This is a genomic window from Streptomyces sp. AC1-42W (genome assembly GCF_003248355.1).
Lineage (GTDB): Bacteria > Actinomycetota > Actinomycetes > Streptomycetales > Streptomycetaceae > Streptomyces.
In genome coordinates, this window is sequence record NZ_QKWY01000002.1 from 2,853,484 (window position 1) to 2,968,826 (window position 115,343).

At 72.2% G+C, this 115,343-nt stretch carries 80 protein-coding genes and 6 pseudogenes (1 of these 86 running past the window's edge); 46 read left to right on the top strand and 40 right to left on the bottom strand.

From position 1 onward, the window contains the following. The 3 genes and pseudogenes from DNK56_RS30695 to DNK56_RS30705 all read left to right on the top strand — a co-directional run. Positions 1-762: pseudogene (locus DNK56_RS30695) on the top strand (replication initiator) (it extends 584 nt beyond the left edge of the window). Then, entirely contained in the window at positions 755-940 is a 186-nt protein-coding gene (locus DNK56_RS30700) for a helix-turn-helix domain-containing protein (RefSeq protein WP_111339028.1), read from the top strand. Before DNK56_RS30695 ends, DNK56_RS30700 begins: the two are co-directional and overlap by 8 nt. Beyond that, on the top strand, positions 937-2,205 hold the full coding sequence (locus DNK56_RS30705; protein ID WP_111339029.1) for a tyrosine-type recombinase/integrase: 1,269 nt from the start codon (positions 937-939) through the stop codon (positions 2,203-2,205). The genes DNK56_RS30700 and DNK56_RS30705 overlap by 4 nt, the downstream gene beginning before the upstream one ends. Before the next feature lie 132 nt (positions 2,206-2,337). Here DNK56_RS30705 and DNK56_RS34835 read toward each other — a convergent pair whose 3' ends face one another. Both DNK56_RS34835 and DNK56_RS30710 read right to left on the bottom strand, forming a co-directional pair. Then, on the bottom strand, positions 2,338-2,766 hold the full coding sequence (locus tag DNK56_RS34835; protein ID WP_146610411.1) for a hypothetical protein: 429 nt from the start codon (positions 2,764-2,766) through the stop codon (positions 2,338-2,340). A 131-nt stretch (positions 2,767-2,897) separates the two neighbouring features. Beyond that, a complete protein-coding gene (locus tag DNK56_RS30710) occupies positions 2,898-10,841 on the bottom strand; it encodes a polymorphic toxin-type HINT domain-containing protein (protein ID WP_146610410.1) in 7,944 nt (2,647 codons plus the stop codon). A gap of 481 nt (positions 10,842-11,322) precedes the next feature. Between DNK56_RS30710 and DNK56_RS30715 the strand changes: the two genes are divergently transcribed. The 11 genes from DNK56_RS30715 (at position 11,323) to DNK56_RS30765 (ending at position 24,174) form a co-directional block, all read left to right on the top strand. Beyond that, positions 11,323-14,694: a VCBS repeat-containing protein gene (locus DNK56_RS30715; protein WP_111339031.1), complete on the top strand. Its 3,372-nt coding sequence runs from the start codon at positions 11,323-11,325 to the stop codon at positions 14,692-14,694. A gap of 33 nt (positions 14,695-14,727) precedes the next feature. Further along, on the top strand, positions 14,728-15,072 hold the full coding sequence (locus tag DNK56_RS30720; protein WP_111339032.1) for a hypothetical protein: 345 nt from the start codon (positions 14,728-14,730) through the stop codon (positions 15,070-15,072). A gap of 558 nt (positions 15,073-15,630) precedes the next feature. Next, positions 15,631-16,806 (top strand): cytochrome P450 family protein, encoded by a 1,176-nt coding sequence (locus DNK56_RS30725; protein WP_111339033.1) that lies wholly within the window; start codon positions 15,631-15,633, stop codon positions 16,804-16,806. A gap of 122 nt (positions 16,807-16,928) precedes the next feature. Then, positions 16,929-17,942, top strand: coding sequence for a sugar ABC transporter substrate-binding protein (locus DNK56_RS30730; RefSeq protein ID WP_446750388.1), 1,014 nt, complete (start codon positions 16,929-16,931; stop codon positions 17,940-17,942). Beyond that, positions 17,939-18,985 carry an ABC transporter permease gene (locus DNK56_RS30735; protein ID WP_111339035.1) on the top strand — a complete coding sequence of 349 codons (1,047 nt, stop codon included), beginning with the start codon at positions 17,939-17,941 and terminating at the stop codon, positions 18,983-18,985. The genes DNK56_RS30730 and DNK56_RS30735 overlap by 4 nt, the downstream gene beginning before the upstream one ends. After that, the gene (locus tag DNK56_RS30740) at positions 18,982-19,791 is read left to right on the top strand and encodes an ATP-binding cassette domain-containing protein (RefSeq protein WP_446750387.1); all 810 of its coding nucleotides are present in this window, start codon (positions 18,982-18,984) and stop codon (positions 19,789-19,791) included. The genes DNK56_RS30735 and DNK56_RS30740 overlap by 4 nt, the downstream gene beginning before the upstream one ends. A 121-nt stretch (positions 19,792-19,912) precedes the next feature. After that, positions 19,913-21,076 (top strand): ROK family glucokinase, encoded by a 1,164-nt coding sequence (locus DNK56_RS30745; RefSeq protein ID WP_111339037.1) that lies wholly within the window; start codon positions 19,913-19,915, stop codon positions 21,074-21,076. Positions 21,077-21,139: 63 nt separating this feature from the next. Continuing rightward, positions 21,140-22,036, top strand: a complete 897-nt coding sequence (locus tag DNK56_RS30750) for an IS982 family transposase (RefSeq protein WP_111330452.1) — start codon at positions 21,140-21,142, stop codon at positions 22,034-22,036. A gap of 37 nt (positions 22,037-22,073) precedes the next feature. Then, positions 22,074-22,670 (top strand): hypothetical protein, encoded by a 597-nt coding sequence (locus DNK56_RS30755; protein ID WP_111339038.1) that lies wholly within the window; start codon positions 22,074-22,076, stop codon positions 22,668-22,670. Positions 22,671-22,853: 183 nt separating this feature from the next. Then, complete coding sequence (locus tag DNK56_RS30760) at positions 22,854-23,519, top strand: hypothetical protein (protein ID WP_111339039.1); 666 nt, start codon at positions 22,854-22,856, stop codon at positions 23,517-23,519. 49 nt (positions 23,520-23,568) lie between these two features. Continuing rightward, a complete protein-coding gene (locus tag DNK56_RS30765) occupies positions 23,569-24,174 on the top strand; it encodes a class F sortase (protein WP_111339040.1) in 606 nt (201 codons plus the stop codon). A 37-nt stretch (positions 24,175-24,211) separates the two neighbouring features. On the opposite strand, the gene DNK56_RS30770 is transcribed toward DNK56_RS30765, so the two are convergent. The 14 genes from DNK56_RS30770 to DNK56_RS30835 form a co-directional block, all read right to left on the bottom strand. After that, on the bottom strand, positions 24,212-24,976 hold the full coding sequence (locus DNK56_RS30770; protein ID WP_111339041.1) for a 4'-phosphopantetheinyl transferase family protein: 765 nt from the start codon (positions 24,974-24,976) through the stop codon (positions 24,212-24,214). A 7-nt stretch (positions 24,977-24,983) separates the two neighbouring features. Next, positions 24,984-26,273: an MFS transporter gene (locus DNK56_RS30775; RefSeq protein WP_111339042.1), complete on the bottom strand. Its 1,290-nt coding sequence runs from the start codon at positions 26,271-26,273 to the stop codon at positions 24,984-24,986. A gap of 75 nt (positions 26,274-26,348) precedes the next feature. Then, positions 26,349-26,732, bottom strand: coding sequence for a hypothetical protein (locus tag DNK56_RS30780; RefSeq protein WP_241990138.1), 384 nt, complete (start codon positions 26,730-26,732; stop codon positions 26,349-26,351). Then, a complete protein-coding gene (locus tag DNK56_RS30785; RefSeq protein WP_111339043.1) occupies positions 26,729-28,006 on the bottom strand; it encodes a glutamate synthase-related protein in 1,278 nt (425 codons plus the stop codon). Before DNK56_RS30785 ends, DNK56_RS30780 begins: the two co-directional genes overlap by 4 nt. Further along, positions 28,003-30,387, bottom strand: a complete 2,385-nt coding sequence (locus tag DNK56_RS36615; RefSeq protein ID WP_111339044.1) for an amino acid--tRNA ligase-related protein — start codon at positions 30,385-30,387, stop codon at positions 28,003-28,005. The genes DNK56_RS30785 and DNK56_RS36615 overlap by 4 nt, the downstream gene beginning before the upstream one ends. Continuing rightward, entirely contained in the window at positions 30,384-30,794 is a 411-nt protein-coding gene (locus DNK56_RS30795) for a cobalamin B12-binding domain-containing protein (protein ID WP_111339045.1), read from the bottom strand. The genes DNK56_RS36615 and DNK56_RS30795 overlap by 4 nt, the downstream gene beginning before the upstream one ends. Before the next feature lie 153 nt (positions 30,795-30,947). Further along, positions 30,948-31,163: an MbtH family protein gene (locus tag DNK56_RS30800; RefSeq protein ID WP_111339046.1), complete on the bottom strand. Its 216-nt coding sequence runs from the start codon at positions 31,161-31,163 to the stop codon at positions 30,948-30,950. Beyond that, positions 31,160-38,305, bottom strand: coding sequence for a non-ribosomal peptide synthetase (locus tag DNK56_RS30805; protein WP_111339047.1), 7,146 nt, complete (start codon positions 38,303-38,305; stop codon positions 31,160-31,162). The genes DNK56_RS30800 and DNK56_RS30805 overlap by 4 nt, the downstream gene beginning before the upstream one ends. Positions 38,306-38,500: 195 nt before the next feature. Beyond that, on the bottom strand, positions 38,501-42,325 hold the full coding sequence (locus tag DNK56_RS30810; RefSeq protein ID WP_111339048.1) for a condensation domain-containing protein: 3,825 nt from the start codon (positions 42,323-42,325) through the stop codon (positions 38,501-38,503). Between the two features lie 59 nt (positions 42,326-42,384). After that, positions 42,385-44,214, bottom strand: coding sequence for a non-ribosomal peptide synthetase (locus DNK56_RS30815; RefSeq protein WP_111339049.1), 1,830 nt, complete (start codon positions 44,212-44,214; stop codon positions 42,385-42,387). A gap of 8 nt (positions 44,215-44,222) precedes the next feature. Beyond that, positions 44,223-45,254, bottom strand: coding sequence for a TauD/TfdA family dioxygenase (locus DNK56_RS30820; RefSeq protein WP_111339050.1), 1,032 nt, complete (start codon positions 45,252-45,254; stop codon positions 44,223-44,225). Between the two features lie 53 nt (positions 45,255-45,307). Then, entirely contained in the window at positions 45,308-46,090 is a 783-nt protein-coding gene (locus DNK56_RS30825) for a thioesterase II family protein (protein ID WP_111339051.1), read from the bottom strand. After that, positions 46,087-58,749, bottom strand: a complete 12,663-nt coding sequence (locus DNK56_RS30830) for a non-ribosomal peptide synthetase (RefSeq protein WP_158558460.1) — start codon at positions 58,747-58,749, stop codon at positions 46,087-46,089. The genes DNK56_RS30825 and DNK56_RS30830 overlap by 4 nt, the downstream gene beginning before the upstream one ends. 167 nt (positions 58,750-58,916) lie before the next feature. After that, a complete protein-coding gene (locus DNK56_RS30835; protein WP_111339053.1) occupies positions 58,917-60,275 on the bottom strand; it encodes a helix-turn-helix domain-containing protein in 1,359 nt (452 codons plus the stop codon). Positions 60,276-60,622: 347 nt separating this feature from the next. Between DNK56_RS30835 and DNK56_RS30840 the strand changes: the two genes are divergently transcribed. Continuing rightward, positions 60,623-60,823, top strand: coding sequence for a hypothetical protein (locus tag DNK56_RS30840; RefSeq protein WP_111339054.1), 201 nt, complete (start codon positions 60,623-60,625; stop codon positions 60,821-60,823). A 30-nt stretch (positions 60,824-60,853) separates the two neighbouring features. Here the strand turns inward: DNK56_RS30840 and DNK56_RS30845 are convergent, their stop codons facing one another. Continuing rightward, positions 60,854-63,886, bottom strand: a complete 3,033-nt coding sequence (locus tag DNK56_RS30845; protein WP_111339055.1) for an AfsR/SARP family transcriptional regulator — start codon at positions 63,884-63,886, stop codon at positions 60,854-60,856. Between the two features lie 242 nt (positions 63,887-64,128). Between DNK56_RS30845 and DNK56_RS30850 the strand changes: the two genes are divergently transcribed. Next, complete coding sequence (locus tag DNK56_RS30850; RefSeq protein WP_111339056.1) at positions 64,129-64,545, top strand: nuclear transport factor 2 family protein; 417 nt, start codon at positions 64,129-64,131, stop codon at positions 64,543-64,545. Between the two features lie 25 nt (positions 64,546-64,570). Here DNK56_RS30850 and DNK56_RS30855 read toward each other — a convergent pair whose 3' ends face one another. The 9 genes from DNK56_RS30855 to DNK56_RS30895 form a co-directional block, all read right to left on the bottom strand. After that, a complete protein-coding gene (locus DNK56_RS30855; protein WP_111339057.1) occupies positions 64,571-65,782 on the bottom strand; it encodes a metallophosphoesterase in 1,212 nt (403 codons plus the stop codon). 132 nt (positions 65,783-65,914) lie between these two features. After that, on the bottom strand, positions 65,915-66,379 hold the full coding sequence (locus DNK56_RS30860; protein WP_111339058.1) for a hypothetical protein: 465 nt from the start codon (positions 66,377-66,379) through the stop codon (positions 65,915-65,917). 18 nt (positions 66,380-66,397) lie between these two features. Then, on the bottom strand, positions 66,398-66,610 hold the full coding sequence (locus tag DNK56_RS30865) for a hypothetical protein (protein ID WP_111339059.1): 213 nt from the start codon (positions 66,608-66,610) through the stop codon (positions 66,398-66,400). Positions 66,611-66,781: 171 nt separating this feature from the next. Next, entirely contained in the window at positions 66,782-68,491 is a 1,710-nt protein-coding gene (locus DNK56_RS30870; RefSeq protein ID WP_111339060.1) for an amidohydrolase, read from the bottom strand. A 67-nt stretch (positions 68,492-68,558) separates the two neighbouring features. After that, positions 68,559-69,536, bottom strand: a complete 978-nt coding sequence (locus DNK56_RS30875) for an alpha/beta hydrolase (RefSeq protein WP_111339061.1) — start codon at positions 69,534-69,536, stop codon at positions 68,559-68,561. A gap of 44 nt (positions 69,537-69,580) precedes the next feature. Next, a complete protein-coding gene (locus DNK56_RS30880; RefSeq protein WP_111339062.1) occupies positions 69,581-70,651 on the bottom strand; it encodes a phosphotriesterase family protein in 1,071 nt (356 codons plus the stop codon). Next, positions 70,648-71,784, bottom strand: a complete 1,137-nt coding sequence (locus DNK56_RS30885; protein WP_111339063.1) for a phosphotriesterase family protein — start codon at positions 71,782-71,784, stop codon at positions 70,648-70,650. The genes DNK56_RS30880 and DNK56_RS30885 overlap by 4 nt, the downstream gene beginning before the upstream one ends. A gap of 92 nt (positions 71,785-71,876) precedes the next feature. Then, complete coding sequence (locus DNK56_RS30890) at positions 71,877-72,551, bottom strand: GntR family transcriptional regulator (protein WP_111339064.1); 675 nt, start codon at positions 72,549-72,551, stop codon at positions 71,877-71,879. A gap of 61 nt (positions 72,552-72,612) precedes the next feature. Continuing rightward, positions 72,613-73,362, bottom strand: a complete 750-nt coding sequence (locus DNK56_RS30895) for an alpha/beta fold hydrolase (RefSeq protein ID WP_241990139.1) — start codon at positions 73,360-73,362, stop codon at positions 72,613-72,615. 242 nt (positions 73,363-73,604) lie between these two features. Here DNK56_RS30895 and DNK56_RS30900 point away from each other — a divergent pair. The 4 genes and pseudogenes from DNK56_RS30900 to hpaD form a co-directional block, all read left to right on the top strand. Next, a pseudogene (locus tag DNK56_RS30900) lies at positions 73,605-75,044 on the top strand (fumarylacetoacetate hydrolase family protein); the annotation flags it as partial. A gap of 63 nt (positions 75,045-75,107) precedes the next feature. Further along, positions 75,108-76,028, top strand: coding sequence for a 4-hydroxy-tetrahydrodipicolinate synthase (gene dapA, locus DNK56_RS30905; protein ID WP_111339066.1), 921 nt, complete (start codon positions 75,108-75,110; stop codon positions 76,026-76,028). Between the two features lie 26 nt (positions 76,029-76,054). Then, the gene (gene hpaE, locus DNK56_RS30910; RefSeq protein WP_111339067.1) at positions 76,055-77,554 is read left to right on the top strand and encodes a 5-carboxymethyl-2-hydroxymuconate semialdehyde dehydrogenase; all 1,500 of its coding nucleotides are present in this window, start codon (positions 76,055-76,057) and stop codon (positions 77,552-77,554) included. Between the two features lie 19 nt (positions 77,555-77,573). Next, positions 77,574-78,599, top strand: a complete 1,026-nt coding sequence (hpaD, locus tag DNK56_RS30915) for a 3,4-dihydroxyphenylacetate 2,3-dioxygenase (RefSeq protein WP_111339068.1) — start codon at positions 77,574-77,576, stop codon at positions 78,597-78,599. 114 nt (positions 78,600-78,713) lie between these two features. Here the strand turns inward: hpaD and DNK56_RS30920 are convergent, their stop codons facing one another. From DNK56_RS30920 to DNK56_RS30935, 4 genes are read right to left on the bottom strand one after another with little or no spacing between them, the layout of a single operon-like run. Further along, positions 78,714-79,925, bottom strand: a complete 1,212-nt coding sequence (locus DNK56_RS30920; protein WP_241990140.1) for a multidrug effflux MFS transporter — start codon at positions 79,923-79,925, stop codon at positions 78,714-78,716. Next, positions 79,922-80,941, bottom strand: a complete 1,020-nt coding sequence (locus DNK56_RS30925) for an alpha/beta hydrolase fold domain-containing protein (RefSeq protein ID WP_111339069.1) — start codon at positions 80,939-80,941, stop codon at positions 79,922-79,924. Before DNK56_RS30925 ends, DNK56_RS30920 begins: the two co-directional genes overlap by 4 nt. 2 nt (positions 80,942-80,943) lie before the next feature. Continuing rightward, the gene (locus DNK56_RS30930; RefSeq protein ID WP_111339070.1) at positions 80,944-81,906 is read right to left on the bottom strand and encodes an aldo/keto reductase; all 963 of its coding nucleotides are present in this window, start codon (positions 81,904-81,906) and stop codon (positions 80,944-80,946) included. Between the two features lie 26 nt (positions 81,907-81,932). After that, positions 81,933-83,042 carry a zinc-binding dehydrogenase gene (locus tag DNK56_RS30935; RefSeq protein WP_199563572.1) on the bottom strand — a complete coding sequence of 370 codons (1,110 nt, stop codon included), beginning with the start codon at positions 83,040-83,042 and terminating at the stop codon, positions 81,933-81,935. A 100-nt stretch (positions 83,043-83,142) separates the two neighbouring features. Here DNK56_RS30935 and DNK56_RS30940 point away from each other — a divergent pair, with 100 nt between their 5' ends. Then, positions 83,143-84,534, top strand: coding sequence for an amidohydrolase (locus DNK56_RS30940; RefSeq protein WP_199563571.1), 1,392 nt, complete (start codon positions 83,143-83,145; stop codon positions 84,532-84,534). Positions 84,535-84,601: 67 nt separating this feature from the next. On the opposite strand, the gene DNK56_RS30945 is transcribed toward DNK56_RS30940, so the two are convergent. Beyond that, positions 84,602-85,342: an SDR family NAD(P)-dependent oxidoreductase gene (locus DNK56_RS30945; RefSeq protein WP_111339071.1), complete on the bottom strand. Its 741-nt coding sequence runs from the start codon at positions 85,340-85,342 to the stop codon at positions 84,602-84,604. Positions 85,343-85,495: 153 nt separating this feature from the next. Between DNK56_RS30945 and DNK56_RS30950 the strand changes: the two genes are divergently transcribed. From DNK56_RS30950 to DNK56_RS30990, 9 genes are all read left to right on the top strand, one after another. After that, a complete protein-coding gene (locus tag DNK56_RS30950) occupies positions 85,496-86,410 on the top strand; it encodes an aldo/keto reductase (RefSeq protein WP_241990141.1) in 915 nt (304 codons plus the stop codon). A 76-nt stretch (positions 86,411-86,486) separates the two neighbouring features. Then, positions 86,487-87,476, top strand: a complete 990-nt coding sequence (locus tag DNK56_RS30955) for a methyltransferase (protein WP_111339073.1) — start codon at positions 86,487-86,489, stop codon at positions 87,474-87,476. Positions 87,477-87,725: 249 nt separating this feature from the next. Further along, entirely contained in the window at positions 87,726-89,237 is a 1,512-nt protein-coding gene (locus tag DNK56_RS30960; protein ID WP_111339074.1) for an ABC transporter substrate-binding protein, read from the top strand. A 59-nt stretch (positions 89,238-89,296) separates the two neighbouring features. Beyond that, on the top strand, positions 89,297-90,238 hold the full coding sequence (locus DNK56_RS30965) for an ABC transporter permease (RefSeq protein WP_111339075.1): 942 nt from the start codon (positions 89,297-89,299) through the stop codon (positions 90,236-90,238). Beyond that, on the top strand, positions 90,235-92,034 hold the full coding sequence (locus DNK56_RS30970; protein ID WP_111339076.1) for a dipeptide/oligopeptide/nickel ABC transporter permease/ATP-binding protein: 1,800 nt from the start codon (positions 90,235-90,237) through the stop codon (positions 92,032-92,034). Before DNK56_RS30965 ends, DNK56_RS30970 begins: the two co-directional genes overlap by 4 nt. Then, positions 92,031-92,933 (top strand): ATP-binding cassette domain-containing protein, encoded by a 903-nt coding sequence (locus DNK56_RS30975; RefSeq protein ID WP_446750386.1) that lies wholly within the window; start codon positions 92,031-92,033, stop codon positions 92,931-92,933. The genes DNK56_RS30970 and DNK56_RS30975 overlap by 4 nt, the downstream gene beginning before the upstream one ends. A gap of 8 nt (positions 92,934-92,941) precedes the next feature. Beyond that, positions 92,942-93,532, top strand: a complete 591-nt coding sequence (locus DNK56_RS30980; protein WP_111339077.1) for a TetR/AcrR family transcriptional regulator — start codon at positions 92,942-92,944, stop codon at positions 93,530-93,532. A 64-nt stretch (positions 93,533-93,596) separates the two neighbouring features. Next, positions 93,597-95,045 carry an aldehyde dehydrogenase family protein gene (locus tag DNK56_RS30985; protein ID WP_199563570.1) on the top strand — a complete coding sequence of 483 codons (1,449 nt, stop codon included), beginning with the start codon at positions 93,597-93,599 and terminating at the stop codon, positions 95,043-95,045. Continuing rightward, positions 95,038-95,448, top strand: coding sequence for a nuclear transport factor 2 family protein (locus DNK56_RS30990; protein WP_111339078.1), 411 nt, complete (start codon positions 95,038-95,040; stop codon positions 95,446-95,448). Before DNK56_RS30985 ends, DNK56_RS30990 begins: the two co-directional genes overlap by 8 nt. 74 nt (positions 95,449-95,522) lie before the next feature. On the opposite strand, the gene DNK56_RS30995 is transcribed toward DNK56_RS30990, so the two are convergent. Beyond that, a complete protein-coding gene (locus DNK56_RS30995) occupies positions 95,523-96,923 on the bottom strand; it encodes a glutamine synthetase family protein (RefSeq protein ID WP_111339079.1) in 1,401 nt (466 codons plus the stop codon). Between the two features lie 399 nt (positions 96,924-97,322). Here DNK56_RS30995 and DNK56_RS31000 point away from each other — a divergent pair, with 399 nt between their 5' ends. The 7 genes from DNK56_RS31000 to DNK56_RS31030 are packed head-to-tail and all read left to right on the top strand — an operon-like array spanning position 97,323 to position 104,530. After that, complete coding sequence (locus DNK56_RS31000) at positions 97,323-98,129, top strand: acetoacetate decarboxylase family protein (protein WP_111339080.1); 807 nt, start codon at positions 97,323-97,325, stop codon at positions 98,127-98,129. Positions 98,130-98,158: 29 nt separating this feature from the next. Next, positions 98,159-99,811, top strand: coding sequence for an aldehyde dehydrogenase (locus DNK56_RS31005; protein ID WP_241990142.1), 1,653 nt, complete (start codon positions 98,159-98,161; stop codon positions 99,809-99,811). After that, complete coding sequence (locus tag DNK56_RS31010) at positions 99,804-100,724, top strand: 3,4-dihydroxyphenylacetate 2,3-dioxygenase (protein WP_111339081.1); 921 nt, start codon at positions 99,804-99,806, stop codon at positions 100,722-100,724. Before DNK56_RS31005 ends, DNK56_RS31010 begins: the two co-directional genes overlap by 8 nt. A gap of 20 nt (positions 100,725-100,744) precedes the next feature. Beyond that, positions 100,745-101,590, top strand: a complete 846-nt coding sequence (locus tag DNK56_RS31015; protein ID WP_111339082.1) for a fumarylacetoacetate hydrolase family protein — start codon at positions 100,745-100,747, stop codon at positions 101,588-101,590. Between the two features lie 28 nt (positions 101,591-101,618). After that, positions 101,619-102,263 (top strand): TetR/AcrR family transcriptional regulator, encoded by a 645-nt coding sequence (locus DNK56_RS31020; RefSeq protein ID WP_111339083.1) that lies wholly within the window; start codon positions 101,619-101,621, stop codon positions 102,261-102,263. A gap of 18 nt (positions 102,264-102,281) precedes the next feature. After that, positions 102,282-103,766 (top strand): aldehyde dehydrogenase, encoded by a 1,485-nt coding sequence (locus DNK56_RS31025; RefSeq protein ID WP_111339084.1) that lies wholly within the window; start codon positions 102,282-102,284, stop codon positions 103,764-103,766. Further along, on the top strand, positions 103,763-104,530 hold the full coding sequence (locus DNK56_RS31030) for a gamma-glutamyl-gamma-aminobutyrate hydrolase family protein (RefSeq protein ID WP_111339085.1): 768 nt from the start codon (positions 103,763-103,765) through the stop codon (positions 104,528-104,530). The genes DNK56_RS31025 and DNK56_RS31030 overlap by 4 nt, the downstream gene beginning before the upstream one ends. 14 nt (positions 104,531-104,544) lie before the next feature. Here the strand turns inward: DNK56_RS31030 and DNK56_RS31035 are convergent, their stop codons facing one another. Then, a complete protein-coding gene (locus DNK56_RS31035; protein WP_199563569.1) occupies positions 104,545-104,916 on the bottom strand; it encodes a hypothetical protein in 372 nt (123 codons plus the stop codon). Positions 104,917-105,323: 407 nt separating this feature from the next. Between DNK56_RS31035 and thrS the strand changes: the two genes are divergently transcribed. Further along, positions 105,324-106,550, top strand: coding sequence for a threonine--tRNA ligase (thrS, locus tag DNK56_RS31040; RefSeq protein ID WP_111339692.1), 1,227 nt, complete (start codon positions 105,324-105,326; stop codon positions 106,548-106,550). Positions 106,551-106,562: 12 nt separating this feature from the next. Here thrS and DNK56_RS36875 read toward each other — a convergent pair. The 3 genes and pseudogenes from DNK56_RS36875 to DNK56_RS31055 form a co-directional block, all read right to left on the bottom strand. Then, positions 106,563-106,667, bottom strand: a pseudogene (locus DNK56_RS36875) (site-specific integrase); the annotation flags it as partial. Positions 106,668-106,683: 16 nt separating this feature from the next. Continuing rightward, positions 106,684-107,268: a GNAT family N-acetyltransferase gene (locus DNK56_RS31050; protein ID WP_111339693.1), complete on the bottom strand. Its 585-nt coding sequence runs from the start codon at positions 107,266-107,268 to the stop codon at positions 106,684-106,686. 607 nt (positions 107,269-107,875) lie between these two features. Continuing rightward, positions 107,876-108,871, bottom strand: coding sequence for an RNA polymerase subunit sigma-70 (locus tag DNK56_RS31055; RefSeq protein WP_111339086.1), 996 nt, complete (start codon positions 108,869-108,871; stop codon positions 107,876-107,878). Positions 108,872-109,366: 495 nt separating this feature from the next. Here DNK56_RS31055 and DNK56_RS36315 point away from each other — a divergent pair. The 6 genes and pseudogenes from DNK56_RS36315 to DNK56_RS31075 all read left to right on the top strand — a co-directional run. Then, positions 109,367-109,615, top strand: a pseudogene (locus DNK56_RS36315) (DUF317 domain-containing protein); the annotation flags it as partial. A gap of 101 nt (positions 109,616-109,716) precedes the next feature. Next, entirely contained in the window at positions 109,717-110,007 is a 291-nt protein-coding gene (locus DNK56_RS31065) for a hypothetical protein (RefSeq protein WP_111339087.1), read from the top strand. Between the two features lie 12 nt (positions 110,008-110,019). After that, a pseudogene (locus tag DNK56_RS36880) lies at positions 110,020-110,211 on the top strand (DUF317 domain-containing protein); the annotation flags it as partial. Positions 110,212-110,330: 119 nt separating this feature from the next. Continuing rightward, complete coding sequence (locus tag DNK56_RS35605; RefSeq protein WP_199563728.1) at positions 110,331-110,495, top strand: DUF6892 domain-containing protein; 165 nt, start codon at positions 110,331-110,333, stop codon at positions 110,493-110,495. A 226-nt stretch (positions 110,496-110,721) separates the two neighbouring features. Further along, positions 110,722-111,012 (top strand): hypothetical protein, encoded by a 291-nt coding sequence (locus DNK56_RS31070; RefSeq protein ID WP_241990143.1) that lies wholly within the window; start codon positions 110,722-110,724, stop codon positions 111,010-111,012. Between the two features lie 229 nt (positions 111,013-111,241). Next, the gene (locus DNK56_RS31075) at positions 111,242-111,811 is read left to right on the top strand and encodes a hypothetical protein (RefSeq protein WP_111339088.1); all 570 of its coding nucleotides are present in this window, start codon (positions 111,242-111,244) and stop codon (positions 111,809-111,811) included. Positions 111,812-111,817: 6 nt separating this feature from the next. On the opposite strand, the gene DNK56_RS36885 is transcribed toward DNK56_RS31075, so the two are convergent. The 3 genes from DNK56_RS36885 to DNK56_RS31090 form a co-directional block, all read right to left on the bottom strand. Then, a complete protein-coding gene (locus DNK56_RS36885; RefSeq protein ID WP_111339089.1) occupies positions 111,818-112,021 on the bottom strand; it encodes a hypothetical protein in 204 nt (67 codons plus the stop codon). Positions 112,022-112,079: 58 nt separating this feature from the next. Continuing rightward, positions 112,080-112,415 carry a hypothetical protein gene (locus DNK56_RS31085; RefSeq protein ID WP_111339090.1) on the bottom strand — a complete coding sequence of 112 codons (336 nt, stop codon included), beginning with the start codon at positions 112,413-112,415 and terminating at the stop codon, positions 112,080-112,082. A 67-nt stretch (positions 112,416-112,482) separates the two neighbouring features. Further along, a complete protein-coding gene (locus DNK56_RS31090; RefSeq protein ID WP_274543549.1) occupies positions 112,483-112,662 on the bottom strand; it encodes a hypothetical protein in 180 nt (59 codons plus the stop codon). Between the two features lie 91 nt (positions 112,663-112,753). Between DNK56_RS31090 and DNK56_RS31095 the strand changes: the two genes are divergently transcribed. Then, on the top strand, positions 112,754-113,053 hold the full coding sequence (locus tag DNK56_RS31095; protein ID WP_111339091.1) for a hypothetical protein: 300 nt from the start codon (positions 112,754-112,756) through the stop codon (positions 113,051-113,053). Here DNK56_RS31095 and DNK56_RS36320 read toward each other — a convergent pair. After that, positions 112,964-113,338 (bottom strand): annotated as a pseudogene (locus DNK56_RS36320) (hypothetical protein); the annotation flags it as partial. The gene DNK56_RS31095 and the pseudogene DNK56_RS36320 overlap by 90 nt on opposite strands. 724 nt (positions 113,339-114,062) lie before the next feature. On the opposite strand from DNK56_RS36320, the gene pcaDC reads away from it, so the two are divergent. Next, on the top strand, positions 114,063-115,334 hold the full coding sequence (gene pcaDC, locus DNK56_RS31100) for a bifunctional 3-oxoadipate enol-lactonase/4-carboxymuconolactone decarboxylase PcaDC (protein WP_111339092.1): 1,272 nt from the start codon (positions 114,063-114,065) through the stop codon (positions 115,332-115,334). Positions 115,335-115,343 lie beyond the last annotated feature (9 nt).

The window sequence follows — 115,343 nt, forward strand, 5'->3', positions numbered from 1 at the left end:
GCCGCCGTTGCCGGTGTCCCGCAGCGGCTGCTCTCCAAGGTCGTCCGGGTCTCGTACGCCAAGGTCGCCGAGTACCAGCAGCGCGGGCTGATCCACTTCCACGCTGTCATCCGCCTCGACGGCCCCGCAGGGCCCTACACCCCGCCACCCGCCTGGGCCACCCCCGACCTCTTGGCCGACGCCATCCGGGTCGCGGCCACCCGCGCCCACATCGACGGGCCCGAGGTCAACGGCCGCGCCCGCGCCTTCGTCTTCGGCGAGCAGATCGACACCAGGATCATCCGGTCCTCGGCCTTCCAGGGCGGGACCACGATCACCGAGGGCAAGGTCGCCGGATACGTCGCCAAGTACGCCACCAAGGGCACCGAAGCCGCGACCGGCACCCTCGACCACCGGCTGAAGAAGATCACCGACCTCTGGTTCGAGTCCGTAACCGAGCACGCCGCCCGCATGATCCGCACCGCCTGGGCCCTCGGTACCCGCGACGACCTCAAGCACCTGAACCTGCGCAAGTGGGCCCACATGCTCGGCTTCCGCGGCCACTTCTCCACCAAGACCCGCGCCTACTCCAGCACCCTCGGCGCCCTCCGGGCCGCCCGAGCCGCCTGGCACCGCCGCCACACCCCTCCGCCCTCCCCGACCACCCTCGTCCTCGCCCACTGGGCCTACGACGGCACCGGCCTCACCCCCGACCTCGAACGCCTCACCGCACTCATCGGAGGTGGCCCGACGGGCGAACAGGAGGTAGCGACTCGTGCGTGACGACGAACTCCTCACCGTCCCCGAGGCGATGGCTCGCCTCAAGATCGGCCGCTCCGCCCTCTACGACCTGATGCGCACCCGCCGCCTGGCCTCGCTGACCATCGGCCGCGCCCGCCGCATCCCCGCTCACGCCCTCGCTGACTACGTTCAGCGCCACCTGGAAGAGGCCGCCCGATGACCGCCCCCAAGCGCAAGAAGGCCCGCGCCAACGGCGGCGGAACCGTCTACCAGCGCAAGGACGGCCGCTGGGAAGCCGCCGGCTACGTCCTCGCCGCCAACGGCACGCGCAAACGCGTCCGCGTCTACGGCAGCACGCGGAGGGAAGCCGCCGACAAACTCGCCGAGAAGATCGCTGATAGCAACCGCGGACTGCCCGTCGCCACCGCCGACAGCGCCGTCGGCGACTACCTCACCTACTGGCTCGGCAGCGTCGCCATCCACCGGCTCCGCGAGAACACCCACACCCGATACGCCACCTGCGTCCGCCTCCACCTCGTCCCCGGCCTCGGCACCAAGAAGATCGCCCGGCTCACCGCCAAAGACGTCCGCACCTTCCTCGACCGGCTCCGCACCACCTGTCAGTGCTGCACCCAGGGCCTGGACACCGAACGAAAGAGGTGCTGCACGGTCGGCGAGTGCTGCCAGAAACGGCTGTCCGCCTTGACCGTGACCTACGTGCACTCGGTACTCAAGTCGGAACTGGAACATGCTGTCCGCGAAGACGAGCTGCCCCGCAACGTCGCCCGCAACGTCAAGACCACCACGCACCAGCCCAGGCGCTTCCGTCCGCTCACCGCGGCAGAGGCCCGTCAGTTCCTCGACGCGGCCCGCACCGACCGGCTCCACGCGCTGTATGAACTCGCGCTGCGCACCGGACTCCGCAAGGGCGAACTCCTCGGCCTCCACTGGGACGACCTCGACCTCACCACCGGAACGGCCAGCATCCGGCACTCACTCCAGCGCACCCGCACCAGCGGCCTCACCCACCTGCCCACCAAGACCCGGGCGTCCGAGCGACGTCTCGCGCTCCCGACCGAATGCATCCACTCCCTCAAGAAGCACCAGGAACGCCAGGACAAGGAGCGAGAGACAGCAGGATCGGACTGGAGCGACAGCGGGCTCGTCTTCACCACGCCGACTGGCCAGCCTCTCGACCCTACCAACCTCACCCGCCGCTTCCGCAGCTTCCTCAACCGGGCCGGACTCCGACGCATCCGCTTCCACGACCTACGGCATTCGACCGCGACACTGCTCCTGGAACAGGGCGTCGACCTCGTCGTGATCAAGGAACTCCTCGGCCACGCCCACATCGGCGTCACCGCCAGCGTCTACGCCCACGTAAGGCTCCGCCTCCAACGCCAGGCCATCGACACCCTCGGCAACGCCCTCAGCCCCACCGACGATGACCCCGACGATCCGCCTACCGTAGTCGTCGTCCGCTGACGTTGCCGTCACCGTTGCCGTCAAACAGCCCAGGAGCCCCACCGAGGACATGCCTCGGTGGGGCTCCTGAATTACTTACCCGCTCAGCAAGCCGGTCGCGCCAGAATCATCTTCTAGAGACTTCGACTATTTTCAGCTGGCCCAGCAATACACACGCTGGCCCGGCTCCCGTTCCTCGCGAATCAAATCAACGAGACTCTTCAAGATGAGCGAGGCGGCAGGCAACTCGATCTCGATTCCGTCAGCTGATTTCTCAGCCACCCACCAAAGAGCCAACTCGTTCACTTCGGAATCCGAAGCGGTAGCGAGGGAATTCAAAAGGCCATCAGAGAACAAGAATACCGATGCTCCCGCATCGTCTTCAGCGATCACTTCGGGAAAGTCTCCGTCCACCAGGGACTCGAATGAAGCCCCTGCGAGATGCGCCTCCCAATCCAGAAGAGCCTCTTCTGCGTCAAAATTGCCAAAGGAGAGAGTGCGAAATGAAGAATCAGGGCCGAGAGTAAGGGCGTCAACAGCACCTTCCCTTGCCGCCACGAAGAACTTAACAATGCTACTCACGGACTTTGCACCTCGTCGCTCCAGTTGGAAGATTGGATCCACCAGAAACGGCTAGGCCACCCGGTTGCGGAGTGGCCTAGCCGGCGTCGCCCTATCGCAGGATCATTACGATCCGGCAAGGACCTTTCACGTCACTGCCAAAGAATTCCGACGCCTGGCCCATATCTCGGGCCGTAATCGAACACGTGCTGACCCCACATGCGCTGGGTCGTGAGATCGTACCAGCCAACCCCTGGAACGCTTGCGCCCGTATTGATCCAATCCGGGCCGGGCATGCCACTGGGGGTAGAGAAGAGTTCGCGAAGCGCCGGATCGCCATCGGCTAGCGACTTCACGCGAGCATCAAGGATATTCCCCTTGATCGTATTGGCCCGACTGGGCCTCCGCGCGATTCTCGTAAGATCCTTTGCCGAATACCCGATAGTGCCGGCCTTCCATTCAGACAATGCTGTATTCGTGTGCTCAAGGAGACGCGAAGCCAGCGCATCTGGATTTGCGATGTCGTTTCCGTGCATGTCGACGACGCGAGCACCGCAATTGTGAACCAGGACCGGCGCAGCCCCCGCCAGCACATAGTACGTGTGCGCGTCGGCGACAGTGAGGTTGTGGACCGTCGCGCCCGTGGAGGTCGAGCGTTCGATCGCCGTGAGCTGGACGTAGGTGCCCGCACTGGTGCGGAGCCACTGGCCCGGCTTCAGGTCGGACGCGTCGATCCACTTGTGGAGGGCCGGGACCCAGAAGGGGTGGCCGTCCGTGGCCGTGAGTTCGGAGGTCGCCGTGCCGGTCGGGCCGTCGGTGTCGATGGTGAGTTTGACGAGGTGTTTGAGGCCCTCGCCCTTGATCTCGGCGGTGACGGTTTCGACGCGGGTGGCGCCGGTTGTCTCGTCGGTGGCGATGACCTCATCGCCGGCTTCGACCTGTTCGATCGGCTTGGTGGTGCCGTCGGCCATCAGGACCTTCGTGCCGGGTACGAAGCTGTTGGTGACGGGGCAGGAGCCGCCGCCGCTGGTGCCGCCGTCGGAGCGGGAGGAGGCTCCGGTGGAGCCGCCCTTCTTGCCCGACGAGCCGCCGGAGGGCTTCTTCCTGCCCGCGCCGGAGGACGCGGCCGCCGACGAGCGGGGCGCTGCGGAGGCCTGGGCGTCCTTCTGTTTGCCGTTGCCGGTCTTGCGGGCTTTCTGGGAGGCCTGGTTGCTGGTGGTCCGACGCTTCTCGGCGGCCTTCTTGGCCTTGGCCTGGGCGGCCTTCTTACGCTGCTCCTCGCGCTTCCGCTTGGCCTCCTTCGCCTTCGCGATGGCCGCGTCGGCCCTGGCGATGACGCGCTTGGCCTTGGCTTTGGTCGTGCGCCAGGCGCTGACCGCAGAGAACACCTTCTTCACCGCTTTGCCGATCTTGAACGCCTTGTAGATCTGGCCCCATGGCAGGAAGGAGATGATTGCTTCCGCGCAGGCCAATGCCGAGCCGTCGAGGCAGCCCATGACGGGGTCGATGTAGTCCTGCAGGATCGCCCCGGCCGCGGAGATGACGACGGAGGAGAGGGACCGGTTCAGGTCACCGTGCGCCGCGGCGACCACTGCCGCGGAGAGCCCGGCGCCCTCCAGGGCCAGGTTGATCTCCTTGGCGGACAGGGAGACGGACAGGCCGGTCGGGTCGCTGAAGGTGGCCGGGTTGTTGTGCGCGTAGGCGTATCCGCCGCGCTGCATCGGATCGGCCAGGTCGAGGACAGGGTCGGCCGACAGGAAGCGGCCCGCCAGCGGGTCGTACAGGCGCGCACCGAGCATGGTGTAGCCGGTGGCGTCGTCGCGGGTGGCGCCCAGGAAGCCCTGGTGCGTCTGCATCCGCTGCGCGGTCGTGCCGGCGGAGCGTTCGCCGCCGAACGGATCCGTCTTGCGGACACGGGTCTCCATGCCCGCCTCGAGCGCCACCTCCGCGTAGGGCGTGCCTTGGTGGTCGTACGTGATCGCGGCAAGACGCGAGGATCCCGCCGAGTGGCTGCCGTACGCGGAGCGCAGAATGCTGCCGCCCGGAACCGCGTACGTGCGCTGCACGTCGATCATCGCGCCGCCGGCCTTGACCGACAGCTCCGCCTCACCGAGGTGCAGCGTGGCCTGGTCGCCCTGGAGGGTGAGGAGGCGGGCGCCGCCGGGTGCGTAGATGTAGCGGGATTCGGTCTGTGGCACGAAAACCTGGGCCGTCGAGGCCGGATCGCATGCGGCGAGGACCAGGTCCGTGCCGGAGGCCGTCGCACCGCCCTTGACCGCGAGGCACAGACCCGTGGCGGCGTGCTCGAAATGACCTGCCGCGTCGCGTACGAGCTTCTGGTCCGCGCCGCCCGCGCACGGGCGGACACCGACCGCCGCACCGGCGGTCGTACCGGCCGGGGTGGCGCACCAGTCGCCGAGCACCCGCAGGCTGCCGGTGTCCGTGTCGGCCGTCGGGTCGTCGGGGGCGAAGGTGAACTTCTGGGCGGCAGTGTTGTTGCAGGGGTAGATCTGCAGCGGCTGGTCGGTCTTCGCCCAGCCGCTGCTCAGGTTCAGGCAACTGCCCGACGGCGTGACGTACGCCGCCTTGCCGCCCGTGCCCTGCCCGGAGACCGTCTCGGGTAGCCCGTCGTAGGTCCAGGTCAGGGTCTGCGGGTCGCCGGAGTCCCCGGCCGCCGAGACGGTGTTGCCGCTCTGATCGTACGTACGCTCCAGGACCTGCCTGACCTGCGCGCCCGCCTCAGTGGTGTATTCGCGCACCAGCGACGTCAGGGCGTGCGGCCCGGCTTCACCCGCACCGTACGTGTAGGTGGTCGTGGCGTCCTTCGCGGTGTTGCCGGTCAGGTCGTGTTCGACCATCGAGGTGCGTTCCGCGGACAGTCCCGCGTACGCGAAGTCGGTCCAGTACCCGCTGCCGTCCTCGCCCGCGGACACGTCCGCCGCGGTGGCCGCGCTGCCTGCGGTGCAGGCGGTCTGGTCGGCGGACGTCCAGGCCTCGTTGAGGCGGCCGACGGCGTCGTAGCGGAAGCACTGGCGTTCTCGGATGCCCTCGGCGCCCTGCCGGACGGAGCGTACGTTGCCGGCGCCGTCGTAGGTGTACGAGGTGTCGGAGACCTTGTTCCCGGTCACCGCGGCGCTCTCGCCCGCGTCCTCGCGCCAGGTCTGCAGACCGGTCAGCGCGCCGGAGGCCTCGTTGTACGAGGCGGTCGACCACACCCGGTACGGGTTGTCGCCCAGCGTGGAGCGGAGCAGCTGCCCGTACGGCGAGTACAGGGTCTGCGAGCCGTACCAGTCGTGTCCGGAGACCGACTCGGCCAGGCCCTCCTCGTTGTAGCGGGTGATGACCTCCTCGGCGGGCAGCGTGCCCACCGCGGGCAGTCGGGTGGAGTGCGCCAGACCGGTGTCGGTGTACGTCTGGGTGTACGTGTAGCGGTGTTCGAGCCCGTACTGGTCGGCCAGGTCCTTCGGCAGCGCGATGGAGGTGACCGTCGGCTGGTAGGCGCTGTTGTAGGCGCCCACCAGTGTCTGCGCGGCCTCGCCGCTGTCGGTGTAGCGCAGCGCCGAGTACGGCATGCCGATGCCGCCGCCGGCCTGGTCGTAGGAGTACGCGCCGAGCAGCCGGCCCGTGGCGGAGTCCTCGCGGGTCAGGACCGGGCGGGACAGGATGTCGTAGCCCGTCCAGACCGTCTCGCCGCGGGAGTCCGTGGTGGTGACCGGGCGGTTGAGGTCGTCGTACGTGGTTCTGCTGGTGCCCGTGTCGGGGTCGGTGGCCTCCACGACGCGGCCGATGGTGTCGTACTTCCACGTCCAGGCCGTGCCGTCGTCCTGCTGCGCCTTCGCGAGCCGGCCGCGCGTGTCGTAGCTGAAGCGGATCGACTCGTACGCGGTGCGCGTGGTGTCCGTGAAGGTGTCGACGCGGCTGGTGCGGCCGAGCGTGTCGGTCCAGGTCCGGTGGGACGCCGTGCCGAACGGGTTGATGACCGTGGAGTGGTCGAGGCCGTACGTGTAGACGGTGCGGCGGTCCTCGGCGTCCGTGCCGTCGAGGACGGGCGTCTCCGTCAGGACGCGGCCCATGCCGTCGTACGTGTAGCGGGTCGCGTTGGGGACCGCGCCGGAGGTCTCGGGGAAGAACAGGACGGGCGCGGGTTCGCCCGCGGCGAGGTAGGCGTTGTTGGTCTTCCACACCTCGCCCGAGGCGTTGTACAGCGTGTCGGTGATCAGCCGGCCTCCGCCGGTGGCCTCCTCCTGGGTCTGACGGACCCGGCCCAGGCCGTCGTAGAGGACGACACCGGTCTCCACGCTGTCCTCGTGGCCGCGGGTGCGGGAGATCACCGCGGCGGGCTCGCCCTGCCGCAGGCGGTACCCGACCTCGAGGTCGGGCACGGTGTCGGTGGCGGGACCTCGGCCCGGGCCCCATGCCTGCAGGAGCCGACCCAGTTCGTCGTAGACGGCGCGGCTGACGTGGCCGTTGGCGTCCTTGGCGGTGAGGGTGGTGCCGCGGCCCGGTTCCACCGTCTGGACGGAGGTGTGGCCGAGTTCGTTGGTCTCGGTCACCTTGAACGGCATGCCGACGGCCGGTTCGTACGTGGTGGTGGCGGACGCCGTTTGGCCGGGCTGAGTGGTCTCTACCGTGCGGCCGAGCGCGTCGTAGCCGGTGGTGCCGCCCGAGGTGAAGCCGGAGCCGTCGCCGTTGAGCGTCCACGTCGCGGTCGGCAGGCCGCGGGTGGGCGCCTCGCCGTAGGCGCCGCCGTCGTAGGCGACGCGGGCGGCGCCGGTCAGTGAGCTGAGCGTGCCGAACGTGGCGGCCGCGCAGGTCGTGGGCGAGGTGAGGATCTGCTTGGTCAGACCGGAGATCCCCTTGGCCGGGTTGGCGAGGTACTCCGTCCGGGTGCAGGTCTCGTCACCGCTCCTGCCGAGATCACCCAGCATCTCCACCTGGGTGGGCAGCCCGTCCGCGTTGTACTCGGTGTTCGAGCCGATCTCGCGCAGCGTGCGCTTGTCGTCGCCGGTGCCGGAGGACTTCGTCCAGGAGTGGTCGGATGTCTCGACGACCCGCCAGGCGATCAGGTCCTTCAGGCCGTCGCCGAGCGAGCGGCGCGCGAGTTCGGTCGCGGACAGCCTGGAGGTGCTGCGGCTGATCCAGCCGGTGACCGGGGCGGCGTCGGCCGACGGGTAGTCGACCTGCTCGGCGATCCGGCCCGCGAACGCCTCGTGGTCGGGCCCGATCGCGGCGCCGGTGACGTCCTTGACGGTGACGCCGGTGCCCAGGCCCCGGTAGAAGCGGGTCATGGACTTGGAGCGCTTGGCCGAGGTGGCCGCGTCGTCGGTTCCGGTGTACGTGGTCACCGTGTCGAAACCGGCGAACTTCGCCCACGTACGACGTGACTTCTTGGAGAACTCCGACTCGGCGAGCTGCCAGGCGGCCGTGCCGTACTCGTACGAGGTGGAGGTGGACGCGGCCCCGGAGACCGCGGGCAGCTCCTCGACCTGGGTGACGACGTATTTGTGGAACCAGTCGATCTCGTCGTCGACCGACGGATCCGGATGCCAGGCCACCGGATAGCACAGGAGCGTGTTCGCGGTCTGCGTCGGCAGGCCCTCACCGGTCGCGCAGGCGCCGGTCGGCCGGGAGTACGTGATGACGCTCTCGCCGCCGTACTCGTTGACGATCCGGCCGATGCGCTGACGGGCGAAACCGGGGCGCGGGTCGTCGGCGCCGCGCAGCACGCGGTTGGGCATGTAGACGGGCGAGGCCTGGAAGGCGACCGGGGGCAGCGACTTGTACTTGCCGCCCGCGATGCCGCCGGGACCGTAGCCGGTGCGCTGGATCGACTCGAGCCACAGGGCGGTGTTGGCGCCCGTGGACATGGTCGGGAAGGACTGCTTCAGCTGGTAGACGTCGACCGTGGCGCGGCCCGCGCCCGCCGTGCGCTGGGCGGTGAGGGAGATCTTGTCGAGGCGCTTGCGGGTGAAGAACGACGGCGCCGCGTTCCAGCAGTCACCGGTCGCCTCGCACTGCAGCGATACGGGGGTGTCGTACCAGATGCGGTAGTCGCCGGGGTCCTTCGAGGTGAAGTTGGCCTCCGTGCAGGCCAGCGAGCCCTCGGCGAAGCAGCGCTCCTCGACGGTGAAGGTGACGCGTGCGGGTGCCTCGGCGAACAGGTCGCCGGAGCGCAGACCGTAGTCGATGTGGCGCAGATAGCCGCCGCGCTCGTACGAGACGGGCTTCTTGAACTGCCAGTCCTTCGCGTACCGGTTGGTCTCCGCCTGCCACCACAGGGTCATGGCGTTGCCGGAGGGGTCCACGACGTAGTCGAGGTTCCACTGCCAGGCCTGGTTGCAGAAGGAGTTCTTGAAGTCGCCTGCCTTGTAGCAGGGTTCGCCCGCGTGGTTGCCGAAGACGGGCACGGTGAAGACCGAGCCGGTCTCCGGCTTGCCCTCGGCCCAGCCGGGCAGGCGGTTGCGGCCGAAGAAGTACTGGGTGCCGTCGCGGGTGGTGATCTTCCAGTACTCGCCGTCCGCGTCGCCGTTGCCGAGCGCGGTGTCCTTGAGCAGTTCGACCTTCGAGCCGTCACCGGAGGACGTGGTCCAGCCCTTGCCGGATTCCCAGACGAGGCTGACCGTCTGGCCGCCGAGGGTCATGACGGCGTTGTTCGAGCCGTAGCACAGGTCGTGGGTGGGGTGCTTGGCGTTGTTGGCGCCGGAGTTGGATTTGGCGTCCTGCTTGCAGTTCACATAGCGGCGGGTGATCGAACCCGGGTTGTAGTCCCAGCCGTCGCCGATCCAGGAGGCCTGGTTGTTGCTCGCGCTGGTGCGCCCGTCCACGACCTGCGAGGAGTACCCCAGGCTCACCTTCGGCATCAGGCCACCGGGCACCTCCGGTACCTGGATGCCGTACGAGTAGGTGAAGGCGCCGGACGACGAGCCCGCGGCCCAGTCACCGGAGGACGACAGGGGCGTGGTGGTGAAGTCGCCGCTCTGCGAGGCGCCCATGTCGAGAGCCCCGAGAACACCGGCGGAGGCACCGGCGAGGGGTTCGGCGGCAGCGGAGGTGACGAACGACGCGGGCCGTACGGTGCCGGAGGCCGAGGCGGAGGCCGAGGGCCGTGGGGTGCTGGGGCCCGCGGGGGCCGGTGCCTCCTCGGGCTTCTGTGTCCCCTCGGGCGTCTGTGTTTCCTCGGCCGTCTTCGGGTCCCCGGACGCCTCCCGCGGCAAGGGGGACGCGGTCGGCCGCCCGTCGTCGACGGCATCGGTGAGCAGGGAGACCGGCACCACGCCGGTCAGCCGCCGTTTCCCTTCCTTCGCGCCGGCCTTTGTCGTACGGGCGCCCTTGGTCGGGCGCTTGACCTCGACGCTCGACGGGAGTTCGACGATCTCGGCGCCGGGGTCCTCGTCGGCGGAGACGGTCATGGTGGTGAGGCCGTCGTCGGCGGGGCAGTCGAGGGTGGAGGTGTCCGGAAGCGTGCAGCCTTCCAGGAGGGTGAGCCGGAAGCGGTCGGCGGCCTGCGTGCCGAAGAGGTCGGCGAACTCGGTGTGGTCCACCTCCACGGCCACCGAAGCGGCCGGGTCCACGCCGGCCGGCGGGGTGACGGACATCAGCATGCCCGGCACGTTGGCCTGCGTGGAGGCGGTGACCGAGGCGAGGTCGACCTGCCAGGTGCCCGCGAGTGCCGCCGGGTCCTGGCCCTCGGGAACGCCGAGCCGTACCGGTGTGTCGCCGACCGGAACCGTCTGGCCCTCGGCGACTCCGGTGAGGTCCGCCGTCTGGTCTGCTGCGGCCTGCCACGGCGTCACATGCTTGGGGACGAACTCCTCGACGGGCACGTCGGCGGGCCGGGACAGGGAGGTCGGCTCCTCCGCGTCGAGACCGACCACGGATGCCTTGTCCGGCTCGGGCAGATCCACGTTCGCGTTCGACGTGCGGTCCAAGTCAGGACCGGGGATCGCGACGGCCGTACCGGTCAGCGAGGTGATGGTCAGCACGGACGACAGCAGGACGACCAGGGCCGTCCGCCGACGCCGACGGCTCGCGCGTATCGCTGCCGTATCGGCCAGCCGACCCTGTCCCGACCAGGACAGCCCCACCTGACGACGCATCTCGTAACTCCCCCACCCCACGCCCCATCTTGGGCGCGCCGGCGCAAACGGAACGGATCCGGCACGGGACAAGGCGTCCACGCACCGAGCACGGGAGCCTTCACCAGTTCCCCCTGGAAGTCACAGCTGACGCACAGTGATGAATCACAGGCTGGACACGGTTTACTGCCCGATTTTCCATGCTCTGGAGCCACAAACCCCTGCATGTCTTCGGTAGGAGACAATCCGCGAGAACGGGCCAAGATCCACTCCTCATACAGATCAGGCGGCAGCGAAGAGTCGCAAAACGGTCGTCACCGTCCGTGAGGAGAGGGTCGTTGATCACGAGTTGATTCCAAGGCTCCAGCTCGACAACGACCGCCCGCGCCTCATAGCTTGCGCGCACTCATGCCCTAGGACGCCGCAGGTCAGCGAGGTGATCACCGCTGCCCGGCGGGTCCTTGGCGTCCAGCCAGCAGTGTTCCCCGGGGAGCCTTCCGCCGTGTCCGCTCAACCATCCGCGTTCTTCCGCTTCGCCGCAGGCAAGCGCGCCCGGTTCGCCGCCTTCGCCGCACTGCTCTGTGCGGCCCTGGTGGCCGGGCTGCTGGCCTGGACACCGTGGGAGCGCGGGCCCGAGGCTCCGCAAGCGAAGGACTCCGGCGGGCCGTTGACGGCCGCGGAGGCGCTGGAGAAGGCGCGGGAGCAGAAGCGCGAGGTCGCCGTCGAGGCGGAGACCACGCCGACCTCCCGCACGTTCGCGCGTCCGGACGGCACGTGGCGCTCCGAGATCCACGCCGTTCCCGTACGCGCACGGCGTTCCGACGGCAGCTGGGCGAAGCTCGACGCCGACCTGCGGCGCAGCGCGGACGGTACGCGGCTGCGGCCGGCGAACACGCCGGGTGAGGTCGAGTTCGCGGCGGGTGCCGCAGCGGGCGGTCCGGATGGTACGGGCGGTTCGGATGGTTTGGCTCGCCCGGCCGGCTCCGACTCCGCTTCCGGCTCCGGCTCCGGTGGTTCGGTGCGCCCCGCCGTATGGCGTCCGGCCGACCGCCGACCCTTCGTACGTACGACGGCGCCGAGCACGGCCCGGCAGGAGACGTTCCTGGCCTCGGTCACCTACGGCGGCCACACCGTCACGTACACCTGGCCGGGCGCGCTGCCCGATCCGGTCGTCGAGGGCAACCGGGCGCTGTACCGCGAGGTGCTGCCCGGCGTCGACCTGCTGCTCGTGGCGCGCGAGGAGGGCGGCTTCGGCCAACTGCTCATCGTCAAGAACGAGAAGGCCGCACGCCGGCAGGCCCTCAGGAAGGTGGCGTACGGACTCCGTTCCGAAACTGCCGAGTTCGCCCTCGACGCCACCACGGGCGGCGTGCGGATCACCGACGCGGCCGACGGCAAGCAGATCGGCGTGATCCCGACGCCGCTGGCCTGGGACTCCGCCGGCGTGGAGAATCCCGAGGACCCCGCTGCCGAGCCCTACACCGACACCACCACCGCCAGAACGACCCTCGCGCTGACCGGCCTGACTGGTCCCGAGCCGGGCACGTCGAGCGCGGTCCTGCCCACCGCGCTCGACGGCGCCGGTACGGGACGGGCCAGGCTCACCCTCGACGCGGCGGCGACCGGCCTGCTCACCGGCGAGAAGGTGGACGCCGGCAAGGTCCGCTTCCCCGTGTTCATCGACCCCACGGTCGAACTGGGCGAGAAGGGCTGGACCATGGCGTACCGGCCCTACCCCAACACCAACTACTACAACGGCACGAACTACTCCGGGGGCACCAGCGAGGCCCGCGTCGGATACGAGGCCCAGGGCGGCGGACTCGCCCGCTCCTTCTGGAAGATGAGCTTCCCCAGCTCGGCCCACGGCTCGACCGTGCTCTCCGCGAGCTGGAAGATCAAGAACACCCACTCGTGGTCCTGTGAGGCGCGGCAGATCGAGATCTGGCTGACCGGATCGATCTCCACGTCCACCACCTGGAACAACCAGCCCTCCTGGAAGCGGCAGCTGGACGCGAAGTCCTACGCCCACGGCTACAGCAGTTCCTGCCCCGACGACTACGTCTCGTACAACGTGAAGTCCGGGGCGGCGGACGCCGCGAAGAACAGGTGGGGCTCGCTCACGCTCGGACTGCGCGCCAACACCGAGACCTCCACGTACACCTGGCGCAAGTACCGTGCGAGCAGTGCCGTGCTGACCGTCAAGTACAACCGGCCGCCCTACCAGCCGACCGACGGCGACATCACGCCCGGGGTGTGCGACACCGTCATCGGTGAGGAGGTCATCGGTCTCACGGACGTCGTGTTCAGGGCGAAGGCCACCGACCGGGACGGCAACCTCAAGGGGATGCGCTTCCGCCTGTGGGAGACGGGGACCAGCAACGAACTGCTCGACAAGGTCGTCACCGGCACGGGCGGCTCCACCAACCAGACCGCCTCCGTCACGGTGCCCTCGACGAAACTGGCCGACGGCAAGACGTACTCCTGGGACGTACGCGCGGAGGACACCGAGGGCGCCGTCTCCAGCTACTTCCCGAACGGCTCCGAACCCTGCCGCTTCACCGTGGACGACACCGCGCCCGCGGCACCGACCATGACCTCCGCGGACTACCCGCAGATCAACGCGGCCGGAACCAACTGGGCCGTCGACGCTCCGCACGGCACCGCCGGCACGGTGACCCTCGACTCGGGCCCGTCCACCACGCACTACGCCATCGGCTTCAACGCCATCAACTACACGCACATCTACCTGGACGACACGGCATCGGGCCAGACCTTCCGCATCGACCGCGACGACGTGCGGGGGCATCTGATCGAATCGGTCACCCGGGCCGCCACCGGCGGAGCGGTGACGATCACGCTCAAGGCGCCCACGGCCGGGCCCATGTATCTGCACGCCTACGCGTACGACGCGGTCGGCAACCGCTCGGACCGCTCGGCCATCCGCACCTTCGTCCCCTCCGGCCGCTCCGCCGACGCGCCCGGCGACGTCACCGGCGACACCTATCCCGACCTGGTCGTCATCCTCGGCGACGGCACGCTCTACAGCTATCCCGGTGAGGACGGCGGCGAGGTCTACGGCGGCCTGGTCGCCTCGTACAACGGCAAGGGCGAGCTGACCCCGCCCGGCCACTGGTACGACCCGGACGCCACCGCCACGAGCAAGAAGCACGCCCTGATCTCCAAATGGGGCGACTACTACCCGGGCGACGGGCTCACCGACCTCCTGGCCCGCACCCCTGACGGCGGCCTGTGGATCTACCAGGGCGACGGCTACGGCAGCGTCAACGTCGACGAGCGCGTACGGGTGCTGCTGCCCGACAACGCCCCGGACCCGGCGACCTGGGACGAGATGCGCACCGCCGCGGACGTCACGGGCGACGGCGAGCCCGATCTGATGGTCGTCACCGACGGCGGCCAGCTGTGGTTCCTCGGCGGCTACACCGCCGGTGCCTTCAGCGACGCGGTGCTGCTCCTCGACGGCAGCACTTGGGCGGGCCGGGACCTGATCTCCCTCGCCGACATCGACCTCGACGGCACCGCCGACCTGCTCTGGCGCAACCCCGGCAGCGGCAACATGTACATCCGCCACGGCAAGCCCAACAGCGCCGGAACCGGCCTCGACCCGATGTCCGTCGCGGTCGCCGTCAACTCCCGCGAAGGCGTCGACACGGTCTACGGCACGGGCTGGACGGCCGCCGCACTCGACCAGGTCATCTCGCTGCCGGACACGAGCGGGGACGGCATCCCCGACCTGTGGGCCCGCGAGACCACGACGGGCCAGATCCGGCTCTACCACCCCAGCAAGACCAACACGAACAGCATGGTGAAGGTGGTCGTGAGCGCCGACTGGAGCTCCTACTTCGCCCTCACCTGACCACCGGGGCCAGCCGGGAAAGGAGCCCACCCCATGCACACCATGAAGCGCCTCGTCGGCACCCACCCGAAACCGGTCGCCGCCGCGGCGGCCGCGCTGATCACGGCGATCGTCCTCGCGGCCTGCCTCCTCACGGGCACGGACCCCGTCCGCCCCGACGCCGGCAAATGTCGCGAGGAGTCGACGGCCCAGGTCGAGGCCGCGGTCGCCGACGGCACCGAACTCACCACGAGCCTCCCACCGTACTGCCAGGGCCTCCCGATGAAGGAACGCGACCGCATCTTCGCCGAGAGCGCGGACGACGCGATCGCGGACGAGATGGAGAAGGCGCGGGAGGAGATGGAACGGGTCGCGGGGGACACGGGTTACGAGAAGTAGCAAGACTCCTCCGGCGGACCCGAACAGATGAAGGCCATGGACGACGAGACTGAGCGACGGGGCCTTCCGGCTGCCGAATCTGCTGATGCGAACCCGGTGCGGTGGACCCCCTTCGACAGGGCGGCACTTGAATCGCTGGGTCTGAGAGACGAGGAGGTACACCTTCTGTCGTCTCACGGACTGCCGAACGACTCGAACCGCATGCGAAGACGGAGTCAACAGATACTGGCTGTCCGTGCGGTCTGGGGCTGCACTGGTGGTGCGGTGATACTGGGTTGAGGCGAGCCCGGGGCCCTCCGTCGGGCTGATCAACTCATCACGCACGTCCTTCCAGGAGATCCTGCGGATCTGGGAGGCTTTCGTCTTCTCCGGAGTGCACGAAGAAGCCGATGACTACGAGGCTCTGGTGGATCGCCCTCCTGGTCCACGACGCAGGTCTGCTCGACGACGAGAACCGATCGAGTCCCGGCTGAACCCCTCGTCCCCGGCAGACCGCGCGGCATACGCTGGACGGGCCGGTCAGGCGGGCCGGGACGATGCGACCGGGAGGGGCGGCCCATGTCCGAAGTCGACTTGGATCTGCGGGGGTTGACGGAGTTCACCGCGAACCCGTATCCGTACTACGAGCGCCTGCGCGCGACCGGTCCCGTACACACCATCCGCACCGACGACTTCGACCGCGTCTGGCTGGTCGTCGGCTACGAGGAGGGCCGCGCCGCCCTCGCCGACCCGCGCTTCGGCAAGGACTGGCGGGCGCTGCCCGGCGACATGGGCGGCGACCCGATCAACGCCAACATGCTGGAGATGGACGCCCCCGACCACACCCGGCTGCGCAAGCTCGTCGCCCGCGCCTTCACCGCGCGCCGCATCGAGTCGCTGCGCCCCAGGGTCCAGGAGATCACCGACGAACTGCTCGACGTGATGCTCCCGGAAGGCCGCGCCGACCTGGTGGACGCGTTCGCCTTCCCGCTCCCGATGACCGTCATCTGCGAACTGATCGGCGTGCCCGACCTGGACCGGTCCGCCTTCCGCAAGCTCTCCAACGGAGTCGTCGCCCCGGCCGACCCGGCCGAGGAGGGCGAGGCGGTCCGCGCCATGGGCGGCTACCTCGCCGAGCTGATCCGGGACAAGCGCCGCTCGCCCGGCGACGACCTGCTCAGCGCCCTGATCGCCGCCCGCGACGAGGACGACGACGCCCTCTCGCCCGACGAGCTGGTCGGCATGGCCTTCCTGCTGCTCGTCGCCGGACACGAGACGACGGTCAACCTGATCTCCAACGGGGTCCGCGCCCTCCTCGACCACCCCGACCAGCTCGCCGCGCTCCGCGCCGACCCGGCACTGCTCGACGGCGCGGTCGAGGAGATGCTGCGCTACGACGGACCGGTGGAGACGGCCACCTTCCGGTTCGCCCGGGAACGGGTCGCGATCGGCTCCCGGACCATCGAGACCGGCGACGCTGTCCTCATCTCCCTCGCGAGCTCCGACCGCGACCCGGCCCGCTACCCGGAACCCGACCGCTTCGACATCCGCCGCGACACCCGCGGCCACCTCGCCTTCGGACACGGCATCCACTTCTGCATGGGCGCGCCGCTGGCCCGGATGGAGGGCCGCATCGCCATCCGTACCCTGCTGGACCGCTGCCCCGGTCTGGCCGCCGACCCGGACGCCGCTCCCTTCGACTGGCTGCCCGGCACACTCATCCGCGGGGCGCGCCGGCTGCCCGTACGCTGGTGAGCGGCGCGCGCCCCTGCGCGTGACGGCGGCTCGGGCTCGGGGATACTTGCCCAGCCGGACCGGGACCACGGGCCCCGGTACCACCGGCAGCACAGCGAGCAGCACAAGAAGGGCACGGCGTCGTGGCAAGGGTTCGGACAGGGGTACGTGCGATGGGCGCCGTGCTTGCGGCGGTGCTGGGGGTGTCCCTCATGGGATGCAGCAGCACCGGCGGCAAGCGGGCGGAGGAGCGTGCGGCCAAGGCCGCGGCCGAAGGCCGGGCCGCGGTGAACACGCCCCGCTGGACCTTCGCCATGGTCACCCACTCGGGCGACGGCGACACCTTCTGGGACATCGTCCAGAAGGGCGCCGAGACGGCGGCCGAGAAGGACAACATCAACTTCCTGTACACGCACGACGCCGAGGGCCAGCAGCAGGCCCAGCTCGTCCAGGCGGCCATCGACAAGAAGGTCGACGGGCTGATCGTCACCCTCGCCAAGCCCGGCGCCATGAAGGACGTCGTCGCCAAGGCCGTCCGCGCCGGCATCCCCGTGATCACCGTCAACTCCGGCTCCGCCGAGTCCAAGGAGTTCGGCGCGCTCACCCACATCGGCCAGGACGAGACCATCGCCGGTGAGGCCGTCGGCGAGGAACTGAACCGGCGGGGCCGAAAGAAGGCCCTGTGCATCCTGCACGAACAGGGCAACGTGGGGCACGAGCAGCGCTGCGCCGGAGCCGGGAAGACCTTCGACGGGAAGATGCAGAACCTGTACGTGGAGGGCACCAACATGCCCGACGTCCAGGCGTCCATCGAGGCCAAGCTCCAGTCCGACCAGGACATCGACGCGGTCGTCACCCTCGGCGCCCCCTTCGCGGACGCCGCCGTCAAGGCCAAGAAGACCGCGGGCAGCAAGGCCGAGATCGACACCTTCGACCTGAACCCCGCCGTCGCCGCCGCCCTCCAGGCCGAGACCCTCGGCTTCGCCGTCGACCAGCAGCCCTACCTCCAGGGCTACGAGGCCGTGGACCTGCTCTGGCTCTACCGCTACAACCGCAACGTCCTCGGCGGCGGCCGCCCGGTCCTCACCGGCCCGCAGATCGTCACCTCGAAGGACGCCGCCCAGCTCGCCGAGTACGCCGACCGGGGCACCCGATGACCGCCGGGGCCGGATCGTCCGCCGTCGTGGACGAACGGCTGCTGCGCACCTCGCCGCTGCGCAAGCTGCTCGGCCGCCCCGAGCTGGGCTCGGTCGTCGGCGCGCTCGCCGTCTTCCTCTTCTTCGCGATCGTCGCCGACAGCTTCCTGCGCGCCACCAGCTTCGGAACCGTGCTGTACGCGGCCTCCACCATCGGGATCATGGCGGCACCGGTCGCCCTGCTGATGATCGGCGGCGAGTTCGACCTGTCCGCCGGCGTGATGGTCACCACGTCCGCGCTGGTCTCCTCGATGTTCAGCTACCAGATGACCGCCAACGTCTGGGTCGGCGTCTTCGTGTCGCTGCTGGTCACGCTCGCCATCGGCGCGTTCAACGGCTTCATGCTGACCCGTACGAAACTGCCCAGCTTCATCATCACGCTGGGCACGTTCCTGATGCTGACCGGCCTGAACCTGGGCTTCACCAAGCTGATCAGCGGCACCGTCTCGACCAAGACCATCGGCAACATGGAGGGCTTCCCCTCCGCGCGCAAGCTCTTCGCCTCCTACTGGACCGTCGGCGGCGTCGAGCTCAAGGTGACCCTGCTGTGGTGGGCGGTCCTGGTCGCCGTCGCCACCTGGATTCTGCTCCGCACCCGCTTCGGCAACTGGATCTTCGCCGTGGGCGGCGGCGCCGACGCGGCCCGCGCGGTCGGCGTCCCCGTCGTCCGTACCAAGATCGGGCTCTACCTCGGCGTCGCCTTCGCCGCCTGGGTCTCCGGCCAGCACCTGCTGTTCAGCTACGACATGGTGCAGTCCGGCGAGGGCGTCGGCAACGAGCTGATCTACATCATCGCCGCCGTCATCGGCGGCTGCCTGATCACCGGCGGCTACGGCTCCGCGATCGGCTCCGCGGTCGGCGCCTTCATCTTCGGCATGACCAGCAAGGGCATCGTGTACGCGGAGTGGAACCCCGACTGGTTCAAGTTCTTCCTGGGAGCGATGCTGCTCCTGGCCACCCTGCTCAACGCATGGGTACGCAAGCGCGCGGAGGCGACGACATGACGGCCCCCAAGGCCCTCGTCGAACTGGACGGCGTGGCCAAGTACTACGGCAACATCAAGGCCCTCGAAGGAGTGTCGCTGGAGGTGTACGCGGGCGAGATCTCCTGCGTGCTCGGCGACAACGGGGCCGGCAAGTCCACCCTCATCAAGATCATCGCCGGGCTGCACCGGCACGACGCCGGACGGTTCCTCGTGGACGGCGAGGAGACCACCCTCGCCAACCCGCGCGACGCCCTGGACCGGGGCATCGCCACCGTCTACCAGGACCTCGCCGTCGTCCCCCTGATGCCGGTCTGGCGCAACTTCTTCCTCGGCTCCGAGCCGACGACGGGCGCCGGCCCCTTCAAGCGGCTCGACGTCGGGCTGATGCGCGAGACGACCCGCTCGGCGCTGCTCCGCATGGGCATCGACCTGCGCGACGTGGACCAGCCCATCGGCACCCTGTCCGGCGGCGAACGCCAGTGCGTCGCCATCGCGCGCGCCGTCCACTTCGGGGCGAAAGTCCTCGTCCTGGACGAGCCGACGGCCGCGCTGGGCGTCAAGCAGTCCGGGGTCGTCCTGAAGTACATCGCGGCCGCCCGCGACGCCGGCCTCGGCGTGGTCCTCATCACGCACAACCCGCACCACGCGTATCTCGTCGGCGACCGGTTCGTCCTGCTCAAGCGCGGCGCGATGGCCGGCAGCCACACCAAGGAGAGCATCGACCTGGACGAACTGACCCGGCAGATGGCGGGCGGCAGCGACCTGGAGGAGCTGAGCCACGAGCTGCGCCGCACGTCCGGACCGGGCCCCGCCGATACGCCGTAGCGGGCCCGCCCGCCGCCCCGGACGACGGCCCCGCCCTCCCGGCAATGGCAGAATCGGGACGGACGGGCGCCGTCCGCCACCGGGACACCCCCTCCCGGTCACACCGATCCATCCGGGGACGATGAGCACGTACCGCGACTTCGCACACCGCGGCTCCGCCCGCGCGACCGTCCTGCGTACCGTGGGAACCCGCGAAAGACGCTCCCACCTCACGGCGCCCCGCGTCCCCACGGTCGGCATCGACATCGGCGGGACCAAGGTGATGGCCGGCGTCGTGGACGCCGACGGCACGATCCTGGAGACCGTGCGCACCGAGACCCCGGACAAGTCCAAGAGCCCCAAGGTCGTCGAGGACACCATCGTCGAACTGGTCCTGGACCTCTCCGACCGGCACGACGTGCACGCCGTGGGCATCGGCGCGGCCGGCTGGGTGGACGCGGACCGCTCCAAGGTGCTGTTCGCCCCGCACCTGGCCTGGCGCGACGAACCCCTGCGCGACTCCCTGGCCTCCAGGCTCGTCGTCCCCGTCATGGTGGACAACGACGCCAACACCGCGGCCTGGGCCGAGTGGCGCTTCGGCGCCGGGCGCGGCGAGGACCACCTCGTGATGATCACGCTGGGCACCGGCATCGGCGGTGCCATCCTGGAGGACGGCCGGGTCAAGCGCGGCAAGTACGGCGTCGCCGGTGAGTTCGGCCATATGCAGGTCGTGCCCGGCGGCCACCGCTGCCCGTGCGGCAACCGCGGCTGCTGGGAGCAGTACAGCTCCGGCAACGCCCTAGTCCGCGAGGCGCGGGAGCTGGCCGCCGCCGACTCGCCGGTGGCCCACCAGATCATCGAGCGGGTCCAGGGCCACGTCCCCGACATCACCGGACCGCTCATCACCGAACTGGCCCGCGAGGGCGACGCGATGTGCGTCGAGCTGCTCCAGGACATCGGCCAGTGGCTCGGCGTCGGGCTGGCCAATCTGGCCGCTGCCCTGGACCCCTCCTGCTTCGTCATCGGCGGCGGTGTCAGCGCGGCCGACGATCTGCTGATCGGGCCGGCCAGGGACGCCTTCAAGCGCCACCTCACCGGGCGCGGCTACCGCCCCGAGGCCACGATCGCCAAGGCCCAGCTGGGCCCGGAGGCCGGTATGGTCGGCGCGGCGGACCTCGCCCGGCTGGTCGCCCGCCGCTTCCGCCGCACCAACCGCCGCCGCGTCGAGCGGTACGAGCGGTACGCGCAGATCTACGACCAGGCGGCGAGCACCCTCCGCAGCAACCGCAGCACCCGCACCTCCTAGACGAGTAGTTCCGAATGTTGATGGTCCGCCCGGAGACATGGCGAGGGCGCCCAAGATCGTTTTGTGACGAACGAAGACTTGGACGCCCTCATCACCGGACTGTACGTGAAGATCGACGACGAGATCGGAGGGGCCCGATGCCTGGGCAGGCCACCGCAGTTGAGTGATTCCGAGCTGGTCTGTCTGGCCGTCGCGCAGTCCCTGCTGGGCTTCGCCTCGGAAGCCCGCTGGCTGCGTTTCGCTCACGGCAACCTGAGTGCGATGTTCCCGTACCTGCCCAAGCGGCCGGGATACAACAAGCGGCTGCGTGCGGCGCTGCCGCTGGTGAAGAAGGCAATACGGATGCTCGCGGTGGACACGGACTTCTGGTTCGACAACCAGTGGATCGTGGACTCCACGCCCGTGCCGTGCGGCATGTCCCGCCCGACGGTGAAGCGGTCGGACATGGCCGGCTGGGCCGGATACGGGTACTGCGCTTCGCACTCCCGCTTCTACTGGGGCCTGCGGCTCTTCCTGGTCTGCACGCCGACCGGCATGCCCATCACCTGGGCCCTGGCCAGCCCGAAGATCGACGAACGCGAGGTCCTGGCCGCGATGCTGGACCGCGAACCAGACCTGACCGCCGACCGGCCCGGTCTGCTCGTCATCGCGGACAAGGGCTTCGCCTCCAAGGAGTTCGAGACCGATCTCGCCTTCCGCGGCGCCCAGTTGCTCCGCCCGTCGTTCAAGCGGGAGAAGCGCCGCAAGGGCGAGTCGCTGCTCAAGTCGGTGCGGCAGCTGATCGAGTCGGTCAACGACACCTTGAAAGGCCAGCTCGACCTGGAGCAGCACGGCGGACGCACCTTCGAGGGCGTCGCCGTCCGTGTCGCCCAGCGCATCCTCGCGATGGCCGCCGCGATCTGGCACAACCACAAGACCGGAGCCCCGGTCCTGCGGTCGCTGACCGCATTCGATCACTGAACACATCGGAACTACTCGTCTAGGGACGCCCACACCGATGACCGCAGCCGAGCACCCCGTCCTGCCGCGCCAGTCCACGCCGCCGGACGAGGGCGGCGGACCGCAGCCCGAGACCCGCCGCCATCTGATCCGCCGCCGTCTGATCACGGCGACGATCATCGTGCTGCTGATCGGCATCCCGGCCGGTTATCTGCTGATCTCAGCGGGCCAGAGCCGCCGCTCCGGCCAGGACAAGGCCGCCGAGGCAGCCGCCCAGGGGCTGCGGCCCGGCTGGCCCTCGCGGATGCTGCGCCGCATCTTCGAGGTGCCGATCCCCGGTTACGCGACCGAGGTGGAGTACTACGAGACGAACAACTGGAAGGTCAGCCGGATGTACGTGCGTTTCCGCACGACGTCCAACGGCCTGGACGCCTTCCTGACCGATCTGGGCTCCGGCCGTGCCGCCCTGGAGCAGGGCAAGGTCACCATCGGCGAGCGCGACACCCGGATCGCCGGCTGGTACTTCGGCGAGGGCGTCTCCTGGGCGGGCACCACCCACACCAACGAGGACCCGCGCCCCACACAGGACATCACGGTGGACATGACGGACCCGAGTTCCCCCGTCGTCTACGTGGTCTCCGCCGCGACACCCTGACCCCGGCCGGGCGCCCTTCGCAGCCGCTCCGCGAGGGAACTCCGGGCCGGAGCGCTATCGGCTGATCAGGGTACTTATCGCACTTTTCCAGAGTGTTACGCCGCGTTTATCCCCAGAGCCATGGCATTTCTTAGGCGATCGATTGATCAGTACGACAATCATCCCGGCTCGAAGGAGTTCAGCATGCGCATGTCCGCTTCCCTCCGTTCCCGCAGTGCCCGCGCGGGCGCTGTCGCGGCCGCCGCTGTCGCCCTCGCCGCGGCCACGGTGGCCGGGGCGTCCTCCGCCTACGCGCTCCCCGGCGACAGCGGCAACATCGACATCCGTCCGGGCGGCTGGGCGGCCCGCGGCGGCGACGGCGACGAGGTCTGCAAGTTCGTCCTCCAGGCCAGCAACTTCGGCGAGCTGCCGGCCGTGACGTGGACCATCACCGCGCAGCCGCCGACCATCCCGCCGGGCGACACCCTGGCCAGCACCCTGCCCCTGGTCAACGGCTCGGCCCGCAGCCAGGAGTACCTGCTCCCCGAGGGCACGTACCAGCTGGTGTGGATCGTTCCGTCCGGCCCGAAGAACAAGGCGTTCAAGGTCGACTGCACCAAGCCGGCCACCAACAACGGCTCGCAGAACAACGAGCGCGGCTCGTCCGCCGAAGGCGCCGAGACCGACTACCGGCAGCCGTCCGGCGGGGTGCCGGCCGGTGGCGGCGGCGTCCCGGACATGGAGAGCGTCAGCTCCGAGAGCGACTCCAACATCGGCACCACCGCCGCCCTCGCGGCCGGGGCCGCCGGAGCCGCCGGGCTGATCATGGTCCGCCGAGCCGCACGCCGCCGTGCCCGCAACGAGGCATAACCCGCGCAGAAGACGCCGACGGGGCCCGAGCCGGGCGTGTCGTCTCACGATGACACTGTGTGTGACCTTCTCGCTGGTGAGCGGCATCGTCTGGGCGAGTTCCGACTCGCCCGACGATGCGGTCGCCGCCGCCCACGGCAACGACGCCGCGGGCGGCGGCGACCGGCCGGTCTCGCACGCCCCGCTGTCCCCGTCGCGGCCGGTGAAGATCGCGGTGCCCGCCATCTTCATCGAGGCCCCGGTCACCGGCCTCGGGCTCGACAAGAAGGGACGCCTCGGCGCCCCGCCGATGAGCAGGCCCCGCGAGGTGGGCTGGTACCGCGACGGGCCCTCGCCCGGCGAGAAGGGCACCTCCCTGATCGTCGGCCACCGCGACACGGAGACCGGCCCCGCGATCTTCCTCAACCTGAACGCCCTGCACCGGGGCGACAAGGTCAAGGTCACCCGCGCCGACCGGCAGACCGCCGTCTTCACGGTCGACGCGGTCGAGACGTACAAGAAGGACACGTTCCCCGACGACAAGGTGTACGGCACCACCGGCCGCCCCGAGCTCAGGCTGATGACCTGCGGCGGGCGCTTCGACAAGAAGAACGGCTACTCCGCCAACGTCGTCGTCTTCGCCCATCTCACCTCCCTGAAGAAGCAGAAGGTCTGACGCGCCCGCGCCCGCGCCCGCCCGGCCGGGCCGCCGCTCAGTCCGGGCCCGCCCCGACGCCACCGATCCGCCGGACCGCCACCGCCGCCCGGTGGCCGGGCGGGGCGGCGATGTCCGCGAGCAGCCAGCCGGCCGGGGCGGCCGGTACCGGGCCCGCGCCCACGTACTCCGTGGACGGATCGGCGCCCAGGCCGATGCCGAGGCCCTTCAGATACGCCTCCTTCCGCGTCCACACCCGGGCGAACGCGGCCGGCCGGGCCTCGGGCGCCAGCGCGGCCAGCTCCGCCGCCTCCAGCGGATGGACCACATCGGCGGCCTCGGTCAGCGTCTGCGCGCCCGGCACCGGCTCGACGTCCACGCCGACCGGCGCGGCGGCGACCGCGATCAGGCTCAGCCCCTCGCAGTGCGACAGCGAGAAGTGCAGCGGCTCGCCCGGCAGCACGGGCCGCCCGTGCGGCTCCCCGCAGCACGGACAGGGGGCCCGGACCACCGAGACCGTACGGGGCGCGACGCCCAGATGACTGCCGAGGACCCGGCGCAGCCCGACATGGGCGCACAGATACGTGGCGCGGTCGGTGGGGCGGCGGAACTCCTCGGCGCGCGCCAGCTCCGCCGGAGCCAGGACGAGCGGGGCGTAGCGGGCGGCGCTCTCCTCGTGCGCGGCGGTGGCCACCAGCCACAGGCGCGGACCGCCGGGCCCCGGCTCCGCCGGCGGCGGCAGCGCGGCGGGCAGCGGGGGGAGCGCGGTGGGCAGGAGCAGGGAGTCGAGAGCGGGTGACGGACTGGGTTCCAGCAGGGACATGTCTGCCTCACACGGCGGTTGCGGTGGGCTCGGGGGCGGCGGACGCCCCCGTCGCGGCGGGGGCCTTCCGCGTGATGGGCGCGCGCAGGGCGAGCGTCGCGGCGACGGGCGAGAACAGCGCGACACCCGCGCACAGCAGCCAGGTGCCGGTCACGCCCAGCGGGGCGGACAGCGAACTGAAGACGGCCAGGGACAGCGGCGCGGCTCCGATGCTGGAGAGCGAGAACGTCGACATCGCGGCGCCGAGCTTCCCCTCCGGCACGGCCTGCTGGTACGCGGTGACCAGGGCCGGGCCGTTCATCCCCGAGCAGAGGCCGACCGCGCCCGCCGTGACCGCGAGGACGGGCGGCGACGGCATCAGCGCCATGGCGCCCAGGCCCACCGCCAGCCCGGTGCCGGTGACGACGAGCTTCACCGGGACCGGTATGCGGTGCGCGAGCGCGGCCCCGGCCGCCGCCGACACCAGGGCCCCGACACTGAACGCGGACAGTGCCGCCGCGACCGCCCCGATGCCCCAGCCCTCGCCGGAGGCACGCAGCGGCAGCGCGACCTCGGCCGGCCACAGGAACGCGAAGTCCATGCAGAAGCAGGCGATGAACATCCAGCGCAGCCGGGGATGGCCGCCCAGCAGCAGGAGCCCGTCACCGGAGCGCCGGAACAGCGACGGGCCGGGACCGTCGCCGCGTTCGGGCCGGCCCATGCCGCGCGTCACATGGAACGCGCAGACCAGCCAGACGGCGCAGCCGGCCGCCGACACCAGCATGGCCCCGGACAGTCCGCCCGCCACGACCAGCCAGGCTCCCAGCGGTGATCCGGCGATCGGCGCCAGCCGCATCACCATGGCGAACAGCGAGTTGGCGCGGCCCAGATGCTCCTGCGGCGCCAGCCGGGTGAGCAGCACGCCCGACGCCGGTCCGGTCAGGCCGAGGAGCGAGCCCTCGACCACGGCGACCGCGACCAGTGGCCAGAGGCTGTCGGCGCCCGCCGTGATCAGGGCGCCGACGGCCAGGACGGCGAGCCGGGTCGCGGTCGCCCGGAGCACGACCGCGCGCGGGCCGAGGGTGTCGGCGAGCGCGCCGCCGAACAGCAGCATCAGGGCGCGCGGCAGCGTGGAGGCGAGGATCACGCAGGTGACCGCGGATCGGCCGCCCAACTGCACGGCGGTCCAGTTCATGGCGATGATCAGGGCGAAGCTGCCGCACTGCACGGCGGCCTGCCCGGTGACGAAACTGCCGATGCGCCGCCAGTCGGGCGCCGGCCCCGCCTCGGGCGACGGAGCGGTGGAATGCGTAGTCATGGGACTCGACTTCCTGGGGGAGTGGGCTCGAAGTGGTGGGAAGGGCTTCCTGCGGGCGGGGCTCTTGGACACCCCCTAGCGGTGGCGCCCCGCCGGGACGTGTACGGCGGTGGTCTCGCCGCGCAGTGCCGCCGCGACGGCCAGTGCGGCGGCGCGCACCACCGCCCGGCGCAGGGCCCGCCCGGCGCGCTCGCCGCGGACGCGGCCCTGGGTACGCAGTTCCAGGCAGCCGCCGAGATAGCCCCGGCCCGCCTCGGCGAGGGCCCGTTGGGCGCCCAGCCGGGCGGCGTCCGCGAGCGGGCCCCGGCCCTCCGCGCCGGGCGGACCCGCGCCCGGGGACGTGACGGTGACACCGGGCGCCTCCCGGACCAGGAAGCGGGCCCGTACGGCATCGCGCCGCAGCCCGTCCCGGACCGGGGCGCCCGCGGCCGCGCGGCCACGGCGCGGGCGGGCGTTCACGGGGTGGCTCCCACCGCGGCCGGGCCCGCCGGCAGCGGGGCCGCGTCGGGCCACCACAGGTCGTCCGGGGCCAGCGCCGCCACCGCGTACTTGCCCAACGCGCTGATCAGCAGCCGCAGTTCGAGGGCGATGCTGTCGGCGAGGCGGATCAGACCGTGCTCCGGGTCCTCGTCCACCGCGATCAGGGCGGCCCTGCCGAGACCGGCCGCCCCGGCCCCCAGCGCGAGGGCACGCAGCACACGTCCGCCCTCCCACATCCGGCCACTGGCGAGCAGACAGCCCTCGGGCCGGCCCACACGGCGCAGACACTCCGCGAGCGGCAGGCCGACCTGGTCGAGGAAGACGCGGGGCGCCCAGCCGGTGCCGCCCTCCGCGCCGTCCACCGTGACGGCGTCCGCCCCCGCGCCCCACGCGGTGCGCGCGGCGTCCCCGATGTCACGGCCCGGATGGAACTTCACCCACGTACGGGCCCTGGGGAAGTTGTTCCGCATGAACCGCAGTTGCTGGCGCAGGATCTCGTCCGTGAACGTGCCGGGCGTGGCACAGCGCAGCCGCCGGCCGTCGCCCTCGCCGAACACCTCGGTGACCGTGAACCGGGCCGCCAGCTGCTCCGCCTCCTCGCCGGAGACGACGGTCATGCCGCCGAGGCCGGGTTTCGCGCCCTGACCGGTCTTCAACTCGAAGCCCAGGCGCCCCGATTCGAGGAGCGGCCGGGTGGCGGGGTCGCTGTAGAGGAGGTTCCAGACCTCCGAGTCGGCGTCCTCGGTGGACTGCTGGACGACGATGCCGCCGACCCCCTCGGGCGCCGCTTCGAGATACGCGTCGATACGGGCCAGGAGCGCGGAGCGGGCGGTGTCGCCGCCGCGCCGGTAGCCGTGGACGGGGACCATGTTCTCGCCGATGACCATCGGGATGCCGAGGCGGCCGGCCTGCCGGGACGCCTGGACGGCGAGGTCGCCGCTGCCCGCCCGGGTCGAGCCGAAGGCCGACAGGTACAGCGGGAGCGCGGCGGTGAACCCGCCGACCCGGGCCGTCAGGTCCACATCGCCGGACTCGGGCTCGCGGGCCAGGTCGATGAGCTTCTCCAGCCGCTCCGGCATGAAGACCGGCGGCACGATCCTGGCCCGGTCCAGCGCGTCGCCGCCCGCCGCACCACCGGGGCCGAACAGTTCGGCACCGTACGAGCCGGGGTCGGGGAACACTTCGGCGGTGCCGCGCCGGGCGCGGGCGCGGATCTCGCGCTCGGGGAAGCCGGCCGCGCCGAGGGCGCTCACGGGGCCACCACGCCGGGGAGCTTCGGGTAGGCGCTGACCTGCCACAGGGCGTCGAGCCCGGTGAGGAAGCGGACGAGCCGCTGGAGGCCCATGCCGAAGCCGGCGCTGGCCGGGATGCCCTCGCGGGCCTCCTTGAGGTACCAGGCGTACTTGGCCGGGTTCTCGCCGCTCTCCCGCATCCGGGTGACGATGGTCGCGTAGTCGGACTCGCGCTCGCTGCCGGAGACCAGCTCGCCGTAGCCGTGCGGGGCGATGAGGTCGAAGTTGCGCAGCACGCCGGGGCGTTCGGGGTCCTCGCGGTCGTAGAAGCCGCGCGAGCCCTTGGGGTAGTCGTTGATGAAGAACGGCCGGTCGCTCTCCAGCGAGAGGATGCGCTCACCGGTCCAGTCGATCTCGCTGCCGGGGTTCTGCGGATGCCCGGCGGCCTGCAGCCGGGCGACGGCCTCCTGATGGGTGCACACGTCGTACTTGCCGCCGCGCACATCCGCGAAGTCGGCCTCCTGGCGGCCCAGTCCGGTGAGCAGATCGGGCACGGCGCTCCACACGTGCTCGGCGACGCGCGTGAGCAGCCCGGCGGCGACCTCCTGGGCGTCCTCGCGGCTCGCGCCGGCGATCTCGACGTCGATCTGGTGGAACTCGACGAGATGGCGCCCGGTGGTGGCGGTCTCCTCCGGCTCCACCCGGACGTTGGGCGCGATGTAGAACAGCTTCGGAAAGCCGTGCAGCGACGCCTGCTTGTAGAGGATGGCGCTGGTCATCAGCTTGTACGGGCGCCCGTAGTAGTCGACGTCCAGGGCCTTGGCGCCCCGGCCGCCCGGATCGGTGACGGGCCCCACCAGCGGGGGCAGCAGCTCGACGAAGCCGGACTCCCGCAGATGGTCGCGGGCCGCCCGCAGCGCCTCCTGCTGGACGAGCATGGCGGCGCGCAGCTGCGGGGAGCGCAGGTGCTCACCGAGCGGGGGCGGCAGCGCGGGGCCTGCGGGCTGCGGGGCGTGATCCATGACGGGCTCCTGTTCGTGGTGGCGGTGCGGCGGGACGGCGGGGGCGGACGGCCGGTGGACGGGTACGGGGTCGGGCGGTGGTCTGTCGTAGCGGTCGGCCATGTGGTGCAGGGCGGTGAGCAGGCCGTTGGCGGTGAGCGGCGCGGCTCCGGACGGGGCGTCGGGGTGGATCGGCATCGCGCCCGTGTCCGACCAGCGCAGCCGCCCGTCCGCGCCGATGACGCTGCGGGAGCGGCCGGCGTTGTCGGGGTGCAGGCAGAACGGCACGTCCAGCAGCCCGCGTGCGAAGGCGGCGGGCAGCGCGCGGGCCAGCTCGGGGCACACCCCGAGGACGGCCTCCACCAGCGTCCGGGCCTCGATGTAGACCTCCGAGTCGTCCGGGCCGCCCGGCTCCGGCGGACCGGCGAGCGCGGCGGCCGCGGCGGCGGTCTCCAGGGCGCGGACGTTCTCCCCGACGGTCGGGATACGACGGGACTCGGCGGTCGTCTTCACGAGGAGCCGGTCCGCCCCGGCCCGGACCGCCAGCCGCGCGGACGCTTCGAGCAGCCGGGTCGCGCCGCGTTCGGTGCGCGGGTAGACGCCCATGTAGGTGTAGAGGACGACATGGTGGTCCACACCCGGGGGCAGGAACTCGGCGGCCAGCCGGCGCAGCGCCCGTATCGCCTCCTCGTCCTGGCCCGGATCGGTCTGCTGCGCGTAGCTCAGCGAAACGCTGCGCAGGCCGTGCTGGGCGAAGAACAGGCACTCCAGCAGGCTCGTCGCGACGAGTAGACCGGGCGGGCAGAGCTGGCCGAGCAGACAGCCGCCGAAGCTCTCCAGATGCGGGACGGAACCGGGGCGCGCGCTCGCGGCCAGCAGTTCGCACCCCTGCGCCCAGGCGGCGACGGACTCGCGCAGCGGGGTGCGGCCGTAGGGCAGGCAGTAGGACACCGGCCCGCCCTCGGTGGCGTCCAGGCCGGCGGCGACCAGGGCCCGGATGATGGCCTGCGGCCGGGCGGAGCCGTGCCGGACCTGGACGGGGAAGCCGGCGTCGTGGACGCCGTCGAGCAGGGCGCGGGTGACGGCGAGCGGGTGCGCGGCGATCGGGTAGCCGTTGAGCCCGGCCCCCTCCGCGAGCGCGGCCCGGGCTCCGGCGAGGTCACCGACGCGGGTGTAGCTGTCGATGGTGAGGGTGCCCGCGGTGGTCGCGGTGGCGTTTCTGGTCCGCTCCAGTCCGGCGCGCATGGTACGCGGGTCGGCGAAGCCCATACGGGGCTGGACGACCAGCCGTCCGGAGGCGGCGGCGTCCGCGACGAACGCGCCGAAGGGGCGGGGGGCACCGGCGGTGAGAATGCGGGGAGCGCCGACGGCTGCGGGGCGGGGGGTGTCGGCGGGGGTCATGCCACCACCCGGTGCGCGGCGAGGAAGACGCACAGGGCCTCCAGATCGGCGGCCCCGTCGCCCAGGACGGCGTCGCAGCCCGCCGCGCGCAGCCGGTCCGCCTCCGCCTCGCCGGAGCAGTCGGCGGTGCCCAGCTTGCCGCCGACCGCCACCGGCAGCGCGGCCAGCTCCGGTTCGGCGCGCAGCGCGCGCACGGCGGCGAGGGCGTCGCGGTGGCCGTGGCCGTTGACGCTGCTGAGCACGACCGCGTCGGGGGCATGCCGGCGACAGGCGGCCGTGAGCAGCCGGGGACTCACACAGGGGCCCAGCGCGACGACGTCGTGCCCCCGCTCCTCCAGGAACAGCCCGAGATAGACGAGATTCCAGGTGTGGGAGTCCGAAGCGGTTCCGCTCAGGAGTATCTTCATGCCTTCGATGCTATGTATGGAAATGTTTTCCCGGCGGAAGTCGAGCGGCAGTAACCGGCGGCAGTTTCCGGTCCCGGAATTTCCTACGGGAGGGCGCGCGAAAAGGCCGCGCCCCGCAGGATGTGCGGGGCGCGGCCTTGACGGGAATTCCGGTCAGGCGTACTGCTCGACCAGGCTGCGGGGGCGGATGTCGGTCCAGTTCGCGGTGATGTACTCCAGGGCGGCGGCCCGGTCACCGGCCCCCCAGACGCTGTTCCAGCCCGCCGGGATGTCGGCGAAGGCCGGCCAGAGGGAATGCTGGCCCTCGTCGTTCACCACGACGTGGAAGGAGCCCTCGGCGTCGTCGAAAGGGTTCACGATGTCGCTCATGAATAACTCCTCGTTTCGTTTTCCCGCAGGGTTTCTTCCTGCAGTGCGGAGAGTTTCTCCGCGATGACTTTCCCGATGTGTGCGAGAGGTTCTTCCTCGGTCATCCGGAGATGTCCGCATTCCACGGTGTGGTTCTCCGCCGTCCCGGTCAGGAACGGATTCCAGGTGGCGGCCAGCGCGCCTTCCGGTTCGCCGGGCCTGCGGGCCGTGAAGAAGACCGCGCCGGTGTCGGCGACCCCGGGGACGTGCCGGGACATGAGCGTCGCGTGGGTCTCCGAGGCGCGCAGCACGGCCCGGATCTCGCCGGCGCTGAACCCGCCCAGGACCGGGTCCTCGCGGCGCACCCGCTCCACCGCCGCCGGCAGCTCCTCCTCGCCCAGCGGCACGGCCGACTCCAGCTCCTCGGGCGGCAGCACGGACACACTGCCCGGCCCCGTCTGGTGGACGTCCATCAGCGCGAGCAGCTCGACCCGCTGACCGGCCGCGCGCAGCCGGACGGCCATGGTGTGCGCGACGATCCCGCCGAAGGACCAGCCGAGCAGCCGGTACGGGCCCCAGGGCTGGACCTGCCGGATGCGCTCCAGATAGTCGTCGGCCATCTCCTCGACCGTGCGCGGCCGGTGACCGGGCTCGCTCAGCGCGCGGGCCTGGAGGGCGTACAGCGGCTGGTCGTCCCCGAGATGGCGGGCCAGGCCCGCGTACGACCAGCCGACCCCGGTCCCCGGATGCACGCAGAACAGCGGGCGGCGGCTGCCCCGGACGTTCAGCGGCAGCAGCACCCCCATGGCGCCGGCCGTGCCGTCCGGGTCCTGCGCGCCGAGCAGCCCGGCCGGGGTCGGCGCACGGAACAGGTCCCGCACCCCGCGGTCCACGCCCAGCACCGACCGCACCCGGCTCACCAGGCGCACACCGAGCAGCGAATGCCCGCCCAGGGCGAAGAAGTTGTCGTCGAGGCCGACCTTCGGCACGCCCAGGATCTCGGCGAACAGCCCGCACAGCACCTCCTCGCGTGCGTTGCGCGGCGCCCGGTGCGCGGCGGCCGGCCGGTCCGGCGCGGGCAGCGCCCGGCGGTCCGGCTTGCCGTTGACCGTCAGCGGCAGGGCGTCCAGGACGACGACCGCCGAGGGCACCAGATGGGCGGGCAGCGCGGTACGGGCCAGGGCCAGCAGTTCCGCCCCGGTGACGGTGCGGCCGGCGCGCGGCACCGCGTAGCCGACGAGGCTCCGCTCGCCCGGCCGGTCCTCGCGGACCACGGCGAGCGCCTGGCCGACCTCCGGATGGGCGGCGAGCGCGTGCTCGACCTCTCCGGGCTCGATCCGTACCCCGCGCAGCTTGACCTGGCCGTCCGCCCGCCCCAGGAACCGCAGTTCGCCGTCCGGCGTCCACACCACCCGGTCGCCGGTGCGGTACATCCGGCTGCCGTCCGCCTCGAACGGGTCGGGCACGAAGCGTTCGGCGGTCAGGTCGGGGCGCCCGGTGTAGCCGCGCGCCACATGCGTACCGGCGATGTACAGCTCGCCGGGCACCCCCGGCGGCACGGGCCGCAGCGCGCCGTCCAGGACGTGGCTGCGGGTGTTGTCCATCGGCCGGCCCAGATGCAGCCCGGCCGCGCCGAGCGAGCCCCGGCCGCCGGTGAGCCACTGGTTGTGCGAGGCGAACGTCGTCTCGGTGGGCCCGTAGGAGTGCACCAGGACGGTGTCCGGACAGTGCGTCAGCACCCGCTGCACGGCGGCCGGCGACGCGACGTCACCGCCCGTCCACACCTCGCGCAGCAGCCGCAGCGTGTCCAGCGCCTCGTCGGCCATCACATGGAACAGGCCCACGGTGAAGTAGGCGGCGGTGACGCCGTGGTCCCGGACGGCACGCCCGGTCTCCGCGAGGTCGGTGCCGTCGCCCGGCACGATCACCAGAGCGCCGCCGTTGATCAGCGGCACCCACATCTCGAAGACCGAGGCGTCGAACCCGGTCGCGGAGTGCACCAGCATCCGCCGGGGGCCGCCCGCCAGGACGTCGCGGTCGACGGCGAGTTCGGTGACGTTGCGATGGGTGACGCCGACGCCCTTGGGGCGGCCCGTCGAGCCGGAGGTGAACATCACGTACATCAGGTCGTCCCCGGCGACCGCCGCGGCCTCGAACGGCGCCGGTGCGCCGTCCCCGGCCGGTGCGTCGACCGTCAGCAGCGGTACGGAGACCTCAGCGGGCACCGTGCCCGTGTGCGCGGTGTCGGTCGCGACGAGGCGGAGGCCGGCGTCCTGGACCATGAGCGCGATCCGCGCCTCGGGCAGGGCCGGGTCCAGCGGGACGTAGGCGGCGCCGCACTTGAGGACGGCGAGCGCGGTCACCACCAGCGGTACCCCGCGTTCGAGGAGCACCCCCACACTGTCGCCCCGGCGCACCCCGGCCGCGCGCAGCCGGGCGGCCAGCGCGCCGGCGCGGGCGTCCAGTTCGCCGTAGCCGACCGTCTCCGCGTCGGTGATCAGGGCGGGGCGGTCCGGCGTGAGTACGCCCCGGCGGGCGATCAGCTCGTGCACCGCGGCCCGGTCGCGGGTCGGGGTCGCGGTGTCGTTGTACTCGTGGACCAGCCGGAACCGCTCATCGGCGGTGAGCAGGTCCACCGCGCCGATCCGCGTCCCGGCGTCGGCGGCGACGGTGCGCAGCAGCCGCCCGATGTGCGCGGCGAGCAGCGCGGCCGTGTCGGCGCCGAACAGGTCCGTGGCGTATTCGAGGCCGCCCGCGAGACCGGCCGGCCGGCCCTCCTCGTCCTTGCGCTCCCACAGCGCGAGCGTCAGGTCGAACTTGGTGGACAGCTCCTCCAGCGGCGCCGGCTCGGGCCGCAGCAGCGGGGTCCCGGTGTCGGTTCCGGTGTCCGTGTAGTCGTGGTGGAGCTGTACGACGTACTGGGTGAGCGGGTGGTGGGCGGTGGAGCGGGCCGGGTTGAGGTGCTCCACGATCCGGTCGAACGGCAGCCGCTGATGGGCGTAGGCGGCCAGGTCGGTGTCGCGTACCCGCTCCAGCAGTTCGGTGAACGCGGGGTCGCCCGAGGTGTCGGTGCGCAGGACGAGCGTGTTGACGAAGAAGCCGACCAGATCGCTCAGCGCCTCGTCGTCCCGCCCGGCCGTCATCGTGGCCAGCGGCAGATCGGTGCCGGCGCCGTGCCGGGTGAGGACCGCCGCGAGGGCGGCCTGCACCACCATGAACAGCGTCGCGCCGTGGCGCCGGGCCAGCTCCTCCAGGGCCTCGTGCGTGGCGGCGTCCACGGTGAGCGGCGCGTGGCCGCCCCGGTGGGTCGCCTCCGCCGGACGCGGCCGGGCGGCGGGCAGTTCGAGGACGGGCGGCGCGCCGTCGAGCGCGCGTTCCCAGAAGGCGAGGTGGTCCCGCGCGCCGGGCCCGTCCAGGAGTTCCCGCTGCCACAGGGTGTAGTCGGCGTACTGGACGGGAAGCGGCTCCTGCTCGGGCGCGCGGCCCTCGGCGCGGGCGGTGTACGCGGTGGCCAGGTCCGCGAGCAGCGGCCCGGTGGACCATCCGTCGGCGGCGATGTGGTGCACCAGCAGCACCAGCAGCTGCCCGCCGCCGTCGTCCGGGGTCAGGAGCGCGGCCCGCAGCGGGATCTCCTCGGCGAGGTCGAACACATGCCCGGCCGCGGCCGCGACGGCGGCCCGGAACCGCCCGGCCGGCACCGTACGCACATCGAGCACGGGCCGCACGCCGGCCAGGATCTCCTGGTGCGGCTCCCCGTCGACCGACCGGTAGCGGGTGCGCAGCACCTCGTGCCGCGCGGCCACATCGGTCAGCGCCGAGGCCAGAACCCCGGCGTCCAGCGGCTCCTGCGGACGCAGCACCAGCGGAATGTTGTACGAGGCGCTGGGCCCCTCCAGCGTGTCGATGAACCAGAGCCGGCGCTGGGCGCGCGACAGCGGCAGCCGGTCCGGACGGTCCGTGCGCCGGGTCAGCGCCGGGCCCGCCCCTTCGGAGACCGGCCGGGCGGCGGCGATGCGCCGGGCCAGGGCGGCCGGGGTCGGTGCCAGCAGCAGATCCCGTACATGGACGTCGACGTTCAGCCGGGCGCGCATCCGGTTGGCGAGCCGCACCCCGCTCATGGAGTGGCCGCCGATGGTGAAGAACCCGTCGTCCGGGCCGACCTCGTCCAGACCCAGGATCTCCGCGAACATCGCCCGCAGCGTGTCCACGTACTCCGCCTCCGGCGCCCCGCCCGTCCGCGCGGCGGCCGCGGCCTCGGCGGCCCGCTGTGCGCGGAGCGCGGCGACCCGGGTCCGGCGGGCGGCCAGGGACCAGCGGTCGTCGGCGCCGAGCAGCTCCGTATCGGTGACGGGCGTTCCGGGGCGCTCGGCCGCCGTACGCAGGGCCCGTTCCAGGGCGTCCAGGAGGAGGCGGGCGGTGCCCTCGTCCAGGACGTCGCGGGCGTACTCCAGGCCGAGTTCCAGACCGGCGGGCGCGCCGTCGGCGCCGCGGTGCTCCACGCAGGCGGCGGTCAGGTCGAACTTGGTGGTCGCGGGGCCGTCCGCCCGGAAGCGGCCGGTCAGCCCGCCGAACGCGAACGGGGCGTCGTCCGGCGCGGCGGTGCGCAGGGTCAGCATCGTCTGGAAGAGCGGGTGCACGCCCGGTGTGCGCGGCGGGTTCAGCCGCTCGACCAGCAGGTCGAACGGGACGCCCTGGTGCGCGTAGGCGGCCAGGCTCGTGTCGCGTACCCGTTCCAGCAGTTCGCCGAACGCCGGATCACCCGAGGTGTCGGCCGGCATGACCAGCGTGTTGACGAAGAAGCCCACCAGCGCCCCGAGCGCCTCGTCGTCGCGGCCCGCGACCGGCGTGCCCACGGCGACCCGCTCCCCGCACCCCGCCGCGCGCAGGGCGAGGGCGAGCGCGGCCTGCAGGACCATCAGCATGCTCGCGCCGTGCGCGTCGGCCAGCCGGACGAGCCGGGTGTGCGCGGCCGGTTCGAGCCGGGCGGTGACCAGGCCGCCCCGGTGGTCCGGCACGTCGGGCCGGGGCCGGTCCAGCGGCAGATCGGTGACGGCGGGCAGCCCGTCGAGCGCGGCCCGCCAGTGGGCGAGCCCGCGCGAGACGGCCGCGTCCGGGTCGTCGGGCGAGCCGAGGACGTCGTGCTGCCAGAGGGTGTAGTCGGCGTACTGGACGGGAAGCGGCTCCTGTTCGGGCGCGCGGCCCTCCAGCCGGGCCGCGTAGGCGGTCGCCAGGTCGTTCATCAGCGGCGCCAGCGACCAGCCGTCGCCCGCGACATGGTGCAGCAGCACGGCCAGCACCGCCGCGGGCCCGTCCCCGGCCCCGTCCTCCGGTACGAACAGCGCGACCCGCAACGGCAGTTCCCGCGACAGGTCGAAGGACTCGGAGACGAAACCGGTGACCCGGCCGCGCAGTTCGGCCGCCGGGCACTCCACCGTGCGGGCACGGACCACGGACGCGGCGAGCACATGCTGATACGGCTCGTCCTCCGGGGCGAGGAACACCGTGCGCAGCACCTCGTGGCGCTCCACCAGATCGTGCACGGCCGCCGCCAGCGCCGTACGGTCGGGTATCCCGTCCAGCTCCAGCACGATGGGCATGTTGTACGCGCACGACGGGCCGTCGAGCTGGTCGAGCAGCCAGAGCCGGCGCTGCGCGTGCGACAGCGGCACCCGGTCCCCGGCGGGCAGCGGCTCCTCGTGGACGACGCAGAGCCGGGGGTCCGTGGTCCGCAGCACCTTGCGGTTGATCTTGCCCGAACTGGTACGCGGCAGCGCGGCGACGATGCCCACGGAGGCCGGTACGGCGGCGGCGGGCATCCGCTCGCGCACCAGGGCGCGCAGCTCCTCGGCCCCGACGCCGCCCTCGGTGACGACGAAGGCGACGAGCCGCTTCACCCCGTCCGCGTCCTGCTGGGCGACGACGGCCGCCTCCCGGACCTTGGGATGCGCCGAGAGGACGGAGTCCACGGCGGCCGGGTCGATGCGCTGCCCGCCGATCTTCACCTCGTCGTCGAGGCGCCCGTGGTACAGGATCTGCCGGTCCTCGCCGATCGTGACGAGGTCCCCGGTGCGGTAGGCGCGCTCCCCGTCCAGCTCGGTGAAGCGGCGGGCGTTCAGCTCCGGGTTGCCCAGGTAGCCGCGCGACAACCCGCCGCCGAGCAGCCAGAGTTCACCCGAGACGACGGCGGCCCGGACGCCGGGCAGCGGGCGCCCGATCGGCACCGGTCCCGCGCCGTGCCGGGTCAGGTCGGCGACGGTGGCGGCCACCGTGGTCTCGGTCGGCCCGTACGCGTTCAGCAGCCGCCCCCGTTCACCGGTCAGCTCCCGCCACTGGGCGACCCGCTCCGGCAGCGCGGCCTCGCCGTAGATGATCACCGTCTCCAGGCAGTCCGGCAGCCGCACCGCACCCGTGGTCAGCACATGCACCAGCTCGTGCCAGTACGCGGCCGGCAGGTCGAGCAGGGTGATCCCGTGGCGGGCGCAGCCGGCGAGCAGATCGCGTACGTCCAGCATGTCGTCGGTACGCAGCACCAGGGTGCCGCCCGCGCCCAGGGTCGTGAACACCTCCTGCACGCTGGCGTCGAAGTGCAGCGGCGAGAACTGCAGGACCCGGGAGTCCGGCCCGATGCCGTACGCGGGCAGGGCGCCCGCGATGAAATGCGCCAGCGAGTCGTGGGCGACGACGACCCCGTTGGGCGTACCGGTCGACCCGGACGTGAAGATCACGTACGCGGCGTCCTCCGGCGCGCCGGGCCCCGGCAGGACCAGCTCACCGGCGGCGGCCACCTCGGCGGGCGTCGGCGCGGGGTCTCCGCAGCCGGCCGCCAGAATGGCCGCGTTGCGGGCGTCGGGGGCCTGGATGTCGAGCGGCAGATAGGCGGCGCCGGTGCTGAGGACGGCGAGCAGGCCGACGACGGCGTCGACGCCGCGCGGCCGGTGCAGCGCGACCAGCCGGCCGGGGCCCGCGCCCTCGGCGGCCAGCGCCCGCGCCCGGTCCGCGACGGCGTCGGCGAGCTGTGCGTAGGTGAGCCGGACGGTGTCATGGACCAGGGCCACGGCCTCGGGCCGGGTGCGCGCCTGCCGGGCGATGAGATCGAGCACCGGCGGGGCGGGCGCGGGAGAGGGGCCGCCGTCGAGCAGGTCTTCCGTTCTGATGGGGGGCATCCTGGGGTTTCCTCCGCTTGGGGCCGAGAGACCGGGGCGGGCGATCGGTTCCTCTCGCCTCCGTGCTCCCACGCTAGGGGCCCGGGACCGCCCCTCTCGGCAGTCCGCCCGGCAGCTCCGAGCGGCAGAAAGCGGGGGCCGGGAGCTGCCGCTCCCCACCGCCGCTGCCCGCCCCGGCTGCCCGCCTCTACGGGCTCATCCGCGCCGGGCGCCCGCCCGCGTACGGCGGCGCAGCGCCGGGGCCGCGGCGGCCGGGCCGGCGCCCTCCGGCTCGACCGCGTCCGCCACCGCTCCCAGCAGCCGCCCGGACAGCGTGGCCGCCGTCGGATTGCGGAACACATCGCGCAGCGTCAGATCCTGGCCGAACTCGGCGCGGATACGGTTCAGCAGCCGCACCGCCAGCAGCGAGTGCCCGCCGGACTTGAAGAAGTTGTCGTCCGGGCCGATCTCCCGCCCGTCCAGCACCTCCCGGAAGATCCCCAGCAGCCGCCCGTCCGCACCCCCACCGGCCCCGGCCCCGGCCCCGGCTCCGGGCGCGGGCGCCTCCTCCTCCGGCAGCGCGGCCGGGTCCTCACCCGGCTCGGGCAGCCGCGCCGCCCGCACCACCCGGTCCGGCGCCAGGTACTCCGGCAGCCGCTCGGCCGCCCAGGCACGCACCGCGTCCCCGGCGGGCGGCGTGCCCGGCGCGCAGGTCACCACGGCCAGCAGCCGCCCGTCGCGGACCAGGGCCCGCGCCCCCGTCACCGCCGGATGCCCGGTCAGCACGCCCTCGATCTCGCCCGGCTCCACCGGATACCCGTTCACCGTGTGCACGGCCACCGGCCGCAGCGCCCCGCCCGCGTCCCGGTACGCCCGCCGCCCCGTGGCCCGCAGCCCGCCACCGGGCGCCGCCTCGTGGACCTCGCCCGGCACCCGGACCGGGACCCGGCGCCCCCGCGCGTCGAGCACCACCTCCGGACCGCCCGGCCAGGGCTCCTCCCCGCCCAGCGCGGACAGCGGCGCGCCCGGCTCGGCGGCGCACGCGTCCAGCAGCTCCGCCAGCCGTTTCACCAGCAGCCGGGCGGTGTCCGCGTCGTACAGCGCGGTCGCGTACTCCAGGACACCCCGCAGCCCGGCCGGAGCCCCGTCCCGGCCCACCGTCTCGGTCAGCGCGAACGTCAGGTCGGACTTGGCCCCGGCACCCCGGAACGCCACCGGCTCCCCGTCCAGCGAGGACCCGGCCGCCGAAGCGTCCCCGGCCCCCGCCGCGTGTACCTGGAGCATCACCTGCACCAGCGGTGCGTGCGCGGACGAACGGTGCGGGCTCAGATGCTCGACCAGCCGGTCGAACGGCAGGTCCTGATTGCTGTACGCGCCGAGACCCGCCTCCCGGACCCGGCGCACCAGCTCCGTGAACGCCGGGTCGCCCGAGGTGTCCGTCCGCAGCACCAGCGTGTTCACGAAGAACCCGACGAGCGGGTGCAGCGCCTCGTCGCCCCGGCCGGCCACGGTCGTCCCGATCGCCAGGTCCTCGCCCGCCCCGTGCCGCGTCAGCAGCGCCGCGAGCGCCGCCTGCACCACCATGAACAGCGTCGCGCCGTGCTGCCGGGCGCACCGCAGCAGCGCCCGGTGCGTGTCGGCGCCCACCTCGAACGGGGCGAGGGCGCCCCGGCCGTCCGGCTCGGGCCGCCGGGGCCGGTCCGTGGGCAGCGCAAGGAGCGGCGGCAGCCCGTCCAGCGCGGTGCGCCAGTACGCGAGCTGCTCGCCGGCCACCCCGTGCTCGCCGTCCAGCAACGCGTGCTGCCACAGCGTGTAGTCGGCGTACTGGACGGGCAGCGGCTCCCAGTCCGGCGCCCCGCCCGCGCACCGCGCCCGGTAGGCGCGGTCCAGGTCGGCGAGCAGGCAGCCGGTGGACCAGCCGTCCCCGGCGATGTGGTGCACCAGCAGCACCAGCACCTGGCCCCCGTCCGCCTCCTCGATCAGCCACGCCCGGAACGGGATCTCGGCCGCCAGGTCGAACACGTACCCGGCGGCGGCGTCCACGGCCGCCCGCAGCTCCCGCGCACCGTCCGCCCGTACGACGTCGAGCACCGGCTCGGCGTGCTCCAGCACCTCCTGGTACGGCTCGCCGTCCGCCGACCGGTGCACCGTCCGCAGCACCTCGTGCCGCCGTGCGACATCGGTGAGCGCGGCGGCGAACGCGGCCCGGCCGACCGGGCGGCGCAGCCGCGTCACCACGGGAATGTTGTACGTGGCGCACGGCCCCTCCAACTGGTCGGTGAACCAAAGCCGTTGCTGCGCGGCGGACAGCGGGAGGCGGGCGGGTCGCAGCGCGGCCGGCACCGGGCGCAGCGGCGGCCGGACCGGCCCGTCGCCCTGCTCGGCGAGCCGGCGCAGCAGCCGGGCCGGGGTGGGCGCCAGGAACACGTCGCGGATGGCGGCCTGGACACCGAGCGCCTTGCGGATGCGGTTGGTGAGCTTCCCGGCGAGCAGCGAGTGCCCGCCCAGCTTGAAGAAGCTGTCGTCGGGCCCCACCTCGTCGCGGCCCAGCACCTCCGCGAACAGGCCGCGCAGGATCTCCTCGCGCGGGTCGGCGCCCGCGCCGCGCCGGCCGCCGCCGTCGCGCGGCTCGCCCGGCGCTTCGGCGGCCTGCCGCGCGGCCCGGTCCAGCGCCTCGTGACGGCGGTCGATCGCCGCGCGCTCCGGGGCGGTGAGCAGCCCGGCCCGGCTGAGGGGTGTGCCGGCCGGCTGTTCGGCGTACGCGGTCAGCGCCCGGTCGAACAGGGAGAGGAGCAGCCGCGCCGTCTCCTCGTCGTACAGATCGGTCGCGTAGCTCAGGCCGAGCAGCACTCCGTCGGGTTCGCCGTCCGGTCGGTACGTCTCGGCACAGTTGAAGCTCAGGTCGAACTTGGCGGTGGCCAGGTCCGCGGCGTCGAGGGTGCCGGATACGGCCCCCAGGGCGCAGTGGGTGTCCTGCGCGGTCTGCGTGGTCAGCATGACCTGGAAGAACGGGTGCAGGCCGAGGGAGCGCTCCGGGTTGAGGTCCTCGACGAGCAGGTCGAACGGCAGGTCCTCGTGGGCCATGGCGGCCAGGTCCCGTTCGCGGACCCGGTCGAGCAGCGTGCCGAGGTCCGGGTCGTCGGACAGGTCGGCGCGCAGGGCGAGCGAGTTGACGAAGAAGCCGACGAGGTCGTGCAGATCCTCCTCGGGCCGGCCCGCCACCGGAGTCCCCACGACCACGTCCGGTCCCGCCCCGGCCGCCGCCAGCGCGGCGCACAGGGCGGCCCGTGCGGTCATGAAGAACGTCGCGCGATGGGCGCGGGCGGTGGCGGCGAGCGCCTTGTGGGCGGTGGCGGAGAGGCGGGCGGTGACCAGCGCTCCCCGGTGGCTCGGTTCGGCGGGGCGGGGACGGTCGGCGGGCAGCCGGGTCGCGGCCGGGGCGCCGTCCAGCTCCGCGCGCCAGTGGGCGAGTTGTTCGTACGCCAGGCTGTCGGGGTCGGCGGGGTCGCCGAGCATGTCCCGCTGCCACAGCGCGTAGTCCGCGTACTGCACGGGCAGGGGTTCCCACCCGGGTGCGCGGCCCTCGCGCCGGGCCGTGTAGGCACGGTCGAGGTCCTTGAGCAGACAGCCGACGGACCAGCCGTCCGTCGCGATGTGATGGACGAGCAGCACCAGCACCGAACCGCCGCCGTGCACGGTGAACAGCCGGGCCCGCAGCGGCAGATCACGGGTCACGTCGAACGGCAGCCGCGCGAAGGCGGTGACCCGCGCGTCCACGTCGTCACCCGGCCCGCACGCGTGCACCTCCAGCCGCACGCCGGGATCGCCGACGATGTGCTGGTACGGCTCCCCGTCCACGGCCCGGTACACCGTGCGGAGCACTTCGTGGCGCTCCACCACGTCCCGCACCGCCGCCTCCAGGGACTGCCGGTCGGGCACCCCGTCAAGGCGCAGCACCACGGGCGCGTTGTACGCGGACGACGGACCTTCGAGACGGTTCAGGAACCACAGCCGGTGCTGCGCGTACGAGAGGGGGATCACGGTTGCTGCTCCTCGGGAAGGGCGGGGGCGGGCGGGGGAACGGGCCGGGACGCGGGCGGTCAGCCATGCGCGGCGGCCGACAACTCCTCGATGTGGGCGGCGAGATCGCGCAGCCTCGGGTGGGCGTAGACGGCCTTCACCGGCAGCGCGACGGACAGCTCGGCACGGACCCGCGAGACCAGCTTGATGGCGAGCAGCGAGTGGCCGCCGAGCTTGAAGAAGTTGTCGTCCGGGCCGATCGACGAGGCGCCCAGCACCTGCGCCCACACCCGCCCGATCAGCTCCTCGGCCCGCCCGTCGAGACCCGCGCCCGGCGCCGGGGCCCCGGCGGGCGCCGCCGCCTCGATCCGGGCCGGCAGCGCCGCCCGGTCCAGCTTGCCGCTGGGCGTCGTCGCGAACCGGTCCACGGCGACGAACGCGGACGGCACCATGTACGCGGGCAGCGCCGCCGCCACCGCAGTACGCAGCGCCTCGCTGTCCCCGCCCCGGTGGTAGGCGATCAGACACGGGCTGCCCCCGGCGTCCTCGCCGAGCACCACCGCGGCCTCGGCGGCACCGGCCAGGCCGAGCGCGGCCTCGATCTCCTGCACCTCGATCCGGTGCCCGCGCAGCTTCACCTGCCCGTCGAGCCGCCCCAGGTGCACCAGGCGCCCGTCCGGCAGCAGCCGGCAGCGGTCCCCGGTCCGGTACATGCGCTCACCCGGCGCGCCGAACGGGTCGGCGACGAACCGCTGCGCGGACAGGTGCGGGCTGCGGCGGTAGCCCCGCGCGATCCGGGGACCGGCCAGATACAGCTCCCCGGACCCGCCCGGCCCGACCGGCGCCAGGCGCTCGTCCAGCAGCCGCATCCGCAGCCCGGGGAGCACGGCGCCGATGTGCGGCTCGCCCGGCTCCTCGATCCAGCCGGCCGTCGTGTCGACCGTGCACTCGGTGGGCCCGTACACGTTCACCGCGCGCAGCAGCCCCGCCCGCCGGGCCTCCACCAGCCGGTCCCACAGCGCGGGGCCGATCGCCTCGCCGCCGACGAGCAGCGTCAGCGGGCGCGGGCCCCCGTCCGGGGTGAGCAGATCGAGCAGCGGCTCGGCGTGCGACGGCGTGATGTCGAGATCCGTGAGCCCCCGGTCGTCCACGAACGCGGCCAGCAGCGCCGGGTCGCGCCGGGTCTCCTCGTCGATCATCACCAGCGTGTCCCCGCGCGACAGACGCACCCACTGCTGCACCGACGCGTCGAACGACGGCGAGGCGTTCCAGCCGACGCGCCGGCCCTCGCCGCTTGCCGCGCCCTCGTCCTCCAGCTCCCGCAGCAGCAGCGACGCCGAACCCCGCGCGATCTCCACACCCTTGGGCCGGCCCGTCGAGCCGGAGGTGTAGATGACGTACGCGAGTGCCCCCGGCCCCACCGGAACCGGCGCGAACGCCGCACCCCGGCCGGCGGCCAGCTCCCCGACCGTGACCGTACGCGGGCCGGCCGGCACCGCGCCGGACCGGTCGGTGACCACCAGGTCGGCGCCGGAGTCCGTCAGGAGCAGCCGCCGCCGCTCCTCGGGCAGCGCCGGGTCCACCGGCAGGTAGGCGGCGCCCGCCGTCAGCGTGCCGATGATCGCGGTGACCAGGTCGGCGCCGCGCGGCAGGCACAGCGCCACGACGCTCTCCGGACCGACGCCGAGACCGGCCAGGCCGGACGCGAACGCGGCGGCCCGCTCCCGCAGTTCGTCGAAGGACAGCTCCAGGTCGCCGGCGACCACGGCGGTGCGGTCACCGGGCACGGCGGCCAGCCGGGCCATCAGGTCGGCCGCGCCCGTCCCGGCGGCGGCACAGGTCTCGCAGGGGCAGCCGGCCGGGTGCGCGGCGGTGGTGGTGGTCGGGCGCTCGGGGAGTACGGCGGTCATGGCTGCGCTCACTTTCCGTACAGGGTGGTGGAGGGGGCGGAGGCGGGCGAGCAGTCGGACAGCGGCACCGGCTCACCCATGGCGACGAGGATCTTCCGGTCCCCGCTGAACGCCTCGCGGCCGTGCGCGCAGAGGATGTTGTCGACGAGCATCACGTCACCGGCCTGCCAGCTCTCCCGTACGGTGACCGCCTGGTACGCGTCGTTGATGGCGTCCACCTCCGCGTCGGTCAGGGCGGTGCCGTCGCCGAGGTAGGTGTTGAACGGCAGCCCGTCGGCGCCGAACGTCTCGACCAGCACCTCACGGACGTCCTCGTCCAGGCTGCGGGCGTTCCAGAACGCGAAGTGGTTGAACCAGACGCGCTCGCCGGTCACCGGGTGCGTGATGATCGCCGACCGCCGCTGCCGGGTGCGCAGGCTGTCCTCGTCCAGCCACTCGTAGCCGATGGCGTGCGCGTCGCAGTACTCCCGCACCCCGGCCGGCTCCTCCGAGGAGAACGCCTTGCGCCACGGCATCCCCGCCAGTTCCGAGTAGTTGCGCACCAGCAGCCAGCCGGCCTCCGCGAACCGCGCGGTCAGCTCCGGCGGCAGCAGGGCCAGCGCGGCCCGCATGTCCCCGACGGTGGTGGCGCCGCCGGTCTCGGGCGCGGTGACACAGCCGAAGAGCAGCACACCGGGGAAGTCCAGCGTGTAGCTGTTCTCGTTGTGCAGCCGGATCGGCTGGACGGCCGGCAGGTCCGTGGAGGAGAACACGCCCTCACCGAAGTCCGTGCGCGGGGTCGCCTTCTCCTTGTACCCGGCCCGCTCCGCGACCAGCGCGTCCCGCGCCTCGGCGAACGTGGCCGCGTCCCGGACCGGAAGCCCGCGCAGCATCACCGCACCGGACCGGTGCAACTCCGCCTGGATCGCGGCCCGCTGGGCGTTCAGCCACGCGGTGGCCTCCGCCATGGAGCCGAACTCCGGCGTATGGACGATCACCGGCTTGCCGGGCTCCCGGACGGGAGCGATACCGGTGGCGGGCGGCTGGGCGAGAGCGGTCACGGTGAATTCCTCTTTCTCGGCTTGCTGGGGCGGGGTCGGAAGGGGGGGAGGGGTTACGCGGACGCGGCGGCGGAGTCGCGCAGGGCGTCCAGGACCGGATTCAGCCGGGCGAAGAAGCCGGCCAGGTCCTGCTGGAAGTAGAAGTGGTCACCGGGCAGCACCTGCGGCACGACCTCGTGGCCCGTCACCAGCGACCAGCCGGCGAGCATCTCGGCCGGCACGATCGGGTCCGCGTCCCCGCCGAACACGGCGACCGGGCAGTCCAGCCGGGCGTCCGGGGCGGTGCACCGGTAGGCGTCGTCGATCGCGAAGTCCGCGCGGATCGACGGCAGGACGATCTCCCGCAGCTCCGGATCGTCCAGGATGCCGTCGTCGGTGCCGCCGCGCTCCTTGATAGCGGCGACCAACTGGTCGTCGTCCAGCAGCTCCGGGTGCACGGGGCACTGGTTCGGCAGCACCGGGGCCCGGCACGCGGAGGCGACCAGCAGCCGCGGGCTGCGGCCGGCGGCCCGCAGGGCGCGTACCACCTCGAACGCGACCAGCGACCCCATGCTGTGCCCCAGCACCACCAGCTCACCGGTGTCGGCGGGCAGCGAATCCACCACGGGCTGCGCCAGGTCGTCCACCGACAGGGGCAGCTCCTCGCAGTAGCGGGCGCCACGGCCCGGATACTGGCCGATCAGCAGCCGCACATCGGCCGGCAGGTGCTCGCGCCAGCCGCCGTACGCGTGGGCGTTGCCCCCGGCGTGGGGCAGCACCAGCAGCGACAGCCGGTGCGGGCCGTCACCGGGAAGGTCCCAGACGACGTCTTCGGGTGCGGGGGATGCGGAGGTCATGAGCTGATCCGTTCTGTCTCGGTACGACGGCGGAGTGCGGGCCGGGCCTTCTTGGCCCCGGCGGCCGGGGCGGACTTCAACGCGGTGATGTGCTCGGCGAGCCGGGCCGGTGTCGGGTGCTCGAAGACGTCGCGGACGGTGAGCCGGACGTCGAGCGAGACGGCGATGTGGTTGGTGAGGCGGGCGCCCAGGAGCGAGTGGCCGCCGTGGTGGAAGAAGTCGTCGTCGATGCTCAGCGCGTTCTCGGCACCCAGCGTCCGGGCGAAGAGACCGACCAGGGTCTCTTCCAGCGGGTTACGGGGCGCGCGCCCCTGGGAGACGACGGCCGCCGGTTCGGGCAGGGCGCGCCGGTCGATCTTCCCGTTGGGCGTGAGCGGGAGCCGGTCGAGGACGGTGAGATAGGTGGGCACCATGTGCTCGGGCAACCGCTCGACGAGGTGCCGGCGGATCTCCTCGGTCGTCACCGCGTCCGCACCGGTCACCACGTACGCGGAGAGCTGGCGGCGGTGTGTGGTGACGGTGGCTTGGGTGATGTCCGGGTGGGTGAGGAGCGCGGCCTCGACTTCGGCGGGTTCGATGCGGAAGCCCCGGATCTTCACCTGGCTGTCGGCGCGTCCGTTGTAGTGGAGGTGGCCGTGGGTGTCGTAGTGGGCGAGGTCGCCGGTGTGGTAGAGGCGGGTGCCGGGGGTGCCGTGGGGGTTGGGGATGAAGGTGGTGGCGGTGAGGTCGGGGCGGTTGAGGTAGCCGTGGGCGAGGCCGTGGCCGGTGAGGTAGAGGTGGCCGGTGACGCCGGGGGGTACGGGTTGGAGGTTGGTGTCGAGGATGTAGGCGGCCTTGTTGGTGAGGGGCCGGCCGATGGGGATGGTGGGGTGGGGCTGCGTGCTCGGTTCGATGGTGTGGGTGGTGGTGAAGCCCATGGATTCGGCGGGGCCGTATCCGTTGACGATGGTGGTGTGGGGGGAGAGTTGTTGCAGGCGGTGGATGTGGGTGGGGGAGGCGGCTTCGCCTCCGGTGTAGGCGGTGGTGACGGTGGTGAATGCTTGGGGGTGTTCGTCGGTGAGGTAGTTGAAGAGGCTGGCGGAGAGCTGGAGCATGGTGACGCCGTGGCGCTGGGACAGTTCCGCGATGAGGGCGGGCTCCGGCTTCTGTCCGGGCTGGAGGACAGTCGTGCCGCCGTGGAGGAGCGCGCCCCAGAATTCGAGGCTGAAGGCGTCCCAGGAGACGGGTGAGCACTGGAGGAAGACCTCGCCGGGCCCGAAGGTGCCGTAGGTCTGGGCGGTGACGGTGGAGACCAGGTTGCGGTGCGAGGAGAGGATGCCCTTCGGCCGCCCGGTGGACCCCGAGGTGAACATCACGCACGCGACATCCTGACTCCGGATCGGTAGCCCGAGATTGTCCGCGCGGTGGGCGGCGAGGTCGTCCGGCCCCTCGGTGCAGGTGGTCCAGGCCCCGTTGATGCGGTTGGCGAGTCCGGCGTGGGTGACGAGATGGCTGATCGCGGCTTCCTCGGCGGCGGACCGCAGCCTTTCGTCCGGGAAGTCCGGGTCGAGCAGGACATGCCCTGCGCCGGTCTTGAGTACGGCGATGAGCGCGGCGGCGAAGGTGGCGTTGCGTTCGAGGAGGATGCCGGCCAGGTCTCTCCGGTCGAGGCCATGCGCACGGAGGTGGCGGGCCCAGCGGTTGGCGGTGGCGTTCAGCTCCGCGTACGTGATGTGCGTGTCCCCGTCGATGAGGGCGATGGCCTGCGGGGTGCGGGCGACCTGGTCCTCGAAGCGGGCGACCAGTGAGGTGTCCTCGATGGGTGCGGTGGTCCCGGCCCACGGCCCGAGCAGCAGCTCCCGCTCGGCGTCCGACACCACCTTCAGGCGGTCCAACCGCACGTCCGGGTCGGCCAGGGCCTGGCGCAGCACCTCGCGGAGCACGGTGACCATGCGCTGGACGGTCTCCCGGTCGAACAGGTCCTCCGCGAAGAGAACCGTGCCCCGCAGACCCTGGCCGTCCTCGGTGCGGAGCAGGAACTCCAGGTCGAACTTGGCCGCCCCACTCGTCACCGCCGGAACCGCGCTGACCCGGGCCTCTCCGAGCCGCAGCTCCGGCGTTCCACCGGATTCCAGCGTGAGGCAGATTTGGAAGAGGGGGTGGCGGGAGAGGGTGCGGGTGGGGTTGAGGGCGTCGAGGACGAGGTCGAAGGGTGCGTCCTGGTGGGCGAAGGCGTCCAGGTCGGTGGTGCGGACGCGGTTGAGGAGTTCGCGGAAGGTGGGGTTGCCGTCGGTGTGGGTGCGCAGGACGAGGGTGTTGACGAAGAAGCCGACGAGGTCGCGGAGTGCTTCGTCGGTGCGGCCGGCCACGGGGGAGCCGATGGCCAGGTCCGTGCCGGCACCGAGCCGGGTGAGCGCCGCCGCCAGGGCCGCGTGCAGCACCATGAAGGGGGTGCAGCCCTCCGCACGGGCCAGCTCACCGACGCGTACGAACAGGTCGTCCCCGAGGGACACCTCCACCTGGCCGCCCCGATGCGAGGCGCGGGCCGGGCGCGGCCGGTCCGGATTCAGCGCGTGCTCCTCCGGCAAACCCTCCAACGTCTTGTGCCAGAAGGCGAGTTCCTGGGCGAGCACACTGTCCGCGTCGTCGGCCGACCCCAGCACCCGCTGCTGCCACACCGCGTAGTCCGCGTACCGCACCGGCAGCGGCTCCAGCACGCTGACATCGGCCCGGGCACCCCGAGCCTCGTAGGCCCGTGAGAGGTCGTCGAAGAGCACAGCGGTGGACCGGCCGTCCGTCGCGATGTGGTGGAGCAGGAGGAGGAACACCGATGAGTCGTCGTCCACCGTGAACAGGTGTGCCCGGACCGGGAGTTCGTCGTGGAGGTCGAAGACATGGCGTGCCGCGTCGGCCATCGCCCGGTCCAGCTCGCCCGAGGCCACCGCGCGGTGCTCGACGGGCACTTGGGCGCGTGCGGCCGGCACCACGTGCTGGCGCGGTTCGCCGTCCACCGTCGAGAACACGGTCCGCAGCGGAGTGTGGCGTGCGACCACGTCGTGCAGGGCGGCGGTGAGCAACTCGGCGTCCACGTCACCCGTCAGCCTCACGGCGATCGGCACGTTGTACGCGGCGCTGCCGCCGTCCAGTTCGGCCAGCAGCCAGAGCCGGCGCTGAGCGAAGGACGGGGGCGCGTCGCCGTCGCCGTCCCAGGCGCCCGCCGTGAGCGGGGGCAGCGCGGGCCGGCCGCTGAGGGTGCCGATGTGCTGGGCGAGGCGGGCGGGTGTGGGGTGCTGGAACACGTCCCGGATGGTCAGCCGGACGTCCAGGGCGTCGGCCAGGTGGTTGGTGAGCCGGGCCGCCAGCAGGGAGTGGCCGCCGTGCGCGAAGAAGCTGTCGTCCACCCCCACCGGGCCCTCGGTGCTCAGCACCTGGCTGAACAGGGCGACCGTCACCTCTTCGAGCGGGGTCTGCGGCGCCCGCGCGCTGCTCACCATCACGGCCGGCGCGGGAAGCGCCCGCTTGTCGATCTTGCCGTTGGGCGTCAGGGGGAGGCGGTCGAGCACGGTGACGTAGGCGGGAACCATGTGCTCCGGCAGCCGTTCGGCCAGGTGCTGCCGTGCGTCCTCCGCCGTGACCGTGTCCGAGTCGGTGACGACGTAGGCGGACAGCTGGTCGTGGTGGACCGTGAGGGTGGCTTGGGTGATGTCCGGGTGGGTGAGGAGTGCGGTTTCGATTTCGGCGGGTTCGATGCGGAAGCCGCGGATTTTGAGTTGGTGGTCGGCGCGTCCGTTGTAGTGGAGGTGGCCGTGGGTGTCGTAGTGGGCGAGGTCGCCGGTGTGGTAGAGGCGGGTGCCGGGGGTGCCGTGGGGGTTGGGGATGAAGGTGGTGGCGGTGAGGTCGGGGCGGTTGAGGTAGCCGTGGGCGAGGCCGTGGCCGGTGAGGTAGAGGTGGCCGGTGACGCCGGGTGGGACGGGTTGGAGGTTGGTGTCGAGGATGTAGGCGGTCTTGTTGGTGAGGGGCCGGCCGATGGGGATGGTGGGGTGGGGCTGCGTGCTCGGTTCGATGGTGTGGGTGGTGGTGAAGCCCATGGATTCGGCGGGGCCGTATCCGTTGACGATGGTGGTGTGGGGGGAGAGTTGCTGGAGTTGGTGGATGTGGGTGGGGGAGGCGGCTTCGCCTCCGGTGTAGGCGGTGGTGACGGTGGTGAATGCTTCGGGGTGTTCGTCGGTGAGGTAGTTGAAGAGGCTGGCGGAGAGCTGGAGCATGGTGACGCCGTGGCGCTGGGACAGTTCCGCGATGAGGGCGGGCTCCGGCTTCTGTCCGGGCTGGAGGACAGTCGTGCCGCCGTGGAGGAGCGCGCCCCAGAATTCGAGGCTGAAGGCGTCCCAGGAGACGGGTGAGCACTGGAGGAAGACCTCGCCGGGCCCGAAGGTGCCGTAGGTCTGGGCGGTGACGGTGGAGACCAGGTTGCGGTGCGAGGACAGGATGCCCTTCGGCCGCCCGGTGGACCCCGAGGTGAACATCACGCATGCCACGTCGTCGCCTCGGACCGGCACACCGGGGTTGCTGTCCGACGCGTCGGCCGGCGCCCCACCGGAGACGGAGACCACGTTCCAGGGGTCGCCGCCTGCCACTCGCTGCCCGAGGACGTCGTCGGTGACGAGCAGGGTGATGCCCGCATCGTTCGCGGCGGACCGCAGCCGCTCGTCCGGGAAGTCCGGGTCGAGCAGGGTGTAGCCGGCCCCGGCCTTGGTCACGGCGATCACGGCGGCGGCGAAGACCGCGCCGCGCTCCAGCAGGACGCCGGCCACCTCACCGCGCCCCAGACCACGGGCCCGCATCGCGTGGGCCCAGCGGTTGGCGGTGGCGTTCAGCTCCGCGTACGTGATGTGCGTGTCGCCGTCGATGAGGGCGACGGCCTGCGGGGTGCGGGCGGCCTGGTCCTCGAAGCGGGCGACGAGTGAGGTGTCCTCGACGGGTGCGGTGGTCCCGGCCCACGGCCCGAGCAGCAGCTCCCGCTCCGTGTCCGACACCACCTCCAGCTCACCGAGGCGTGTCTCCGGGTCGGCCAGGGCCTGGCGCAGCACCCCGCCGAGCACGGCGACCATGCGCTGCACGGTCTCCCGGTCGAACAGGTCCTCCGCGAAGACCACCACGCCGTGCAGGCGCTTGTTGTCGTCGGAGCGGAGCAGGAACTCCAGGTCGAACTTGGCCGAACCGTTGGTCAGCCCCCGCACCTCCGCCGTGCCCCCATGACCCAGGTCCAGTGCTGGCGCCTCTCCGGCCTCCAGGGCGAGGCAGATTTGGAAGAGGGGGTGGCGCGAGAGGGTGCGGGTGGGGTTGAGGGCGTCGAGGACGAGGTCGAAGGGTGCGTCCTGGTGGGCGAAGGCGTCCAGGTCAGTGGTGCGGACGCGCTCCAGGAGCTGCCGGAAGGTGGGGTTGCCGCCGGTGTCGGTGCGCAGGACCAGCGTGTTGACGAAGAAGCCGACCAGGTCGCGGAGTGCTTCGTCGGTGCGGCCGGCCACGGGGGAGCCGATGGCCAGGTCCGTGCCGGCGCCCAGCCGGGTGAGCGCCGCCGCCAGGGCCGCGTGCAGCACCATGAAGGGGGTGCAGCCCTCGGTGCGGGCCAGCTCACCGACGCGCACGAACAGGTCGTCCCCGAGGGACACCTCCACCTGGCCGCCCCGATGCGATGCGGCTGCGGGGCGCGGGTGGTCGAGGGTCAGGCCGTGCTCCTCCGACAGGTCCGCCAAGGTGTCCTGCCAGAAGGCGAGTTCCTGGGCGAGCACACTGTCCGCGTCGTCGGCCGACCCCAGCGCCTTCTGCTGCCACACCGCGTAGTCCGCGTACTGCACGGGCAGCGGTTCCAGGACACTCGCCTCGGCACCCGCGACCCGCGCCGCGTAGGCCCGCGAGAGGTCGTCGAAGAACACACCGGCCGAGCGGCCGTCCGTCGCTATGTGGTGGAAGAGCAGGAACAGGACGGGGTGCTGCCCGTCACCCAGGTCGAAGAGGGTGGCCCGGAGCGGGCTCTCCGTCGTGAGGTCGAAACGCTGCCGGGTCGCCGCGTCCAGGTCGTCGTCCAGCCGCTCCGGCGTGGACGGCCGGCGCTCGATGACGATCCCGGCCCGGTCGGCCGCCTGTACGCGCTGCCGCGGCTCACCGGCGACCGTCGTGAACACGGTCCGCAGCGGAGCATGGCGCGCGGCCACGTCGTTGAGCGCGGCCGTCAGCGCGTCCACGTCCGGCGTACCCGTCAGCCGTACGGTCATCGGCACGTTGTACGCGGTGCTCGCGCCGTCCAGCTCGGCCAGCAACCACAGCCTGCGTTGGGCGAACGAGAGCGGGCTGTCGGAGCCGTCACCCGCTTCCCCGGCAACCAGGGTCGGCAGCGCGGGCCGCCCCTGCAACGAGGCGATGTACTGCGCGAGGCGGGCGGGCGTGGGGTGCTGGAACACGTCCCGGATGGTCAGCCGGACGTCCAGGGCGTCGGCCAGGTGGTTGGTGAGCCGGGCCGCCAGCAGTGAGTGCCCGCCATGGGCGAAGAAGCTGTCCTCGACCCCCACCGGGCCCTCGGTGCCCAGCACTTGGCTGAACAGGGCCACCGCGATCTCTTCGAGCTGACTCTGCGGCGCGCGCTCGCTGCTCACCACCGCCACTGGCTCGGGGAGCGCCCGCTTGTCGATCTTGCCGTTGGGCGTGAGCGGGAATCGGTCGAGGGGGGTGAGGTAGGCGGGGACGAGGTGTTCCGGAAGACGCTCGACGATGTGTCGGCGGACGTCGTCCATGGACACATCGGTGGCGACGACGTAGGCGGAGAGCTGGTCGTGGTGCTTGGTGACGACGGCCTGGGTGATCTGGGGGTGGTTGAGGAGTGCGGTTTCGACTTCGGCGGGTTCGATGCGGAAGCCGCGGATTTTGATCTGGTGGTCGGCGCGGCCTTCGTAGTGGAGGCGTCCGTGGGCGTCGAAGTGGGCGAGGTCACCGGTGCGGTAGAGGCGGGTGCCGGCGGGGCCGTAGGGGTGGGGGACGAAGTGCGTGGCGGTGAGGTCGGCCCGGTTGAGATAGCCGTGGGCGAGGCCGTCTCCGGAGACGTACAGCTCACCGGTCGCACCCGGCGCGCAGAGCCGGAGCGAGCTGTCCAGGACGTAGAGGGGCTTGTTGACCAGGGGTGTGCCGATGGGGATGACGGTGTGGGGTTCGTCGGAGGGTTCGATGGTGTGGGTGGTGGCGTAGATCATCGCCTCCGCCGGGCCGTAGCCGTTGAGCACCCTGATCCCCGGCCGGGCGGTCAGGAGTTTGTGCACGTGGAGGGGCGAGGCGGCCTCGCCGACGGTGTAGGCCGTGGTGACGGAGTCGAAGGTTTCGGGGTGTTCGTCGGTGAGGTAGTTGAAGAGGCTGGCAGACAGCAGCAGGGTGGTGACCCGGTGCTTGGGCGCCAGCTCCGCGATCAGTGCCGGCTCCGGTTTCTGTCCCGGCTGGAGCACCACGCGTGCGCCATGGAGGAGCGGACCCCAGAACTCCAGGCTGAAGGCGTCCCAGGAGATGGGCGAGGACTGGAGGTACACCTCCTCCGGACCGGTCGGGAGGTAGGTCTGCCCCACCAGCGTGGAGACGAGGTTGCGGTGCGTGGAGACGATGCCCTTGGGCCGTCCGGTGGACCCGGAGGTGAACATCACGCAGGCCAGGTCGTCACCGCAGATCGGCACATCAAGGTTGCTCGCGTCCTGGTGGGTTACGTCCTCCGGCCCCTCGGTGCAGGTCGTCCACACCCCGGAGAGGCGGTCGGCGAGTCCGGCACGGGTGACGAGGTGGCTGATGGCGGCTTCCTCGGCGGCGGACCGCAGCCGCTCGTCCGGGAAGTCGGGGTCGAGCAGGACGTGTCCGGCGCCGGTCTTGAGTACGGCGATGAGCGCGGCGGCGAAGGTGGCGCCGCGCTCCAGCAGGATGCCGGCCAGGTCACCGCGGTCCAGGCCGCGTGAACGCAAATGCCGGGCCCACTGATTGGCCGTGGCGTTGAGTTCGGCGTACGTGATGTGCGTGTCGCCGTCGATGAGGGCGATGGCCTGCGGGGTGCGGGCGGCCTGCTCCTCGAAGCGGGCCACCAGCGATACGTCTTCCCGGTCGGCCACCGCCCCGGCCCACGGCCCGAGCAGCAGCTCCCGCTCACTTCCCGACAGCACCTCGATCTCACCGAGGCGTGTCTCCGGGTCGGCCAGTGCCTGGCGCAGGACCTTGCCGAGCACGGTCACCATGCGCTGGACGGTGGACTGGTCGAACACATCCTCGGCGAAGATGACCATCCCGCTCAGGCCCTGACCGTCGTCCGTGCGGAGCAGGAACTCCAGGTCGAACTTGGCCGATCCATTGGCGAACGTCTGCAGGGCGGCGGGCCGCACACCGTCGAGCGCGAGCACGGGCGTGCCGGTCTCCAGGGTGAGACACACCTGGAAGAGCGGGTGGCGGGAGAGGGTGCGGGTGGGGTTGAGGGCATCGAGGACGAGGTCGAAGGGTGCGTCCTGGTGGGCGAAGGCGTCGAGGTCGGTGGTGCGGACGCGCTCCAGGAGCTGCCGGAAGGTGGGGTTGCCGCCGGTGTCGGTGCGCAGGACCAGCGTGTTGACGAAGAAGCCGACGAGGTCGCGGAGTGCTTCGTCGGTGCGGCCGGCCACGGGGGAGCCGATGGCCAGGTCCGTGCCGGCGCCCAGCCGGGTGAGTGCCGCAGCCAGGGCCGCGTGGACGACCATGAAGGGGGTGCAGCCCTCCGCGCGGGCCAGCTCGCCCACACGGGCGAACAGGTCGTTCCCCAGCTCGACGGCGATCTGCCCGCCTCGGTGCGAGGCGCGGGCCGGGCGCGGGCGGTCCAGGTTCAGGGAGTGCTCCTCGGGCAGCCCCGCCAGGGCGCCGCGCCAGAAGTCCAACTCCCGTGTCAGCACGCTGTCCGCGTCGTCGGGCGAGCCCAACACCCGCTGCTGCCACACCGCGTAGTCCGCATACCGCACTGGCAGCGGTTCCAGGACGCTCGTGGCCGCACCGGCGACCCGGGCCTCGTACGCGCGGGCCAGGTCGGTGACGAACACGTCACTCGACTGGCCGTCCGTGGCGATGTGGTGCATCACGACGACCAGGTGGTGCACGGCCTCGTTCAGCCGGAACAGCGTGACCGCGAGGGGGAGTTCGCCGCGCAGGTCGAAGGAGCGGCGCCCGGCGTCGGCCATCGAGGCGTCCAGCTCGTCGGCCGTCACCTCGCGACGCTCCACGACCACACGTGCCTCGCCGGCCGGGAGGACGCGCTGCCGCGGCTCGCCCTCGACGGTCTCATACACGGTGCGCAGGGGCGCGTGACGTGCGAGGACGTCGTTGAAGGCGGCCTCAAGGGCATCGGTGTCCAGAACACCCGCCAGCCGTACGGCCATCGGCACGTTGTACGCGGTGCTGCTGCCCTCCAGGTCCGCGAGCAGCCACAACCGCCGCTGAGCGAACGACATCGGGGCCGATTCCCGGTCCGGTGCCTCCCCGGCGGACAGCGGCGGCAGCGCGGGCAGACCCTTCTCCGTGCCGACCTTCTCCGCCAGCCGTGCCACGGTCGGGTTCTCGAACACATCGCGGATCGTCAGCCGCACCCCGAGCACCTGGGCGATCCGGTTGGTGAGGCGGGCGGCGCGGATGGAGTGCCCGCCGTGGTGGAAGAAGTCGTCGTCGATCGTCAGCTCACCGGGCGCGTCGAGCGTGCTGGTGAAGAGGCTCGTCAGAGTCTCCTCCAGCAGCGTGCGCGGGGCCCGGCCACCCGACGCCACCGCCACCGGCTCGGGGAGCGCCCGCTTGTCGATCTTGCCGTTGGGCATGAGCGGGAACCGGTCGAGGGGGGTGAGGTAGGCGGGGACGAGGTGTTCCGGAAGACGCTCGATGATGTGCCGACGCACCTCCGCCATGGACACATCGGTGGCGACCACGTACGCCGACAGCTGGTCGTGGTGCTTGGTGACGACGGCCTGGGTGACTTGGGGGTGGGTGAGGAGTGCGGATTCGACTTCGGCGGGTTCGATGCGGAAGCCGCGGATCTTGATCTGGTGGTCGGCGCGGCCTTCGTAGTGGAGGCGTCCGTGGGAGTCGAAGTGGGCGAGGTCGCCGGTGCGGTAGAGGCGGGAGCCGGCGGGGCCGTAGGGGTGGGGGATGAAGGCGGTGGCGGTGAGGTCGGCGCGGTTGAGGTAGCCGTGGGCGAGGCCGTCTCCGGAGACGTACAGCTCACCGGTCGCACCCGGCGGGCACAGCCGCAGGGCCGTGTCGAGGACGTAGAGGGGCTTGTTGACCAGCGGTGTGCCGATGGGGATGACGGTGTGGGGCTTCTCGCTGGGTTCGATGGTGTGGGTGGTGGCGTAGATCATCGCCTCCGCCGGGCCGTAGCCGTTGAGCACCCTGATCCCCGGTCGGGCCGAGAGCAGCTTGTGCACATGGGCCGGGGAGGCCGCCTCGCCCACGGTGTACGCGGTCGTGACCGACTCGAACGTTTCGGGGTGTTCGTCGGTGAGGTAGTTGAAGAGGCTGGCCGACAGCAGCAGGGTGGTGACCCGGTGCTTCGGCGCCAGCTCCGCGATCAGCGCCGGTTCGGGCTTCTGCCCCGGCTGGAGAACGACCCGCGCCCCGTGCAGCAGCGGCCCCCAGAACTCCAGGCTGAAGGCGTCCCAGGAGATGGGCGAGGACTGGAGGTACACCTCCTCCGGACCGGTCGGGAGGTAGGTCTGACCCACCAGCGTGGAGACCAGGTTGCGGTGCGAGGAGACGATGCCCTTGGGCCGCCCCGTGGACCCGGAGGTGAACATCACACAGGCCAGGTCGTCACCGCAGATCGGCACATCGAGGTTGCCGGGGTCCTCGCCCGTCACGTCTTCCGGTCCCTCGGTGCACGTCACCCACCGGCCCGCCAGCCGCCCCGCGAGCCCCGTACGGGTCACCAGGTGGCTGATCTCCGCCTCACCGGCCGCCGAGCGCAGCCGCTCGTCCGGGAAGTCGGGGTCGAGCAGGACATGCCCTGCGCCGGTCTTGAGTACGGCGATGAGCGCGGCGGCGAAGGTGGCGCCCCGCTCCAGCAGGATGCCGGCCAGGTCGCCCCGCCCCAGCCCACGTGAACGCAGGTGCCGGGCCCACTGGTTGGCGGTCGCGTTCACTTCCGCGTACGTGATGCTCTGCTCGCCGTCGATCAGCGCGACCGTGTCCGGGAACCGTGCCACCTGCTCCTCGAAGCGGGCCACCAGCGACACGTCGTCCCGGTCGGTCACCGCCCCGGCCCACGGCCCGAGCAGCAGCTCCCGCTCACCCTCCGACAGCACCTCCAGCTCGGCGATCCGCCGGGCACCCGGCTCCGCCGCGTCCACGGCCGCGACCAGGAAGGCGGCCAACCGGTCCAGATGGGCGGCGACGGCCTCGGTGTCGACCCCGTCCACGGGCGTGTCGAAGTCGATGCGGAAGCCGTCCGAGGCGCCCAGGTCGTACACCGTGACGTTGAGGTCCTCGACCGGGCCGCTGGACACGTTGTGGTTGACCGTGGTGTGGCCGCACACGGTCAGGTCGGCGTTGAACGCCATGAGGTTGAGGACCGGGCCCGTCATCCTGCGGCCCCCGGTGAGCGTGCCCGCGTCCCGGCGCAGATCCTCGAACCGGGTCAGCTGATGGCGCAGCCCGTTCTTCACCTCGGCGGACACCGCGCGCACCAGGTCGCGCAGCGTCTCGCCGGCGCCCACGCGCAGCCGCAGCGGCACGATGTTGGACGCCATCGAAGGCGTACTGCGCGCGGTCTTCGTGGTCCGTCCCGGCACCGGCAGCGCGACCGTCAACTCGTCCTGCGCCGTGACCCGGTGCAGATACACGGTGAACAGGGCGACCACCAGCACCGGCCAGGAGACCCGCTCGGCCCGCGCCACGGCACGCAGCCGGTCCGCCTGGGCCGCCGGGATCAGGACCGTACGACGTGAGAACGGCAGCGCCCCTCGGGCGGGGGCGGCCCGGCCGGAGCCCCGGATCAGGCTCGGGAAACGCTCCGGCGCACCACTCAGGTGCTCCCGCCACCAGGCCCGGTCGGCGGCGGCCTCGTCCGAGCACCGGTAGGCGGCGTCCTCGGCGTACACATCGGCCAGCCGGCCGAACGGGGACGCGCCCCACGGCTCACCGGCGACCGCCTGCTCGTACAGCTCGATCAGCCGCTGGAGCAGCATCCCCAGCCCCGCACCGTCGGTGACCAGGTGGTGGAAGCCGCAGAAGTAGAAGGAGCGGTCCGCGGCCAGCTTGATCAGCGCACAGCGGACCGGGGGCTCGCCGGTCAGGTCGAAGGGCGCCCCGATCATCGCGTCCAGCACGTCCCAGGCCGCCCGCTCCGGATCGGCCTCGCCGCTCACATCGATGTACGGGAGGGTGCGGTCGCCCCGGTCGGTGTCGATGAGCTGCCACACGTCCTCGCCGTCGTCCTCGAAGCGGCGGATGCGCAGGACGTCCGCCTCGTCGGTGAGGCGGCGCCAGGCGGCGCCCACCAGCTCCGGGTCGATCGGGCCGCGGATGTCCCGGCACTCGGCCACGTTGTACTTGAGGCCGGTGGGGTCCAGGGAATGGGCCGTCCAGATGTCGCGCTGGGCCACCGAGAGCGGCAACCGGAGGGTGGCCGGAGCGGGTGCGACGGTCGCGTCGGACGGCATGGGGTCTCCTGTGTGTCTCGCGGCGGAACGGGGCGGCTGCGGAGCGGGCAGTGCCATACAACCGCCGGGGCCGGGCGTGGAGCGGCAGTTGTTCCGGCGGGAGGCCAGCAGTTCGACGGCACTGCGGCAGTCGGACGGCAGCCCCGGCGCCGCCCCGTGGCGGCGGCTCACACCGCGGCGGTCGCGCCCGCCGCCGCGCGGACCACGCACAGCACCCGGAACGCCGAGCGGCCGCCGTCCGCACTGGCCCGGATCACCCCGCCGACCAGCAGCTCCCGCATCAGCCGGCCGCACTCCGGCAGCGAGCGGCCGGTGAGCCGTACGACGTCCTGGAACAGGAACTCCCCGTCGTCCGCCCGGCACAACTCGCCGATGAGCGTCCGCTGCGAGGCCGGCAGCGCGGCGAGCGTGCGGCTCACCCGCACCTGGAGGCGGGAGCCCTCCGGACCGCCGGCCAGATGGTCGAGCAGCGGGGCCGGGTCCGAGTCCACGATGTCGCGCAGCGTCGACAGGTCGCAGACGGTGAGCCAGGACGCGGCGGCACCGAGCGCCGCCGGATGGCCGTCCAGGCGGTGGCAGATCCAGGTGACATCGGCCAGCGCCCGCGCGTCCGGCACGATGTCGGGCCGCACCCGGCGCAGTTGGCTGAGGAAGAACCGTACGGCAGGCGCGTCGGTGTGCCCGGCCGAAGGCGCGGGCGCCTCCAACGGCGAGAGCAGGAACAGGCGTTCACCCGGCACGTTCCACGGCCGCTCCCCGGTGACCAGCAGACGCAGGTCCGGGAAGGCGCGCAGCAGCCGGCTCAGCCGGCCGAAGTCGAGGGCGGCGGTGTCCACCCCGTCCAGGACGAGCACGGCACCGCGTACCGGCGCACCGCCGTCCTGGAGGGCGACCAGCGCGTCCGCAAGACCCGGCAGCGGCTCCCCGAGCTCCCCGGGCTGCCCGCCGCCCCGCAGGAACCGGGCGCAGGAGTCGGCGAGCCGGGGCAGCGGGTCGTCGTCGGCGCGGAGGCAGTCGGCGGTGGCGCCGTCCCCGCCGTGCCACAGCACCGGCAGCCCGGCGTCGTACAGGCGGGCGGCCGCCTCCAGCGCCAGCCGGGTCTTGCCGACACCGCTCAGCCCGACGACCGTGACCAGCCGCTCCGCACCCGAACGCAGCTCCTCCACCACGATCCCGGTCTCCGCCTCCCGGCCGACCAGCGGATACAGCGGCGCGGGCGGTGCGGCCCGCTCCATGGACAGCCGGCGCACCTCACCGCCCGCGCGCGGGCCGCTGCGGGCCGCCGCCTCCAGCGCCGTGCGGGCTCTCGGGCCGAGTCTCAGCGCGTCGGCGATGAGCCGCACCGTGTCCGTCCTGGGCCGCTGGGCCTTCCCCTTCTCCAGGTCCCGGATGGCCCGCACGCTGATGGTGGACAGGTCGGCAAGTTCCCGTTGGGTGAGGCCGATGCGGAGCCGGTGTCCGCGTATCAGGGAGCCGAGCGATGCGGTGGCGGCCGGGGTGTCCTGCGGGGGGTGGCTGAGCGTCATGAAACGACTCCTGCTCGTCGGGGAGGAGCACCCCGGAAGCGGCTGCGGGCCGGGGTGCCGTGGGGGACGGCTGTCGTGCCTTGCTGCTGCCGCCATGCTCCGCGCACCGCCTATCCGGGAGGCATCGCGCCGCCAACGCCGGTACGGCCCGCCCCACCGGCGCCGTGATAGCGGACCCGTACGGGGGAAGGGCAGGTCAGCGGCCCGCGATCGTGGGAGCGCGACCAGCGGAAGGCGGCGCCGGCGCCGTGATAGCGGGGCGATAGGGGCGGGGGCGGTGCCGTGAATCCGGCTGTTCCTAGCTTGGTGTCCAGAAGGAAACGGAACACCGACGAAGGGACAGTCCGATGACGAAGAACACCACCACCCGCAACGCCCTCCGCGCCGCCTTCGCCACCGTCGCCGTCGTGATCGTCACCGGCATCGGCGTCCAGGCCGGCTGGGCCGACGACGCCTCCGGCACCGGCACCCAGCCGACCGGCACCAGCAGCACCGCGACGCCCGCCCCGACCACCACCGGCTCCACCGACAACAACCCCTGGGACTGACCTCGCCCGATACCAGGTGGCGCAGGGCTTCTAGCCCGCGCCGAGCAGCCGCCGGGTCTCCGCCAGTTCCCGCTTCATACCCCGGCTCGTGAAGACCTCCAGCGCGGGGGCCAGCAGTTCACGGGAACGCCCCGGCTCGTCCGCCAGCAGCCGCGCCAGATCCAGGCGGGCCAGCGCACCACCACCGAAGTCCATGATCTGCTCCCGGGCCGCGACGGCCCGGTCGAAGAAGTACGTGGCCCGGTCCGGCCGGCCCATCAGCACGAAGGCCTGACCCAGGTCCCGCAGCAGATGCCCCTCGCCGATCACATCACCGGAATCCCGGCACAGCTCCAGGACCTCCGTGAACGTCAGCACCGCGAGATCCAGCTCGCCCCGCTCCAGCAGGAGTTGGCCCACCCGGCGCAGCGTCCGCGCCCGGCCGCCGAGATAGCCCACCCCGTCGTAGATCTCCAGCGCCTCGTCCAACTGCGCCTGCGCCGCGTCCGTCTCGCCGCGCCGCATCCGGATATGGGCGCTCTGCGTCAGCACGATCGCCCGCCCCACCACGTCACCGGCCCGGTCGAAGTCGGCCAGCGACCGCGCGTACAGCTCCAGCGCGACGTCGTCCGCGCCGTTCGTCCGGGCGATCAGCGCCATGTCGCGGCGGCACAGCGCCTCGCCCTGCGGCTCGTCCAGCGCCTGGAACACGTCCAGCGCCGAACTCAGCGCCTGGCGGGCCATGTCGAACTCGTTGCGGCACATGTACAGCGAACCGAGCGAAGCCCGTACGGCGGCGGTGCCGCGCAGATTTCCGGCCTTGCGCACGGCGGCCAGCGCCCGTACGTGGGTCTGCTCCCACAGGTCGTAGTGGCCCCGCACCTCGAACAGGGTGACCAGGGTCGTCGCCAGATTCCAGCTCACATCGTGCAGACCCTCGTCGGCGGCGTGCTCCACCATGCCGCACAGCGCGCCCTGCTCCGCGTCGAACCAGGCCAGCGGATCGGCGAGCAGATCACCCGTGCACGACGGGGGCGGCGCCCAGCGCGGCGCGTCACCGTGCAGCACGGTGAAGTCGCCGCCGTACACCTTGCGATGGGCCTCCTGCGCCAGATACATCCAGCCGCCCGCCATCCGCGCGAGCGCGTCCCGGCGCACCTCCGGGCCGTCGTGCGCGGCCAGTTGCTCGCGCGCGTAGACGCGGATGATCTCGTGGAACTGGTAGCGGTAGCCGCCGGTCCGCTCCACGCCGACGACATCCAGCATCTGCATGTCGACCAGCGGCTCCAGCAGATCGGACGGAACCGGCCGATCGTCGTCGAGGAGCGCGCCCGCCAGCCAGCCCGGCAGCGTCGGCGTCCGCGACATGCTCAGCAGCCGCAGCAGCCCCCGGTCCTCGGGCGCCAGCCCGTTGTACGTGAGGGAGAGGCTGGCCCGCATCGTCATCTCGCCGTGCGCCAGCTCGTCCAGCCGGTGCCGTTCGTTGGCGAGCCGGTGCACCATCGACGCCAGCGTCCAGTGCGGCCGGGCAGCGAGCCGGGCGGCCACGATCCGCAACGCCAGCGGCAGCCGCCCCACCGTACGCACCAGCGCCTCCGCCGACGCGGCCTCGCCCTCGACGCGCTCCTCCCCGATGATCCGCGACAGCAGCCGCAGCGCCCGCTCCTCGTCCAGGACGTCCAGCTCCACGCGGTACGCGCCCGGCAGCGCGGTCAGCCTGGCCCGGCTGGTCACCAGCACCGCGCAGTCACGGCTCCCCGGCAGCAGCGGCTGCACCTGGCTCTCCGTCGCCGCGTCGTCCAGGACGACCAGCACCCGCCGGGAGGCGAGCCGGGTGCGGTACATCTCCGCCCGCTCGTCCAGCGAGTCCGGGATGAGCTGGCCGGGTATGCCCAGGGCCCTCAGAAAACGGCCCAGCACCTCCAGGGTCGTCGCCGGGGTGCCGGTGCCGCGCAGATCGCAGTACAGCTGCCCGTCCGGGAACCCCGTCTCGGCGAGCCGGTGCCCCAGGTTCACGGCCAGCGTCGACTTGCCGGTGCCCGGCTTCCCGGTGATCACCGCCAGACCGACTGCCTTGCGCTCCCGGCCCCCGGTGAGCGCCTTCTCCAGCGCGGCGAGCTGTGCGTCGTCCGCCACGAAGTCATAGGTGGCGGCGGGAAGTTGCTGCGGGCGCGCGTCGTGCGGGTCGCCGTCGCCGGACCGGGCGGCGGCGCCGTGCGGCGGTACGGGGTCCGCGCCCTGCCCCCGAAGCGACTGCTGCCGCACGGGCGGGGCGGCGGATTCGGCGGGCCCGGCGGACTCAGCGGCCCCGGCCCCGCCGTCACGCGGCCGGGGCGGCTGGACACGCGCCGGCGCCGGCAGCTCACCGGCCAGGATCGCCGACTCCAGACGCCTCAGCTCCCGGCCCGGCTCCAGACCCAGCTCCCGGTCCAGAATCCGGCGCCCGTCCCGGAACGCCTCCAGCGCCTCCGCCTGCCGGCCCGACCAGTACAGGGCGCACATCAGCTGACCGCGCAGCCGTTCCCGCAACGGGTTCTCGTGGGTGAGCAGTTGCAGCTCCCCGACGAGCCGGTCGTACCGGCCCAGTTCCAGTTCCAGCTGCGTCCGCAGCTCGATCGCGCTCAGCCGCTCCTCGTCAAGCTGCCGCGCCTTGTTGGCGAGCGGGCCGCTCTCCAGACCGCTCAGCGAATCGCCCTGCCACAGCGCCACCGCCGACTTCAGCAGCGCCACCGCCTTCTCCGTCTCGCCCTCGTCGCGCTGCCGCCTGGCCATCGCGACCAGACCGGTGAACAGCAGCGAGTCCACGTCCCCGGTGTCGACGTGCAGGACGTAACCCGGCGGCCGGGTCGATATCGAGACCGTGCTGTCGGCGCCGACCAGCAGCTTGCGCAGCCGCGACACACAGATCTGCACCTGCGTACGGGCGGTCTCCGGCGGGTTGTCCTCCCAGATGAGGTCCACCAGATAGTTCGTGCCGACCACCCGGTTTGCCTCAAGCAGAAGGGCGGCGAGGATGACCTCCTGCCGACCGGGCGGCACCCGCAGTGGGCCGTCCTTGCCCCGTACCTGGAGCGGACCCAGCAATTGAAAGGGCGGTCTCGACGCGCCGGGGGCATCCTGGACCGTGTGCGTCGTACCCTCGGCCACCGAGACCCCCAGCTCGTAAGCGCGTTGATACTCCGGGATCAACGACCCCAAAGTTTTCACAACCCTCACGCATCTGTCCATCCTGCCTGCCGAGCGTGACCGTCCCGCCAATAGCGGCGCGATAGGCGGGGGTTGGCGGGGGCCGGAAAAGTGCCGGGTGAAAGAGAAAGGAGGCGTCCATGCACACCGACGCCTGGACGACCACAGCCCCGCACCCGGCGGACGACCTGATCACCGCCGCGGGCACCGACCACGTCCGCCTCGTCTACGACTACCTCGACGCCGGAGACCTCGACGCGTGCGCCTCGCTGCTGCACGAACACGTCCGACTGGACCTGCCCGGCGCCCCGTCGGCCCACGGCCGCACCGCCTTCCTGCGCGCCCACCGCGACCACCTCGGGGCGCCCGCCCGCCACGAGATCGACCGCGTCGTCGCCCGCGACCGCAGCGTGGTGGTCTCCGGCCGACGCGTCGGCACAGGAACAGGCACAGGCACCGGCACCGACGACACCCCGGCACGTTTCGTCGACTTCTTCCGCATCGCGGGGGACGGCATGGTGGAGTCCTGTACGCGCTACTACCACGCGGAACCCTGACCGGGCCGCGCATCCGGTGCTCGTGTCAGGGAGTCACCGGGGCGCGCAGCACGAGCAGGGTGATCTCGCTGGGCGCGAAGACGCGGAACGGCGGCCCCCAGAACCCGGTGCCCCGGCTGGTGTACAGCAGGGTGCGCCCACCGTGGCGGCTGAGCCCGGCGACGGCGGGCTGGTCGAGCCGGACCAGATGGTGGAAGGGCCAGATCTGGCCGCCGTGGGTGTGCCCGGAGAGCTGGAGGTCGACCCCGCCCTCGGCGGCCCGGTCCACGAACTTGGGCTGATGGGCCAGGAGCAGCACCGGCAGACCGGGGTCGGCACCCGCCAGCGCCCCGGCGAGATGGGCGCGGTGGCCGGCCAGCCCGGAGGACTCGGCGGTGACGTCGTCCACCCCGGCGACGACGAGGGTGTCCCCGCCGCGTTCCAGCAGCACATGGCGGTTGCGCAGCGGCTGCCAGCCCAACTCGTCCATCAGGTCCACCCAGCCCTGGGCCTCGCTGTAGTACTCGTGGTTCCCGGTGACGTAGACGCGGGCGTGAGCGGCGCGCACGGTGCCGAGCGGGGCGGCCTGGGCGCGGCGGCGGTCGGCGGTGCCGTCCGCGATGTCACCGGTGTGGCAGACCAGGTCCGCCTCCAGCGCGTTGACCTTCGCGCACACCCGCTCCGACCAGCGGACCCGGTCGAGCGGCCCGTAGTGGGTGTCGGTGACGAGGACGACGCGGGTGCCGTCCAGCCCGGCGCCGAGCCGGGGCAACTCCACATCGAGCGACCGTACGCGCGGGACGCGGCGCGCTTCCCCGTACCCCCAGGCCAGCAGCGCGGCGGCGACGCCGAGGACCGCCCAGGTGACGATCCTGGCCCGCGTCCGCCCGTCGCCGCCCGCGCCGGTCAGCGCCAGGGCGGGCCGCAGCAGCGCGCCGAGGAGCACGGACCAGGTGAACACCACCCAGACCGCCCCGAGGAGCGTGTCCCCGACGATCGCCGCCCGGTCCCGCTGCCGTCTGCCGTGCCCGCGCACCATCGCGAGCGGCATCGTGACGAGGCCGAGGACGAACAGACAGGTCCCGCCCGCCGTCACGGGCAGCGGCCAGTCCTGACCGGTGTACAGCAGCACCCAGCACGGCACGGCCCACAGCAGCACCGGCGCGATCAGGGGGACGTAACGCATCACGCGGCGCAGCGCGCCCGGCCGTGCCGCGCCGTCCGCGGCCGCGGGCCGGGCCTCGTCGGTGTCGGTCACGGTTGTCCTCCTCGGCCGGCCGGAATGCCGCGGCGCACTGTACCCGCTCTCCCCGGCCCCACGCGTCCGGCGGGTACCGGCCGCACGGCGAAGCCCCGCCGGACGGGTCCGGCGGGGCGAGGAACGGGACGATCAGCCGGCCTCGGCGGCGATCCACGCGTCCAGCTGTTCGCGGGTGGTGCTGGGGTCCGCGATCAGTCCGGACAGTTCGTCGTCGGCGAGATGCCGGGTCGAGACCGCCGGACAGCGCCGGCACCCCTCGACACCGCTCTGGGCCCACCACTGGCACCGCGCCCGCAGATGGCAGCGCGGAACGTTCGACTCGGCGGCCGGAGGTGCGGCCAGCACCCGTTCGATGAGGGTGCAGTCGTTGCCCCGGCGGTTGGCGCAGCCGGAGACACAGTGCGAGGCGAACCGCAGGATGCGCCGCGGTTCGACTCCCTCGGGCACATCGCCCAGCACCTGCGACGCCGGTACCGGATCGGCCAGGTACACCACCCGGCCGTCCTGCCCGGAGCGCACGCCCAGCACGACCGACTCGGGCGCGTGGGCGTCACCGCTCGGACACCAGCTCGTCGGGGTCTCCTTCTCGTCCACGGTCCTCGCCCCCCGTCGTCAGACGGCCTGGCCGACCGGGTCGGTGCCCAGGGGCCCGCCGGCGTCCAGGTGGGTGGCCTGCTCGATGTGCGCCTTCAGCTGCTCCAGCGACGTGATGCGCTCGCCGTTGGCGGGCGCGGCCGATGCCGTGGTCGCGCCCGCCACGAGGAGGCCGGCGGCGAGGAGGGCGGCGGCGCCGGTGGCCGCCGCCGTGCGGGACGAGTTCTTCATGGTCGACTCCCTGATGCTGGGGACGTGGTTGGCTGCACGCTATGCGCCGGTCCACGGCCCGGACGGCAGTCGCGGCGGCGGTTGACCGGCAGTTCGCGACATCCGGGAGTCCTCGGTCGTGCCCTCCTCGGCCGTGCTCGGTCCTGGGCCGTGCCCGGTCCCCGTTCGGGCTCAGTCCTCGGCGCCGACCCGTTCGTAGACGATCCGTCCGTCGAAGACCGTCATGTCGACGGGCAGGTCCGGGATGTCGTGCGGATCGGCCGCGCGCAGATCGCCGCCGAGGACGCACAGATCGGCGACCTTGCCGGGCTCCACGGTGCCCTTCCAGGACTCGGCGAAGTCCTGCCGGGCGGCGTTGACGGTGTACGCGCGCAACGCGGTCTCCAGCGGTACGCACTGCTCGGGACCGCTGACCCGGCCGGTGGCCTTGGACTCGCGCAGCAGCATCGCGGCGACCCCGCGCCGCCAGTCCGGCGCGGTGATCGGGGCGTCGGAGCCCACACAGACGGCGATGCCCGCCTCCACAGCCGAGCGCACCGGCCACATGTAGTCCGAGCGCGCGCTGCCCACGATGCCGTCCATCAGGTCCGCGATGGTCCACTTGATGGCCGGGTTCATATTGATGCCGTAGCCGTGCGCGGCCAGCTTCGCCAGGCTCCGCTCGGAGGCGAAGTCGCCGTGGATGACGTAGTGCCGGGCGTCCGGGCGCGGGTGGGCGAGCTGGGCGGCGGCGAACGCGTCGACCACGCTGTCGATCGCGCGGTCGCCGGTCACATGCACCCCGAGCTGGTATCCGGCGGTGTGCGCGATCCGGATCATCTCGGCCAGCTCCGCCTCCTTCAGCCCGCTGTCGGCACCGTGCACGCACAGCCCGCCGTGGCCGCCGGCCGGGTAGGGCTCATGCATCCAGGCGGTCTCGTTGGGCGGCACCCCGTCCGCGAACACCTTGACGCCGATCACGGCGAGCCGCCGCTCGTCCACGTCGTCCGGCACGGCCGCCCCGTCGAGCCCGGCCCGCACGTCGGCCGCCGAACCGCCCATCGGCGCGGGCAGCAGCAGCGCGCGCACGCGGGCCTCCAGCTGTCCGGCGCGGACCAGTTCGACGTACGCGTGCAGGGTGGCGGTGTCCAGGCCGCCGCCCAGGATCTCGGCGCCGCCCGGTCCGAGGCCCGGCTCGGTGTAACTGGTGATGCCCAGGGCGTGCAGCGCGCTCACCGCCGACAGGACGGCCTCCTTGCGCTGGGCCACGCTCACCGGGGGCACCAGGCCCTGCACCAGGGCCTGCGCCGTCTCCTTGAGGACGCCGGTGGGCTCGCCCGCCGCGTCGGTGTCGATCACCCCGCCCGCCGGAGCCTCGAAGTCCCGGTCGATTCCGGCGAGTTCGAGGGCGCGGGAGTTCACCCACACCATGTGCCCGGAGAAGTCGGTCAGGCAGACCGGGTGGTCGGGGGCGGCGGCGTCCAGGTCGGCGCGGTGCGGGCGGCGGGCCGGGTCGGCCAGGCACTCCGCCAGATAGCCGACGTCCCAGCCCAGGCCGGTGATCCACTCCCCGGCGGGAGTGCCGGCGGCGGCCTCGCGCACCGCGTCCGCGATGTCGGCGATCGACTCCACGGCCGGGTGGCCGAGGTCCAGCGCGAACGGCGGGCTGGTCAGCGCCCACGCCGCCGCGTGCAGATGCGAGTCGTTGATGCCGGGCAGCACCGTGCGCCCGGCCAGCTCCACGACGCGGGTACCGGGTCCGGCCAGGGCCCGTATCTCCGCGTCGCCGCCCACGGCGAGTATCCGGCCGTCCCGTACGGCGACCGCCTCGGCGACGGAGAAGGCGTCGTCGACGGTCAGGACGTCGCCGCCGGTCAGGATGAGGTCCGCTGTCTCCGGCATCGGTGGCCCTTCTGGCTGGTGAACAGAGATGGAGGAGGAAGGAGGGGGGTGGTGTCGGCCGGTCCGGTCAGAGGCCGAGGACGCGGCGCAGCCAGGACCGGCGGGAAGCCAGTGCGGCGCGGGTCGCCTCGTGGTCCGGGGCGAACACGTCGAAGCCGTGGAACGCGCCCTGCCAGACGTGCAGTTCGGCATGGCCGCCCGCCGCCCAGATGCGGGACGCGTAGTTCACGTCCTCGTCCCGGAACAGCTCGGCGGCGCCCACCTCCACGAAGGCGGGGGGCAGGTTCGACAGATCGGTGGCCCGGGTGGGCGCCGCGTACGGGGATACCGGGGCCGCCGGGTCGCCCGCGTCGTCGCCGAGCAGCGCCTGCCACGCCAGGATGTTCATCGGCCGGCGCCAGGTGCCGCGCTCGGTGTACTGGTGGCTGGAGACGGTGGAGTTGGTGTCGTCCAGCATCGGGCAGAGCAGCAACTGCCCGGCCAGGCGCGGCCCCTGGCGGTCGCGGGCCAGCAGCGCGACCCCGGCCGCGAGGCCGCCGCCCGCGCTGCCGCCCATCACGACGACGCGGCCGGGGTCGATGCCCAGCTCATCGGCGTACTCCGTCATCCAGCGCAGTCCCGCGTAGCAGTCCTCGACCGGTGCCGGGTCCGGGTGCTCCGGGGCGAGCCGGTACTCGACGTTGACGGCGACGACCCCGAGCGCGTCGACGAGGTCCACGAGGCGGGGCGTGTCCTGGTGGCGGTGGCCGCTGATCATGCCGCCGCCGTGGATGTTGTACAGCGCCGGCACCGGCTCCGTCAGGCCGCGCGGGCGCAGCACGGTGACGGCCAGGCCGGGGGCACCCTCGGGGCCCGGGATCGTCAGCTCCTCGGAGTCGACGGCCCGGTCGCCGATGACCTCGGCGACCGGCGGCATGGGGAACGCGCCGGCGGAGTCGCGGATGGCGGTGACGGAGTCCGGGCCGGGGGCGGACTCCTCGTCGCGGGGCATCGAGTCGAGCACCGCGCCGAGCGCCGGGTCGAAGGGTACGGGGGTGACGCGCATGGTTCTCCCTCGGGAACGGGTGGGCGGTGGCGGGCGGTCGGCGCTCACCGGGGCGCGGCGAAGGCGAGGGCGCGCGCGGGATTGTCGACCATGATCGTGTGCAGCGCGGACTCGCTCACCCCGAGCCGGCGCAGGGCGGGCAGGAAGTGCCGGGGGATGTAGTCGTATCCCTGGCCGCCGTACTTCTTGAGCTGGATCTTCTGGCACACGTCGTGGCCGAGGAGGATCTGCCCGGCGTGGCCCCGCTCGACCAGCTCCGCGATGCCGCGCGCCACCTTGTGGTCGCTGGTGAGGAAGAGGTGGCCCCAGGGGCTGCCGGGCGAGGTCAGGAAGTCGAACTCCACGAAGACGCCCCGGTCCAGGACGCGCCGGCCGAAGTCCGGGTCGGCGGCGACCTCCATGGCGTGGCCGAGCACGATGTTCGACGGCGGTACGCCCTCCTCCGCGAGGATGTCGAGCACCCGGAACTTGTCCTCGCCGACGCCGCCGACGTGGAAGGTGACCGGGGCGCCGGTGACCCGGCTCGCCCGGCCGCTCGCCCGGACGCTCTTCAGCTCGTTGTCGCTCAGCGGCACCGAGTCCGCGCCGACCTCGCCGATGACACCGGACCGGATGCCGGTGCCGTCGACGCCGACCACGATGTCGCGGACGGCGGCGTCGGCCAGCTCGTCCACGGTGAGCTCGTCCATGTCCGCCGGGTGGAAGGCCGGGGTGTACCAGCCGCCGCCCATCACGATGTTGAGCCCGGAGGCCCGGGACAGCCGCAGCAGCGCCTCGGGGTCGCGGCCCAGCCCGGCGGGGGACACCTCGACGACGGTGCCGCCGCCGGTGTGGGCGAAGGCGAGGACCTCGGCCAGCATCTCGTCGTGGTCGTCCAGCACGTCGTTGTCGGCGTTGGGGTGTCCGTGCCGGGTGCGGGCCAGGTTGGCGAGGGAGAGGGGTTCGGTGGCCTCGGGGGAGTCCTCGCCGGGGCGGTGGAAGCGCGGGGGGCGCCGCAGGTCCACGAAGAGGTGTTCGTGCATGAGGGTGGCGCCGAGCGCGGCGGGGTCCACGGGGCCGGCGACGGTCAGGGCCCGGCCGGACAGGTCCGGGATCTCGAAGGGGTAGCGGCTCACGAATCGGTCCTCCGGGGCGTGAGGGTGAGCAGACGGCGGGGGTTGCTCACCGTGACGGACTCGACGAGGGCGTCGTCGGCGCCGAGCATCCGCAGATAGGGGACGAACTGCCGCAGGACGAAGCCGTATCCGCCGCCGCCGTGGGCGAGCAGGCCCGACTTGGTGCGGACGCCCTGGGAGAGCAGCAGCCGGTCGGCGTGGCCCCGGCGGGCGAGTTCCAGCACGGCGGCGGCGACGTCCTGGTCGTCGCTGACGCTGAGCACCGAAGGAAGCCGGCCGAGCTGGTCGAACTGCACGAAAACGCCGCGCTCCAGGAGCGGTTCGAGGTCGTCGGGGCGCGGTGACAGCGCGTCGCAGCGGGCCACGGCCACCCGGCTGAGGTCCGCGCCCTCGGCGGCGAGCAGGTCGAGCACCCGCTGCTGGACGGCGGCGTCGGCGCTGCGGGCGACCGCGATCGCGGCGCCGGTGGCGGCCGAGGCGCGGGCCGCCGCGACCAGGACCGCGCGTTCGGCGGGCTCGTCCGGGTCGAGGGCCGCGAGGCCGCCGATGAGCCCGGCCCGTACGCCGTCCACGCCTTCGGTGAGGTCGCGCACGATCTCCTCGGCGAGGCCGTCCGCGTCGGGCCCGGCGGTGGCCGCCGGGTCGCCGGACGCCGCGGCGCGCGCCGGGTGGTGGCGGCCCGACCCCATCACGATGTGGAGCCCGGTGGCCTCGGCGATCCGGCGCAGCCCCGCCGGGTCGCGGCCGAGGTCGGGGGTGGTGACGTCGACCAGGGCGGTGCCGCCGGCCGCGCGGAAGTCGGCGGCCTCCCGGGCGGCGAGATCCTCGTCGCCGAGCAGCCAGTCGTCCCGGTTGGGCGCGCCCAGGGCGATTTCGCCCAGCAGGTCCATCGTCAGCGGGGCGCCGTAGAAGCGGCGCCTGCTCACCGCCGTGGGGCGGGTGCGTCCCACGGCGGCCCAGGACTCGGCCGTGTCGTGCGGCGGCGCGAAGTCGCTCAGCAGATGTTCGTGGGGGAGCGCCGCGCCCAGCGCGTCCGGGGAGACCTCGCCGGTGACGGTGACGACGGTGCCCCTGGACGGCGGCGCGGGCAGTGGCGTACCCGGAGCGCCCGCGGTCGGGTCGGTGGTGGACATGCGGCCACGCTAACAGATGAGATACCTGATCGTATACGATTATTCGGGACCGGTTCAGGAACCGGTCCCGGTCCGTACGGACTGCCGCAGGGCTACTGCGGGGTCTGCGAGCGGTGCAGCGCTTCGGCGGTCGCCACCTTGTGGGCGCAGGCGACGCGCTCGATCTCCCGGGCCGGCGCACCGGCCGCGATCAGCTCCAGCATCCGTTCGTGCTCCGCCACGGAACGGCGGGCCCGCCCCGGCACGTGCGAGAACGTCGAGCGGCGCATGTGGTCCAGGCGCGCCCACTCCGCCTCCATCAGCGCGACCAGATGGCCGTCGGGGCAGTGCTCGTACAGGGAGAAGTGGAACTCCCGGTTGAGCGCGGTGAAGGAGGCGGGGTCGAAGTCCTCCAGCGCCGTGGCCATCCGGGCGTTGATCTCCCGCGACCGCTCGATGTGCCGGGCGCTCATGTGCGGCGCGGAGATCGCGGTGGCGTAGCCCTCCAGCCGGGCCAGCACCTGGAGGGCGTGCTCCACCTGCGCGGCGTCGAACACCGCCACCCGCGCGCCGATGTTGCGCACGACCTCGACCAGCCCGTCCGACTGGAGCCGGCGCAGGGCCTCGCGCAGCGGGATCGTGCTGACCCCGGTCTCCCGCGCGAGCTGGCTGAGGACCAGCCGGTAGCCGGGTCCGTACGTGCCGTCGAGGATGCGCGAGCGCAGCAGTTCATAGCTGACCTCGGCCTTCGACCCCTTGGGACGGGTGTCCTTCTGCGTGGCGCTCATGCCTGTTTCCCTACCCCGTGCCGGGCGGCCGCGACGCGGACCCGGTCGTGTACTCGTGCGTTCACCCTGCGAGGGCTTCCAGGACTGTACGGCGGAACGCCTCTCCGGCGAGGACCTCGTGGTGCTGTCCGGGTACGGTGACCAGCTCCGCGCCCTCCGCGAGGGCGACCACCCGCTCGATGCCCCGGGTCATCATGTCGTCCGCGCCGACGACGAACAGGGGCGGCGTCGAACCCGCCCAGGACCGGGGCGCGAACGGGGTGGCGCGCAGTCCCTCGACGCACACGGCGAGCCCGGCGGCCCGGTCCCCGTGCGCGCCGATCATCCCGGCGATCATCGCCGTGAAGGGGTCCGCCGGCTCCGCGTCCCCGGCGACCGCGCGGTGCAGCGCGGGCACGTCCACCGCCTCGAACGGCTCCCCGGGGCCGAGACCGCCGAGCACGGTGCGGCGGACCCGGCCGGGTGCCGCCGCGGGCAGCTCCCAGGACAGCCGCGCGCCCAGCGAGTACCCGACGACGTCGAACTCCGTGACGCCCGCCTCGTCCAGCACGGCGACCAGCTCGGCGGCCAGGGCCGGCGCGCCCGCCGCGGCGGCCGAGGCGGGGGCGGGGCTGTCGCCGTGGCCGCACAGGTCCGGCGCGAACACCTCGCGCCCGGCGTCGGCCAGCGCGGCGGCGATCCCGGTGTCCACCCAGTCCTGGCGGCCGTGGGAGCCGAAGCCGTGCACGAGCAGCACGGGCGGCAGACCGGCGGGCCGCTCGGGGGTGAACGTACGGACGGCCAAGCCGGTCCGGCTCTGGATCTCGCGCATCTCTCGCACCTCTCACATCAGTTTTCGTATACGATCTGGCCACTGTATCCCGCCGGTCACTCCAGGCTCCCGCACGGAGTGCGAGGCGGGTACTTTCTTTTTAGAACGTGCATGATATCGTATACGATTAATGGCGGCGCCACCCGAAACTCCGGGGCCGATCGACGCCGGGGCCCGTCGCCCCGTCCCGCCGCCGCCTCCGACGGAACCGTGCCCCACGCAGCTCACGCACAGGGAGAACTCCCATGCCGCACCCGCTGGGAACCCAGCCCTCGAAGATCATCGCCGTCCACCTCAACTACCGCTGCCGGGCGAAGGAACGGGGCCGCGTCCCCGACCAGCCGTCCTACTTCCTCAAGCCGCCGTCCTCGCTCGCCGGCACCGGAGACCCGCTGGTCCGCCCCCGGGGCTGCGAACTCATGTCCTTCGAGGGGGAGATCGCCCTCGTCGTCGGCCGGCGCGCCCACCGGGTCACGCCCCAGGAGGGCTGGAGCCACATCGCCTATGTGACCGCGGCCAACGACGCCGGCGCCTACGACCTGCGCCACGCCGACCGGGGCTCCAACCTGCGCTCCAAGGGCGCCGACGGCTTCACCCCGATCGGCCCCCGGCTGCTGGACGCCGCCCGGCTCGACCCCGCCGCGCTCCGGCTGCGCACCTGGGTCAACGGCGAGCCGGCGCAGGACGCCGACACCTCCACCCTGCTCTTCCCGTTCGGCGACCTCATCGCCGACCTGTCGCGCCTGGTCACCCTCGAACCCGGCGACGTCATCCTCACCGGAACCCCCGCCGGAGCGTCCGTGGTGGCGCCCGGCGACGTGGTCGAGGTGGAGGTCACCGCCCCGGACCAGGACATCTCCACCGGCCGGCTCAGCAACACCGTCACGGAGGCCGGTCACGACCTGGCCGGCTGGGGCGCCATGCCCCGCGTGGACGACGCGCTGCGCGCCGACGCCTGGGGCGCCGCCCGCCCCGCCGAGCCCGCGCTCGACCCGGAGACCGCCGCCGCACTGCGCGGCCTGGCCACCGCCACCCTCAGCTCCCAGCTGCGCAAGCGCGGCCTCCAGCACATGACCATCGACGGGGTCCGGCCCACCGACCCCACCGCCAAGCTGGTCGGCACCGCCCACACCCTGCGCTACCTGCCGCTGCGCGAAGACCTCTTCGACCGGTTCGGCGGCGGCATGAACGCCCAGAAGCGCGCCGTGGAGGAGCTGCGCCCCGGCCAGGTGCTGGTGATGGACGCCCGGCGCGACCCCACCGCCGGCACCATCGGCGACATCCTCGCCCTGCGCGCCCAGCAGCGCGGCGCGGCCGGCGTCGTCACCGACGGCGCCCTGCGCGACAGCGCCGCCGTGGCCGCCCTCGGCCTGCCCACCTACTACGCCGCCGAACACCCCGCCGTCCTCGGCCGCCGCCACGTCCCCTGGGACACCGGCACCCCCGTCGCCTGCGGCGGAGCGCTCGTCCAGCCCGGCGACATCCTCGTCGGGGACGCCGACGGGGTCGTCGTCGTCCCCCCGGACCTGGCCGCACAGCTCATAGCCGACAGCACCGAACAGGAGCGCCAGGAGCGGTTCATCGCCGAGCAGGTGGCGGCGGGCGAACCCATCCAGGGCCTCTACCCGCTCGGCCCCGCCTGGCGCGCCGCCTACGAGCGCTGGCACGCCACCCAGTCCTGACCCGTACGCCCGAGCCCCGACCCGTACGCCCCCGGCCCCGCCACACACACCACGGAGCACCCGATGAAGTTCCGCACCGACCCCGCCACCATCCGCGGGTCCATCGCCCCCGTCATCACCCCCTTCACCGACGAGGGCGCCGTCGACCACGACAGCCTGCGCGGCCTGATCCGCTGGCAGCTGGAGTCCGGCTCGCACGGCATCTCCCTCGGCGGCTCCACCGGCGAACCCTCCTCCCAGAGCACCACCGAGCGCATCGCCGCCATGCGCACCGTCGCCGAGGAAATCGGCGACCGGGTGCCGTTCCTGCCCGGCACCGGCTCGCACAAGCTCGACGAGACCCTGGAGATGACCGCCGCCGCCCGCGACCTCGGCGCCGACGCCGCCCTCGTCATCACGCCGTACTACGCGCGCCCCACCCAGGAGGCGCTGTACCAGTGGTACGCCACCGTGGCCCGCGAGTTCCCCGACCTGCCGCTCGTCGCCTACAACGTGCCCTCGCGCACCGCCGTCGACATCGCCCCCGAGACGGTCAAGCGGCTCTTCACCGACTTCGACAACTTCGTCGGCGTCAAGGAGACCACCAAGGACTTCGAGCACTTCTCCCGCGTCCTGCACGCCTGCGGCCGTGAACTGCTCGTCTGGTCCGGCATCGAACTGCTCTGCCTGCCGCTCCTGGCGCTCGGCGGCGCCGGATTCGTCTCCGCCGTCGCCAACCTGGCACCGAACGCGGTGGCCCGGATGTACGAACTGTGGGAGGCCGGCGACTTCGACGGCGCCCGCGACCTGCACTACCGGCTCCACCCGCTGGTCGACCTGCTGTTCGTCGAGACCAACCCGGCGCCCGCCAAGTGGGTGCTCAAGGAGCAGGGCCGGATCGCCTCCGCCCATGTGCGCCCGCCGCTGACCTCGCCCACCGAGGCCGGTCTGACCCGCATCCGCGCCCTGCTCGCCGAGGGCGGCGACCTCACCCAGCAGCTCTGACCTCCCTCCGAACGAAAAGAGACGCCATGTCCACGAACCCGACCGGGCACCGCCCGCAGGACCTGCCCGAGCAGATCCGCCACTGGATCGGCGGCGAACTCCTCGACAGCGCCGACGGCCGTACGTTCCCCGTCAGCGACCCCGTCTCCAACACCCCCTACGCCACCGCGGCCGCCGGCGACCGCGCCGACGTGGACCGCGCCGTCGCCGCGGCACGGGCCGCCTTCCCCGCCTGGTCCCGGCTCGGCAACCGGGAACGCGCCCGCGTCCTGTACCGGATCGCCGACGCCGTCGAGGCGCGCGAGGAGCGGCTGGCCGCGCTGGAGACCTTCGACTCCGGCCTGCCCATCACCCAGGCACGGGGCCAGGCCCGGCGCGCCGCCGAGAACTTCCGCTACTTCGGTGACGTCGTCGTCGCGCTCGGCGAGGAGGCGTTCCGGGCCGGCGAGCAGCAGATCAACTACGTCGTCCGCAGCCCCGTCGGCGTCGCCGGACTGATCACCCCCTGGAACACGCCGTTCATGCTGGAGAGCTGGAAGCTGGCCCCCGCGCTGGCCTCCGGCTGCACCCTCGTCCTCAAGCCCGCCGAGTGGACCCCGCTGTCCGCCAGCCTGTGGCCGGAGATCTTCGACGAGGCCGGCGTGCCCGCCGGAGTGGTCAACATCGTCCACGGCATCGGCGAGGAGGCCGGCCAGGCCCTGGTCGACCACCCCGACGTTCCGCTGATCTCCTTCACCGGCTCCACGGACACCGGCCGGCACATCGTCCGCAGCTCCGCCACACACCTGAAGACCACGTCGATGGAGCTGGGCGGCAAGTCCCCGGTCGTCCTCTTCGCCGACGCCGACCTCGACGCGGCGCTCGACTCCGTCGTCTTCGGCGTCTTCTCGCTCAACGGCGAGCGCTGCACCGCCGGCTCCCGCGTCCTGGTCGAGCGACCGGTGTACGAGGAGTTCACCCGGCGCCTCGCCGAGCGCGCCGAGCGCGTCAAGGTGGGCCTCCCCTCCGACCCGGCCACCGAGGTCGGCGCGCTGGTCCACCCCGAGCACTACGCACGCGTCCTCCAGTACGTCGAGATCGGGCGGCAGGAGGCCAAGCTGGTGGCCGGCGGCGAGCGTCCCGCCCACCTCGCGGAGGGCAACTACCTCCAGCCCACCGTCTTCGCCGACGTCGCCCGCGACGCCCGGATCTTCCAGGAGGAGATCTTCGGCCCGGTCGTGGCCGTCGCCCCCTTCGACGACGAGGCCGAGGCCGTCGAACTGGCCAACGCCACCGAGTACGGCCTCGCGGCCTACGTCTGGACCGCCGATCTCAAGCGCGGCCACCGCGTCGCACACGCGGTCGAGTCGGGTATGGTCTGGATCAACTCCCACAACGTCCGTGACCTGCGCACACCCTTCGGCGGAGTGAAGTCCTCCGGTCTGGGCCGGGAGGGCGGTGCGCACAGCATCGACTTCTACACCGAGTCGAAGATCGTCCACGTGATGCTCGGCGACCCCCACACCCCCCGCTTCGGCGCGTCCTGACCCCCAAGGAGCCGTACCCATGAGTACACCTCCCGACGTCGTCCGCTCCGCCTACGCCCAGCTGGTCGTCACCGACCTGGACCGGGCCCGCTGGTTCTGGGGCGACATGCTCGGCTTCCACATCCAGTACGAGGACGATTCCCTGCTGTGCCTGCGCGGCACCGACGAACTGACCCACCACTCCCTCGTGCTGCGCAAGGGGGAGACCGCGGCCCTGGACCACATCTCCTACCGGGTCCGCACCCCCGAGGACGTCGACCGCGCCGAGGAGTACTTCCGCGCCCTGGGCCGGCCCGTGCGCCGGGTCCCCAAGGGCGCGGGGACTCCCGGCGTCGGCGACGCCGTCCGCGTCATCGACCCGCTCGGCTTCCCGGTGGAGTTCTTCCACGAGATCGAGCGCGCCGAGCGCCTCATCCAGCGCTACGACCTGCGCCGGGGCGCCGAGATCGCGCGCCTGGACCACTTCAACATCTGCACCCCCGACATCCCCGCCGCCTACACCCACTACAAGGCCCTGGGCTTCGGCTGCTCGGAGACCATCGAGGGCGACGAGCACGAGCTGTACGCGGCGTGGATGTACCGCAAGCAGACCGTCCACGACGTCGCCTTCACCGGCGGCGCCGGGCCCCGGCTGCACCACGTGGGCGTCGCCACCCACGAGTCCCACCAGGTGCTGCGCACCGCCGACCTCTTCGGCTCGCTGCGCAAGGAGCACCACATCGAGCGCGGCCCCGGCCGGCACGGTGTCTCCAACGCCTTCTACCTCTACCTGCGCGACCCGGACGGGCACCGGGTGGAGATCTACACCTCCGACTACTACACGGGCGACCCCGACCACGAGACCTACCGGTGGAACGTCCGCGACGACCGCCGCCGGGACTTCTGGGGCAACGCAGTGATCGAGTCCTGGTACAAGGAGGCATCCCCGGTCCTCGACCTCGACGGCCGCCTCCAGCCCGTCGCCGAGGCGGTGCTCGACGAGTCCGCCGTCCAGGTCGGCGCCGACGGCCTGGGCATCGTGGAACCGGGCGGACAGACCGACTGACCCGCCCCCCGCACCGAAAGAGCCGGACCGCAGCACGCGGTCCGGCTCTTTCGTGGTCCATGCGGCCCGGAGGCTGTCGGGCGGCCCCGGCTCGGGAGGCCGCCCGACAGCCGCTCAGTGGCGCAGCCGGGGCCGCACCGCGGTCCACACCAGCACGCACGCCACCCCGGTGGCGACCGCCATGGTGAGGGCCATGGTCAGATCGGCCGCCCCGCCCAGCGCGACCAGAGGGGCGACCACCGGGCCCACGGCGAAGCTCGACATGCCGAGCAGGGCCGCCGCCGTACCGGCACGCTCGCCGTGGCCGGCCAGGGCCAGCGCCGAACTGTTCGGGCTGATCACCCCGTAGCAGAACAGCACCAGCGCCAGCAGCACGAGCAGCAGCGGCAGCCCGGAACCGGTGAGCACCGCGCCGAGCAGGCCCAGCGCGGCCACCGCGGTCGCCGTCGTGCCCACCACGTACATGCGCGCGGGCCCGGCCCGGCGTACGACACCGCGGTTGACCAGCGACCCGAACACGGCGACGATCGCGTTGGCCGCGAACACCGCGCTGAACGCCTGCGGGCTGAGGTGGTGGCCGTCCTGGAGCACGAAGCTGATCGACGCCAGATACGTGAAGAAGGCCGTACCGGTGCACGCCCCCACCAGCAGGTAGCAGACGAAGAGCCGGTCGCGCAGGACCGTGCCGAAGCGGCGCCCGGTCTCGGCGAACCCGCCCGCGTGCCGCTGCGAGGCCGGCAGGGTCTCCGGCAGCGCCGTGCCCGCGACGGCCAGGAGTATTCCGCCGACCCCGGCGAGGACCACGAACAGGCCCCGCCAGTCCAGGAACGCCGCCAGCTGCCCGCCCGCCACCGGCGCCAGGATCGGGGCCAGCGCGCCGACCAGCCCGAGCAGGCTGAGCAGCCGCGCCAGCTCGATGCCCGAGGCGATGTCCCGCGCGGCGGCCAGGGCGATGACGACCCCGGCCGACCCGGTGAGCCCCTGCAGGAACCGGGTCACGAGCAGGATCTCGATGTTCGGCGCGAACGCGCACAGCAGCGAGAACAGCGTGAACAGCGCGATGCCCCACAGCAGCGGCCGCCGCCGGCCGAACCGGTCGCTGAGTGGACCGGTGACGAGCTGGCCCAGCGCGAGCCCCAGCATGCACACCGACATGGACGCCTGGGCGAGGCTGCTGCTGGTGTCCAGGTCCTTGGCGAGCTGCGGCAGCAGCGGCATGGACAGGTCCATCGACAGCGGCCCGAACACCTCCAGCGACCCCAGAACGAACGCGGCGCGGCGCGCGCTCATCACGCGCGCCGCGCCGCGTTCGGCGGTCTCGGTCACCGGGGCCGGCCGCCGCTGCCGAGGACACGCCGCATCCAGGACGCGCGGGCGGCCACCGCGGCACGGGACACCTCGGCCTCCGGTGAGAAGCCGGTGAAGCCGTGGTAGCCGCCCGCCCAGACGTGCAGCTCGCAACTCCCGCCGGCCGCCCAGATCCGGGTGGCGTACTCCACCGACTCGTCGCGGAACACCTCGGCGGCGCCGACCGCGATGTAGGCGGGCGGCAGCCCGGACAGGTCCGCCGCCCGCGCGGGCGCCGCGTACGGCGAGACGGCGTCGGTGCCCCGGTCCGCGCCCAGCAGCGCGGACCAGCCGGTGTCGTTGTTGTTGCGGTCCCAGATGCCGATGCCGTCGTACTGCCTGCTGGACACGGTGGTGTTGCGGTCGTCCAGCATCGGGCAGTCCAGCAGCTGTCCGGCCAGGGCCGGGCCGCCGCGGTCGCGGGCCATCAGCGCGAGCGCCGCGCTCAGGCCGCCGCCCGCGCTCGCCCCGCCGACCAGAATCCGGGCGGGGTCGACGCCCAGCTCGGCGGCGTGCCCGGCGAACCAGAGCAGTCCGGCGTAGCAGTCCTCGGCGGCGGCCGGTGCCGGATGCTCGGGAGCCAGCCGGTATTCGACGCTGACGGCGACGGCGCCGTACTCCAGCACCTCCTCGACCAGGCCCGCGATGCCGAAGAACCGGTTGCCGAGGACCATGCCGCCGCCGTGGACGCTGTAGATGCCGGGCGCGTCGCGGACCCCGCCCCGCGGGCGCAGGATCGTCAGCTCCACGTCAGGCGCGCCCGCCGGGCCCGGCACGGTGCGGTGCTCGACCTCCACCGGACGGTCCCCGACGGCGGCCTCGACCGGCGGCACGATCGTCTCGAAGTGCGCCCGGTTGGCCAGGATCGTGTCCGGCCGCAGCGGGATCTGCTCGATGAGCGCGCGGCAGGCCGCCAGCCCCGGTTCCAGCTCCGGGTCGTAGGGGACGGGCACGGGGAGGGGGCGTGGCCCCTCCGGATGCGGTGAGGGGGTCATGGTCAGGGCCCTTCCGGGTCGACGACGCCGCGGTCGCACCAGAACGGTTCGACCAGGGCGCGCAGCTCCTCGGCGCCGACCCGCCGCACCAGGTCCAGGGCGGCCAGGTTCTGCTCGACCTGCTCCAGCCGCGATGCGCCGACCAGCGTCGTCACATTGGCGGGGTGGGTCAGTGTGAACGCGACGGCGAGCTGGGCCGGCGTGGTGTCGAGGTCCCCGGCGAGTGCGGTGATGCCCGGGACGGTCGCCACGATCGCCTCGCGGATGGAGCCGGGGTCGCGGCCGATCTCCCGCTCCGGCGAGACGCGGCCGGCCAGGATGCCGCCCTCCAGGACGTCGGACGCCTGCATGGTGAACCCGTCCGCGAACAGCTCGGCGAACGGCTCGCCGTCCGGTATGGAGCGCCGCGCCAGGCTGTACTTGAGCTGGGCTATCTGCGGTCCGGCGACGCCCCGCTCGGCGGCGATGCGGCGCAGGGCGCGGATGTTGGACGCCGACCAGTTGTTGACGCCCCAGGCCCGGATCAGCCCGGCGCCGGCGAGTGCGGCGAGGTCGTCGACGAGGTCTTCCAGACGTACGTCGTCGCGCCGCAGGTCGCCGAGGATCACCAGGTCGGCGTGGTCGAGGCCGGTGCGCAGGAACGCGTTCTTCAGCTGCGGGGCGAAGCCCTGCTCGCCGAAGCCCTCGATCCACAGCTTCACCGAGGCCAGGTAGCTGTCCCGGCGGGCGCCGGTGGCCCGCATGAGGGAGCCCCAGATCACATCGGTGAAGACGGGGGGCATGCCGGGCATGCCGTAGACCCCGACGTCGAACAGGTTGACGCCCTCGTCGAGCGCGTGGCGGACCATGGTGACGGCGTCCGCGAAGTCCATCCGGTCGAAGGTGTGCCAGGAGCCGAGGGACAGTGCCGACGCCTCCAGGTCGCTGCTGCCGATCCGGCGCCGGGGGAGCGGGGTGGTGGTCACGTGTGTGGTTCCTTTCTCCGGACCGCTCAGGCGAGCCGGGGATCGATGACGGCCTTGATCTCCTCGTGCCTGCTCATCGCGGCGATGCGCTCCGACGCCCCGGCCAGGCCGACCGGCTCGCCGAACAGCCGGTCCCAGGGCATGCGGTCGGCGAAGGAGGTGAAGAAGCCGATGGCGTCGTGGTAGTCGGCGATGTCGCCGTTGAGGGAACCGGTGATCGTCAGCTCCTTGCCCATCACCGTGCCGAGGGCGATCGGTTCGGAGACCGGGCCGGTGCTGCCCACGACGACGATCCGGCCGCGCTGGGCGGCCATCTCCACGGCCTCCCGGCCCACCGAGGGGGCGCCGGCGAAGTCGAGGACCAGGTCGGCGCCGTGGCCGCCGGTCAGCTCCCGGACCCGGGAGACGACGGCCTCCGAGCCGGTGGCGATGTCCACGGTGGCGTCGGCGCCGAATGAGCCGGCCAGCGCCAGCCGGGCCGGGGGAGCCCCGACGTTGATCACGCTGCCGGCGCCGCCGATCCGGGCCACCGCGGTCGCGAACAGGCCGAGGGCCCCGGAACCCTGCACGACGACCCGGGAGCCGGGGCGGACGCCGCCGGCCCGCGAGAACGCCCGCAGCACGGTCTTGGCCGCGCAGCCCGCCATCGCGGCCCAGGTGTCCGGGATCTCCTCGGGCAGCCGCAGCTTGGCCGCGCCGGGGACGACGTACGCGTACTCGCACAGCCCGGCCGTGGCGTACGGCGGGACGTCGGCGCGCTGCATGAAGCCGTAGCCGCGGGAGGAACAGGCGACCGGCTCGCGCAGGACCGCGCAGCCGTGGCACGCGCCGCAGGTCGACTCCGACCAGCCGATGCGGTCGCCGACGGACAGTTCGCGGCCCAGCGCGTCCCGGGTGTCCTCGCCGAGCGCGACGATCTCGCCGACCATCTCGTGGCCGAGGACCATCGGCAGCATGCCGGGGAAGCTCATCTTGCCCGACCAGATCTCTATGTCGGTGCCGCACAGGGTCGTGCGGGTGATGCGCACCAGGGCCGCCCCGCGTTCCGGTGCGGGCGGCAGGGGCAGGTCGGTGAGGTCCAACGAGGCGCCGTGCGCGGTGAGTACGGCGGCGCGTGTCGAGGAGGGAATGTCCATCACAACTCCTTCGTATCGAGCGGATCAAGGGGCTCGACGATGGGTTAGTCTACGGCTGTCGACTCAAATGTCGAGACCCTGAGAGCGACGAGGAGCACCCGTGCGCACAGCCGACGGCGACGCCCGAAACACACCGGCCGACCTGATCCTGCGAGGGGGCGTCGTCCACACCATGGCGCCCGGCGCCCGGGGCGCGACCGCCGTGGCCCTGCGCGGCGGGACCGTGGTCCGGGTCGGCGACGACCCCGGGGTGCTGGCCCTCGCCGGCCCCGGCACCCGTGTCATCGACCTGGCCGGACGCGCCGTCCTGCCCGGCATCAACGACGCCCATCTGCACGGCACCTGGCTGGGCGCGATGTGGCCCGACACCCTCTTCGGCGACGCCGTCGCGCCCGGCCCGCCCCCCGAGCACCCGCTCCCCGACGACGCCGCGCGCCGCCGGGCGATCCTGCGCACGGGGGACCTCGCCGCCTCCCTCGGCATCACCAGCTACACCGAACCCGGCCTGGGCCCCGGCGAGGACGGCGGACGGACCGGCGCCTTCGGCAGCTCGGTCGCCGAGCAGTACCGCGCGCTCGCCGCCGAAGGACTGCTGCGGGCCCGGATCACCGTCCTGTGGCTGTACGGAGAACTGGACGGACCCAGCGACCTGGAGCACTTCCTCGCCGGGCTCTCCGCCGCCGACGGCACGACCGCCGACCCCCGCTGGCTGCGGTTCGCCGGCGTCAAGATATTCGCCGACGGCATACCGCCGATGCGGTCCGCCTACACCCACCACTGCTACGCCGACGGCATCCGGCCGTCCCTGCTGGTCGCGGGCGGCGACGACGCCGAACGCGAGGCCAACCTGACGCGGATGATCGTCGCCGCGCACCGGGCCGGACAGCAGGTGGGCGTGCACGCCACCGGGGACCGCTCCATCGACGTCACGCTCGACGCGGTCGAACGCGCCAGGGCCGAGCACGACGTCGACCTGGGGCACTACATCATCCACGGCGACCTCGTCACCGGCCCCCAGCTGCGCCGGATGGCCGCGCTCGGGGTGGGCCTGGACACCCAGCCGGAGATCGCGGTGCGCACCCGCTCCCTGGTGAACGACGCGCTCGGTCCCGGCTCGGCGGAGGCGGCGTGGCCGCTGCAGGCGGCGCTGGACGCGGGCGTGAGCATGTGCCTGACCTCCGACGCGCCCGTGCTCTCGCCGGACTGGCGGCGCCAGATCGCGGCCGCCGACGCCTGGATGGGGGCGGCGGCCGACCCCCGGGCGCGCATGGAGCGGCTGCTGCGCTGCTACACCGTGGAGCCGGCCCGCCAGGACGCGGCCGCCTCCTGGAAGGGCACCCTGGCGCCGGGCATGGCGGCCGACCTGTGCGTCCTGGCCGCCGACCCGCTCACCCTGGCCCCGGCCGAGCTGCCGGACGTCGAGGTGGACCTGACCGTCGTGGACGGCCGGATCGTCCACGACCGCACGGCCCCGGCCCCGCAGGCGCCCTGACGTACGACAGTGGCCCCGGGACAGGCGCGATGCCTGCTCCGGGGCCACTGTCACGGGCCGGTACGGGTCACACGAGCAGCTGGCCGCCGTCCACGGGGAGGCTGGTGCCGGTGATGTGGGCGGCGGAGTCCCCGGCGAGGAACACGGCCGCCGCGGCGACCTGCTCCACCGGGGCCAGGCGCTTGAGGGGGATGCGGTCCTCCCACGCCTTGCGCTGCGGGGAGCCCTCCGGCATGCCCGCGGCCAGCATGTCCGTGAGCACCGGGCCGGGCGCCACGGCGTTGACCCGGATGCCGTGCTGGGCCAGTTCGATCGCCGCCCAGCGGGTGAGCGCGTCCACGGCCGCCTTGCTGCTCTCGTAGCCGCCCATGCCCGGCGTGGGCTGCCGGCCGCCGATCGAGGAGATGTTGACGATCGCCCCGGCCACCTGGGCCTCGACCATCCGCCGGGCCGTCTGCTGGGTCATCAGGAAGGTGCCCACCACATTGGTGCGCAGGATCGTGTCCAGATCGGCGCCGGGCAGCTCCAGCACCGTGCCGTGCAGCGTCAGCAGGCCGGCGTTGTTCACCAGCACGTCGACGGGCCCGAACTTCTCCTGGACCTCGTCCAGCCCACTGGCGATCCCGCTCTCGTCGGTGATGTCCAGGGCCAGGCCGTGCACGCCCAGTTCCGCCGCCGTCGCCGTGACGCGCTCCGCGTCCCGGTCGGCGATCACCACGGTGTCCCCGGCGGCGGCGAAGGCCGCGGCCACCGCCCGGCCGATCCCGCCGGCTCCGCCGGTCACCAGCACGGTGCGTGTGCGCTTCATCGTCACTCCCCTACTCCCCTCGCGCCGAGACCTCTGTCCCGGCGGTCCGATTTATAGTATACAAGCGTAGACGAAAAAGCCGAGGCTTCGGGAGGAGCTTTGAGCGCCGAAAAGTCTGTTCCCCACCGTCCGTTGGGCCCGGGTGGCCCCGAGGTGCCGGTACTGGCACTGGGGTCCTGGAACACCTGGGACCGGATGGACTTCGATGACGCGGTGTCGCTGGTGGCACGGGCAGCCGAGCTGGGCTGTGCCTTCTTCGACGTCGCGCACTACAACATGGGCCCGCACGCGGAGAACGCCCGCACCGATCTGATCTTCGGCCGGGCCGTACGGGAGGCCGGGCTCGCCCGCGCCGACTGGCGGTTCTGCGGGAAGCTCTGGCTCTGGGACTACCCGGCGACCGGCTTCACGCAGCAGATGGAGACATCCCTGGAACGCGTCGGCGTCGAGAGCGCCGACATGGTCGTCGTCGGCGACTACTTCGGCGACCTCGACGTCGAGCGGGTCGTCACCGACGTCGCCGAGCAGATCGAGGCGGGCCGCTTCACCACCTGGGGCGTCAACAACTGGCGCTACGACGATCTGCGGGCCGCGCTCGACATCGCCCGCGCCCGCGGACTGGTGCCGCCCTCGTTCGCCCAGCTCAAGTACGGCCTGGTCCGCAGGTCCATGGCCGAGGGCCGCTACTACGCCCCCCTCTTCGAGTCGGGGGAGCTGGCCCTCCAGGCCTCCGACGTCTTCGAGGGCGGCATCCTGGTCGGAAACCTCCGGCCGAACCGCAAGATCGGTGCCGACGTCGGCGGCATCCGGGAACGCGTCGCCGAGGCCTACCCGCGGGTCCGCGAGCTGGCGGAGAGCCTCGGGGCCACCCCGGCCCAGCTGGGCATCGCGTTCTGCCTGGCCAACCCGGCGACCGCGAACGTCCTGGTCGGGGTCTCCCGGCAGGCCCAGCTGGAGGACAACGCCGGCGCCGTCGCCCTGCTCGACCGGGTGGGCGCGGCGGCCCTGCGCGAGGCCGTGGCCGACCTCTGGCTCGACCGCGACGTCGCCCCGGACGGCACCTGGTGACCCGCCCGGTTCCGCCGGACCCCCGCCACCCCCGTACCCGCCCCACGACCACCCACCCCACCCGCAGGAGGACCGCATGACCACCACGCCCACCCCCGCAACGCCCGACCGCATCGTCGACATCGCGATCGGCTACATGGGTGCCAAGCAGCTCTTCGCCGCCGCCCGCACCGGCCTCTTCCGCGCCCTCGCGGACGGCGAGCGCGACGTGGCCCAGATCGCCGCGGCGACCGGGCTCAGCGAGAAGATGTCCCGCATCCTGGCCGACTCCATGAACGGCCTGGGCCTGCTGGAGCGCGCCGAGGGCCGCTACCGGCTCGCCCCGGACGCCGCCGCCCACCTGAGCGGCGAGGGCGACCTCGACCTCCACCCCTTCCTCGGCTTCCTCAACGAGATCAGCTACGGCCACTGGCTCCAGTTCGACGCCACCGTCGACACCACCAAGCCCGGCGAGCTGGCGATGGACGAGGGCCGCTGGGCGACCTTCATGGCCGGCGTCATGCGCTACAACGCGCTGCACGCCGCCATGCTGGCCCGCTCCTTCGACTTCACCCCGTACAAGAGCCTGCTCGACCTCGGCGGCCTCTCGCCGGAATTCGCCCTCGGCGCGCTGCGGGCCAACCCGGAGCTGTCGGCCCGCTTCGTCTTCGACCCGGCCTCCACCGAGTCGCTCACCGAGGCGCTGGCGGCCGCCGGCTTCTCGGACCGGGCGACGATCGAGCCCGCGCCCACCGACGAGGCCGCTCCGGGCGGCGAGCACGACCTCGTCATGGTCAACCACGTGATCCACCGGTTCACCGCCGAGCAGAACCGCGCGATCCTCGTGAACGCCCGTGCCGCGGCGCGTCCCGGCGCGACCCTGCTCCTGCTGGACTTCCTGCTGGACGACGACGAGCGCCAGCGGCCGATCGACGCCCTGCACGCGGGCGAGTACTTTGTCATCGACGGCACGGTCGTGTATCCGGAGGCCGAAGTCACCGGCTGGCTGGAGGCCGCTGGATGGCGCCGGCGTGAGGTGATCGCCCTGCCCGGAAGCCCCCGAGTCGTGGTCGCGGAAGCCGTCTGACCTGCACGTTCTCCCTCGGCCCACCCATGGCCCCGTCGCTCCCGAATTGGCCGCGACGGGGCCATTGCCTTTTTGGCCGACGCCCGTAGACTAACGCCCACGACACGTGAGGTGGCGGGCAGACCAACTCTTCCGCGCACCCACTCTCATAACTGCGCCGAGCGCTGTGACGGCGAGAGGGTCGGCGGTTCCCTTCCTCTCCCGCATCGATCCGGTACGAGCGCCCCTTCTTACGTGAGAGAAGACTCCATGAAGCGAATCTGGAGAGCCACAGTTGTCGCGGTCGCCGCGATGGCGATGGCCGCGTGCACCAACACGACGACCTCCGGCAGCGGTACCGCGGACGAGGACATCAGGATAGGCACCCTCCTCGATGTCACCTCCTGGGACCCCGCCCAGGCCGACATCGGGTTCGACGGCCCCTACCTCTCGGCCCTCTACGACCCGCTGATCTCCCTCGACAAGGAATCCAAGCCGGTCCCCGGCCTGGCCAAGGAGTGGAAGTACTCCGCGGACTTCCTGACCCTCACCATGGACCTGCGCACCGGGGTCGAGTTCAGCGACGGCCAGGCGTTCGACGCCGACGCCGCCGTGCAGAACCTCGAACACCTCAAGGCGGGCGTCCGCTCCGGCTCCACCTACGACAACGTCACCGACATCAAGAAGGTGGACGCGGACACCATCGCCCTCCACCTGAAGAAGAAGGACGACGCCCTCCTCTACTACATGGGCATCGGCCGCAGCTGGATGGCCTCGCCCGCCGCGATCAAGGCGGACACCCTCGCCAACCAGCCGGTCGGCTCCGGCCCCTACACCTACGAGAAGGGCAAGTCGACCCCCGGCTCGGACTACGTCTTCGCCAAGAAGTCCGGACACTGGGACGACAAGACCTACCCCTTCTCCACCGTGCACATCCAGCCCATCGCCGACCCGACCGCCAGCTTCAACGCCATGCTCTCCGGCCAGCTGGACATCGCCTACGCCAACGCCGCGGACATCCCGCGCGCCAAGGACAACGGCTGGAACGTCGCCTCCGACGTCGCCACCTGGGTCGGCCTCCAGTACACCGACCGGACCGGCAAGCAGCTCAAGCCGCTGGGCGACGTCCGGGTGCGCCGCGCCATCAGCCACGCCTTCGACGGCGCAGCCATGCTCAAGTCCGTCGGCCAGAACGCCGGCGTCGCCACCAACCAGGTCTTCCCGGCCGGCCGCCCCGTCTACGACGAGACGCTGAACTCCCGGTACGCCTTCGACCTGGACAAGGCCAAGAAGCTCATGGCCGAAGCCGGCTACCCCGACGGCTTCAAGGTCACCATGCCGATGTCGTCGATCTTCCAGCCGTGGCAGCCCTCGGTCCAGCAGACCCTGGGCAAGATCGGGATCAAGGTGACCTGGAAGAACCTGTCACCCGCCGACTACCAGAAGAACGCCGCCACCTTCCCCATGTTCGTGGCGGTCCTGGCCCTGGACTCCAACCCGGCGGCCTCGGTCGACGGCCGGATCACCTCCCAGCAGTGGTTCAACCCGAACCCCTCCACCGATGACTTCCCCAAGGTCAAGGAGCTGGTCGGCAAGATCGAGGCGGCCACCGGCGACGCCCAGGTGCCCCTCATCCAGCAGCTCAACAAGGAAATCACCGAACAGGCCTGGCAGGACGTCTGGTACCAGGCGAACAACACCTACTTCAGCGTCAAGGGCATCACCGTCACCCCGATCACCGGAATGATGTTCCCGACCCTGCGGTTCGTCCAGCGCGGCTAGTACCCGTACAGGCGGGGCCGCCCGGTCGCCGGGCGGCCCCGCCGTCAGAGGGGCCCAACATGATCAGATTCACGATACGGCGACTGCTCTCCGGACTCGTCCTCCTGCTCGTCGTCACCTCCGCCACCTTCTTCCTGGCACACCTGGCCATCGGCGACCCCACCGCCGGCCTGCTCGGAAACAACGCCACACCGGTACAGCGGGCGGCACTGCACGAGAAGCTCGGCCTGGACCGCCCGATCATCACCCAGTACTGGGACTGGTTCTCGCACGCCATCCGCGGCGACTTCGGCACGTCCTGGCGCAACTTCCAGCCCGTCTCGGACCAGATCGCCCTGCGCGTACCGGTCACCCTCTCGGTCGTGCTGGCCGCCACCCTCCTCGCCGCCGTGCTGGGACTGGTCGTCGGCGTCGCGACCGGGCTGCGCCCCGGCGGCCTCCTCGCCCGCGTCCTCAAGGTCGCCTCCGTCGTCCTCTTCGCGCTGCCCGGCTTCTGGGTCAGCCTCGTCCTCGTCATGACGTTCGCCGTGCGGCTCAAATGGTTCCCGGCGGTGGGCTACGTACCCTTCGGCCAGTCCCCGTCGGCCTGGCTCAGCTCCATCACCCTGCCGTCCGTCGCCCTGGCACTCGCCGCGATCGTCATGATCGCCGAACAGCTCAGCAACGGCTTCCTCGAAGTCAACAAGCAGGACTTCGTCCGCACCCTCAAGGCCCGCGGCCTGTCCTCCCGCCGCGTCACCCTGCACGTCCTGCGCAACGCCTCGCCCGCCGCGCTCACCGTCCTCGCGGTGATGTTCGTCGGACTGCTCGGCGGCGCCATCGTCGTCGAGATCATCTTCAACCTGCCGGGCATCGGAAGCCTCACCCAGTCCGCCTCCCAGATCGGCGACATCCCCATCCTCCTCGGCCTCACCGCCGTCACCGTCGTCTTCGTCGTCCTCATCAACTTCCTGCTCGACCTCGTGCTCGGGTGGATCAACCCGAAGGTGCGCGAGATATGACCGAAGCCGCACTGCCCGCAACGGACGCGGCGGCCGTCCGGGCCGACCAGCGACTGTGGGCGCGCTATCTGCGCCGCCCGCTCGGCGTCACCGCCCTGGCGGTGTTCCTGCTCGTCGTCATCGTCGGGCTCTTCGCCCCGCTGCTCGCTCCGCACGACCCCAACCTCGTCGACTACAACCTCACCCAGGCACCGCCCGGCGCCGACCACTGGATGGGCGGCGACTCGGCCGGCCGCGACATCTTCAGCCGGCTGCTGTACGGCGCCCGGACCACCGTCTACGGCGCGGCCGTCGCCTGCCTCGTGGGCGTCGGACTCGGCGTCCCCACCGGCGTCGCGGCCGGATACTTCGGCGGCCTCACCGACCGGATCAGCTCCTGGATCAGCGACGGCCTCCAGTCCGTCCCCGGCATGATCGTCCTGCTCATCGTCGCCGCCGGCACCGGCGCCGACTTCACGGTGCTGATGGTCACCGTGGGCGCCTTCATGGCCCCCGGCTACTACCGCATCTCCCGCTCCAAGGCACTCGCCGTCCGCAGGGAGCCCTACGTCGACGCCGCCCGCGTCGCCGGACTCACCCACGGCCGGATTCTCCGGGCCCACATGCTCCGCGCCGTCCGCGCCCCCGTCATCATCCAGACCGCGCTCACCGCCGGCGTCGCCATGGGCATGCAGACCGGCCTCCAGTTCCTCGGCGTCGGCACCGCGTCCACGCCCGACTGGGGCCAGATGATGAACGACGGTTTCCGCACCATGGGAACCCACCCGCTCATCCTGCTGTGGCCCTCCGTCGCGCTCGGCGTGACCATCGCGGCCCTCGCGTTCATGGGCTCCACCCTCGCCGACCTGGTCAGCGCGCGCACCACCCCCGCGCCCCGCAGCCGCCGGGACAAGGCGGCCGACCGGCGCACCGAGGCCACCACCCCCGCCAGCGGCGAGCTGACCCACCCGGTGGAGGTGAGCGCGCTGCGCATCGAGAACCTCCGCGTCGGCTACCGCACCCCGCAGGGCGACAAGCAGGTCGTCCGGGGCGTCAGCCTGGACGTCGCCCCCGGCGAGGTCCTCGGCATCGTCGGCGAGTCCGGCTCCGGCAAGTCCCAGACCATGTTCTCCGCGCTCGACCTGCTGCCCGACGAGGGCAGCGCCGCCGCGGACGGCATCTGGATCGGCGGCGAATCCGTGGCCGGCCTGCCGCGCGCCCGGCGCCATGCCCTGCTCGGCACCCGCATCGGCTACGTCCCCCAGGAGCCGATGAGCAACCTGGACCCCTGCTACACCATCGGCCACCAGCTCACCGAGCCGCTGCGCGCGGTGCACGGACTGACCAAGGCCAAGGCCCGCGAACGCGCGCGCGAGGTACTGGTACGCGTCGGCATCACCGACCCCGAGCGCGTCATGGCCTCCTACCCGCACCAGGTCTCCGGCGGCATGGCGCAGCGCGTCCTGATCGCCGGCGCCGTCGCCGGCAAACCGGACCTGCTGGTCGCCGACGAGCCGACCACCGCGCTGGACGTCACGGTCCAGGCAGAAGTCCTCGAACTGCTGCGGGAACTCCAGCAGGAGTACGGGATGGCACTCGTCATCGTCACCCACAACTTCGGCGTGGTCGCCGACATCTGCGACCGGGTCGCGGTCATGAAGGACGGCCGGATCATCGAGTCCGGCACCGTCGAACGGATCTTCGCCGAACCCGGCGACCCGTACACCGCGGAACTCATCCGCGCCTCGCAGGACGACACGGAGAGCCGCGACGACCTCGACGCGGCCTGGCACGGGGCCCGGAAGGTGACGACATGACCGGCACCGGAGCAGACAAGGAAGCGGAGGGCGCGCAGATGAAGAAGGACACGGACGCCCGGGACGACGCGGCGCTGCTGGAGGTGAACGACGTCGTCGTGGACTACCGGCGCGGACGCGACACCTTCCGCGCGCTCAAGGGCGTCTCGATGACCATCGGCGCCGGCGAGTGCGTGGGCCTGGTCGGCGAGAGCGGGTCGGGCAAGTCGACGCTCGGCAAGGCCATCCTGGGCCTGGCCGAGGTCGCCTCCGGCAGCATCCGCTTCGACGGCCGGGACATCACCCACCTCAAGGGCGCCGCCCGCCGCAGGCTGGCCGCCGACCTCCAGGTGGTCTTCCAGGACCCCTACGGCTCGCTCGACCCGACGATGACGGTCGGTCAGATCCTCGCCGAACCGCTCACCGCGTCCGGCACCGGCCGCGCCGAGGCACGGGCCACGGTCGCCGAGATGCTCGACCACGTGCGCCTGCCCGCGGACACCGTCGGGCGCTACCCCAGCGAGTTCTCCGGCGGCCAGCGCCAGCGCATCGCCATCGCCCGCGCGCTGGTGCGGCGTCCGCGCCTCATCGTCTGCGACGAACCGGTCAGCGCCCTGGACCTGACCACGCAGGCGGCGGTCATCGACCTGTTCATCGACATCCAGCGCGAGACCGGGGTCTCCTACCTCTTCGTCTCGCACGACCTCGGCGTCGTACGGCGCATCTGCCACCGGGTGTCGGTCATGTACCAGGGCGAATGCGTGGAGACCGGCCCCAACGAGACGGTCACCCGGGAGCCCGAACACCCGTACACGCGAAGGCTGCTGCTGGCCTCGCCGGTCGCCGATCCGGCCCGGCAGGCGGAGCGCAGACGGAGCTGGCTCGGGCTTCGTGCGACAGCCGCCTCGCCAGTACCGTAGGGAAGACCATGCCTAAAATCATTGACCACGATCAGCGCCGCCGGGAGATTGTCGCGGTCGCGAAGAAGCTCATCATCCAGGGCGGTTTCGAGGCCGCGACCATGCGCAGCATCGTCGCCGAGGCCGGCTTCGCCAACGGTGCGCTGAAGCGCTACTTCCCCAGCAAGGACAGCATAGTGGCCGCCACGTTCCAGAGCGTGCTGGCGGAGATGAGCGAGCAGATCGGTCCCAGCGAGCCGGCCCCCGACCCGCGCGAGGCCCTGCGCCACGACGTCGAGGCGACGCTGCCGCTGGACCAGTACCGCATCGACTCCGCCCGCGTGCTGCTCGCGCTGTGGGAGCACTCGGTGGCCAACGAGGAACTGGCGTCGCTCTACCGCGAACACCTCCACGTCTGGCGCCGCCGGCTCGCCGAGCGCATCGCCGCCGCGCGCGGCAGGGGCGAGACCCCGGACACGCCCGCGGTCTCCGAGCTGGCGGGGGAGGTGATCGGCGTCTCCATCGGCGCCAACGTCACCTCGCTGATGTTCCCCGACGGCGCGCTGATCCCCGAATACCGCGCCTACGTCGACCGGTTGATGCGCAACCTCGACAACTGATCCGCCTCCGGCGGACCACCGGGCCCGCTCCGGGCCCCCGACGAAGACTTGACGAAGGACCGCCATGCATGTGCGAGGCAGGCTGTTCATCGGTGGCGAGTGGACCGCCGCCGGTGACGGAACGGAGTTCACCACCCGCGACCCCGCCACCGGGGAGGTCCTGGGCACCTGTGCCCAGGCCGGACCGGCCGAGACCGACGCCGCCGTCGACGCGGCCCGGCGGGCCCTGGCCGACCCGGCCTGGGCCGCGCTGTCCGCCGCCGAGCGGGCCCGGCTGCTGTGGCGGGTCGCCGATCTGATCGAACGGGACGCGGACCGGCTCGCCGAGCTGGAGACCCGCGACCAGGGCCAGCCCCTGGACGTGGCCCGGTCGGTGAGCGTCGCCGGGGCCGCGGAGCACTTCCGCTACTACGCGGGGTGGGTGACGAAGATCGAGGGCGCGGTCAGCCCGGTCTCCTTCCCCGACACCCTGCACTTCACCCGTCGCGAACCGGTCGGTGTGTGCGCGCTCATCACGCCCTGGAACTTCCCGCTGATGATCGCGGCCTGGAAGCTGGCACCCGCCCTGGCCTGCGGCAACACCGTGATCGTCAAACCGGCCGAGCAGACCCCGCTCACCACCGTGCACCTGGTGCGGCTGTGTGAGGAGGCCGGCTTCCCGCCGGGCGTCGTCAACCTCCTCACCGGCGGCCCGGCGACCGGCCGGGCGCTGGTCGAGCACCCCGGCGTGGACAAGGTCTCGTTCACCGGCTCCACCGAAGTGGGCCAGGAGATCGTCCGGGCCTCCGCGAACGACCTCAAGCGGGTCACCCTGGAACTCGGCGGCAAGGCACCCAGCATCGTCGCCCGCGACGCCGACATCGACGCCGCCGTCCGGGGCAATGTGCAGGGCGCCCTCCTCAACAGCGGCCAGGTCTGCGCCGCGTACTCCCGTTTCTACGTGGACGCGCGCCGCGCCGACGAGTTCACCGAGAAGCTGGCGGCGGCCGTCGCCGCCCTGCGCCTCGGCCCCGGCCTGTCCCCGGACACCCAGCTCGGCCCCCTGGTCAGCGACGAGCACCTGAACCGGGTGGACGGGCTGGTCCGCGCGGGCGTCGCCGAGGGAGCCGAAGTCGTCACCGGGGGAGCCCGTGCCGACGGACCGCTGTCGGCCGGGAACTTCTACCGGCCCACCGTGTTCACCGGGGTGCGCGACGAGATGGCGATCGCCCGTCAGGAGGTCTTCGGCCCCGTGCTGCCGGTGCTCACCTACGAGGACGAGGACGACCTCGCCGCGCGGGCCAACGACACCCGCTACGGCCTGGCCGCCGCCGTCTGGACGCGCGACCTGAAGACCGCGCACCGGCTGGCGGCCGGGGTCCGGGCCGGCGCGGTGTTCGTGAACATGCCGGCGATCCCCGACCCCGCGGCGCCCTGGGGCGGGTTCGGGGCGAGCGGCTGGGGCCGCGAGATGGGCGCGCACGCCCTGGACGTGTTCACCGAGACCAAGGGGGTGTGGATTCACCATGGCTGACCCGCGCGAGGAGACCGCGATGACCGACCGTACCGAGGCGCACGACGCCGTCGAGGCCGCCGTGGAGGCGTACGTGGCCGCGGTGAGCGCCGCCGACCCGGCGGCCGTCCGGGATGCCTTCCGGCCGGACGCGTACATGTGGGGCCATCTGGGCCCGGATCTGGTGTCGGCCCCGATCGAGGCGTTCTGCGAGGTGGTCGCCGCCGACACCGACCCCGCCGCGTGGACGTCCGGCTACACGTACACCGTCCGCTCCGTCGAGGTGAGCGGCGAGGTGGCCGTGGCCGTGCTGGAGGAGTACGGCTACCAGGGCCACGACTTCACCAACCACTTCTCGCTCGTGCGCGAGGACGGGCGGTGGCGGATCGCCGGCAAGACCTTCTTCCGCCACGACCCGAGCTGACCCGATCACGTACGAAGGCGCCCCACCGGCCGGTCCGGTGGGGCGCCTTCGTGGGTTGCACGGCCGCTTACGGCTCAGAGGTGGTAGCCGTACTCCGTGAACTCCCAGTCCGTGACGTGCCGCTGGAAGCGCGCCACCTCGTCCCGCTTGTACGTGAGGTAGGCGGCGGTGAAGTCCTTGCCGAGCAGCCCGGTCAGCTCGGTGTCCGCCTCCAGCGCGTCCAGCGCGGCGGGCAGGGACATCGGCAGCACGGCGGACCTGCTGGTGTCGTAGCCGTAGCCCTCCAGCGGGGCCGGCGGCTCCTGACCGGCCCGGATGCCCAGCAGCGCCGCCGCGAGCGTCCCGGCGATCAGCAGGTACGGGTTGGCGCCCGCGTCGCCGAGCCGCAGCTCGAAGCGGGCCCCGGAGCCGCGCTCGGGCGGGACGCGGACCATGGCGCTGCGGTTGTCCAGACCCCAGTCGACCAGCCAGGGCGCGATGGTGTCGGGCCCGAAGCGTTTGTAGGAGTTGACGGTCGGGTTGGCCAGCGCCGCGAGCGCGGGCGCGTGGGCGAGCACCCCGGCGATCGCGTGGCGCGCGGTGGCGGACAGGCCGTACGGGGCGGCGGGGTCGTCGAAGGCGTTGGCCTCCCGGCCGTTCCGGCCGCCCTCGTCGTCCCGTACGCCCTTGTCGTCCCGGTCGTCGAGCGCGGAGAGGTGCAGATGGAAGCCCGAACCGCCGGCGTCGTTGAAGGGCTTGGCCATGAAGGTCGCCAACCGGCCCTCGGCGCGCGCCAGTTCCTTGACCGCGGCCTTGAAGCGGAAGGCCCGGTCGGCGGCCTCCAGCGCCTCGCCGTGGGTCAGGTTGATCTCGAACTGGCCCCCGTCGTACTCGTGGTTGCCGCTGGTGACGCCGATGTTCAGGTCGCGCAGCAGGCGCAGGGTGCGCAGCAGGTGGTTGTCCGGGTCGGCGCGCAGCCCGGCGGTGTAGACGACGCCCTGTGCGTCGCTGGTGCGGCGCCAGCCCCCGGACCGGTCGGGCGCCGGTTCGCACAGGAAGTACTCCAGCTCCGGGCCGACCACCGGCCGCAGGCCCTGCGCGGCCCAGTGGCCGAGCACGGCGCGCAGCAGATCGCGGGGCGACTCCGGCGCGGGCCGGCCGGTGGCCGGGTCGGTGACGTCGCCGAGACAGGTGGCGACCCCGGGCTCCCACGGCAGCACCGTGAGGGTGTCCAGATCGGGGGTGACGCTGATGTCGGGCAGCCCGGCGTCCAGGCCCCCGGCGACGGCGACCGTGTCGCCCTGGGGGCTGGTGTGGTACACGGCGCGGCAGAACGCCAGCCCGTGCGCACAGGCGGCCGGAAGGTGGTCCAGCAGGACGTCCCTGGCCCGCTCGGTGCCGATGAGGTCGGGGTAGGTCACCCGGACCACATCGACTCCCTCGGCGGCGAGCCGCTCCATGTGGTGGCGGACGGGATCGGTGTCGGATGCGCTCACCGGTGACTCCTCTGGGGAAGGGGGCGCCTCCCAGGCGCGGCGCACGGGGTGCGGGGCACTGGGGGAGAAGGGGAGAGAAGGGGGAGGGCCGGGGCCTGTCCGGCGGATCAGGGCCCGGCGGCCGCCTCGCACCGCTGAACAGCGGGAGGCCGCGCCTTTGTTCGCAGCCTCACCCTAGGGACGCCCGGTGCGCTCCCGCAAGGGTTCGGCCCCAGGGAATTATCCATCCGGATAGGTATTGCAAAACCGTATACGACTTCCTATCTTGTTGAGCATCGAGCAAGCCGCGGGACCGCCGCCCCCGTCCGGACCGCTGGACCGCCGGACCGGACCCGCCCCGGCACGCCTCCGGTGCCGCCCCGTCCGGCCCGGCCGCCCTCACCGCAGAAGGAAGCCGAAGTGACCCGAGTCCGTGGATACTTCCACCCCAAGACGGCGACCGGTGTGTCGTCGCTGATCCCCTCGCCGCCCTGGCACTACTCCGGCGACCTGCTCACCGTGGAGTACCGCACCGACCCCGCCCGCGTCCGCGAACTGCTGCCCGAGCCCCTGGAACTCGCCGACGAGGACCCCGGCGCGGTGGCCCTGATCTGGGCCGACTGGCAGTCCTGCGCCGCCGAGGGGGCCGAACTGCTCGACCCGGTGCTCGCCCAGTACAAGGAGGCGTTCGCGGTCGTGCGCTGCGCGTACCGCGGCCGGACCTACAGCCGCTGCGTCCACATCTGGGTCGACAAGGACTTCGCCATCGCCCGTGGACTGCATCAGGGCTATCCGAAGAAGCTCGGCTCCATCCACCAGACCCGCCCCCACCCCTACGGGCCGGCCCCGCGCATCGAGGCGGGCGCCCGCTTCGGCGCCACCCTCGCCGCCGCCGACCGCCGCCTGGCCCAGGCCGTGGTCACCCTGCGCGAGCCGTCCGAGACCAACGGCTTCGTCAACGCCCACCCGATGGCCCACCACCGCTGGCTGCCCTCCATCGAGAAGGGCGGCGGCCTCGCCCTGGACGAGCTGGTCGTGTCCGGCGCCGCCGCCTTCGAGGCCGGCCCGGCCTGGACCGGCGACGCCGAACTCGAACTCTTCGAGGCACCCACCGAGGAACTCGCCCGCCTCGAAGTCCGCGAACCCATCGCCGCCTACTACCGGCAGGTGGGTGTGGTGTGGGACGGGGGCCGACTCCTCGAATCCGGCACCTCCGGCGCCGAGTGACCCCCGAACGACAGGCCAGGAGAGCGGACATGCCCCACGACCACCCCACGGACGACCGCACGGTCCACGACGACTCCGCGGTCCACGACGACCGCACGGCCCACGAAGACCGCACGGTCCACGACGATCCCGTGGTCCACGACTCCGTGGTCCACCACGACGCCACGGTCCACCACGACCCGGCCGACCGCCCCGCGCCGGCCGATGGCCCCGCGCCCGCGCCCCCGCACCGCGTCACCGTCGCCGGGGTCGCCGTCGACACCCGCCACTACATCGGCGGCCGGCGCGTCGCCTCCGCCCACACCTTCACCGACCACTCGCCCATCGACGGCGCCGCCCTCGGCGAGATCGCGCGCGGCACCCCCGCCGAGGCCGAGGCCGCCGTCGCCGCCGCCAAGGCCGCCTTCCCCGGCTGGGCCGCCACCCCGAGGGCCGAACGCGCCCGCCTCCTGCACGCCGTCGCCGACGGCGTCGAACGGCGCCTCGAAGAACTGGCCGCCGTGGAGACCGCGGACAACGGCGCCCTGCTCCGCTCCCACCTGCGCGGCGTCATGCCCCGCGTCGCCCACAACTTCCGCTTCTTCGCCGACTGGCTGCTCTCCCTGGGCCACGACGACTTCACCACCCGCGACCACACCAACCACGTCAGCTGGGACCCGGCCGGACCCTGCGTCCTGATCACCCCGTGGAACGCCCCGCTGATGCTCGCCACCTGGAAGGTCGCCCCCGCCCTCGCGGCCGGCAACACCGTCGTCCTCAAGCCCGCCGAGTGGTCCCCGCTGACCGCCTCGCTGCTCGCCGACATCGCCGCCGAAGCGGGCCTGCCCGCCGGTGTCCTCAACGTGGTCCAGGGTTACGGCGCCGAAGTCGGCGACGCCCTCACCGCCCACCCCGACGTGCGCCGCATCAGCTTCACCGGCTCGGTGCCCACCGCACGGCACATCGCCGCCTCCGCGGCCGCCCACCTCACCCCGCTCAGCCTCGAACTGGGCGGCAAGTCCCCGCTGCTGGTCTTCGCCGACGCCGATCTCGACCTCGCCGCCGACCTCGCCGCCGAGCAGTACGACAACGCGGGCCAGGTGTGCCTGGCGGCCACCCGCATTCTCGTCGAGGAGTCCGTCGCCGAGGAGTTCACCCAGCGCCTGGTCGCCCGCGCCTCCCGGCTCCGCCAGGGCGACCCGCGCGACGAGGCCACCGACATCGGCCCCACCATCCACCCCCGCCAGCTGGACAAGATCGACGGATTCGTACGCCGGGCGCTCGACGCCGGGGCCCGGACCCTCCTCGGCGGCCGGCGCGGCACCGGGCAGTACTACCTCCCCACCCTCCTCACGGACGTGCGCCAGGACTCCGAGATCGTCCAGGAGGAGGTCTTCGGACCGGTCCTGACCCTCCAGACCTTCACCGGCGAGGACGAGGCCGTACGCCTCGCCAACGACACCCGCTTCGGACTGGCCGCCACCCTCGCCACCGGCGACCCGGAGCGTGCCGACCGGGTCACCGCCCGGCTCGTCGCCGGCACCGTCTGGGTGAACTGCTTCTTCGTACGCGACCTCAAGGCCCCCTTCGGCGGCGCCCGCCAGTCCGGCGTCGGCCGCGAGGGCGGCACCTGGAGCTTCGACTTCTACTGCGACGTCAAGAACACCGTCACCGCCCCGAAGGGATGGCAGCCCCATGGGTGAGATCACGGGAGCGGGGCTGCTCGCCCACGTACCCACCATCGTGCTCCCCGAGACCACCCGCCGGGAGCTGAACGAGGGCAAGGAGATCAGCCTCGTCACCGGCCTGCGGCAATTGCGCCGCGACGTGTTCGAACGCGACGACTACGACACCGTCGTCGTCCTGGACTCCCACTGGGCCACCACCGTCGAGTTCGTCGTCACCGCCCAGGAACGCCGCTCCGGCCTCTACACGTCCGAGGAACTGCCGCGCGGCATGTGCCGGATGCCCTACGACTACCGCGGCGACCCCGAACTCGCCCGCAACATCGCCTCGTTCGCCGACCGGCACGACACCTGGATCACCCCGATCGACGACGCGTACCTGCCCGTGTACTACGCCACGACCAACCTGTGGAAGTACCTCGGCGAGGGCCTGACGGACAAGCGTTGGGTCTCCATCGGGGTCTGCCAGACCGGCGACATGGAGGACCATCTGCGCCTGGGCCGCGCCCTGGCCGACGGCATCGCCGCCACTCCGGGCCGCCGCGTCCTGCTCATCGCCTCCGGAGCGCTCTCGCACACCTTCTGGCCGCTGCGCCAACTGCGCGACCACGAGGCCAGCGACCCGGCCCACATCTTCTCGCCCGAGGCACGGGCCGCCGACGAGGAGCGCATCGCCTGGTTCAGGGAGGGCCGCCACGACCGGGTCCTGGACACCATGGACGACTTCTGGGCCTTCCGGCCGGAGGCGAAGTTCTTCCACTACCTGATGATGGCCGGCGCGCTCGGCGAACGGGCCTGCACCGCACCGGGCCGCCAGTACGGGGAGTACGAGAACTCCGTCGGCACCGGCCAGGTCCTGCTCTGGTTCGACCGCCCCGACACCGGCTGGACCGGCACCGCCCCCGGGCAGCCGGCCCCCGCCTCCGCCTGAACCGCCAGAAAGGCTCCACCATGCCCGAGTACCGCCGCGTCCTGCTCGACGGCGCGATCGTCGAGACGGTCCGCGACGGCGACGAACTCGTCGCCGGAGACGGCCGCCGCGTGCGCGTCGAGGACGCCCACCACCTGCCGCCCGTCGTCCCGTCCAAGGTGATCGCGGTACACCTCAACCACCGCAGCCGCGTCGACGAGTTCCGGATCGGCCTGCCCGACACCCCCACGTACTTCCACAAGCCGACCTCGGCCCTCAACGCCCACCGGGGCGCCGTGGTCCGCCCCGAGGGCTGCCGCTGGCTCAACTACGAGGGCGAGGTCGCCATCGTCATCGGCCGCACCGCCCGCAACATCTCCCCGGCCGACGCGGGCCACTACATCGCCGGCTACACCGTGGCCAACGACTACGGCCTGCACGACTTCCGGGACACCGACGCCGGGTCCATGCTCCGGGTCAAGGGCTCCGACACCCTGTGCCCGCTCGGCCCCGGCCTCGTCACCGACTGGGACTTCCGGGGCAAGCGGCTGCGGACCTACGTCAACGGCCAGGTCGTCCAGGACGGCTCCACCGACGAGATGACCTGGGACATGCACTACCTGGTCGCCGACATCGCCCGCACCATCACCCTGTACCCCGGCGACGTCCTGCTCTCCGGCACCCCGGCCAACTCCCGGCCGGTCGCCCCCGGCGACGTCGTCGAGGTCGAGGTCGAGGGCCTCGGCCGGCTCACCAACCACATCGTCACCGGACCCACCGCGATCCGCACCGACGTGGGCGCCCAGCCCACCGAGTCCGAGGAAGTGCTGTCCACCGCGCTCGGCGGCGACTGGGAGTTCCGCGGCATCCGGCCGCCCAGGCGCTGACGATCACGCCGCCGGTAGCCTCCACGCCATGAGCGAAGACGCCCGCCCCACCGGCACCCGCAAGCCCGTCACCAACTACGGATCGGGGCGCGGCGCCCTGCTGGACGCCGCCGTGCGCGTGGTCGCCCGGGGCGGGCTGCGCGGCCTGACCTACCGGGCCGTCGCCGAGGAGGCCGGGGTCACCCACGGACTCGTCGTCCACCACTTCGGCTCCCGCGACGCCCTCATCGAGGAGGCCGTGGACCACGCCTTCCGTTCCTCGCTCGACGTCAGCTCCCTGGACACCGGCGCCGAACGGGCCGGGGAGTTCGCCGAGGGCCTGGGCAGCATGGTGGAGACGGGCCCCGACCTCCAGGCGTTCCAGTACGAACTGCTCCTGGAGGCCAGGCGCAGGCCGGACCTGATGCCCAGGCTGCGCGCCCTGTACGACGAGTACTTCGAGACCGCGCGCCGTGATCTGGCCCGCATCCTGTCCCGGCCCGTCGACCGGGGGCTGTCCCGGCTGGTCTTCGCGGCGCTGGAGGGCCTGGTCCTGCACCAGCTGGTCTTCGGCGAGCGCGAGGTGACGGAGGAGGCCCTGGCGGAACTGCGCACCCTGCTCGAACGCCTGGTCGACACCGACGCACGAACCACCCCCGACACCACCCCCGACACCACTCTCGACCCCACCTGACCGAAACGAGGACGCACGGTGGACGCCACCCACGACGACTGGATACGCCGGGCCGCGGCCCTCCGCCCGTCCGGCGCGCACTTCATCGACGGCCGCGCCCACGAGGGCGGCCGCACGTTCACCGTCGTCTCGCCCCGCGACGGCAAGGCACTGGCCGAGGTCGCGGACGGCGGTGCGGCCGAGGTGGACCTCGCCGTCGCCGCCGCCCGCCGCGCCTTCGACGAAGGGCCCTGGCCCCGGCTCGCCCCCGCCGAACGCGGCCGCGTCCTGCTGCGCGTCGCCGACCTGATCGAGGAGCACCGCGCCGACCTCGCCCTCACCGTCAGCCTGGAGATGGGCAAGCCCGTCACCGACGCGTACACCATCGAACTGCGCGCCCTGATCACCACGTTCCGCTGGTACGGGCAGCTCGCCGACAAACTCACCGACGAGTCCCCGCACACCGAGCCCGACTCCCTCGCCCTGGTCACCCGCGAACCGACGGGCGTCGTGGGCGCGGTCGTGCCCTGGAACTTCCCGCTCACCCTGGCCGGCTGGAAGATCGCGCCCGCGCTCGCCGCAGGCTGCACGGTCGTCCTCAAGCCCTCGGAGAAGTCCCCGCTGTCCGCGCTGCTGCTCGCCAGGATCGCGGCCGCGGCCGGACTGCCGCCCGGAGTCCTCAACGTCGTGGCCGGCGACGGACCGGTCACCGGACGCGCCCTCGGCCTCCACCCCGGCGTCGACGTCCTCGCCTTCACCGGCTCCACCGCCGTGGGCCGCCACTACCTGCGCTACGCCGCCGACTCCAACCTCAAGCGCGTCTGGCTCGAACTGGGCGGCAAATCCCCCAACATCATCCTCCCCGACGCGCCCGACCTGGCCGAAGCCGCCGCCACCGCGGCCTGGGGCATCTTCTTCAACCAGGGCGAGATGTGCACCGCGCCCTCCCGGCTCCTCGTGCACTCCTCCGTCGCCGAGCAGGTCACCGAGGCGATCGTCGAACGGGCCCGCACCCTGCGCGTCGGCGACCCCCTCGACCCGGAGACCGAAATGGGCGCCCTGGCCGGACAGGACCACCTCGACCGGGTCCTCGGCCACATCCACACCGCCGTCGACGCCGGGGCCCGGCTGCGCACCGGCGGCGAACGGACCCTGCTGGAGACCGGCGGGACGTATCTGCGGCCCACCGTCTTCGACCGGGTCGACCCCGGCTCGGCGCTCGCCCGCGAAGAGGTCTTCGGGCCCGTCCTCTCCGTCCTCCCGTTCGACGACATCGAGGAGGCGGTGGCCCTCGCCAACGCCACCGAGTACGGCCTGGCGGCCGGGCTGTGGACGTCGGACCTGTCCACCGCGCACCGGGTCTCCCGCGCCCTGCGCGCCGGCACCGTCTGGGTCAACTGCTACGAGGAGGGCGACCTGACCGTCCCCTTCGGCGGCATGAAGCAGTCCGGCAACGGCCGCGACAAGTCCGCCCACGCCCTGGAGAAGTACACCGAACTCAAGACCACCTGGATACGGCTGTGACCGGCCCCGCCCGCCCCCTCATCGCGATACCCGCCCGCTTCTCCACCGGCGCCACGGCACTGCGCCACGCCGCCGAGGTCAACGCCCGCGCCCTGGTCGAGGCCGTCTGGCGGGCGGGCGGCGAACCCGCCACCATCCACCCGTACGCCCCCGGCGGCCGGGCCGACCCGGCGGACACCGCCGCCCGGCTCGCCCGCTTCGACGGCCTGCTGCTGCCCGGCGGCGGAGACCTCGCCCCGCACCGCTACGGGGCCGGGCACGCCCACGCGAGCGTCTACGACGTGGACGACGAGCAGGACGCCTTCGACCTGGAGGCCGCCCGGCAGGCAGCCGCGCTGGGGCTGCCGCTGCTGGCGATCTGCCGCGGCCTCCAGGTGGTCAACACCGCCCTGAACGGCACCCTGCACCAGGACATGGGCGGCCCCGGCCGCGACCACCGCCACGTCCGGCACCCCGTCCACCTCACCCCCGGCTCCACCACCGCCCGCGTCACCGGCACCGACCGGATCGAGGCATCCTGCTACCACCACCAGCACATCGACCGCCTAGGCACCGGCCTGACCATCACCGCCCGCGCCACCGACGGCACCGTGGAAGCCATCGAAGCCCCGAACACCCCCGGCTGGTTCCTGGCCGTCCAATGGCACCCCGAGGACACCGCATCCACCGACCCAGCCCAACAGGCAATCTTCAACGCCCTGATCAAAGCCGCCCGAGCACCGACAAGGCGGAGTGCACCAGGGAGTCGTCCTGACGAGCAATAGTCAATAGTTGTGGATCAGCTCAATTCTCTTGATCCGCTGTGGTTGCCGCCCGCCTCCAGCTCTCTGCGCAGACGTCTGATCTCTGCGACGAGGCGCGGGACGGCTTCGCGGGCGGTGGCGATGAACTGCGCGTTCTCGTCCCACCGCTCGTCAGCGGCATCCACGTAGCGGGGCTGCTGGACCAGGGTCGCGGCTACGATCTCGCGGTGGTCGAAGTTCGGCCAGCGCCCGCCCGGGCCGGTGTCCGGCGTGGTGCTCACGGCGACGAGGTGCATCGCGTGCTCGTCGTCGAGGCCGCGAACGAACCAGGGTCCGGGCGTGGCAGCCTGCGCGAGTTCGTCGAGCGCGTCGAGTTCACCCTCGCTGAGTGGTTCTGGGATGGCCATCAGGCCGCGCTCTCCTCTCTCTCCATGAGGTGGCCGTTCTCGAACGTCGCGGGCGGACTCGACAGGGTTCGTGGTCCGCGAGTGGATCCAGTGTGCGGCAGGGAAATCGTAGAACGTCAGCAGTTCCCCGCAGCCGTCGATGATCTCGGCAAAGATCTCGGCAAAGCCCACCTTGCACGACGTCCCCCGCGTGACCCGGGCACTCCTGATGAGGAATGACCATGTGGACACAGCCGCTTCCTGCTAACGTCTGGGACATGAAGCGCGCTGCTGTGACGACGACGCCGGAGAGTGTCCCGGCGCGCTGACAGATGATCTGATCCGAAGCCCCGGGGCAAGTGCCCCGGGGCTTCGTCGTAGGCCCGGTCACTTGCCCCGCAACCAGCAAGGAGACCGCGATGACCACCGTGCACGACCACCGCAAGCTCGGCCGCGAACTGAGCCTGTTCGACACCGATCCGCTGATCGGCGCCGGCCTGCCGTACTGGCTGCCCGAAGGCGCGGCCGTGAGGCACACCCTGGAGGAGTACATCCGTGCCGCCGAGCGCCGGGCGGGCTACCAGCACGTGTACTCACCGGTCCTCGGCAAGCGGGAGCTGTACGAGATCTCGGGGCACTGGGCGCACTACAGCGACGACATGTTCCCCCCGATGGACCTCGGCGGGGAGCAGGTCGTCCTGCGGCCGAGCCTGTGCCCCCATCACGCGGTGATCTACCGCTCCCGCTCCCACAGCTACCGCGAACTGCCCCTGCGGATGGCCGAACTGGGCGGCATGTACCGTTCCGAACTCTCGGGCGTGCTCGGCGGGCTGACCCGGGTGCGGGCGATCCAGCTCAATGACGCGCACATCTTCTGCACCCTGGACCAGGTCGCCGTGGAGGCGCAGGCGGCGCTGGAGATGATCCGCCGGGCGTACGAGGCGCTCGGTATCACCCCCACTCGGTACCGGCTCTCCCTCCCGGGGCCTGGGGGCAAGTACGTCGCCGCACCCGAGAAGTGGCAGCGCTCCACCGCACTGCTGACCGACGTCCTCGACCGCTCCGGCCTGCCCTACGAGGCGGCCGAGGGCGAGGCCGCGTTCTACGGCCCCAAGATCGACGTCCAGGTCACCGACGGTGCCGGCCGGGAGTCCACCCTGTCCACCGTCCAGGTCGACTTCCATCAGCCCGAGCAGTTCGACCTGCACTACATCGGCGCGGACGGCGCCAAACACCGCCCGGTCATGGTCCACCGGAGCATCATCGGCAGCGTGGAACGAGCCGTCGCCCATCTCATCGAACAGCACGGCGGCGCCTTCCCCGCCTGGCTCGCCCCCACTCAGCTGGTCATTCTCCCGATCTCCGACACCGAACTGCCGAATGCCGCAGCCCTCGCCCAGCGCTGCACCCGCCTCGGGCTGCGCGCCCAGATCGCGGGACCCGACCGCGGCAGCCTGGGCGCCCGAATCCGAGAGGCCCGCCTGGTTCCCTACCAAGCCGTCATCGGTGCCAAGGAGGCCGCTGACGATCACGTCGCACTGCGCTTGCGCGACGGACGCCGACTCGACCCGCAGCCGGTCAGTGATGCACTCACCCACATCAGCGCTCTCATCGGAGCCCACAGCACCGATCTGTGGGCCGCCCCCACCTCATAGCAGGCGTCGCGATCAGCACCTGCTGTGGCCCGGCGCGCGGCGGACGTTCTCCGGCTTCCCGTGTCTCGACTTGGCCATCAGCGGGCCGGCCCCGGCCTCGCCCAGGTGGGTGAGGCCGGGGCCAGAAACGGACTTAACGCCGCACTTCGCGGGCTGGAATCGGCACAGCCGACGGCCGCCACTCTCGCCTGAGCAACCCGAACACCCACGAGTCGGAGACCTCGCCGTTCACCACGCAGTCTTCCCGCAACGTCCCTTCACGCACGAAACCGATCTTCTCCAGGACGCGGGCAGATGCCACGTTGCGCGTATCGGCCTCGGCCTGAACTCGATTCAGTTCCAGTGTGTCGAATGCCCACTGCAGCAAGGCGTGCGCGGCCTCCGTCGCGAAACCGTGGCCCCACATCGCATCGTCGAGGACGTAGCCCAACGACGCGCTGCGATAGTCCTTGTCCCATCCGGTCAGACCGCACCAGCCGACGAAGGCCCCGTCAGAAGCACGGTCGATGGCCACCCGCGCCCCGGTGCCTTCGTCCGCCATCTTCCGGCACATCGCGACGAAGCGTTCAGCGCGGGCCCGTTCGGTCCACGGCGGCGAGTCCCAGTAGCGCATAACGTAGGTGCTGCTGTGCAGCGCGAAGAGAAGGTCCGCGTCGGCGTCGGTGAAGGGCCGAAGTCGCAGGCGAGCGGTGTGCAGTATGGGGGTGGCCAAGGTCATGCGCACCATCTTGCGTCCTCATGGGGCGGACAGAGCAACGAATATCCGATCCCTGTCCGGTCCTCACGACCAAGGCACCGCCTATCAGCAGATCGTGCACGGCACGACTACTCGACCTGCCCACCGACGCCCCAGACATGAACCTCCACCGCAGCGGCCTCGCCCGCCACGGCCTCCTCACCCAACCCGGACCGGGCCACTAGCTGGAAACGGACTTAACGGCCTCTGAAATGTATCGGAGCGGGTACTCCTACGCGCTTGTGCTAGCGGACGTTGTGAGTGCCCGGCCTGGTCACGAAGTCGGTCCCCTGGCAAGCAAGTGGATGCTGCACTCCTGATGTGCACACTTGAGCGGTAAGTGAGGTGTTGAGGGTGTCTTCTCCGTATTTGCGGAGGTGAGCCGATGCAGACAGGTGGCCGTGTTCGGCGCGCAACAGCTTTTCGCGCGAGCGGAGGCGAGGGGGCGACAGCTTCCATGTCACAGGGGCCGCATAAGTTCTCCCTCGCCTCCGCTCGCGCGGACAGAGTTCCCCCGGCGTCAAGTCGTCCGATGCGAGACGGCTCACCTCCGCGTGTGCGGGGGTGAGCCTCACTCCCCACTCAGGACCTACTCCGTGCCGTCCGCTGGCAGGCGCCCAGGCAGCCCGAGCCGCAGGAACTGGTCGTCGTGGAACGTGACGATCTCGGTGATCGCGCCGCCGGTGACGCGCAGGACGTCGATCGTCAGCGGCAGATACCCGCCTTCCTGGTCCCGCCAGTGGTAGAAGGCGACGGCGGGCTGCCGGTTCACGGTGGTGGGGACGGTGCGCAGGCCCGTCATGCCCTCGAAGCCGTCCTCGATCCAGTTGTTGATCACCGTGTCGCGGCCGACGTAAAGGCCCGGCGTAGGCGGCATCGAACAGCGCACGTCGTCCCGCAGCATCGCGGCGAGCGCCGGGATGTCCGTGGCCACGCTGGCGTCGGTGAAGCGGCGCACCAGCTCGCGCGTCCCGGCGTCCTGTTCACCGCCGGTCCAGTCCTGCCGCTCGGTGGGCAGGTGCTCACGCATGCCGGCGCGGGCCCGCTGCAGCGCGCTGTTCACGGAGTTGACGGAGTCCCCGAGGCACCCCGCGACGTCCTTCGCCGGCCAGCCGAGCAGGTCCCGAAGGATCAGCACGGCCCGCGGGCGCGGCGCGAGGTGCTGGACTGCGACCAGGTACGCCAGCTCGATCGTCTCCCGCGCGACGGCGACGGTCTCCGGCTCGTCCGCGTCGCCCGCGGGTAGCTCGTCGAGCAGCCGGTCCGGGTAGGGCTGCAGCCACAGCACCTCGCCGCCGGTCGCGGGCTCCGGGCGGCACTTGGCGAGCAGATCCAGGCACGCGTTGGTGGCGATCCGATACAGCCAGGCCCGGAACGTCGACCGCCCCTCGAAGGTCTCCCGCCGCCGCCAGGCACGGAGGAACGTCTCCTGCACGGTGTCCTCGGCGTCCTCGAACGACCCGAGCATCCGGTAGCAGTGCACGTGCAGCTCCCGCCGGTGCCGCTCCGCCAGCCCCGAGAACGCCGGCTCGTCGACCTCGCCCAGCCCGCTCACGCACAGCTCCTCCCGCGTGTCCGCCCTCATCACGTCAACCTTCCGTCTCGTGGTGTCCCGTCGTAGGTGTGACGGGTGCGGGCGCGAAAACTCATCACTTGGGCCGGTCGGCATGGCTGATCCAGTGACGGATTCGATAGCGGAGCACGACGTGCGGTACGACGAGTCGGGCGTGGGTCCGCCGGAGTGGGCGCGGATGCACGATCGCCTGGCGCATGCCGGGGCCGCCTGGATTACGACGACGCGACGAACACGGCCGCCCGGGCACGGCACGAGGTCCACCGAAAGGGATGGGCTTGATCGTGGAGCCGAGACCGGGCTCACCTGGGGAGATGAGCCCGAAGTGATTTGAACCCTACTGACAGCGGGGTCGACGGGAGCGCGAGAACCATCGCACGTGTGCCGGCAGCACCGGCTCCGGCGCTCCCGGCGTGCTCACCCCCGTGCGACTGGGTTCACTGGTGCGTGAAGCATGTCAACGTAGACGACCTTGCGAGAAGTAGCAGGTCAGAGAGGTGTTTTCCTGTGACCGTGGTTCCTGCCGGTCCTGGATTCGCCACGACCATCAACGCCTTGCGTCTATACGAATGGCAGCTCGGTCCCGGTCAGTCCACGCTCGTGATGACCGCGCGGACGTGTACATCAGCTCGAAGGACGGCCGCAGGCACGGGCTTCGGCGAAGTACCGGGCTACCGCATGTCGTTCGGCACCGGAACGCCGGCCGAGATCGTCGCCGCCGCTGTGGCGCGAGTGCTGGCGCCCTCACGTCGCGTACGACCGCGACGGTGCCGGTCAGCGCTGTTGCTCGGCCGCTGGTCGGGTACCGGAGGCCGATCCTTGTCACCGCCCGCCGACCCCACCCCAGGAGGCTGTTCGTGACGTCATCGGAGATGACCGTCGGTGATCTTATTGATCTGTTGTCCGCCCATGATCGGAGGGCTCCGGTCCATCTGGCCATGAACCCGTTCTTCCCGATGGCTCACAGCATCGAGAGCGTGTTGACGTCTGTGGACGAGACTGGTCGGGCCGTCGTCTGTCTCGCCGAAGGGCGGGACGAGGGCGCCCAGCTCGGCCATCTGCCGACCGAAGTCGCTGTCGCCCTGACGTGGCAGGGCCCCGTTCAGGTGCCCCCGCGCCGACCCCGCCGCCGTGCCGGCGGCAACTGAATCCGCCGACCGGAGGAGCGAGCGATGGACCCGACGTTTACCTCGCACATCAGCCTCGGCGAGATTCCGCCACTGATCCAGGACTCCGACCCGCGCGTTCTCACGGCCGAGTACGACGATGCGGGACCGGCTTGATGGCAGGCATGGGCCGAGCCCGCGCTCGGCGCTACCCAGGAGCGGCTGCTGCGGGCGCCGGCCGGCTAGGGCCCGTCTTCGAAGTGATTTTGCCCAGAGCGGGAACGACGCGAGCGTTGCCGCCGCTTCGTAGAAGGCGGCGGCCTTGTCGTACCGGGTCGCGGCACCGCGCGGGTTCTTCAGCGGCAGTGCGCCCCGGCCCGGGCGGCGAGGACGACCTCTTCGAGATCCGCTCCCTGGACGGACTGGCGCTGCTGCCGAACCTGAAGCGCGTCATCGCCGTGGACGACGGCACACTGGTCGCACCGGGCAGGTGGGAGACCTTCACTGCCCGCGACATCGAGGCGAGCTGAGGGGCGGGCGTGGGAGCGACCGGGGGACGAGGAGAGGTCATGCGGTGTGCGTACTGCCGGCGTGAGGTCGTGTGCCGGCAGCCGGCGTCGGGTGGGCCGCCCTGTGTGGGGCAGATCCACGTGCACAGCAACGAGGAGGCGTGCTTCCCCGAGCGGGGGGGCGGCGAGTTCACGCGCCTGGCCGCCCGGCGGGTGCGGCTGCAGGCCCCGGGATGTGAAGGCACGCGTGACCGACCTGCCTCCTGCGCCCCCACCGCCGAGGGCCGTTACCAAACAACTGACCGAGGTCGGCAAGGCGTTCCTCGGCCTCGCACCGGGCGCGGGGGTGAACGTCGTCGAGCTGGCGGACGGCGCGGGCGTGTGCGTTGTACAGACCGGGCGCGGCGGCGGCAAGGTGTACGTCGCACCCGACCGGACCGTCCTGTTCGTCCCCTCCGCCATGGACTTCGACACCGGACTCGCGGCCTTCCTCGCCGGCGCACGCACCCCCGCGAGGCGGTTTGACGACGGACCCTAGGGCCCACGCGCGCTCCCCTTCTTCTATCTTCCGGCGGTGGTTGTTTGCTCTTTTCAGGTTGCGACTGGTCGGACCAGTGGTTCGATGTCGCCGTGGTCGACCGGTCGGGTGCGGTCGTCGGTGAGACCCGGATCGTCTACGCCGAGGCCCGGACCCTGTTGCCCGCTACCGGGAGTTCCTCGCTCCGCTGGCACGCCGGTGGTGAGCGACCGTCACGGGGATCGAGGACGTGGGTCTCTTGTTCGCCCGCGTGCTGGCGGCTTCCGGGATGGACGTCGTACACGTGGACCCCGCCCGTGCCGCCCGTCACCGCGCGGCACAAGGGATCTCCAAGTCGGACCGTGCCGGCGCGAGGCTGATCGCCGCGATGACTCTGGCGGGCCTGGCTCGCCCTGTCGTCGCATCCTCACTGGAGGCGGAGGCTCTCCGCGTCGTGGCACACGCCCATCGGGCAGGGCTGATGCGGATCTGGCCCGCGGCCGTGGCAGCGTGGCCGGCGAGCGTCGGCGGGCTGCGCAGTTCTCAGGCGCGAGCCGTGCTCGCCGCCGGCCCCACCCCGCGTGCGGCAGCCCGGCTGGACCGTACGACTCTGGCTGCGCTGCTGTCTGCTGCGGGCTGCAAGCGCACGGTCCAGGACGAGGCCGAACGCCTGTGCATGATCTTCCACCGCCCCGAGCTCCGATGTGGGAATGGCGCCCACGGCCCCGCCCGCCTCGCCGGCCCCGCAGCCTTCATGGGCGGCCGGGCCTACCCACAAGGGGCGTCGTTCGAACTGAACGACGCCCCGGTGGACGGATGATCCGCCTCAGCTCGTTGCCGTGGCCTTGTCGAAAGCCTTGTCGAGGTGGCGGTCGACGAGGGCCGGGGAGCCGGAGACGACCAGCAACAAATAGTGCTCGGCGACCGCGGCTACGACCACGACAGGTACCGGCGACTGGTCTGGAAGCTTGGCGTGAAGCCTCAAATCGCCCGACGAGGCGCCGAACACGGTTCCGGGTTCGGCGCCCAACGCTGGGTCGTGGAACGTGCGTTTCTGTTGGCGGGCGACTGAAGAAGCTCGAGGGGCGTTAACCGTCGTTGTCCTGGGCGGCCGCGAACCCGCGATCCTCGATCACGGGGAAGTTACGCTCGGTAGTGGCAATCCAGGCGTCGATCTCGGCATGGGACGACCTGAGAGCACCGATCAGCACCTCGATCACGTCCAGCTTCGGCTTACCAACGTTCCGGCTGAGCTCGTCCATCGATACCTCTTGGTACGACATGAGCAGCTGCCACCAGAACCTCATGAGGAAGCGGCATTCCTGCGGGTCACGGTCGTCTGCGAGGCGATCATGAATGACCTTCTGGACGCGCCGCCGCTGCTCGTCATCACGAAAGCCGGTGTTGAGGTCAGTCAGGGTCACGTTGGGACACTAGCAATCATGTTCGTTCACCTCCGCCATGGGCCTCAAGACTGCGCAGGGCATTCCGTCAGAGGTTCTTAGCGGTGGGGATGATCTCCGTCATCGCTCGGCGGATGTGCGGCAGCTTCAGTCGCCGGGTCAGGGTGATCGCCTCGTCGAACGCGGCCCCTGATGTTGCGGCGACTGCCGAAGCGGGTGCTTGCATGCGGGGCAGTGTCGCGGCGAGTTGGGCAGGGCTGTCGTTCATGAAAGTACTTTTTCCAGGTCAGGGCCGGTGCGGGACGCCCGTCGGCCAGGTGATGGTGGTGTTGTCATGGGGGGGCGGATAGGTTGCCCGGATGACTGACACGGACCCCCTGGTGCCTGTCCTTGCCGGACTCGTCGTCGATGTCGTCTGCTTTCTCGACAGCTGCGAGGACGACGAGGTCGACCCCGACTCCGCGGTGAGGATGATGGAGAGCGTCGCCTGGGTGCTGGGGCGGCTGCCGCAGGACCAGCGCGACCGCTTCCTGACCGTCCACGCGGATCTGGCCGAGGCCGAGCAGGACTCAGGGCGGCGGGAGTTCTTGGAGGCTTTCCCGTTCTCCTGCGGCCTGGTCGACGAGGAACCCGAGGGCTCGGGTCGAGCCGAAGCCTGACCAGGCGGAGGTGCCCGGCTGCAGGCTGTGGGTCTCGCTGCGGCGAATCGGCTCTGCGTGGTCGTGCTCACCCTGGTGGTCGAGGACCGACTGCAGGTCGCCCTCGGCGAACCGTCCGACCGTCGCGGCGGTGCCGAGCGCGCGGTCGACGTCGGCGGTGCCGTAGAGCTTGGCGAGCGCGACCGCGTCGGTCATCTTCGCCCGGATTCGGCGGACACCGGTCGCTGCGGCCTCGACCAGCCAGGCCGCTGCCCCGAGGCCGATCGCCAGGAACTGGGTCTCGGCCGGGTTCGTCGGCTGGTCTGCATGCCCGCTATCGCCTCGAATGGCGCCTGCGTGAGGTCGACTTCGTCCGGTGCGGCGCACCCATCCTCGCCAGGCCGGCCCGACCTTTGACCGCGCCCCGGCCAACTGCTGCGGGAGTTGTCTCCGCGATGCAGCGAATCTTTTCCTCATTCGCTCACGGCAGACGAGAAAGACGCTGGAAGGGGTGGAAGTAGTCGCTGGGGTATGTCAACGTACAACACCCTGAACCATGTGGTCGGTCAGCCCATAGACGAAGATCGCCGGTTGGCCGAACCGGCGATCGTGATGATCATCGAAGCGCGTTCGCATAGGCGGCTGTGCTTGGCGGTGGAGCTGCGTTCCCCGTCGGATTCCGCTTTGCGCCTTGGCGTGGAACGGTGCTGGTCCGCTGCCGATCGTTTGTGCTGGTGCCTAGTCAACGTAGGCCACGCACAGAAGGAGTGCGAGTACCCCTGCTTGATCCGATCAAGAAGCTTCCCCCAATTCTAAGGGGCAGGTGCGATACCGGTTCGTGGTCGACGTGGACCAGGCGCGAGTGCGGCCGACAGGACACGCTGCGTCGCGGCCGCCCATGCACCCTGAGAGGCTCATTGCCGATCGATGAAGGCGTCGGCGGTACTCGACGAGCCGAGCTGGGATGCATCGGGCCAGTCGGCTTTCCCCAGCTGTGTGAGATTTTGTGAGACGTGAGAGGGTGCGGGGCGTGAGTGAGACACCGAACACCCTGCAATACCGCTTCGACGGGCCGGAAGACGCCCCCGTCCTGGTCATCGGGCCCTCGCTCGGTACCACCTGGCACATGTGGGATCGGCAGATACCCGAGCTCACCCGGCACTGGAGGGTCTTCCGCTACGACCTCCCCGGTCACGGCGGCGCGCCCGCCCGGCCCGCCGCCGCCGTGTCGGAACTGGGCGACCGGCTGCTGGCCACGCTCGACGGTGTCGGGGTGCAGCGGTTCGGGTACGTGGGGTGCTCGATCGGCGGCGCGATCGGGGCCGACCTCGCGCTGCGGCAGCCGCACCGGGTCGCCGCGCTCGCCCTGGTGGCGTCCTCGGCCCGGTTCGGCAGCGCCGACGAGTTCCGGCAGCGCGGGGTCATCGTCCGCACCAACGGCCTGGAGCCCATGGCCCGCACCGCGCCCGAGCGCTGGTTCACGCCCGCGTACGCCGCCGCGCAGCCCGCGATCGTCGAGTGGGCCGTACAGATGGTGCGCACCACCGATCCGGGGTGCTACATCGCCGCCTGCGAGGCATTGGCCGCCTTCGACATCCGTACGGAACTGAGCCGCATCCCGGTCCCCACCCTCGTCCTGGTCGGGGCGGAGGACCAGGTCACCGGCCCCGGCGACGCGCGGACCCTGGTCGCGGGCATCCCGGACGCCCGGCTCGCCCTGGTGCCCGGCGCCTCCCACCTCGCCCCCGTCGAGCAGCCCGGCGCGGTCACCGACCTCCTGCTCACCCACTTCTCCACCGCCTGGCAGGACACCCAGGCGGCCATCCCCATGCCCGACTCCGTGCCCCGGCTCACCGCCCCCGTGCAGCCCGTCGCGGAGATCGCCGCCGTACCGGCCCCCGACGCCCCGCCCGGCGGGCGACCCGACCCGTACGAGCCCGGCATGCGGCTGCGCCGCGAGGTCCTCGGCGACGCCCAGGTGGACGCGGCGCTGGCCGATGCCGACGACTTCGCCGGCGACTTCCAGGAACTCGTCACCCGGTACGCCTGGGGCGAGGTGTGGAGCCGTGACGGGCTGGACCGGCGCACCCGCAGCACCGTCACGCTCACCGCGCTGGTGGCCTCCGGCCGGCTGGAGAGCCTGGCCGCGCACACCAGGGCCGCCCTGCGCAACGGCCTGACCCCGGCCGAGATCCGGGAGGTGCTGATGCAGACGGCCGTCTACTGCGGGATTCCGGCCGCGAGCGCCGCCTTCACGATCGCGCAGTCGGTGATTCGGGCGGAAACGACGCCGCCCGCGTAGCAGGATGGA

Excerpts from the sequence above, each read along its gene's own strand:
- DNK56_RS30885 (WP_111339063.1), bottom strand. The coding sequence starts at position 71,784 with ATGTCCACCACCGACCCGACCGCGGGCGCTCCGGGTACGCCACTGCCC.
- DNK56_RS30710 (WP_146610410.1), bottom strand. The coding sequence starts at position 10,841 with ATGCGTCGTCAGGTGGGGCTGTCCTGGTCGGGACAGGGTCGGCTGGCC.
- DNK56_RS30945 (WP_111339071.1), bottom strand. The coding sequence starts at position 85,342 with ATGAAGCGCACACGCACCGTGCTGGTGACCGGCGGAGCCGGCGGGATC.
- hpaD (WP_111339068.1), top strand. The coding sequence starts at position 77,574 with ATGAGTACACCTCCCGACGTCGTCCGCTCCGCCTACGCCCAGCTGGTC.
- DNK56_RS30990 (WP_111339078.1), top strand. The coding sequence starts at position 95,038 with ATGGCTGACCCGCGCGAGGAGACCGCGATGACCGACCGTACCGAGGCG.
- DNK56_RS31095 (WP_111339091.1), top strand. The coding sequence starts at position 112,754 with ATGACTGACACGGACCCCCTGGTGCCTGTCCTTGCCGGACTCGTCGTC.
- DNK56_RS30720 (WP_111339032.1), top strand. The coding sequence starts at position 14,728 with ATGCACACCATGAAGCGCCTCGTCGGCACCCACCCGAAACCGGTCGCC.
- DNK56_RS30895 (WP_241990139.1), bottom strand. The coding sequence starts at position 73,362 with ATGCGCGAGATCCAGAGCCGGACCGGCTTGGCCGTCCGTACGTTCACC.
- DNK56_RS31055 (WP_111339086.1), bottom strand. The coding sequence starts at position 108,871 with ATGAGGGCGGACACGCGGGAGGAGCTGTGCGTGAGCGGGCTGGGCGAG.
- DNK56_RS30840 (WP_111339054.1), top strand. The coding sequence starts at position 60,623 with ATGACGAAGAACACCACCACCCGCAACGCCCTCCGCGCCGCCTTCGCC.
- DNK56_RS30970 (WP_111339076.1), top strand. The coding sequence starts at position 90,235 with ATGACCGAAGCCGCACTGCCCGCAACGGACGCGGCGGCCGTCCGGGCC.
- DNK56_RS30870 (WP_111339060.1), bottom strand. The coding sequence starts at position 68,491 with ATGCCGGAGACAGCGGACCTCATCCTGACCGGCGGCGACGTCCTGACC.
- DNK56_RS31015 (WP_111339082.1), top strand. The coding sequence starts at position 100,745 with ATGCCCGAGTACCGCCGCGTCCTGCTCGACGGCGCGATCGTCGAGACG.
- DNK56_RS30975 (WP_446750386.1), top strand. The coding sequence starts at position 92,031 with ATGACCGGCACCGGAGCAGACAAGGAAGCGGAGGGCGCGCAGATGAAG.
- DNK56_RS30705 (WP_111339029.1), top strand. The coding sequence starts at position 937 with ATGACCGCCCCCAAGCGCAAGAAGGCCCGCGCCAACGGCGGCGGAACC.
- DNK56_RS30725 (WP_111339033.1), top strand. The coding sequence starts at position 15,631 with ATGTCCGAAGTCGACTTGGATCTGCGGGGGTTGACGGAGTTCACCGCG.
- DNK56_RS30795 (WP_111339045.1), bottom strand. The coding sequence starts at position 30,794 with ATGAAGATACTCCTGAGCGGAACCGCTTCGGACTCCCACACCTGGAAT.
- DNK56_RS30740 (WP_446750387.1), top strand. The coding sequence starts at position 18,982 with ATGACGGCCCCCAAGGCCCTCGTCGAACTGGACGGCGTGGCCAAGTAC.
- DNK56_RS30965 (WP_111339075.1), top strand. The coding sequence starts at position 89,297 with ATGATCAGATTCACGATACGGCGACTGCTCTCCGGACTCGTCCTCCTG.
- DNK56_RS30830 (WP_158558460.1), bottom strand. The coding sequence starts at position 58,749 with ATGCCGTCCGACGCGACCGTCGCACCCGCTCCGGCCACCCTCCGGTTG.
- dapA (WP_111339066.1), top strand. The coding sequence starts at position 75,108 with ATGAAGTTCCGCACCGACCCCGCCACCATCCGCGGGTCCATCGCCCCC.
- DNK56_RS30775 (WP_111339042.1), bottom strand. The coding sequence starts at position 26,273 with ATGACTACGCATTCCACCGCTCCGTCGCCCGAGGCGGGGCCGGCGCCC.
- DNK56_RS31005 (WP_241990142.1), top strand. The coding sequence starts at position 98,159 with ATGCCCCACGACCACCCCACGGACGACCGCACGGTCCACGACGACTCC.
- hpaE (WP_111339067.1), top strand. The coding sequence starts at position 76,055 with ATGTCCACGAACCCGACCGGGCACCGCCCGCAGGACCTGCCCGAGCAG.
- DNK56_RS30735 (WP_111339035.1), top strand. The coding sequence starts at position 17,939 with ATGACCGCCGGGGCCGGATCGTCCGCCGTCGTGGACGAACGGCTGCTG.
- DNK56_RS30960 (WP_111339074.1), top strand. The coding sequence starts at position 87,726 with ATGAAGCGAATCTGGAGAGCCACAGTTGTCGCGGTCGCCGCGATGGCG.
- DNK56_RS30890 (WP_111339064.1), bottom strand. The coding sequence starts at position 72,551 with ATGAGCGCCACGCAGAAGGACACCCGTCCCAAGGGGTCGAAGGCCGAG.
- DNK56_RS30835 (WP_111339053.1), bottom strand. The coding sequence starts at position 60,275 with ATGACGCTCAGCCACCCCCCGCAGGACACCCCGGCCGCCACCGCATCG.
- DNK56_RS36615 (WP_111339044.1), bottom strand. The coding sequence starts at position 30,387 with ATGACCCCCGCCGACACCCCCCGCCCCGCAGCCGTCGGCGCTCCCCGC.
- DNK56_RS30935 (WP_199563572.1), bottom strand. The coding sequence starts at position 83,042 with ATGGACATTCCCTCCTCGACACGCGCCGCCGTACTCACCGCGCACGGC.
- DNK56_RS30815 (WP_111339049.1), bottom strand. The coding sequence starts at position 44,214 with ATGACCGCCGTACTCCCCGAGCGCCCGACCACCACCACCGCCGCGCAC.
- DNK56_RS30755 (WP_111339038.1), top strand. The coding sequence starts at position 22,074 with ATGACCGCAGCCGAGCACCCCGTCCTGCCGCGCCAGTCCACGCCGCCG.
- DNK56_RS30955 (WP_111339073.1), top strand. The coding sequence starts at position 86,487 with ATGACCACCACGCCCACCCCCGCAACGCCCGACCGCATCGTCGACATC.
- DNK56_RS30765 (WP_111339040.1), top strand. The coding sequence starts at position 23,569 with ATGACACTGTGTGTGACCTTCTCGCTGGTGAGCGGCATCGTCTGGGCG.
- DNK56_RS30925 (WP_111339069.1), bottom strand. The coding sequence starts at position 80,941 with ATGACCCCCTCACCGCATCCGGAGGGGCCACGCCCCCTCCCCGTGCCC.
- DNK56_RS31090 (WP_274543549.1), bottom strand. The coding sequence starts at position 112,662 with ATGAACGACAGCCCTGCCCAACTCGCCGCGACACTGCCCCGCATGCAA.
- DNK56_RS31020 (WP_111339083.1), top strand. The coding sequence starts at position 101,619 with ATGAGCGAAGACGCCCGCCCCACCGGCACCCGCAAGCCCGTCACCAAC.
- DNK56_RS30805 (WP_111339047.1), bottom strand. The coding sequence starts at position 38,305 with ATGCCCCCCATCAGAACGGAAGACCTGCTCGACGGCGGCCCCTCTCCC.
- DNK56_RS30770 (WP_111339041.1), bottom strand. The coding sequence starts at position 24,976 with ATGTCCCTGCTGGAACCCAGTCCGTCACCCGCTCTCGACTCCCTGCTC.
- DNK56_RS31050 (WP_111339693.1), bottom strand. The coding sequence starts at position 107,268 with ATGACCTTGGCCACCCCCATACTGCACACCGCTCGCCTGCGACTTCGG.
- DNK56_RS30760 (WP_111339039.1), top strand. The coding sequence starts at position 22,854 with ATGCGCATGTCCGCTTCCCTCCGTTCCCGCAGTGCCCGCGCGGGCGCT.
- DNK56_RS30850 (WP_111339056.1), top strand. The coding sequence starts at position 64,129 with ATGCACACCGACGCCTGGACGACCACAGCCCCGCACCCGGCGGACGAC.
- DNK56_RS31035 (WP_199563569.1), bottom strand. The coding sequence starts at position 104,916 with ATGGCCATCCCAGAACCACTCAGCGAGGGTGAACTCGACGCGCTCGAC.
- DNK56_RS30800 (WP_111339046.1), bottom strand. The coding sequence starts at position 31,163 with ATGAGCGACATCGTGAACCCTTTCGACGACGCCGAGGGCTCCTTCCAC.
- DNK56_RS30985 (WP_199563570.1), top strand. The coding sequence starts at position 93,597 with ATGCATGTGCGAGGCAGGCTGTTCATCGGTGGCGAGTGGACCGCCGCC.
- DNK56_RS30865 (WP_111339059.1), bottom strand. The coding sequence starts at position 66,610 with ATGAAGAACTCGTCCCGCACGGCGGCGGCCACCGGCGCCGCCGCCCTC.
- DNK56_RS30980 (WP_111339077.1), top strand. The coding sequence starts at position 92,942 with ATGCCTAAAATCATTGACCACGATCAGCGCCGCCGGGAGATTGTCGCG.
- DNK56_RS30825 (WP_111339051.1), bottom strand. The coding sequence starts at position 46,090 with ATGACCTCCGCATCCCCCGCACCCGAAGACGTCGTCTGGGACCTTCCC.
- DNK56_RS31010 (WP_111339081.1), top strand. The coding sequence starts at position 99,804 with ATGGGTGAGATCACGGGAGCGGGGCTGCTCGCCCACGTACCCACCATC.
- DNK56_RS30875 (WP_111339061.1), bottom strand. The coding sequence starts at position 69,536 with ATGCGCGTCACCCCCGTACCCTTCGACCCGGCGCTCGGCGCGGTGCTC.
- DNK56_RS30745 (WP_111339037.1), top strand. The coding sequence starts at position 19,913 with ATGAGCACGTACCGCGACTTCGCACACCGCGGCTCCGCCCGCGCGACC.